This is a genomic window from Streptomyces sp. CA-181903, assembly GCF_050937075.1.
GTDB lineage: Bacteria > Actinomycetota > Actinomycetes > Streptomycetales > Streptomycetaceae > Streptomyces.
The window spans coordinates 4,004,561-4,118,393 of record NZ_JBNJLY010000001.1; the positions used below are offsets into that span (position 1 = coordinate 4,004,561).

The following is a 113,833-nucleotide window of genomic DNA, read 5'->3' on the forward strand; positions in this document are numbered from 1 at the left end:
GGGCCTCCCGAGGGGCCTCTCGCGGGATCTCCCTCCGGGGTTCCCGCGGTGGCGGGGGGTTCTCTTCTGACGCCGAGGTCTCCTCTGACGCTGTACGGGCCGGCACGGTCACACCACCCCTTCGCGGTCAGCTCCAGGTCAACTCATCCGTCAAAAGCGGTCATAGCATCACAAGACATGTCCACTGTGTGCAAGCACCGCATAACGCCGTGTTGACCGCGCGAAAAAGGCCCCTCGCCGTGGTGGCGAGGGGCCCGCGCCGGGGCTCCGGCGGAGAACGGGGCTCAGAACGGATAGTCGGCGATCACCCACGTGGCGAACTCCCGCCACAGCCCGACCCCCGCCTGGTGGGCCGGGTGGTCGAGGTAGCGCTGGAGGGCGTCGGCGTCCTCGACGGCGGAGTTGATCGCGTAGTCGTACGCGATCGGGCGCTCGGAGACGTTCCAGCCGCACTCCCAGAAGCGGAGCTCGGGGATCTCCCCGCCCAGCTTCTCGAACGCCTGGACGCCGGCGCGGACGCGGGGGTCGTCGCGCTCGACGCCCTCGTTGAGCTTGAACAGGACGAGGTGACGGATCATCGGACGGCCGCCTTCCGGACGACGGGGGGTGCGAAGGGGGGTACGAAGGGGGATGCGGGACCTGCGGTGCCGGGGTCTGTGACGACAGAGCTTGTGACGGCAGGGTCTGTGACGTCACGGCTTGTGACGCCAAGGCTTGTGGCGTCACGGCTTGTGACGCCAAGGCCTGTGGCGTCAGGGCCCGTGGCGTCCGGGGGCTCCGGCCGACGGGGGCTCACTTGATCAGCTCGGTCATGAACTCGCCGATGCTCTTGGCGGCGTCCGAGATCCCCTCGAAGCCTATCTGGACGAGCTCCGCCGCCCTGGCCGGGGAATGGATGATCGTGTAGCCGATGAAAACGGCGAGCACCCAGAACGTGATCTTCTTGGCCTGCGCCATGCCGTGCGCCTCCCCGTCCGCTTTCTTTCGTTCCTTCTCGTCGAAGTCCCCGTAGCGCTTGCGAGAGTCTATCCGCACAGATGAACGAAGCCGGAGGAGCCGGTCCGGTGCGGATCGCCGGGGATTTCGCCGGGCGGCCGTCCCCTGACGGCGACCGTTCACGCCACCTTTAAGGACTTAAGCCCCGGCGAAGGGGGTCCTTCGCCCACCCGTCCGCCGTTTTCCGGAGCGGAGGATGGGGGAGCGCCCGCCGGATCTGGCAGGAATCCGACGGGCCTGGGACATGGAACCCCTCTGCGGGGTCCGGGCCGCGAGCTTCCCCCTGACTGCGGCCCGTACTCGGGGTCCGTGTCCTCATGGGGGGAAGCGGCTTGTCCCCCCGATGCCGCTTCCCCCGCCTTCCCCCTCCTCCCCGCGTTCGGGCCCCTCCGCCGTCTCTTCGTCCCACTCCGGCCATGCCCGCGCAATTCCGGCGATACCGCCGCCCGAATCCGTACAACCCTCCCGGTGATACCGCGGGAATTTCCAACACGGATGAACTCTGGGTCAGTTGAGGTGAGAAGAGCCCGGTGCCGGGGCACCAGAAAGGCACACGGCCCGAGGCGCTCACCGGCTCGCCGGAGCGGCCGTCCCGGTGCTGTCGCGTGGGAACGGGATCCGGTGTGCTGCGGTACCGAGTGAGGGAGAACGGTGAGGTTCGCATGGGCGGGTACGAGCTCGCCTTCACCATGCGGGAGCGTGTGGCGGGGGGAGCGGTCACCATTGAACTGTCCGGAGAGATCGACATCCTGGCCGAGCAGGAGCTCGGCCCCCGGCTGGAGGCACTGGCCGGACGCCGCCGCGCCGACCTCGTCATCGACCTGCGCGGTGTGACCTTCCTGGACGCGAGCGGCCTCCGCCTGCTGCTCCGCGCCCGCAACAGGGTGGCCCGCGGCGGCGGCCGGCTGCGGGTGGTGCGGGGCGGCCCCCGGGTGTCCAAGGTGATCCGCATCGTGCGACTGGAGCCGGCCTTCCACTGGCTCGACGCGCCGCCGGGCCAGTCTGCCGGTCCCGACGCGGCACCGGGCTTGCCGGCCGGTCCCGACGCGCCATCGGGCCTGCCGGGCGGTCTCGGAGCGCCGGTCGCGACCGGCGCCGGAGCGCCGGAAGCCCCCGGCGGTCCAAGCGCTTCAAACGCTTCAAACGCTCCGGGCGCTCCGGGCGCTTCAAGCGCTCCGGGCGCGCCCGCGGCGCCGTGTTCGGCGGCCGGAGCCCCCGCCGTCCCCGACGAGAACGAGGTGGCGTGCGGGCCGCGGGACGGAAGCGTCCCGGCGTAGCGGTTTCCGGGCCGGGCGGAGGGTGGCGCGGCGGCGGCCGGAGAGGCGCCTCCGCCCACCCGCGCGGCATGTCACGAGCCTCCGCGATAGCGCGAGTGATGCCAACTCCCTTGCGGTGGCGCCATTCTGGCGCCATAGTGACGCCATGGACCTCACTCCCTACGTCGACACCCTCCGCCGGGAGCTCGCGGTCGCCGCGAGCGCGGGCGGGGACGACGCGCGCGCCCTGGCGGAACGGCTGTCCGCGCCACTGGAGTCGGCCGCCCGGCTCACCTTGCTGAACGCGCTCTCCACCGCCATGGAGGAGGTCACCCGCGACCTGGCGCCGGGCTCGGTCGACGTACGACTCCGCGGCCTGGACCCGGAGTTCGTGGTCTCGCCGCCACCGGCCCAGGGCCCCTACGCGGAGGCCGCGGTGCCCGCCACCGCCCTGCCGGCGGCCCCCGCGCAGGGCGACGGCGACGAGGGCGGCACCGCCCGAGTCAACCTGCGGCTTCCCGCGCACCTCAAGGCGCGGGCCGAGGAGGCTGCCGCCCAGGAGGGGTTGTCGGTGAACGCCTGGCTGGTCCGGGCCGTCGCCGCCGCGCTGGAGACCGGCGAGCGCGCCGGCCGCCCGGCGGGCCCCACGCGGCACCGGGGCCAGAGCTTCACGGGCTGGGTCCGCTAGCCCGGCGCCGAGCCGCACGCGCCTGACATCAGCGTGGTGCCACCATGGCGCCACCGGCGTCCTTTCCTGTTTCGCCTCCCACCCAGTCATGAGGACGGCACAGCCATGCCCTTTTTCGAGACGCCCGAACCGGTCGGCGCCACCGTCGAGTTCGACATCGGACTGCTCCGTGTCGTCGCGGGCGACCGGAGGGACACCGTCGTCGAGGTCCTGCCGACCGACCCCGGCGAGGAGGTGGACGTCCGGGCGGCCGCGCAGACGCGTATCGCCTGCTCGGACGGCGCGCTGCTGGTCAAGGGGCCCCGGCAGCGGTCGCTGTTCGGCCCGACCGGCTCGGTCGAGGTACGGATCGAGCTGCCGGCCGGTTCCGACGTGCGGGCCACCGCGCTCATCGGCGACCTCCTCTGCGAGGGCCGCCTCGGCGACTGCCGGCTGAAGACCTCGACCGGGCACGTCCGTGCCGGCGAGACGGCGGCGGCGTGGCTGCGGACGAGCCACGGCGGCATCCGGCTCGACCGCGCGCGGGGCGACGCCGAACTCGTCGGCGCGGGCCCGATCGACGCCGGATCGATCGGCGGCGCCGCCACGGTCAAGAACCTCAACGGCGAGACGGTGCTCGGCGAGGTCGGCGGCGACCTCCGGATCAGTTCGTCGAACGGGCCCATCACCGTCGGCGCCGCCCGCGGGGACGTCGAAGCGCGGTCCGCCAACGGCGGCATCCGGCTGGACGAGGTGGTCCGCGGCCGGGTCACCCTCCAGTCCTCGGCCGGCGACCTGGAGGTCGGCATCGGCCCGGCCACGGCCGCCTGGCTCGACGTCGACACCCGCCTCGGCAGCGTCCGCAACCTGCTCAGCCCGTCGGACGGCCCCGGCGGGGCCGAGCACACCGTCGAGGTCCGCGCCCGCACCGGCATCGGCGACATCGAGATCCGCCGCCCCTGACCGTCCGCCCGCTCGTGACCTCTCACCCACAGAAGGGCAGAACGTCATGAACGCACCACCGACATCCCCCGTACCACCCGGCACGGCGGCAATCAGTGCCACCGGCCTCCGCAAGAGCTACGGCGGCCGGCCGGTGCTGGACGGCATCGACCTGCGCATCCCGGCGGGAACGGTCTTCGCGCTCCTCGGCCCGAACGGCGCCGGCAAGACCACCACCGTGCGCATCCTCTCCACGCTCATCGCCCCCGACGCCGGCGAGGCCCGGGTCGCGGGCCACGACCTGCTCCTCGAGCGCGACGCGGTCCGCACTCACATCGGCGTCACGGGCCAGTTCTCCGCCGTGGACAACCTGCTCACCGCCCGCGAAAACATGACGCTCATGGCGGACCTGCACCACCTCGGCCGCCGCGAGGGCCGCCTCCGCACCGAGGACCTCCTGGACCGCTTCGACCTGACCGACGCGGCCGACAGGACCGCCGCCACGTTCTCCGGCGGCATGCGGCGCAAACTCGACCTGGCCATGACGCTCGTCGGCGCGCCGCGCGTCGTCTTCCTCGACGAACCGACCACCGGCCTCGATCCGCGCAGCCGCCGCGTCATGTGGGAGATCATCCGGGAACTGGTCGACGACGACGGCGTCACGGTGTTCCTGACGACGCAGTACCTGGAAGAGGCCGACCGGCTCGCCGACCGCATGGCCGTCCTGGACGGCGGCCGCCTGGTCGCCGAGGGCACCGCCGGAGAACTGAAGCGCCGGGTGCCCGGCGCCCACATCAGCCTCCGGTTCGCCGACGCCGTCGGACTCGCGGCGGCCACCACGGCGTTCACCACCGGCACCGCCGACCACGAGAACCTCACCCTCCGCATCCCCGGCGACGACAGCGTCCCCACCCTCCGCGCCGTCCTCGACGTCCTGGACCACGCGGCGGTCCGCGCCGAGTCGCTGACCGTGCACACCCCCGACCTCGACGACGTCTTCCTCAGCCTCACCGGCCGCCCGAAGGAGCCCGTACGGTGACCGGCCCCACCCATACCCTCACCCACACCGTCGCCGACTCCCTGACGATGCTGCGCCGCAACCTCACCCACGCCCGGCGCTACCCGTCCCTGACCGCCTCCGTCGTGCTGACGCCGGTGCTGATGCTGCTCCTCTTCACCTACGTCTTCGGAGGCACCCTCGGCGCCGGCATCGACGGCCCGGCCTCCGGCGGCGAGTACGTCGACTACCTCGCGCCCGGCATCATCCTCATGGCCGCCACCTCCGGCGCCCTGGTGACCGCCGTCGGGGTCTGCGTCGACATGACCGAGGGGATCGTCAACCGCTTCCGGACGATGCCGATCTCGCGGTCCGCCTTCCTCACCGGCCATGTGGCCGGCAGCGCCCTCCAGACCATGCTGAGCATCGTCTGCGTCGTCGCCGTCGCCCTGCTCGTCGGCTTCCGGCCGCACGCGGGCCCGGTCGAGTGGCTCGCCGCCGCGGGCCTGCTGACCCTGCTCACCTTCGCCCTCACCTGGCTCGCGGCCGGCATCGGCCTGGTGGCCAGGAACCCGGAGTCGGCCAGCAACATCCCCATGCCCCTCCAGTTCCTCCCCTTCCTCGGCAGCGCCGTAGTCCCCCCGGACTCCATGCCCACGGGCCTCCGCTGGTTCGCCGAGTACCAGCCCTTCACTCCCGTCACGGAAACCCTGCGCGGCCTCCTGACGGGCACGGAAATCGGCACCAGCGGCATCACCGCGGTCGCCTGGTGCCTGGCCCTCACCCTGACCGGCTACCTCTGGGCCCGCACGGTCTTCCACCGCGGCACGGACACCACCACCCGGAAGGAATGACGCCACACAGAAAACGCCGAGGGCCCGACGCGATCACATGGATCACGTTGGGCCCTCGGGCTTGAAGCGGTAGCGGTGGGATTTGAACCCACGGAGGAGTTGCCCCCTCACACGCTTTCGAGGCGTGCTCCTTAGGCCGCTCGGACACGCTACCGAGAGAGAGCTTAGCGGACGAGTGGCCGTGGTCCGAAATCGGTTCTTCGGAGAGCGGGGTGGAGGGGGCTCAGCGGGTGCGGAAGAAGTCGGTGAGGAGGGTGGAGCACTCGGTGGCGAGGACGCCGGCGATGACCTCGGGGCGGTGGTTGAGGCGGCGGTCGCGGACCACGTCCCAGAGGGAGCCCGCCGCGCCCGCCTTCGGGTCGGCGGCGCCGTAGACGACGCGGTCGAGCCGGGAGAGGACGATGGCGCCGGCGCACATCGTGCACGGTTCGAGGGTGACGACCAGGGTGCAGCCCGACAGGCGCCACTCGCCGACCGCGCGGGCGGCCTCGCGGACGGCGAGCACCTCCGCGTGGCCGGTGGGGTCGCCGGTGGCCTCGCGTTCGTTCCGGCCGCGGCCGATGACCGTGCCGTCCGGGGCCAGGACGACGGCCCCGACCGGGACGTCACCCGTTCCGGGGGCGCGCGCGGCCTCCTCCAGGGCGGCCCGCATCGCGGGGAGCCAGGGATCGCGGACGGGGTCGGGACCGGGCGGGCGGCCGGGGGCGGCGTCGTTCATGGCACCAGTGTGGGCGAGCCCCGCCGGCCCGCGCCCCCGCGCCCGTCAGCGGACGGCCTCCAGGACGTCGGTGCAGCCGAGGGCGTCCGCGATCTCGCTGAGGGCGTCCCCGTTCAGGGCGAGGAGCTGCCGTTCGCCGATGCCGGCGTCCTCCAGCAGCCGGGGGTCGCCCAGCGGGCCGCTCGGCACCGCCGCCGCGGCGGCTTCCGCAGTGTCGGCCTCGTCCTCGACGGGCTCCGGCTCGCCGTCCTCGGTGCCGTCGAGGTCGAGGGTGTCGAGGTCGTCGGCGTCGCTGTCGTCGCGGCCGACGAGCTCGTCGACGAGCATGGAGCCGTAGGAACTCCGCTTGGCGAGCAGGCTGTCGGAGAGGAAGATCCGCGGGTCGTCCTCGCCGTCCACCCGGACGATGCCGAACCAGGCGTCCTCCTGCTCGATGAACACCAGGACGGTCTCGTCGTCGAGCGAGGCGTCACGGGCCAGGTCGACGAGGTCGGACAGGGTTTCCACGTTGTCGAGGTCTGTGTCGCTCGCTTCCCACCCGTCGTCGGAGCGCGCGAGCAATGCGGCGAAGTACACCGTGACTCTCCCACTGGTCATAGGCGGTGCCGGGCCGGACGGGGACAGCACCCCGCCCACTCGGAATCGTGGCAGAAACCCGGCCGTTGCGAGAGGTCTTCCGCGCTGCGTCGTGCAGTAGTCCGAGAGATTCCCGGGACTTCTCCGGGGACGTTCCGGGGGCGCCGTCCCGTGGGGGCGCTCCCGGGCGGCCATCCGGGGTGTGTTCGAAGCCGTCCCGGAGCGCCTTCCGGGAAACGGCGGCGGCGTGCCGCGGGGAACGGCGGCGACGTGACGGCCGTCACCGGGGCGGCGGTCGCCGCCGCCCGCTCAGCTCACCATCTGAACGTCCGCATGCGCATCTGCTGGCGCATTCGCGCCGCCCGCGCGCGGCGCGGCTGCACCCGGTCGCGGAGCTCCCGGGCCTCGTTCAGCTCACGGAGGAACTGGGCGCGCCGGCGCCTCCGCTCCGCGTCGTCGTCCAGCGGGGTGTCCGGGTCCTGCGGGCGTTCCCGGGAGCGCTCCCGGGGACGCTCCCTGGGTCGTTTTCCCGAAACGGCCGGTTCCGCCGGGCTTTGGGGCCCTTTACGGGCTCCTGGTCCGCGTTCGTCACGCTCGGCCATGTGCAGCACCACCTCGTGCCGAGGGTCTCGCCCGGCGGAGCAGGCCGGGCGTACGTGCCCACTTTCCCCCTCAGCGGTGGTGTGATGCCACCGAGGGGCCGGGAGCCGGTGTCCGAAAGCTCGGATAATGTCGATGTCATGCGGATCCACGTCGTCGACCACCCGCTGGTGGCGCACAAACTCACCACGCTGCGCGACAAGCGCACCGACTCCCCCACGTTCCGGCGGCTCGCCGACGAGCTGGTCACCCTGCTCGCCTACGAGGCCACGCGGGACGTGCGGACCGAACAGGTCGACATCGAGTCGCCGGTCACCGCGACCACGGGCGTCAAGCTGTCCCACCCCCGCCCGCTGGTGGTGCCGATCCTCCGGGCCGGCCTGGGCATGCTCGACGGCATGGTCCGGCTGCTGCCCACGGCCGAGGTCGGCTTCCTGGGCATGATCCGCAACGAGGAGACCCTCAAGGCGGAGACGTACGCGACGCGGATGCCGGACGACCTCTCGGGCCGCCAGGTGTACGTGCTCGACCCGATGCTGGCCACCGGCGGCACGCTGGTCGCGGCCATCCGCGAGCTGATCGGGCGCGGCGCCGACGACGTCACCGCCATCTGCCTGCTGGCCGCCCCCGAGGGCGTCGAGGTCATGGAGCGCGAGCTCGCCGGCACGCCGGTGACCGTCGTCACCGCCTCCGTGGACGAGCGTCTCAACGAGGACGGCTACATCGTGCCGGGCCTCGGCGACGCGGGCGACCGGATGTACGGGACGGCCGGCTGACCGGCTGAGCGGTTCACCAGCCGGTCAGCCGGTCAGCCGAGCGGCCGAGCGGCTGAGTGGCTGACCAGCGGAGCGGCCGAGTGGTTCACCGGCCGGCCGGCTGGGCACTCGGCCGGTTCACCGGCGTACCGGCCGCGCGGGCCGGGGTCTCGGATGCCGACGTGGTCTCGGATGCCGGCGTCCCAGCCGGCGCCCGGCGCTTCGTCAGCCCGCGGTCAGCACTTCGCCGCGCTCTTCGAGGGCGCCGGGGACGACGGGTCCGGCCTGGGCGCGGCCGGTGCCCGGCTCGCGTCCGGCGCGGGCCTGAGCTCCTTGAAGCCGGTGCCGATGATCAGATCGATGTCCGTGCCCTTGCGGACGTCGCTCTTCACCGCCGCCTCGCCGACCTGCTCCTCCAGGACGCGCATCGCCCCCTCGGCGGCGTCGGGCGAGCCCAGCAGCAGCGCCGTGCCCTCGACGTTCTTGTCGTAGGGCGCGGGGGCGTTGCCGACCTTGCCGATGCGGAAGCCGCGCGCCTTCAGCTCGTCCGCCGTCGTCTTGGCCAGGCCGCTGCGCGGGGTGGCGTTGTAGACGTTGACGGTGATGTCGCCGGGCCGGGGCAGTTCGCGGGGGACCGGCCGGCCGGCGGCCCTGGCGTCCGTCTTGTCGCCGTGCCCGTCCCGGACGCAGTCGGCGTTCTTCCGGGCCGCCTGCGGGGAGCCGCCGCTCCCGCCCGAGAAGACGTCGACGAGCTGGACCGTCCCCCAGCCGCCCAGCCCCAGGACGGCCACCGCGGCGACCGCGGCGAGCACGACCCTCCGCGGGTTCCTCGGCCGGCGCATATGCGGGAACCGACGGCCCGTGATGCGGTACTTGCCGCCCATGCCAGGAGGGGTGAGCATGCTCATGGGCGCAGCGTAGTGCGGGCGGGGGCCGGTGCCTACTAAATGATCAACGGTTGCGCCGACCCCAACCCAAAAGGGCCAATAACGGCCGGAAGTGGCCGTGAACGAAGGGGTGGGAAGGGGGACGGCCCTTCCGGAGCGATGGCCGCGGCAATGACCGCAGGAATGACCGCGGCGGCGACCGCGGCGACGGCCTCGGCGTGACCGGAACGACGGCCCGGAGCGGTGACCGGGTGCGGTGACCGGACCGGCACGCGGCCGGCACGCGGCCGGTTCCCGGGGCGTCAGCCCAGTTCGAGCACGCGCGCGTGCAGCACCTGGCGCTGCTGGAGCGCGGCGCGCACGGCGCGGTGCAGCCCGTCCTCCAGGTAGAGGTCGCCCTGCCACTTCACGACGTGGGCGAAGAGGTCGCCGTAGAAGGTCGAGTCCTCCGCGAGCAGCGTTTCCAGGTCGAGCTGCTGCTTGGTGGTCACCAGCTGGTCAAGGCGTACCGGGCGCGGTGCGACGTCCGCCCACTGGCGGGTGCTTTCCCGGCCGTGGTCGGGGTACGGCCGACCGTTTCCGATGCGCTTGAAGATCACACGGAAAGCCTACCGGGCCGGTGGTGCCGAGCGCAGCCATGGCGCGGGAGTCGGAAGGCGACAATCGGCCGCATACCGGGAGCGGCGGCCCGTTCAGCGCTTCGGCGCCGCCGCCTTTCCCCGTTCCCTCTCCTGTTTCGCCTTCTGCTTGGCCGCCTGCTTGAACGCGCGGACCTCGTGCAGGGAGTCCGGGCCGGTGATGTCCGCCACCGAACGGTGGCTTCCCTCCTCGCCGTACGGGCCCGCGGCCTCCCGCCAGCCCTCGGGGCGCACCCCGAGCCGTTTGCCCAGCAGGGCGAGGAAGATCTGCGCCTTCTGCCGGCCGAAACCCGGCAGGTCGTTGAGGCGGCGCAGCAGTTCCGGGCCGGTGGCGACGTCCTGCCAGACGGCGGACGCGTCGCCGTCGTACCGCTCGGCGAGATGGCGGCAGAGCCGCTGGATCCGCTCGGCCATGGCGGCCGGGTAGCGGTGGACGGCCGGTTTGGCGGCGCAGAGCTCCGCGAACGCCTCCGGGTCGTACGCGGCGATCTCGTGCGCGTCGAGGTCGTCGCGGCCGAGCCGTCGGGCGAGGGTGTACGGGCCGGTGAAGGCCCATTCCATCGGGATCTGCTGGTCGAGCAGCATCCCGATCAGGGCGGCGAGCGGGCTTCGGGAGAGCAGCGCGTCGGCGTCCTCCTGCTGGGCGAGCCGGAGGGTGTGCTCCATGGGACCGATGGTCTCTCGGGGGCGTGTGCGCCGCATGCGGGGGCGGGGAGGGGTGGGAGCCGTGCTTGTTCATGGCTCGTTCCATGCTCACTCCCTGGAGAGGAGCAGCCGCTCCACGCCCTTGGGGTCGGTCCGGAGGAGGTCCTGGACCTGCCGGGCGAACGGGTCGGGGAAGATCTCCTCGTCGCCGGCCTCGATGCCGTCGGCGATGGCCCGGGCCGCGTCGGCGGCCGACGCGGCGGGGATGTCGCCGAGGCTGCGCAGACCGCCGGCGGCGTAGCGCAGCATGTCCGTCTCGACGGGGCCGGGGAAGACGGCGTGCACGGCGATCCCGCGCGGCGCGAGGTCCACCCGGACGGCCTGGGTGAGCAGGGCGAGCGCGGCCTTGGACGCGGGGTAGGCGCCCATCGCGGGGGTGGCGGCGAAGGCGCCGACGCTGATGACGTTGGCGACGGCGCCACCGCCGTTGCGCTCCACGACGGGCGCGAAGGCGCGCAGGACGTGGAGGGTGCCCAGCCAGTTCGTCCGCATGACCGCCTCGACGTCGGCGAGGTCCATGTCGAGCAGGTGGCCCATGCCGTGCCGGCCGGCGTTGTTGACCAGGAGCGTCACGTCGGGCGCGGCCTCGGCGGCGGCCGTGACGGCGGCCGGGTCGGTGATGTCCAGGGTGAGGGGGACGATCCGGTCCGGGGCCTCGGCGACCAGCGGTTCCAGCGTCCGGGGGTCGCGCGCGGCGGCGTGTACGCGGGTGGCGCCGCGGGACAGGAACTCGGCGACCAGGGCCCGCCCGATACCGCGGTTGGCGCCCGTCACCAGAACGACGGCCTCGTTGATCCGCACGGTGCCTCCTTCGCGTCGGCTGACGCCCCACTCGCTACCCATGCGGGGGCGGGACCCACACCTGGGGGCGCGTGGGTGACGAGAAGTGGTTAGAGCGATCGTTCCAGTGGTGTTACTGTGACTCGCGTCTGGATAGAACGTTCATTACAGGCGGGCGTTCTCCACCGATCTCTGTGGGGGGAAGTACGTGGAAACCAAGCGCGTGGAGACCAAGCGCATCACCGTGAACGGCGTCGAACTCGCCTACCTGGAGCAGGGCGAGGGCCCGCTCGCCCTGCTCCTGCACGGTTTCCCGGAGACGCCCGGGATGTTCCGGCACCTGATGCCGGTGCTCGCGGCGGCCGGTTACCGGGCCGTCGCGCCGTACATGCGGGGCTTCGCGCCCAGCCGGGTGCCGGCGGACGGCAGCATGCTGATGAAGGACCTGATCGAGGACGCCAACGCGCTGCACGAGGCGCTCGGCGGCGACGGCGACGCGGTGATCATCGGGCACGACTGGGGCGGCTTCACCACCTGGGGCGCCGCCGCGCACACTCCCGAGCGCTGGTCGCGGGTGGTCGTGGCGGACGTGCCGCCGGTGCGGTTCTACGAGCGCCGGGCCGCCGTACCCGAACAGATCCACAAGAACAGCCACTTCTACTTCTTCCAGATGGGCGTGGCCGACCAGCTCGTCCCCGCGAACGACTTCGCCTACCTCGACTGGCTGTGGCAGCACTGGAGCGGTGACGTCCCGGGCTTCGACTCCACCGAGGACCGGCTAGCGGGCAAGGACGCGCTGCGCGACCCCGCCAACCTCCGGATGGGGCTGGGGCTTTACCGGCAGAACTTCCCGTCGGACGCCTTCGGCACGGAGGACTGGGAGATGGGCCGGCTGCTCGCGGAGCTGCCGTCACAGCCGACCCTCTACCTGCACGGCAGCGAGGACCCGGTCGTGGACGAGGAGATTCTTGCGGACATCGTCGCCGCCCTCCCCGAGGGATCGGACGGCGTCCTGCTTCAGGGGGTCGGCCACTTCCCGATGGTGGAGGCGCCGGAGGAGGTCAACGAGCGGATTATGGCGTTCCTTTCGGGGGCCCGCTCTGCCGGGAAGTGATGGTCGGGTGGCCGCCGCGTCGTGGCTGCCGCGGAAGCGGCGGGCCGCCCTCTTGGAGGGGGAGGACGGACCGCCGCTCCGGGGCGACGGAGGCAATAGGGGTGATGGGGGCGGTGGTTGTGACGGGCGTGATGGGTATTGGGGGCGCTCAGGGGCGTGCCCGGTGGGGGCGGGCGCCCCTGTCAGGGTCCTGTGAGGGGCGCCAGTCCGGTCGGGAGCGCCCCTGAGTCCGAGTACACGACCCCGAGCCGCTGGGTGGCCCGTGTCAGGGCCACGTACAGGTCGCTGGTCCCCAGCCCGTCCGGCTCCGCGAGGATCACGGTGTCGAACTCCAGGCCCTTGGCCTGCCGGGGGTCGAGCAGCACCACCGGCCGGGTCAGATCGGGGGCGGCCCCGGCGGAGGCGTCCGGAAGGGCGGCGAGCAGCGCGGGATGCAGGGCGCGCGGCGCGATGACGGCGGTCCGGCCGTCCTCCTGCGCGGCGACGGCCTCGGCCACGGCCTCGGCGACCGCGCCCGGCACGTCGTCCGCCCGCCGCGCCCAGGGCCGGACGCCCGTGGAGCGGACCGAACGCGGCGGCCGGAACCCCGGATCGCCCGACGCCCGGACCACGTCCGCCGCCACCTCCATGATCTCGGCGGGCGTACGGTAGTTGACGCCCAGCCGGACGTGCTCCCAGCGGTCGCCGACGTACGGCGCGAGGGCCGCCTCCCACGATCCGCAGCCGCCCGGCTCGGCGGTCTGGGCCGGGTCGCCGACCAGTGTCATGGAGCGCGTCGGGCAGCGGCGCATCAGCAGCCGCCAGGCCATCGGGGACAGCTCCTGCGCCTCGTCCACGATGATGTGTCCGAACGCCCAGGTGCGGTCGGCCGCGGCGCGTTCGGCGGCGCTGCGGTGGTCGGCCTCCTCCTGGCGCTCCGCGAGCCGCTCCGCGTCCACGATGTCGTGGGCGGCCAGCACCTCGGAGTCGTCGTCCTCCAGGTCCTCGAACTCCTGGGTGCGGGAGCCGTACGACATGTCGAGCACGCCCTGCGCATAGGCGATTCGTTCCTGCCGGGCGGCCTCGGCAGCGGCGCGGGCGGCCGAGTCGTCCTCGCCGAGCAACTCGGCGGCCTCGTCCAGCAGCGGTACGTCGGCCGGCGTCCACGGCCCGGCGTCCCTCCGGATGGCGTCGGCGTCCGCCGGAGGCAGCCGGCGGGGTCGGCGAGGAAGTCCGTCACCAGCCGGTGCGGGGTGAGCGCCGGCCACAACGTGTCGATGGCGGCGTGCACGTCGCGGGAGGCCGCGACGGCCTTGCCGAGCTGGGCGGCGTCGTCCGGGCCGAGGAGGTTCGGGCCCCCGTAGGGGTCGGCCCCGATGCGGTCGACGAGTTGGGCGGTCAGGGCGTCGATCACGGCGAACGCGAAGGTGGGGCGCGCGAGGTTGTGCGGCAGCTTCGTGGCGCGCGCCCGGTCGCGGGCCGCCCGCGCGATGTCCTCGTCCAGTACCAGGTCGCCGTCGTCGTGCGGGATCACGATCTCCGGGTCGGGCAGCGTCTGCCGGTCCCGGACGTACGCGGCCAGCGCGTCCGCCATCGCCGCGGCGCCCTTGACCGCGGCCGCCCGCGGGGTGTCGGCGCCGGTGGCCGTGATGCCGGGGAAGAGCTCGGCGGGCGTGGCGAGCAGCACCCCCGTCTCGCCGAGGGAGGGCAGCACCTCGCCGATGTAGCCGAGGAACGCCGGGTTGGGGCCGACGATCAGCACGGCGCGGCGGGCCAGTTGCTCGCGGTGGGCGTAGAGCAGGTACGCGGCGCGGTGCAGCGCGACGACCGTCTTCCCGGTGCCGGGGCCGCCCTCCACCACCATGACGCCGTGGTGTGGGGCGCGGATGATGCGGTCCTGCTCCGCCTGGATGGTCTGCACGATGTCGTGCATCCGCCCGGTGCGGGCGGCGTCCAGCGCGGCGAGGAGGACGGCGTCGGCGTCGCTGCCCTCCAGGCCGGTGCGCTCGGGATCGGTGAGGTCCAGGATCTCGTCGTGGAGGGCCGTGACGCGGCGACCCTCGGTGCTGATGTGACGCCTGCGGCGCAGGCCCATGGGGGTGTGGCCCGTCGCCAGGTAGAACGGCCGGGCGACGTCGGCCCGCCAGTCGACGACGAGGGGCGTCCGGTCGGCGTCGTCCCGGCGGATGCCGATCCGGCCGATGTGGTGGTCGCGGCCGTCGCGGAACGCCAGCCGGCCGAAGCAGAGTCCGTTCTCCCCGGCGTTGAACGCGGCCAGCAGCCCGGACCGCTCGGCCACCAGCACATCGCGCTCCAGCCGGGCCTGGAAGGTGCCGCCGCCCGGCGCGGCGAGGGCGGCGTTCATCCCGGCTTCGGCCTCGTCGCGGAGTTCCGCGAGGCGTGTGTGGAGGTTGTCGATGAATTCCTGTTCGTCGCGCAATTCCTGGGCCGACGCGTTTGACACTGTGACTCCCGCCCCGATATCATGGCCTTACAAAGCTTCCCTATGCCTTGTTTTCTGTGCGGCATAGAAACAATCAATATACGCGAGGAAATGCCCCGGCTGTCAATATGCCGGGGCATTTGTTGTTTTGGCGCCGCCCTTTTGATCTTTCTTGGGCGGCGCCTTTTGTTGTCCGGAGCGTGGGGTGGGGGCGTGGCGTGGAGCGTGGGTCGTAGGACGGTAGCGGGGGTGGGGCGGGACCGGGGGCGGTGTCGAGTGGGCGCCCGGTGGATCAGCGGTTGCGGCGGCTGCCGGAGCGGGGCCGCAGCAGGGCGGCGGTCAGCACGGCGGGCGTGGTGAGCAACAGGGTGAGCGTGACCACCGAGGTGTGCGGTACGAGCGGGTTACCGCTCGACGCCACTGTCTTCCGGTAGATGTGATGCGGCGGGACGGGGACGTGGACCGGCGGGATCGGTGCCGGAATGTGGCTCTCCGCCGGGGGCGGGATGGCGGGCGATGGCGGCGTGGCCGGAGAGGGCGGCGTGGCCGGTGCGGGTGCCGCGGCGGCGGGGGCCGAAGCGGCGGAACGGGCGGGCGGGTTCGCGGTGACCGGGGTCGCCGGGCGGGCCGGCGGCGCGGGCGCGGGTGCCGCGGGCGCGGGGGCTGCCGGAGCGGGGGCTGCCGGAGCGGCTGGAGCCGCGGCGGCCGGAGGTGCGGCCGGTGCTGCCGGAGCCGCTGGGGCCGGTGCGGCGGGAGCCGCCGGCGCGGCCGGGGCGGGTGCTGCCGGTGCCGGGGCCGCTGGAGCGGGGGCTGCCGGGGCGGGTGCTGCGGGGGCGGGAGCGGCCGGAGCGGCGGCGGCCGGAGGGGCGGCGGCCGGAGGGGCGGCCGGGGCCGCGGCCGGTGGGGCTGCTGGTGCCGCCGGTGCCGGCGCGGCCGCAGGGGGAGCTGCCGGTGCGGCGGCGGCCGGAGGAGCCGCCGGCGCGGCGGGAGCCGGTGCCGCGGGCGCTGCGGGGGCGGGCGCCGCGGGGGCGGGCGCCGCCGGGGAGGCTGGGCCTGGCAGCCCAGCCGCACATGGGCGGTCACCCGGAGCACCCCCGCCCCGACGGCCAGGCAGCGCACCCCGTCGTCGTCCACGTTCGCGCGCACCGCGCCGCCCAGCGCGCGAACGCGCACATGCGACGGCGGATGCGGCGGCAGCAGCCTCGGCACGTGGTGGACGACCGCGTGCAGCGAACTGTTGCCGGCCGTCGCGTCCGCCTCCAGGTCGTCGGCGGCGGCCTCGCCCGCCAGCCCGAAGACCGCGAACGCCGCCAGCGCCGTCAGCCGTCCCGCTCTCAGCCATCCCCGCACCCGTACAGCGTGACCAAGGACGCGGCTCTATGGGGAAGTTCGGGCTCACATTCCACCGATGGGATGGAAAAACCCCGGGATTCGCGCGGCGACGTTTGGCACGCCGGGGCCGGCAAACCCGAGGCTCCCGACGTGCTCTCCGGTATTCCCCGGAAGGGACGGCCTCCCCGGCTCACGCCTCGGCTCACACCCCGGCTCAGGCGCCGGCGGCCGGCCCGTCCGTGATGCGCGTCGCCAGGCCGTCGAGGATGCACCGGAGCCCGTAGGTGAACGTCCCGTCCCGTGCGGGTCGCGGACGCGCAACGAGGCGTACTGGGCCCGCAATTGCGGATGCCCACCGGCCGCCTCCTCGGCCGCGGGCCGCAGTTCCCGGGCCACAGCCCCCCGGACTCACCCGCGTCCGGTCCGGCCGCTCCGGGCCACCGTCGTCGGCCACGCCGCCTCGCTGATGCTGATGCTGATGCCGATGACGCAGACGCGGAGCGTGGACACGGCGAGGTCCGCTTCGTCCGCCGGGAGGCCCGCCGCCTCGAACAGGGCCAGGAGTCCCGCGGAGAGCCGCATGGCGTCGGGGCCGAGCCGGGTGAGTCCGAGTCCGCCCGGCGCGGGGGCCGGCCAGGGGTGGCGGAGGATCGTCGTCCGCAGGTCGTGCGCGCAGTGGCCGGCGGCCTCGCGCCGGCCGGCCGGGTCGTCCGCGGCGGCCACCCCGATCCCGCCGTACACCTCGTCCACGACCGGCTCGATCAGCTCGTCCTTGGTGGAGACGTGCGTGTACGTCGAGGTGGCCCGGCGTTCAGCCGGGCGCCGGGCTTCCGCGTGCTCAGGGCTTCGAGGCCGTCCGCGTCCGGCAGGCCGCTCCGAAGGCCGCGCGGGGTACGGCTGCGGGGCCTCTCCGAGGGAGGGCCGGGGCGAGACCACCGGGGTGGGGGCTGGGGAGCGGTCGGTGTGGGCACGCGGGAGCATGAGGGAAGAGGGAAGGCGGCGCGGGCGACGGGGGCGGAAGTGGCGGGTCACGGGGAGTGGACCATCCAGCAGGTGGCGCGCCGTGCCGGCATCACCAGCCGCACGCTGCGCCACTACGACGACATCGGCCTCCTCCCGCCGTCCCGCGTCGGAGCCAACGGCTACCGCTACTACGACGTCGACGCCGTGGCCAGGCTGCAGCGCATCCTGCTCCTGCGGGACCTCGGGCTGAGCCTGCCGGTCATCGCGGAGGTGCTGGACCGGGACGCCGACGAGGAGACGGCGCTGCGGGAGCAGATCCGGTTGCTGGAGGCCGAACGCGAGCGCCTCGACCGGCGGATCAGGGCCGTCCGGCGCACCCTCGACGCCCGCCGCTCGGGGCAGGACCCGACGATGGACATGATGCTGGAGGGGTTCAACGACAGCTACGAGGACGAGGTGACCGCCCGCTGGGGCGAGCGCGCCTTCCGGCTCAGCAACGACTGGTGGCACAAGAAGACCATGCGGCAGCAGCTCGACTGGAAGCGGGACACCGACGAGCTCGTCGACGCCTGGGCCGCGGCCTGGCGGGAGGGCGCGTCCCCGCTCTCGGAGCGGGCGCAGGCGCTCGCCGCCCGGCACGTCGCCTGGCTCGGCGCGGTCCCCGGCACGCCGTTGGCCGACGGGGACCGCGAACGGTCCGCCGCGATGGTGCGCTGCCTCGGGGACATGTACGTCACGGACCCCGACTTCACCGCCACGTACGGGTCCGTGGAGGGCGCCGCTTTCGTCCGGGACGCGCTGCACGAGTACGTGCGGGTCTCCATGGCCTCGTCGTAGCGGACTTCTCGTAGCGGCGTCCTCGTATCGGGCCCCTCGTAACCGACCCCCCTCGTAACCGACCCCTCGTAGGGACCTCCTCTTAGGGACCATGCCGCGGTCCGCCCCACCTCCACCAGCTGCCGGTGGGTACTTCCGGGGCGGCGGCCCGGGTCCCGGCGGCAGGGCGATCGGGGCCCGAGCCGCTGCCCGGCCGCGCGGCGGTCGGGGGCCGCGTCACTCTGGCGCCACAGCTCCCTCCCCCTTACCTTGGCCCCGGTGGGCACCCCCATCGAACAGCTTGCCGCGTCTCCGGCGGTCAACTCCTGACGTCAGGGGACGACTTCAGACGAGAGGTGAGTCTTGTTCCTCCACCGTCACAGACGTTCACCGGGCTTACCGCCCCGCCGGGCCGGACGCGCCGGTCGCGGACGAATACGGTACGGCCGCGTCCGCGTCGTCGCCGCGCTCCTCGGGCTGACGGCCGGCGCCGTCGCCGCGGGACCCGCGCTGGCGACGCCCGACGCGGGGCCGCGGGGACGGCAGTCCCTGGTCCGCCCGATCGATCCGCAGAACTGGCGCAACCCCGACGACATGACCTGGGCGGAGTACCGCTCGGTCCCCGGGACCCGCTGGGCCGACCCCGCCCTCCAGCCCACGCAGCGCAAGTTCAAGGGCGCGCTGGTGCTCCTGGACTACCCGGACGAGGAGTTCTCGGTCAGCAGGCCGGCCGGCGCCGGCCGGTTCGGCAACCCGCAGGCGCCCGCCTCCGGCATCCCCCGCGACCGGGTGCCCGCCTTCTACCGCGACTTCCTCAACAAACCGGGCACCCTCAACCACGGGCACACGATCAACGAGTACTGGATGGAGGACTCCGGGGGCCGCTTCGGGGTCGACCTGACGGCGTTCGGGGCGTACCGGCTGCCGTGGAAGTCGTACCAGTACGGGATCGAGCCGGAGATGAACCCCGGGGCCTGTCCCCGCGGCGACACCTGTGGGAAGGACATCAGGGCCGACGGGAAGCGGGCCTGGGTCGCCGACGTGGGTGCCGACCAGGTGAAGAAGTTCGACTTCGTCTTCTACCTGACGGCGGGCGTGGACGAGTCGTCCGCCTGGCAGGAGTTCGGGCAGATGAAGTTCCGGTCGGCGGCCGACGTGCCGGCCGCCTGGGGACCGCCGTCCCCGTTGGCGTCCGGCGGCAACGCGGCGAAGACCCGCTACGTGCCCTGGACGTCCTGGCAGGCCGCCGCGCGGATCTGGCCGAACGCGGCGGACGGCTCGTCCACCCAGGCCGAGAGCTCCGGCATGGCGACGTTCGCCCATGAGCTCAGCCACATCCTGGGCATCGGGGACAACTACAACAACCCCTACGGGACGCCCCTGAGCCGCAGTTACACCGGGATCTGGGGGATGCTCTCGCGCGGATCGTTCAACGGACCCGGCGGCCCGCACACGCGGTGGCGGATCCCCGCGACCGCCGGCGGCTCCATGGGCGCCCAGCACGTCCTGCGGGACAAGATGAAGCTCGGCATCGTGGACGACAAGAACGTCCTCCGCCTCGACCGCGACGACCTCAAGAACCAGGGGCTCATCGTCGCCCGTGTCACCGCCCGCTCCGCACCACCCGGTGACAAGGGCCTCTCCGGCATCAACGTCAGCATGAGCCGCGACCTCTCTCCGGCCTGCGACCGCGCCAAGAACCCGCTCTGCGACGGCGGCGGCTACGACAACTACACCGTCGAGGTCGTCGACCGCATGGGCATGGACTCCTTCACCCCCGACCACGGCGTGCTGATCAGCAAGACCAAGAACGCCGACCGCGCCCCCTTCGCCTGGGTGATCGACGCCCATCCCGAGGACATCGGCATGGTCGACTTCAAGCGCCCCGACGGCACCGTCCAGAAGATCACCATGGGCGACTACCGGCAGCTCAGCGACGCCCTCTTCCACGCGGGCGCCGACTCCGGCAGCTCCTACGAGTACGTGGACCAGGCCAACCGCCTGCACTTCTACGTCCTCGACATCCGGCGTGACGCCTCCGGCGTCCTCTCCTACAGCGTCGGTGTGAAGTCCCTCGACGGGACCGGCCCGCAGGCGCGCGGCGCCGCCCTGGGCCGTGGCACGGCGAAGGGCCGGCCGGTCGACGGGCGCGCCCGGTGCACCTTCGACCTCGCCAACACGGGCCGCCCCGCGGAGGGCGACGACGGCTACCGCTCGGCCGACGTCTACCGGCTCTCGGCCACCGCCTCCGGCCGCGGCTGGTCCGCCTGGCTCCCCAACCGCCTCGCCACGGCCGAGGCCGGCAAGTCCGTCCCGGTCGACGTGTCCGTCGCGGCCACGACGGGCGCCGACCGCAATGGGAAGATCACCCTCACGGCCCGCTCGGAGAGCGACCCCGGCAGGACGGCGACGGCCACGTGCTCGCTCCGCAAGTCGGGTCGGTGACGCGCGCGTTGGAGTAGGGGGGTGGGAGTGGCCGGTCTCCGCCGCTCCCACCCCTCGATGCGGTGCAACGGATGCGCTGGTCGGTGCACGTCGTGGTGACGGGAGGGGCCGGACGGCTCTCGTGGTGCTCTGGTTGCGTTCAACCTGTCCGCAGAGCAGGGGGTTTGGGCGTTTATCGGGGATGCGATCAAGTCAAGATTCACCTCACCCTTGTCCGGACGGTTGCCCGGATCCGGTGCATGATTTTGAATCGCAGACGACACGCGGTAATGACCGTCACACGGATGAAGAGCATTCCGCTTGATGCCGGTGGTGACCCTCCCGGACGCGGACCGGGAAGGCGGGGTGACCCCCGGCGGGCAAGGCCGGCCGAGCAGGTCGGAACGTTGCGTGGTCAGTGTCCGGAAAGCGACGGCGGAGACGGCCCTCGCCTCCACGACGGAACTTCGTGGGGCGGGCGGCCGGCCGTGGTCCTCGACGGACTTGGCCGGGTGCGAACGAGCGCCCGGTAACGGGGAGAAGAGGCGCACAGATGCGGGACAGTCAGCAGCGAAACGATGCCGACCTGCGAAAACACCGCGAGGAACTGGTCCTCAGACACACCGCGGCGGTGATGTCGAACGCCGGGCTGGGGCCCGGCGGCGTCTGCCGCGTCGTGCCGTTCGACGAGCGGCCGTTGGTCGGCGACGACGCGGTCCGACGGCACTTCGAGGGCATGCTGGCGGCCTTCCCGGACCTCGAACACGAGGTACTGGCCATCCACCACACGGCCGACGTCGTCATCCTGGAGAGCCGGATCAACGGCACCCAGGCGGCCGACTGGCAGGACATCCCCAACCGCGGCAAGCGGATGGAGCTGCCCGTGGCCGTACTCTCCCAGTTCGACGGGGAGTTCCTCGTCGACGGGACGCTGTACTACGACCGCGTGGTGGCCGCGCGGCAGCTGGTCTGAAGCGTGGGACGGGGGGTGCCCGCGTGATGACGCCGTACCTGACACCGGCGGCGGGCGAGCGGCCGGCGGCGGGGCTGGACCTGTTCTGCCTGCCGTGCGCCGGCGGCGGCGCCTCGGCCTACGAACGGTGGCAGGAGCACCTGGACGCCCACGGCGCCGGGGTGCGCGTGCTGCCCGTCCGGCTGCCCGGGCGCGAGGACCGGGCACACGAGCCGCGGTTCACCCGGCTCGACGACCTCGTCGCCGAGCTGGACGAACAGCTCGACGAGGCGCTGTCCCGGCCGCACGTCCTGTACGGGCACAGCATGGGCGCGTTCGTCGCTCACGCCCTGACGCTGGCCCGGCAGCGGCGCGGTGCCGCGCCGCCGCGCGCCCTGGTGCTCAGTTCGCACCGCGCGCCGCACGTACGGCCGACCCGGATCCTCGACCCGGACGCCGACGACGAGACGCTCGCCGGAGTCCTGGCCGAACTCGGCGGCATTCCCTGGGAGCTGGCACGGAGGCCGCGGTTCCGCGCAGCGTACATGCCGCTCGTCCGGGACGACCTGCGGCTCTGCACGGGCTGGACGGAGCCGGCCGACGTCGAGCCGCTGGCCGTCCCGCTGCACCTGTTCGCCGGGGCGGACGACCGTCTGGTGCCCGTACCGGCGATGGCCGCGTGGCGGGACCACGCGGGCCGGGGCAGCGAGCTGCGGGTCCTGCCGGGCGGGCACTTCTTCGTCCGCACGCACGAGGAACGGCTGCTGCGCGAACTGGTGGCCGTGGTCGCGCGGTACGCCCCGCCGGTGCCGGCGGCCTGAAGCGGGACTCGACAGGGGGAACGGCGAGGTGAGGAGCAAGGAGGCTGCTCGCATGCTGGTCACGGAAGGTTCGGGGGAAGCCGGCGGGGTGGGAAGTGGCCGGGGAGGGGAAGAGGGCGGGGCCGTGAGGGGTGCCCGTCGGGGCAGGGTTCGCGGGGGGACGATTCTCAGGGGTGCTCCGGCGAGGGGGCGGCTTCCTTGGAGCGCATGCCTCCAGGGCCTGTGCCGTCGGTACCTCGCACGCCGTCGGTCCCGTCGGACCCGTCTGTCTCGTCGGTTTCGTCCGCGCCGTCGGCCCCGTCCGCGCCGTCCACGCCGTCCGTGCCGTCCGTCCCGCAAGGGCTCGCTCCTTACGGCCCCGGCGATCTCGGCTTCGGTGAGCTGTTCGGGCGGGAGAGCGAACTGCGGCGCGTACGAACCTGGTTGGCGCGCCCGGCGCAGGCGCGGCTGCTCACCTTGACCGGTCCCGCCGGAGTCGGCAAAAGCCACCTCGCGCACGCCGCCGTGACGACCGGGAGCGAGGGCGGCGCCGGGCACGACCACCGGCCCCTGGACGTCGGAGCCCCCGGGAGCCACGCGCTGCCGCTGCGGCTGCCGTTTCCTCTGGGGATGTCACCGCCGCCCCCGTCCCCGCTCCCGCCATCCGTCTGGGTCGACCTCGCCGACGCGCCGGACGCCACCGCCCTCTGGACTCGCCTGGGCGCCCGCGACGCCCGCGAGGCGGCGGCCCGGATCGCGGACGCCGGTCTGCTGCTCGTCCTGGACAACGCCGACCGCCTGGTGGCCGACATCGCCCTCGACGTGGCCGCCCTGTTGCGCTCCTGCCCGGGCCTGCGCATCCTCATCACCAGCCGGGTCCCGCTCGACATCCGCGCGGAGCGGATCCTTCCCGTCGGCCCGCTGCCCACCGGCCCCGGCTCGCCCGCCGAGGCCCTGTTCGCGGAGCGGGTGAGTCCGTACCACCGGCCCGGCGTCGACAGCGGGCCGGGGCGGCTCGCCGTGTGGGAGATCTGCCGGCTGCTGGACGGGATCCCGCTGGCCGTCGAAATGGCCGCGGAGGCGGTCGGTACGGAGGGGCCGCGCGCCCTCCTCGAACGCCTGGAACGCGGCGACTGCGACCCCGGATGCCACCGGGCGCGCGACACCCCCGAGCGGCACCGCAGCGTCGCCGCCGCCCTGACCTGGCCCGCCGGGACGCTCGCGGAAGGGGATCCGGCGCTGCTGCGGGCCCTGTCGGTGTTCGACACCTACGTCGACCCGGCCGCCGTGCGGCGCGTCACCGGGCTCGGCCACGCCGCCGCCGTCGCAGGAATCGACGGGCTGCTGCACAAGAGCCTGCTGCTGAGCACCCCCGGGCCGGACGGCGAGCCGGAACTCCGGCTTACCTACATGGCCCGCAGCCACCACCGCGCCCGGCTGGCCGCGGACCCCCGGGAGCTGCGCCGGGTCCTCGACGGGCACGCCGCCCACTGGTCCGCGTACGCCGAGGCCACGGCGGAGGCCCTGCGCGCGGGCCGGCACCTGGACCAGGTGCTGCACGCGGTCGCCGCCCGCCTTCCCGACATCCTCAAAGCGGCCCGCCACCTCGCCTCCACCGGCGACCACCTCGCCGCGCTGCGCCTGCTGACGGCCCTGGAGGTGCCGCTGCTGCGGCACCGCCTGGCCCCGGAGGCGGCGGACGCCGCAGAGGCGGCCGCGGCCGCGTGGACGGCGACAACGGCCGGCCGGCCCGCCGCCCGGGCCACGGGTGGCGAGGTCGTGGCCGGGGCGCTCGTCGCGGTTGGGCGGTGGGCCGTCGAGCGCGGTGAGTACGCCCGCGCCGCGCGGGTGCTGGAACGGGCCGACACCGCCGCCGCGGGACTCCCCGGGGCCCGGGCCCGCGTCGCGGCGGCCACGGGCGAACTTCTGCGCCGGCGCGGCGAATCCGCGCTCGCCGCCGGCGTTCTGGACTCGGCCGTGCGCCGGCTCGACGCCCACGGCGACCGCCGCACCGCCGCGCTGGCCCGGCGCGGCCAGGCCCTGCTGCGGGCCGCGCACGCCGACCCGGACGCCGAACATCTGCTGTTGCGCGCCCTGGACGACGTACCGGACGACGCGTCGCTCCGGGCGTCGCTGCTCACCGCCCTCGCCCGGGTCCGCCGGGCGCTCGGGCGCGACGGGGAGGCGCACGAGACCGCCCGCGAGGCGGCGCGGCTGCTGATGGGCACCGGCGATCCGGCGCAGGTGGCCGAGGCGCTGGAGACCGTGGCCGTCACCTCCTGCGGCACTCGCGGCGACGAGGAACGGCGGCACGCCGTCGCCCGGGTGCTGGCGCACGCGGAGGCCGTCCGGCGGCGGTACGGCGTCGTCCCCGACGACGATGACGCGGTCGGCGAGCTCGCCCGGAGCCTCGCCGGGGGCTCGACCGCGCGCCCGCTTCGGGACCTGCGCCGCGACGCGGAAGGGGTGTCCCTGCACGACGCCCTCGTCGCCGCCCTGTTCGCTCCGCCGCCCGCTCCCGAACCCGCCCGGCCGGCCCGCCGGGGGCCGCGCCGCACGGCCTCACCCCACGGCAGCACCAGATCGCGCTTCTGGTCGCGGAGGGCCTCACCAACCGGCAGATCGCGCGGCGGCTGGGGATCTCCGAGTGGACGGTTACCAATCACCTGCGCGTGGTGATGCAGAAGTTGGGGTGTGCGTCACGGGTGCATGTGGTGCGGGCTGTGCAGGGTGGTACGGCGTAGGGGCGCTGTCGCAGGAGACGTCGACGTAAGGGGCGCCGCCGTAAGGGGCACTGCGCGAGGCGGCGATCGGCGTAAGGGGCAACCAAGTTGGGGTCACCTGGGCCTCTCCGCCGCCCATATGCCGGAGGGGCGCCCCCGAGGCGGAATCCGCCCAGAGAGCGCCCCCGAAGGAACCTCGCGGATCACCCGATCCGCGGGACCGGGCCCGATATCCGTCACACCGCGCCCGATATCCGTCACGCCGGACCCGATATCCGTCGCGCCGGACCCGATATCCGTCACGCCGGACCCCTGCGTCCGTCACGCCGAACCCGGCATCCGTCGCGCCGAACCCATGCGCGTCACACCGGTCCCGGGCGCGTCGCGCCGAACCCGCGTCACACCCGGCTCAGAAGACGAGCGGACCCGGGGTCTGCAGGGACACGGCGGTGCAGGTGTTGGCCGTGCCGAGGACGTTCAGGCTGAGCGACGAGTCGCCCGAGCCCGCGGCGGGGATGTAGGAGTCGAGGCGGTCGCCCGCCGCCACCGGCCCGGTGAGCGGGCCGACGACGACCGGCTGCCCGGCCGGGGTCGCCGCGTTGGCGGTGCCGCTGAAGGAGGCGATGCCGCCGTCGGCCTTCCGCAGCCGCAGCGTGGCGCTGACCGAGTCGGCGGGGATGTCCGCCGGGGCCAGGCCGCCGCTGGTGGAGAAGCGGATGGAGCCGACGCCATGGTCGGCCGAGCCCTCGATCGTCAGGTCGGTGACGCCGAACCGGCCGCAGTCGTACCGGGCGGTGACCGTCTGGACGCCGGTGGAGGAATCGGCGGCGGCAGCGGCCGGCCCGGCGGTGGCGAGGCCGCCCAGGAGCAGGGCCGCGGCGGCGACGGAGGCGGCGGTGAGCTTCTTTCTCATGATCGGTTGCCTTTCCACTGAACGGATGGTGTGTGGAAGCGTCCGGGCGGCGGATCCACCGCCCGTCGATCACCCGGTGACGTGGATGACACGCCACCGGGGGCTTGGGGGACGGCCGGCGGACACGGGTCGGCCATGCCGTCGCGGTGACTGCGTCCGGGGCACCGGCCGACTACGTCCGGGCGCCCCCGACGGCCCCGGCTCCGGTCTCGGTTGCGGCTCCGGTCCCGGCCTCGGCTGTGGTCATGGTCCTGGCCTCGGTCTCGGCTGCGCCCCCGCCCCGGCCCCCGTCCCGCCCCCGCCACCGGACCGCCGCCGCCCCCGCGAAGTCCCCCGCGTGGGCGAAGCCGGCGAGCATCAGCAGGCTGCCGTCGGGGACGCGGCCCTCGCGGAGGCCGTGGTCCAGGGTGATGGGCACGGCGGCGCCGAAGAGGTTGCCGAACCGGTCGAAGGTGTCCAGGTGCCGGGCGGGGTCGAGGGAAAGCCGGCTGCGCCACTGTTCCAGGAACATCCGGTTCGGCTGGTTGGTGATCAGCACGTCCAGGTCGCCGATCCCCAGCCCCAGTTCCTCGCACAGGCCCGAGACCACGTCGGGCACCAGCCGGTTGCCGCGCTCGACGATGTCCTTGACCCGGCCGGGAGTGAAGCCGACGTGCATCTGGCTGGTCCCCGGCTCCCAGTACTTGCGCCCGTCGGACAGGGTCAGGCCGCAGTCCCGGGTGTACTCGCCGTGGTTGGCGACCCGGATGCCGAGCACCGGCGATTCCGACGACGCGGCCACGAGGGCCGCCCCGCAGCCGTCCCCCGGAATGACCGCTTCCGGGAGCTTGCGGACCTCGGACTGGGTCATCACCGGTCCCGCGCAGTTCTGCACGTTGATCAGCAGCGCGGACCGCGCCTGCCCGGTGCCGACGAGGACCCGGGCCAGCCGCAGCAGGTGGACGAAGGAGGCGCAGCCGCCGTTGTGGGCGTCGATCACCCAGTCGGCCCGGATGCCGAGCCGGTGCGCCACCTCGGCGCCCGGGCCGGTGAACGGCACCTCCGGCAGCAGCGTGTTGGTGAGCACCACGTCGACGCCGCGCACGGCGTCCCGCCCGACGCGTTCGGCCAGGGTGGTCGCGGCCCTCTCCATCATGTCGGCGGGGGTCTCGTCGCGGGCCGCCTGGTGGCGGAAGCGCGGTGCCTTGAACATGGTCTCGGCCCCGAACCCGCCGTCCTCACCGCCCTCTTCGCGGTGTGCGAGGAAGTACTCGGTGCCGACCGGCTCCCCGGGCAGGTAGGAGGCGACTTCGAGCAGGCTGACGTCCCTCATGCCGCGCCGCCGCCCCCGAACCGGTGCTCCAGGATCTTCTTCAGGTTGTCGATCTCCACCTGGTGGCCCGCGTAGAAGAGCGGCCACATGTCGCCGACCCACGGCCGGTCCGGGGAGGACGCCAGCTCGGGGTAGGGGTTCTTGTCGTAGTAGGGGTGGCGGCAGTTGGTCCAGATGACGACCGAGCCGGGCCTGTTCAGGACGGTCTCCGCCGGGACGATCCGGTGGAGGTAGTTCATCCACAGCTCCCGGCCCTGGTCCCAGGCGCACCGCATGTCGACGGTGAGCGCGTCCGGGTCGGCGTCGATCCGCATGAAGATCTTGGTCGTGTCGTCGAGCAGGACATCCCGGCCCTGGTGGACGCCGGGGACGTCGGTCGGTGCGAAGTCCCGGGTGCTGTACGTGTCTTCGTTGAGGTGACGGATGTCCGTGAGGTAGTCGTACACGGCCCGCGGGGGCGCGTCGATGTACTGGTGGACGGTGACGAACCGCCCGTACACCTCGTCGTAGGTGAAGCTCTCCTTGGTCAGCTCCGCGGCGATGGCCATGGCCTCCTCCCGCGGGGTCGTCTCCCAGCGCAGCAGCCCGGGGACGTCCTTGATGCCGTCCGGGACCGGGGCGGGGGCGACGTAACCGGGGACGGGGGTGGGCTGACCGCTGGGCCGGTCGACGGAGGTGGTCATCCTGGCACTGCTCCTTCACGGGCGGGCCGTCCGGGGCCGGCGGGAACCGGCTGCTGCCGGAAGGGCCGGAACGGTGGCATCTCGGTGGGGTCGACGTCCACGCAGATCAGCGCGGGCGTGGTGGTGGCATGGGCGCGGCCCAGGGCCGCGGTCAGTTCGCCGGCCGTACGGACGGTCACGGCGGGCAGGCCGGGGAACAGGGCGGCGGCGCCGTCACCGATCCGGGCCGGGCGGAAGAGGTTGTAGGAGTAGTCGCCGGAGAAGAACAGCCGCTCGCGGGTGGCGCACATGCCGTGCGCGTTGTTGTTGAACACCACGAACGTGACGGGCAGCCGGTGTTCGACGGCGGTGTGCACCTCCATGCCGTGCATGAAGAACGCGCCGTCGCCGGCGACGACGCAGGTGCGGCGGCCGGTGGCGAACGCGGCGCCGATCCCGGCGCCGAAGCTGTGGCCCATGCCGCCCATGCCGAGGGCGGCGACGAACCGGCCGCCCGGGGGCACGTCGATGTGGTGGGTGGCGACGGCGCCGGCGTTCCCGGCGTCGGCCACCACGGTCGACCCCTCGGGGAGGACGGCCGAGACGAGCAGGGCGGCCGTCCGCATGTCGAGGGGAGTGTCCGGTGGGAGCGGCGGGAGCGGTGGGGTGAGACGGGTGACCGGCCGCGCGGCACCGACGGCGGCCGGCGGGCCTGCGGTCACAGCCCTTGTCAGCAGGTCGAGTTCGGCGCCGAGGGGGCCGGTGAGGCGGACGAGTTCCCCATGCGCGTCCGCGTCGAGGAAGGGGACGCGCGGGTCGACGCAGACCACCGGTACGGCCTTGAGGCGGTCGCGCAGCCCGGCGCCGGCCATCTGCGGCAGCCGGGTGCCGACGAGCAGGACGGCGGCCGCCCGTTCCAGCGCCCACTGCGTCGCGTCCGTGCCGATGGCGCCGGCGATGCCCAGATAGCGCGGGTCGCGGGGGTCGAAGACGTCCTTGGCGTCCGGCACCACGGCGACGCGGGCCGGCAAGGCGGCGGCGAGGCGCGCGAGTCCGGGGCGGGCGTCGGCGCGTGCCACCGCCTCGCCGGCGATCACCGCGACGCCGCCGGGGTGCCGGACCGCCTCCCGCAGCAGCTCGGCGGCCCGGGTGCGTTCGGCCGCCGCCGACAGGGCGGGCACGGCCGGGGTCACCGGCCGGGGCGGCGCCCAGGCGGGGAGCACGGCCTGCTGGACGTCCTTGGGGAGCAGCAGCACCGCCGGTCCGGGCGCGGCCGGGTCCGTCGCCGCCGCGAAGGCCCGCGGCAGGACGTCGGTGATCGCCTCCGGCTCGTCCACGCGGACGCAGTGCACGCCGAGTTCGCCGAACAGCCGCACGGCGTCGATCGAACCGGCCAGGCCGCTGGTCTCCTGGAAGGAACCGTGGCCGTCCAGGGCCGCCGGCGGCTGGCCGACGAGCGCGACGGCCGGCACGCAGGACGCCCTGAGCTCGGCGATGCCGGGCACCAGGTTCATCGCGCCGGCGCCCGAGGTGGACGCGATCACCGGGACGCGCCGCGACGTGCGGTGGTAGCCGTCGGCCATGGCGGCGGCGGAGAACTCGTGCTTGGCCACCACGCCCAGCGGACCGTCCTGCGCCTGGTGCAGCGCGTCGTACAGGTCCTCGATGTTGGCGCCGCCGACTCCGAACACATGGCGGACGCCCTGCCGGCGCAGGAAGTCCACGACGAAATCGACCACGCGGGGTGAACTGCTCATGCGGCCGGCCCCCTCCGACGGTGGTGCCGCCCATTACAGGCAGCGCCGTCCGGGGCGGACAATGACCCGGTCGTGCCGGTGGACAGGGTGGGTACCGGCAGGGTTCTGCCGGTGTGGGACGCCGGACGCATGGCAGGGGAAACGTCGGTCGTATGGCAGGGATCTGCCATGTCTCCCTGTCACGTGCGGGGCGGGCGGGGCGCCGTAGGTTGCCGCAACCGGAAGCGGAGCGCACAGGAGGACGCATGGGCAGGGTTACGGCCGCGACCGCCGCACCGGCGGCGACCGGAACGGCGGGCCGGGCGGCGGGACTGGTGCTCGCCGTGACCTGCGGAGCACAGTTCATGGTCATCATCGACGACACCGTCGTCGCGATGGCGCTCCCCACCATCCGCACGTCGCTCGACTTCCGACAGGCGTCGCTGGCCTGGGTCGTGGACGCCTACATGCTGCTCTTCGGCGGCTTCCTGGTACTCGGCGGCCGCTGCGCGGACCTCTTCGGCCGGCGCCCGGTCTTCCTCACCGGCCTCGGCGTCTTCACCGCGTCGTCGCTCGCCTGCGGCCTGGCCCAGAACCCCGGGACGCTGATCGTCGCGCGCGGCGCCCAGGGCTTCGGGGCGGCCCTGCTCAGTCCGGCGGCCCTGTCCATCCTGATCACCGCGTTCTCCGAGGCGAAGGAGCGGCGCAAGGCGCTCGGCGTCTGGGGCGGCCTCACCGGCGTCTCCGGCGTCTCCGGTGTGCTGCTCGGCGGGGTCGTCACCGACACCATCGACTGGCGGTGGGTGTTCTTCATCAACATCCCCGTCGGCGTCCTTCTGCTCGCGCTCACCCTGCGCCCCGCCCTCGCCGACCGCGAGCCCCCGGCCAAGAGCACCTCGACCGACACCACGGGCGCCCTGCTCATCACGTCCGGGCTGCTGCTGCTCGTCTACACCGTGATCAGCACCAGCCACCGCCCGTGGGGATCCGCCGCGACCGTCCTCGGTCTCGTCGGCGCCGGCGTGCTGCTGGCGGGGTTCGTGGTGCGGGAGTCGCGTGCGGCACAGCCGTTGATCCGGCTGGGCATCTTCGCCCGCCGGCAGATCGCGGTGGCGAACCTGATGATGCTGCTCGCCGCCTCCGGCCTGTACGGCATCTTCTTCTTCCTCACCCAGTACATGCAGATCCTGCAGCACTGGTCGCCGCTGCGGGCCGGGCTGTCCTGGGCGCCGTTCGGCGTGACCATGGCGGCCTTCTCCGGCCTGGCCATTCAGCTGCTGCCGAAGCTCGGCAGCCGGGTGCTGTGCCTGGTCGGGCTGGGCGCGGCCACCGGCGGGCTCGCGCTGCTGCCCGGCTCGCCCGCCGAGGCGTCGTACGCGTCGGACATCCTGCCCACCCTGCTGCTGTGCGCCGCCGGCTACGGACTGGCCATGGTGCCGATGGTCGTGGCCGCCGTGAGCGGCGTGGCGAAGGCGGACTCCGGCGCCGCCTCCGGCGTCCTCAACACCGGCCAGCAGATCGGCGGCGCCACCGGCCTGGCGGTGCTGGCCGCACTCGCGAGCGGCAGGCTGGACGACGGACTGGCCGACGGCGAGGCGCTGCCCGACGCGCTGCTGAGCAGCTTCCACACGGCATTCCTCGTCGGCACGGTGCTCAGCGCGTGCGCGGCGCTGCTGGCGCCGGCCCTGCCCGCGCTGCGGACGGAGTTCGATCCGGAGACGACGTCGGGGGTGTGAGGCGGCGGGCGGGCTGTTTCGGGCTCGTGGGGCTGTTTCGAGCTCGCCGAGGTGCTTCCGGCGCGGTCCGACGGGCGGCGTGCGGCCCGTCGGGCGGCTTCCGCCTCGTACGCCGCCCCGGGCTTCCGCCTGGTTCGGCACCGGGGTCCCACCTCGTACGGCGCCGCGCTTCCGCTTCGTACGGCACCGGGGCCCCACCCGCCGCCCCACACCTCATCCACATCTCCCGCGGAAAGGTTCCACCATGTTCCAGGGCCAGGCCCTCCCACCGGGCTTCTTCGCCGACACCGGGATCCCGGACGGCGGGGACCACCTCCGCCTGCACCTCAACGAGAACCCGTACGGCCCGCCGCCCGGCACCGTCGAGGCGGTCCGGGACGAGGCCGACCGCCACCTCAACCGCTATCCGGACGCCGACTGCCGCCTGCTGCGGGAGGCGCTGGCCGCGCACTTCGGGGTGCCCGCCGACATGGTCGCCGTCGGGAACGGCACGGACGAGCTGGTGCTCGTCGCCTCGCTGACGTTCCTCCGCGAGCCGGGCACCGCGGTCCTGACCACGGCCACCACCTTCCCCGGGTACGCGATGTCCGCCGCCGCCGTGGGGCGTGTCCCGGTCACCGTGCCGCTGGACGGCGCCGACCTCCCCGTCGATGCCCTGGCCGAGCGGATCGCCGCCGGCGCCGACCTCGCGTTCGTCTGCAACCCGCTCAACCCGACCGGCGCGCTCCTCGGCCGCGCCTCCGTCGACCGGCTGCTGGACGCCGCCGAACAGGGCGGAGGCGTCGTCGTCTTCGACGAGGCGTACATCGACTTCGCGGGCCCGGAACACGAGTTCGCGCTCGAAGCGGTCCGGGCGGGCCGCCGCGCCCTGGTGACCAGGACGTTCTCCAAGGCGTGGGGCCTGGCCTCGGTACGGATGGGGGTGGCCCTCGGCCCCGCCGACCTGATCGCCCGGCTGTCCGCCACCGCGGGCGCCCTGCCGTTCAACGTCAACCGGCAGGCCCAGCGCGCCGTCCTCCGCGCCCTCGAACGCCCCGACCACCTCGACCGCGTACGGGCCGCCAACGCCCGGGCCAGGGAACTCCTCCACAAGTCCCTGGACGCCCTGGGCCTCGTCCACGCGCCGTCCGCGAGCAACTTCGTGATGGTGGACGTGCCGCAGCCGGGGGACAGCGCCCGATTCGCGGCCCGGCTGGCCGGCGAGCACCGGATCCTCGTCCGGGCGCTCGACGCCCTCGGCATGCCGGGCCGGCTGCGGATCTCGGTGGGCACGGAGGCGGAGGTGGAACGTCTGGCGGGCGCGCTGGCGGCGGTGCTGGAGGGCGACGGGTGGGCGGCCGCCGAAACCCTGTAGGGCGCGCCGAGTTGGTGCGGAGCGATCCGCCGGCGGCAGTGCCATCATCCGGGCCCGCCGGACGTCGCGCACGGGCAAGATGGCCATGGCGCCCGGCTCTTCGCCCTCTTCGCTCTCTTCGCCCTCTTCGCCCAGGAAGTGCTCGCTTCCGCCGCCGACCGCCCGCCGCGCCGTGGGAGGACCGGGCGGGCACCGCTCCGGAGCCGCGGCACCACCCTCGTGCCGTGGCCCGAGGACACCCGGTGAGACGCGCCGGCCCCCTGTCGACCCCCGAGGAGTACCGATGACCACCCAGCCCTCCTTCGCATCCCTCGCCTCCGGCCACCGGACGATGCTGCTGGCCCACCGCGCCATGGTGCGCGACCTGGACCGCGTCGCCCGCACCGCCGAGGGGCTCACCGCGACCCCGGACGCCGAACGGGCCGGGGCCCTGCGCGCGTACATAGAGAAGCTGTCCCAGATCATCGAGCACCACCACGAGGGGGAGGACGAGTTCCTCTGGCCGGCCCTCCGCCGGCTCGGGGCCGACGAGGCGGCCCTCACCCTGATGACCACCGAACACGACGAACTGGCCAAGAACCTGCACCGCTGGCAGGAGACCGCTCGGGGGCTGGGTGCCGGCGCGTCGGCCGCGGCCGAGCTGGCCCAGCTGACCCGCGGGCTCCGCGACGAACTCGCCCGGCACGCGGCGGACGAAGAACGCGAACTCTCCGGCCGCCTCGCCCCCGCGCTGAACGAGAAGGTGTGGAAGGGGTTCGCGGCGCACATGCGCAAGACGGCGCCTTCGTGGACGCTGAAGTTCATGCCGGCCTGGCTGTCGTCGGTGGCGGGCCCGGACGAGCGCTCGGGGGTGCCGGCGCCGCCGGCGGCGGCCCTGTTCAAGGGCTGGCTGGAGAAGCGCCAGCGGGCGGCGTTCGGCGAGCATTACTGACGTCACTCACATCACTGACGTCACTGATCGGACGGGTGGCGCCGGCTGACTGGACCGGTACTGCTTGCTCTCCGACCGGACCGATGCCGCTCACTGACCGAGCCGGACCGCGAGCGCGGCGATGTCGTCGTCGAGCCCGCCCCGGCTGTACCGGAGCAGATCACGATGGAGGGCGTCGAGCAGCGCCCGGGGATGCGTGGGCGTCTGCCGCCGCATCCAGTCCTGGAGCGGGAAGAACGCCCCGCCGTGCCCACGGGCCTCGGTGACCCCGTCCGTGTAGAGCAGCAGGATGTCGCCGGGGGAGACGTCGAAGACGTCGACGCTGTACGTGTCCCCGATCAGCTCTGCCAGGTTGAGCAGCGGCGAGGGGGCGCTGGACTCCAGCACCCGGAGCCCCCCGCCGCCGAGCAGCATCGGCGGGGGGTGCCCGCAGTTGAGGATGCCGATCCGGCCGCCGCCGGGCGGGATCTCGACGAGCAGGGCGGTGGTGAAGCGTTCCATGAGGTCGTCGGGGGGAAACGCGGCGCTGTACCGGGTGCTGCTGGCCTCCAGCCGGCGCGCGAGGTCCCCGAGGCCGGGGACGTCGTACGCGGCCTCGCGGAACGAGTTCACCATCGCCGCGGCCGACCCCACCGCGGGCAGGCCCTTGCCCCGTACGTCCCCGATGAGCAGCCGCACGCCGAACCGGGTGTCCGCCACCTCGTAGAAGTCGCCCCCGATCCGCGCCTCGGCCGCCGCCGCGAGGTACAGCGACTCGATCTCCAGGCTCCCGCACCGCCGCGGCATCGGACTCAGCACCACCTGCTGCGCCGCGTCCGCCACCAGCCTGACCTGGAACAACGTCCGCTCCCGCTGCAACCGCGCATGACTCCCGTACGCCGCCGCCACGGTCACCGCCACGATCCCGGCCGAGGTGTACCCCGTCCCCAGATCCGGGAACACGACCCCCAGCCCGATCATCAACAGCAGACAGATCGTCCCCAGCAGTACCGTCGGCAGCACCGGCCACATCGCCGCCGCCAGCGCGGGCGCCGCGGGCAGGAGGCGGCTGAACGCCATGCTCCGCGGCGTGTTGTACGCCAGGCTCGCGATCACGACGGTCAGGAGCACCGGCGACAGCAGGGTAAACAGCTCCCGCCCGGGCCGACGCCGGAACCACAGCCGTCCAGGCTTGATCACATTCCACAGCATAGCCAGGCAAGCCGGACATGGCTTTCCGGGCTTTCCGGCATTGCGCTGGAAGCGTCAGCGACTCGGCCCGCCGTTGGCTGCCTGGTCGCCGGGAAACGGGAAAGGGGAGTCGCCGGCGCCGGGGCGCGGCTGTACGGGGGAGACAGTGCCGGTGCCGGCTGCCAGAGCCACAAACGCGGCGCCCACGGCGAACGACGCGCACGGGACGGCGGCGGCCACGAAACATCGTCCGGTACGGCTGAGGGCCCAGAAGCGGCTGAGGGTTCAGAAGCGAGGGCCGCCGACGGAGCGAGGGCCGCCGCCTGGACCGCCCCGCCCCCTGGCCGTCGCCCCGACGACTTCCGGAACCTCAGCCGGCCCGTAGGGCCGAACTGGCCGAATAGCAGGCGTCCAGCCACCGCGCTTCGTCCCGGTTGAGAACCGTGCTGCCGCACATGGGCACATTCAACAACCCGGTGTCGACGTTCACACCCTTCAGCATCTGCCGCATTTCCTCGGGAGCGGCTTCGGCCATCGTCGTCGTGGGCCCGTTCACCGGCCTGGGCTCCCAGCCCAGATCCGAGTGCAGCAAGACGGCGGATTCCTCCCCTCGTCGCTGGAGGAAGACCAAATGCTCTCCACAGTCATTGGCGAAGTAGGAGACATAGTCCGCGGCGTCGATAGGAAAGCCGCTCAACTCCGTGAGAACCCGCCTGAGTTCGTTCCCTGCGCTGAAGGTCATGCGCGGAACGCTACCGACGTTTCCTTCGCTGATCGACAGAATCAAGCGAACCGGGCGCTCCTGAACGGCCCCGGAAGGTCCCGGAAGCAACTGGAGTGGGCGCGTCGAACCCGTAGCCGGAACCGGTGGCACGTCCCTGAACCGGGTGTTGCCATTGCGTCTGCCGGTTGTCGGCGGCTTCCGCTGTGGAGGAAGGCTGTGAGGCGGCCCCCGTCACCCCTGGGCGCGGGCCTCCCGCCATCGCGTGGCGGTGACCTCGTTGGTGGTGTAGAAGAACTCGGACTTGAGATCGGCTTCGCCGCTGGGGGCCTCCACCCAACTCATCGGCCAGTTCCGCCGACCGTAGTGCTTGTGCACGACGCGGGTGAAGGCGGACAGGACGCCTCTCAAACGCTTTCGGTCCATGTCGAGTTGTTCGACCAGCGAGGTGTAGCTGAACCGATCACCGGGTCGCTCCGCCAGGATGTCCAGCACACGGGTGACCACTTGGACCGAGTAAAGCTGATCGGCTGCCAGCGTTCGCAGATCCTGCACGCTCCACTCCACGAAGGGCCATTCGCCGTCTTCCTGTGGGCCGGCTCCGCCATCTGCCGACGGCGCCGTAGCGGTGCCCGCGAGGTCCGCGAGGAACGCGTAAACCTGTGTGACGAACTGACTCGGCACCGGCACCGAGACGAACTGCTGGTCTTCCTGTGACATCTTTCCCTCCCTATGCCCCGCCTGCCTGGCGGTACGACTGATACTTGCAGGACTCACTGCCAGATGTCCAGCCGCTAACCAGCACTAAGGCGGACTATTAATCCAGGCTACTGCCATTCGCTGTGTGTCGGACAGGCGCCGGAGCGCATGGAGCATCCTCCGGACGGCGCTCGTCATGGGCCGAAGCGCCGTCGTCTGTGTGCTCGGACATCTCCCCAACGCACCGCCGAGGCTGCTGCGACCCCACCGGGGGCTTATGAGCACGGTCGCTGTCGAAGGACACCGGGTTCGTGGTCCCACCCGATGAAACGAGGCGAATACGAAGCCTGCCGCGAGCCGACACTCAGCCGAGCGCGAAGCCGGCGCTCATCACGCCGTGGATGCGGGAGAGCGTGAAAACGCGCTCGGCGTCCCGAAGGTGGCACCAGGCTTCGAGGAAGGGCGGGTCGAGCGTGAGGCGGCTGAGGGTGCGCACGCTCCGGTTCCCCGACACGGTGACGTACTCGACGGTGATGGCCTGACCGGCATCGATGGCATGGGCGAGCAGGCGGACGTCGCTGTAAGGCAAGCGCTTCGCCCACCCCGCGACGATCTCCTCGGTGTCCGTGGCGAAGGGCGCTCCTCCGTCGAAGGGCGCCGGTTTCGGTGTCGTGGCCGGGGCGTTCAGCACCGGGTCGCCAAGGTGGTCAAGTCGACGGTCGGGAATTCCTGCGACGCGAGGCCGGCGGCGGTCCGGCCGTTGTCCGCCGCACCGGAGCCGCGCTGAGCCGGAACGGGTGCGGTGGACCGCCGCGGTCGGGCCCTTTCGATGCGGACCGTGCCGTCGGCCGCCTCCTCGACAGGGGCGTATCCCTCGGCCCGGAGCGCGGCGAGAGTCGTGTCGGGAGGGCTGCCGCTGATCAGCACCGTGGGTGCCAACTGCCGTAATCCGAGCCCCGCGAGCCCGCGGTGGGCGGCGAGTTCGGCCAGGAGGACGGGGTCGTCGCCGTGGAGGACGCAGGCCGTGGGGGCCACGCGTACGCGCCCGTGGCCGCGCGCGGTGTCGGCGATCAGGTACGACAGCGGCTGTGGCAGTGGCTCGGTGGCGACAGCGGCGAGGTCGGCCATGATGTCCTCGGGAGTGCGGCCGGTGCCCAGGGCCCGGCGGATGCTGCGGGCGCTGAACCGCCACACCGATGCCGTGCCGCTGGTCTCCCGGTCGGCGACGGAGTGCATGAGGCGGGCCAGCCGGGCGGACGGTGTGCCGGTGACGACGGCGGTGAGGTCGGCACTGATCCGGGCCGTCGCGGTGGCCCGGGGCAGCAGCCGCCGGCACTCGATGCCCAGCCCCTCAGTGTCGCCGGTCCGCAGGTGGATGCCGAGGGCGGACAGGGCACCGCGCGCGAGCACGCCGAGGAGCCCGGCTTCACGGATCACGGCGGCGAAGGGCGTCGCGTCCTGCGGCGAGGAGTCGGCGAACGGGCGGTGCCAGGCGATCAGGGGACCCAGATCCGACGTGACCCGCGCACCGCTCCCCGCCGGGAGCCGCGCGGCCGCGTCCGACAATCCCTGGCGGGCCTGCACACAACCGCCGCAGAGCGGTCGGCCGGCGAGGGCGGGGAGCGCCTTGTTGTCCCCGTCGCGGGTACGGGTGGGGGTGAGCGGCAGATTCCACCAGGTCTGCAGCAGTACGGCGAACTGCCCCGCGGGTTCCTGCTCGGCCCAGGCGTCGTACGCCCGGGTGGGCGCCATGTGATCGCCGTTCCGGCCCAGCAGACCGGCGGCGTACGCGGTCTCCAGGGTGAGGCGTACGACGGCGTCGTCGGCATGTGCGTCCTTGCCGATCCGGGCCAGTTCCCGCGCTCCGACCCCGCCGGACTTCAGGCGGGCCGGAGCAGCCGTCGAGCAGGCCGACAGGATCGACGCGGCATGGGCGGCGAACGCCGTGGCCGCGGCCGACGTCTCACGGTCCACTTCCACCGGGGTGACAGGTGTGAGCCGCGGGAAAGGCGGTGCGGGCTCGAAGGGGGCGTACCGGCCGGGCCCGCGGAGGGCGAGCGCCACCTCGGCGGGCATGCGGGCCGGACCACAGCGGTGACGGTCGTGGATCAGGAGTCCCCGTTCCAGTGCCCATCGCTCGCCCGGTTCGAGTCCCGGACCGGAAGCGCTGCCGGAAACGCTGCGGGGAGCGCTGCCGGGAGTGCCGAACGCAAGGGGCTGCGGCAGCCCCGGCACCCCCTCCGCTCGGCGTTCGAGCAGCTTGCGGGCGTCCGCAGGGGCCTTCGCGGCCAACGAGACGACCTGTTCCGGGTCGCTGTGGTGCGCCACCAGCGCGGCCAGCCGCTGCGGCTTGGTGCCCGGCGGTCTGACGTCCAGGGCCACCAGTACGCCGCGCAACTCGTCGGAGGTCATGCCCGTCAGCAGCACCTCGAGTGGAGCGTCCAGCCCCAGGGGCGTGTCCCATGCCTGTTTCAGCGGTCCGGCCAGGTGCAGCTTGCCCGCGCCGTCCGGCCAGACCAGAGCGTGATCGGCCAACACCTCCAGCGCGGCGTCCAGCGCGCGCGCCGTTTCGCCGTCCGTCGCCCCCAGCAGCCTCGCCAGTTCGTCGTGCGAAGCGGGCGCCCCCCAGTGCCGCCAGCGCCTCGGCCACTTGCAACTGCGGCAACGCGAGCCGTCGCACGGCTGCCGCCACCGACCCCGGGCGCTGAAGGCGGTCCGCCAGTTCCCCCACCGAGCGCGGCTCCGGAGAGGACACGGCGTCCACCCGCGCCTCCAGCACGCGCACCAGGTGAGCACCGTCAAGGCCGGCCAGCCATGCCACCAGCGTCGATCGGGACCTCATGCGCGGTTGCACCTCGTCGGACCATGGACCTCGTCGAACCGTGCACCTCGTTGAACCGTGCACCTCGTCGGACCAAAAGCGTCACAGCCGGCGCCGGAACCCGGCCGGCCGGGCCTCAAGGGTGGCGCATCCCCGTGATCCGCGGGTGCTGTATGCGGAGAGTTCCCCCGTAGTACGAGCCGATGGCCCGCGCGACGGCTCGCGGGCCGTCTTGCGGCGGGAAAGCCGACGGCTCGTGGGCCGCCTCCCGGCGGAAAGCCGGAGTAGTGCCTTCTCGACGAGACCGGTAAACGCCGAGGGGCCGAACCGCGATCAGCGGTCCGGCCCCTCGGTCTGCCCGTTCGGGCAACTGCGGAGGCTCCCGGGTCACTGGCCGTGATGCTCCGCTCCCATAGGAAGCGCGGTTCCGGGAGCGCGCGGCGGCTGGAAACCCATGGGCCGAGTCTGAGTACGTGTTTACCGAGCCGTTGGGCGGGCCGTTCCCGAACATGGACTATCACGACTGGAAGCGGCTGCTGGAAGATGCCGGCGTCCGGGACGGGCGTCTGCACGACGCACGGCACACCGCGGGGACCGTGCTGATGCTGCTTGGGGTCCCGGACCGGGCCATCGACCAGATCGTGGGTTGGGAGCCGGGCGGCGCCGCCCGGATGCGGGGCGCGGTACCTGCGCGTGACCGATCCCATGCTCAACGAGGCGGCCTGGAAGATCGAGCGCGCCATCTGGTGAGCCCCGGAAAACCTTGCTGTGGACAAAGACACAGGACAACGAACCGTAGGGACAACGTCGAAGGGCCCCCTGTTTCCAGGGGGCCCTTCGACATCGTGCCCGGTGAGGCACTGGCGGAGGATACGAGATTCGAACTCGTGAGGGGTTGCCCCCAACACGCTTTCCAAGCGTGCGCCCTAGGCCTCTAGGCGAATCCTCCGCCGCAAACAATACAAGACGTGGAGCAGTGCTCGCGAACCCGATCGGCGACAAGATCGTCGGGAGGGGGTGGGGTCGGGGGAGAGGACCGGGGTGGGGGTGGAGTGCGCTAGGGTGGGGGGCAAGCCCCTCACGTGGCGCTATCTCACCCAACTCCCCCAGGGCCGGAAGGCAGCAAGGGTAAGTGGGCTCTGGCGGGTGCGTGGGGGGCCCTTGTGTTTCCCGGGGTTTGCCTGGGTTTGTGGGGGCGGCGCCGGGTTGGGGCCGGGGTGCTTCCGGAGGCGCGGGGAGGGGGGTTCCGCGCGGGCCGGAGTCGAGTCGCCGCAGGCGGGGGCCGGGGTGGCACCGGCTGGAAACTGTGAGCGAGGCCACTTGTCAGTGGGGCCCGATATCGTCGTAGGTGTGTCGTCCCTCGCGCTCTACCGCCGCTACCGCCCCGAGTCCTTCGCCGAGGTCATCGGGCAAGAGCATGTCACCGCCCCGTTGCAGCAGGCGCTGCGGAACAACCGGGTCAATCACGCGTACCTGTTCAGCGGGCCGCGCGGCTGTGGCAAGACGACGAGCGCGCGCATCCTCGCGCGCTGTCTGAACTGCGAGGAGGGGCCGACGCCCACCCCTTGCGGGCAGTGCCAGTCCTGCCGGGACCTCGCGCGGAACGGGCGCGGCTCGATCGACGTGATCGAGATCGACGCCGCGTCCCACGGTGGTGTGGACGACGCCCGTGAGCTGCGGGAGAAGGCGTTCTTCGGGCCGGCCTCCAGCCGCTACAAGATCTACATCATCGACGAGGCCCACATGGTCACCTCGGCGGGCTTCAACGCCCTGCTGAAGGTGGTCGAGGAGCCGCCGGAGCACCTCAAGTTCATCTTCGCGACCACCGAGCCCGAGAAGGTCATCGGGACGATCCGGTCGCGTACGCACCATTACCCGTTCCGCCTGGTCCCGCCCGGCACGCTCCGCGAGTACCTGGGGCAGGTCTGCGAGCAGGAGAAGATCCCGGTCGAGGACGGGGTGCTGCCGCTCGTCGTCCGGGCCGGCGCGGGTTCCGTGCGTGACTCGATGTCCGTGATGGACCAGTTGCTCGCCGGTGCCGCCGAGGACGGTGTGACATACGCCATGGCGACGTCCCTCCTCGGCTACACGGACGGGTCGCTGCTCGACGCCGTCGTCGACGCGTTCGCGGCCGGTGACGGCGGCGCCGCGTTCGAGGTCGTGGACCGGGTCATCGAGGGCGGCAACGACCCCCGCCGTTTCGTGGCCGACCTCCTGGAGCGGCTGCGCGACCTCGTCATCCTCGCCGCCGTCCCGGACGCCGCCGAGAAGGGGCTCATCGACGCCCCCGTCGACGTCGTCGAACGCATGCAGGCGCAGGCGTCCGTCTTCGGCGCCGGAGAGCTCAGCCGCGCCGCCGATCTCGTCAACCAGGGGCTGACGGAGATGCGCGGCGCGACGTCCCCCGGCTCCAGTTGGAGCTGATCTGCGCGCGGGTGCTGCTCCCCGGCGCGTACGACGACGAGCGCTCCGTCCGCGCCCGGCTGGACAAGCTGGAGCGGATGGGGCTGAGCGCCGGTCCGGCCGCCGGCGGGTTCATGGGGGCGCCGCAGGGCGGCCTTTCCGCCGGGTACGAGCCGGGGGCGCAGGCGCACGCTCCTGCCGGGGTCCCCGGCGTCGCCGGTCTTTCCGGGCCTGCCGCCGCCCGCGCGGCCGTTTCGGGTGCCATTCCCGGGGGCGCGCAGCAGCCTCCGGCCCCCGCGTCCGCGGCTCCGGTGGCCGCTCCGGCCCCGGCTCCCGCTGCGCCGGCGCCCACCGCGCCCGCGCCCGTGCCTGGGCAACCGGATGCCGTCGTTCCCCAGCCTGATGCCGCCGCTCCCCGGCCGGGCGCGTGGCCCACGGCCACGGCGCCGGGGCAGGGGCCGGGACAGGGCGCTGGTCCCGCGGCTGCCGCTGCTCCCGCAGGTGGCGCGCCTGCCGCCCAGCCCGGTGCGTGGCCGTCCGCCGCCTCCCCGCAGCAGGGGGGCGCCCAGTCGGGTACGCGGCCCGGTGGCTGGCCGACCGCGACCACGCCGGCCGTGCAGGCGCCTCAGCAGTCTCAGCAACCCCAGCAGGCCCAGGCCCAGGCCCAGGCCCAGGCCCAGGCGCCGCAGCCGCAGCAGCCCCAGGCCCATGGCGGCAGCGTGGACCAAGCGCGCCAGATGTGGCCGCAGATCCTCGACGCGGTCAAGAACCGCAGACGTTTCACGTGGATCCTGCTCAGCCAGAACGCCCATGTCAGCGGCTTCGACGGCACCACGCTCCAGGTGGGCTTCTCCAACGTCGGGGCACGTGACAGCTTCGCCAACAGCGGCAGCGAGGACGTCCTCCGGCAGGCGCTCGGCGACGCCTTCGGCGTGCAGTGGAAGATCGAGCTCGTCGTGGACGTGACCGGTGCCGGTGCCGGTGGGGCCGCTGGGGCCGGTGGAGGCCCGGCCGCCGGTCCCGGCGGTGGCTTCGGCGGCGGCGGTGGTGGCGCGTACGCGGGCGGTGGCGGCTACGGCGGCGGTGGCAGCGGGTTCGGCGGTGGCGGAGGCGGCGGCTTCGCGCAGGGTGCCGCGGCGCCGGCCGCCCCCCGCCCGCAGGCCGCCGCCCCGGCTCCCACGCCTGCCCCGCAGCCCCCGCAGGCCTCTTCCGGCCCGGCGGCACCGCAGCAGGCCGCCCCGGTGGCCCCGGCGCAGCCCTACCGCGAGCCCGAGCCCCCGTCGGTCTCCATCGAGGACGACATGCCCGCCGAGGACGACCCCGACCTCGACGACACCGCCCTCACCGGCCACGACCTCATCATTCGCGAACTCGGCGCGACCGTGATCGAGGAAATCGCCAATGAGGGGTGAACAGCCGACGAGGGCCGACGAGGGCCGATGAGGGGTGAAAAGCCAATAGGGCCAACGCGGGGCGAACAGCGGGAGAAGAGCGGCAGGGGGAGCGGCGGGGAGAGTGGCGAGTACCCGATGGCAGCCGGTCCGCGCCCCCGCCCGCCCGTGAGCCGTCCGCCCTCCGGACTTCTTCCCCTCGCATGGCGCGCCGCGCCCGGCGAGCACGTAGGCTCGGGCTACCGACCCCGCGTCGGGCCGGCGCGGCGCTCAACCGCGCCGCACGGCGCGCCGTCGTACCCGTAGTCGCGAGAGCACAGGAGCGAAGCCGTGATCCCCGGTGGTGGCCAGCCCAACATGCAGCAGCTGCTTCAGCAGGCTCAGAAGATGCAGCAGGACCTTGCCGCAGCTCAGCAGGAGCTGGCGGAGACCCCGGTCGAGGGTTCGGCCGGCGGCGGCCTCGTGAAGGTCACCGTCAGCGGTGCCGGGGAGCTCCAGGGCCTGGTCATCGACCCGAAGGCCGTCGACCCCGAGGACACCGAGACCCTCGCCGACCTGATCCTCGCCGCCGTCCGCGACGCCAACAACGCCGCTCAGCAGCTTCAGCAGCAGAAGCTCGGCCCGCTCGCCCAGGGCCTCGGCGGCGGCATCCCCGGACTGCCGTTCTGACCCACTGACCGCTTGGTCGTCAGGCCGTCCGGTCGTCCGGCCGCAGGTCGTCTGACCGCCCGGTCACCCGGGCCCCCGGCCGCCAGGCCGCCCGAACCCCAGAAGGAGAACTCGATCCGTGTACGAAGGCGTGGTCCAGGACCTCATCGACGAGCTGGGCAGGCTGCCCGGCATCGGTCCGAAGAGCGCGCAGCGGATCGCCTTCCACATCCTCCAGGCCGAGCCGACCGACGTCCGTCGGCTCGCCCAGGCCCTGACCGAGGTCAAGGCCAAGGTCCGGTTCTGTGCCGTCTGCGGCAACGTCGCGCAGGAGGAGCGGTGCCGGGTCTGCCAGGACCCGCGCCGCGACCCGGCCGTCATCTGCGTCGTGGAGGAGTCCAAGGACGTCGTCGCCATCGAGCGGACGCGTGAGTTCCGCGGCCGCTACCACGTCCTCGGCGGGGCCATCAGCCCCATCGAGGGCGTCGGCCCCGACGATCTGCGCATCCGTGAGCTGCTGGCCCGGCTCGCGGACGGTGCCGTCACCGAGCTGATTCTCGCCACCGACCCCAACCTCGAGGGCGAGGCCACGGCCACGTACCTGGCGCGCATGGTGAAGCCGATGGGACTCAAAGTCACCCGGCTGGCCAGCGGGCTGCCTGTGGGCGGAGACTTGGAATATGCCGACGAGGTCACGCTCGGGCGTGCCTTCGAAGGGAGACGACTTCTCGATGTCTGACGCAACGCTCCACGACGCCAAGCGCGAACCGGACGACTTCGTCGTCTCCGTCGCCGACTCGATCGAAAGCTTCATCGTCGCCGTCACCGAGGTGTCGCGCGGCGATGAACCGGACAGCGCCGTTCCGTTCCTGCTGCTGGAGATCTCCCAGCTCATCCTCACCGGCGGCCGGCTCGGCGCGCACGAGGACTTCCTGCCCGACGAGCGCTACGAGCCCGACGTGGGCCCCGAGCCCGACGTCGACGAGCTCCGCGAACGGTTCGCCACGCTCCTCGACCCGGTCGACGTCTACTCCGAGGTCTTCGACCCGTACGTCCCGCGCAGCGCCCCCGTCGCCTGCCGGATCTCCGACGACCTCGCCGACATCATCACCGACCTGCGGCACGGCATGGCCCACTACCGGAACGGCCGCGTCAGCGAGGCGCTGTGGTGGTGGCAGTTCTCGTACCTCTCCAACTGGGGCCCCACCGCCTCCGCCTGCCTCCGCGCCCTCCAGTCCCTCGTCGCCCACGTCCGTCTCGACCAGCCCCTCGACGAACTCGACGGGCTCGACACGGACACCGTCGGCACGGAGGAGCAGTTGGAGGAGGAGGCTGGACGCGTCATGGCCGCGGAGATCGGCGGAACGGCGCGGCTGCGCTCGCTCTGACGGACGCTTGCCGAGGGGTGTCCGCCTGCTTGGCGGCGGCGCAGGCATACGGAACGGATATTCCGTGGCTGCGCGCCGCCCCAGGCGGAATGATCCTCCTCCATGGACCGGACCATCGATCTCGACCAGGCGGCCGCCGCGATCACGGAACGTTTCCCCTACTGGGAAACCATGGGCCTCAAGGCGCGGCCCCTGACGTGGCGTGACGAGACGGCTCGCTGGCCGCGGCCTCTTCTCACCGAACGGGCGGCGGTCCACGATCCCGACTCCGTCGGCCTCGTCCTCACGGGCCCGAACGAAACCGAACTCCACGTCGTCCTGTTCCGCGGTGGCTGGGCCGATATCGACTATTGCGCGGATTTCGACGGGGGCGACTTCGGATCGCTCCCCACCCCGCACTTCACTTCGGTCGCGGACTTCCCGGGCCACCTCGACCGATGCGTGCGCCGCGTATGGCCGTCGGCGGTGTAAGCAGCACGGGCAGTACAGAGCAGCCCCGAAGCTCGGAACTCGAAGCGTACGCGTCGGCGAACGCGGAATTTCCCAACTCCTGCCCTGGGGCTCAAGCTTCGGAGTCCCGAGCTCCGAGGCCCCGAGCGCTCTTTGTGCGGAATGGGTGGTGGGTTGATTTCTTCCCGCCCACCCACCCCCCGCGCGGCAACGCGCGTATACCACAGGGGAGATGACTTTCGGTGATCGGGTTGCGACGTTCGGTGGGGAACCTCTAGCGTTCGCGACAAGAAACGACCCCGGTCGGTGCGCCAACACCGGATCCGGGGTCTGACCTACGAGATCGGGACCTCGATCTGTGGCTGCCGCCCATGCTAGTGCTGACATGCCCACCCCCGCATACCCCATGGCGAAGCCGGGGTTCGGCAAACGCGAGGCTCCGGACCAACGTCCGCGCACGCGTGCCGACTTCGCGCACCTGCCCGCCCGCGAGGCGTCGATCGCGGCGTTCGTCGACCGCCTCCCCGAGGGCGCGGCGATGGACGCGAAGACCCTGGCCAAACTGCTGCCGAACTACGGCCAGGCCGCGTGCCGCACCGCGCTCAGAAACCTCGTCGCGGCCGGACACTTGATCAGCAAGCGCATGCAGGTGATCGGGGAACACGGTTCGCGCTGGGTCACCTGCACCTTCTTCTCCCGGACGCCGCGCCCGCGGGAGTGGTGGGAGAGCGTGGCGGAGGGCATGTTGCCCGCCGGGGGCGCGCGGGAGGTTGCGCACCACCTGGACGTGCTCCGGGAGCCTGTACGAGGTGGGGGAGCCGTGGAGGGCGCGCGAACCGTGGAGGGCGAACCCGGTCTCGGACGGGGTGAGCTCGACTGCGTACGGGGTGAGCCTGGCCTCGTACGGGACGAGCCCGGTCTCGTGCGGGGCGAGCCTGGTCTCGTGCGGGGCGAGCCCGACCCCGTATGGGTTGGGCCTGACCCCGTACAGAACCCCCGCCCCCCGTCCCAGGCGTCCTACCCTTCCCGCTCTTCCCGTCCTTCCCCCGCGTACCGTGCACTCGCCCTGCTCGGGACCCGGGACCCCCGCCTGACCCTGTCCGCCGCCGACTGCTCCGCCCTCGAACCGCTCGCCGCCGAGTGGCTGGCGCGGCAGGTGAGCAGGGAGCAACTGTTGGCGGCCCTGTCGAACGGGTTGCCGCCGCAGGTCCACAACCCGGCCGCCTTCGTGCGGAAGCGGCTGGAGAGCAAGATGCCGCCCATCCCGTTCCGGCCGTCCCTGCCTCCACTCCCGTCCCCACAGCCCGCACGCACGGACGAAATCATCGTCCGAAGTCATGTCGCCTGTGCCGACTGCCACGGAAGTGACGAGGCCACCCGTAAGGGTGCGGGCCTCTGTGCGACCTGCGACGCCCCGGAGGAACCCGAGTCCTCGCGGGAACCTGAGACCACGCAGGAACTTGAGCCCTCGCGGGAACCCGAGCCGCTGCCCGGCGACTTCGACGATTTGATGGCTCACGTACGCCGTGGCGTGGCACACGCACGGGCCGAGTTCCGCTCCAGGTGGGAGTACAAGCCGCGCACCGCCCGCGCCGCCGACCGCCGACGGCCCGGACGCCGCCCGGTCGAAACGGAGGAGGTCGCAACCGAGTGACTGTCACACAGGACGCTCCCGTAGGGGCACCATGGGGGCGAGGAGGCGACACCATGACACGCAGCGCCGCCGGCCGGCCCCAGATGAGCGTCGAGGACTTCGAAGAGCTCGCGCACGCGGCACCAGAGACCGTGCGCCTGGAATTCGTCAACGGAAAGCTAGAGGTCAAGCCGGTGCCGGACGGGGATCACGGAGCGATCATCATGTGGCTCCTCAAGCAGTGCATGCAGCAGCGGCCGGAGCTCGCGCTCTACCCCGAGCAGGGGCTGAAGGTCGAGGAATACCGCACCGGCCGGGCCCGGCCGGACGGCGTGCTCGTACCGGAGGACCATTTCGTCGGCCAGGGGGAGTGGGCGGATCCGGACGGCGTGCTGATGACGGTCGAGGTGACCTCGTACGACGGCGACACCGACCGGCGGGACCGCAGGGAGAAGCGTGACGGGTACGCCGCCGCGGGCATCCCCGTCTATCTGCTCATCGATCGTGACGCGTGCGAGGTGACCGTCTACAGCGAGCCGGGGAAGGGGAAGTACCGGGCCCGGAATTCGTACCCGTACGGGACGGTCGTGGAGATTCCCGGCCCGGTCGGCATCACCCTGGAGACGGACCAGTTGAAAAAGTACGTCCACTAGGGGACCCCGACCGCAAGAACTCCCGCTTCTCCCGCGGGGAGCGCCCCGGAGTTCCCGTAAGAGGCTCGCCGGATGCTTTTCGGCGTCCCTTACGGGCGCACTCGGAAGCCCATGGAGAACCTGTGGAGAAACGGGCTGCGACGTCTCAGCATGCGGCGCCCCGAGGGCGCGTTCCCGCCGCTCGTTAGACTGAGCCGACCGCATTACACAGAGCTGCGAGGAGCGCACGTGGGCCTTGTCGTGCAGAAGTACGGAGGCTCCTCCGTTGCGGATGCCGAAGGCATCAAGCGGGTTGCCAAGCGAATCGTGGAAGCCAAGAAGAACGGCCACCAGGTCGTCGTCGTGGTTTCCGCGATGGGTGACACGACGGATGAGCTGATCGACCTCGCCGAGCAGGTATCGCCGATCCCTGCCGGGCGAGAGTTCGACATGCTGCTGACCGCCGGAGAGCGTATCTCCATGGCACTGCTGGCCATGGCGATCAAAACGCTCGGCCACGAAGCGCAGTCGTTCACGGGCAGTCAGGCCGGCGTCATCACGGACTCGGTCCACAACAAGGCGCGCATCATCGATGTCACGCCCGGGCGCATCCAGCAGTCGGTCGACGCGGGCAACATCGCGATCGTGGCCGGCTTCCAGGGCGTGTCCCAGGACAAGAAGGACATCACGACGCTGGGCCGGGGCGGGTCGGACACCACCGCCGTCGCCCTCGCCGCCGCGCTGGACGCCGAGGTCTGCGAGATCTACACGGACGTCGACGGCGTGTTCACCGCCGACCCGCGCGTGGTGAAGAAGGCGCGGAAGATCGAGTGGATCTCGTTCGAGGACATGCTGGAGCTGGCGAGCTCCGGTTCCAAGGTGCTGCTGCACCGCTGCGTCGAATACGCGCGCCGTTACAACATCCCGATCCATGTGCGGTCGTCCTTCTCGGGGCTCAAGGGCACATGGGTGAGCAACGAGCCTCCAGGAGGTCAGCCGGTGGAGCAGGCGATCATCTCGGGTGTCGCGCACGACACGTCCGAGGCGAAGGTCACGGTCGTCGGGGTGCCCGACAAGCCGGGCGAGGCCGCGACGATCTTCCGCGCCATCGCGGACGCCGAGATCAACATCGACATGGTGGTGCAGAACGTCTCGGCGGCGGCCACCGGCCTGACGGACATCTCCTTCACCCTGCCGAAGGCCGAGGGCCGCAAGGCGATCGAGGCGCTGGAGAAGACCAAGGGCCGCGTCGGTTTCGAGCACCTGCGTTACGACGACCAGATCGCCAAGATCTCCCTGGTCGGCGCGGGTATGAAGACCAACCCGGGCGTCACGGCGGCCTTCTTCGAGGCGCTGTCCAACGCGGGCGTGAACATCGAGCTCATCTCGACCTCCGAGATCCGCATCTCGGTCGTGACGCGCGCCGACGACGTGAACGAGGCCGTCCGCGCCGTCCACACCGCGTTCGGCCTGGACAGCGACACGGACGAGGCAGTCGTGTACGGGGGCACCGGGCGCTGACGTGCCTGCGGCCTGTTCGCGGGCGTAGGGGACGGGCGGTGCCGTTGTCGTCGCGACACTCGACGGCATCGGCGCCGCCCGTCGCCAAGCGGCCCTTGCCGCAGGCCGGTTGACTCCTCTGGCGCGGGCCGGTTGACTCCTCGCCTGTGCCGCGCCCGCCGTCGGTGAGCGTGTGACCGGTGGCTCCGGGTCCGTATCCCGCCGCCTCCGGATCGCCGAACTCGTGGCGGCGGGTGCGGGTGCTCCGCAATACTGGGGAACGTGTGAAGGTTCTGTGATCAAGCCATTGGTCCGGGCCCCTTGAACTGCGCGGACGCTCCGTCCGAGTAGACGCTTCCCGTTTCGCGCGCTTCCCGCCGCCCCTGACCGGCTGCGGTGCGGGCGCGGCAGGACCGCGGTGCCCTACCGGCGCCAGGACCGGCGGCCCGGCGGGGGCCTGCTCGCCGCCTTCGCTCAAGGCGGCCGGGGATCAGGGCGATTCGCGGCATGAGGAGGGCTGGTACGCATGGCGGCACACGGCGCGGCGGTCCGTGGCACGTCGGCGGCCGGGGCGCCGAGTGCGTACAACCCTGTCGGGGGGAAGCGTGTCCAACAGGCGTGGCAGAGGTCATCAGCATCGCAACGGTCCCGAGGCGCGGAAGCGTCGCCGCGCGCTCGCGTACACGGGCTGTGGGCGGTATGCCGGTGATCGCCCCTTGGCCTCCGCCCTCCGCTCCGGGCTCTGAATCCGGTACGACGTCTGCCTCCGCCTCGCCCGCTTCGTCTGCCTCGCCCGCTTCGTCTGCCTCGCCCGCCACGCCTGCCGCATCCGCTAGATCCACTACGTCCACTACATCCACTACATCCACTACGTCTGCTACATCCGCTATGCCTGCCGCGCAGGAGCGGACGACGGCTCGCATTCCGACCCAGCCCACCCGGGGCCGGGCCGCCGACGCGCAGACCGGCGAGGCTCAGAGCGTCGTGACCCATGCCTCGGTGACCGCGCTGCCGGGGGCCGGGGCGCGTCAGGACGCCGGGATCCGGCCAGGGACCGCTGACGCGGAAATGCGGTCAGGGGCCGCTGAGGCGGAGGTGCGCCCAGGCACCGCTGACGCGGAGGTGCGGCCAGGGACCGCCGACGCGGCGATGGCCGTCGGTACCACGGTCGACCACCTCACCGAGACCTACCGGGCGCACTACCGGTCGCTGCTCGGCCTGGCCGCGCTGCTCCTGGACGACACCGCGTCGTGCGAAGACGTCGTGCAGGAAGCTTTCATCCGGGTGCATTCCGCCCGCAACCGGGTCCGCGACCCGGAAAAGACCCTGGCCTACCTGCGGCAGACTGTCGTCAACCTGTCCCGCTCCGCGCTGCGCCGCCGCATCCTGGGCCTCAAGCTGCTCTCCAAGCCGATGCCCGACATGGCGAGCGCCGAAGAGGGGGCGTACGAACAGCTGGAGCGAGACCAATTGATCAAGGCGATGCGCGGCCTGCAGCGCCGGCAGCGTGAGGTGCTCGTCCTGCGGTACTTCGCCGACATGACCGAGGCCCAAGTGGCCGAGGTGCTGGGCCTCTCGCTCGGCTCGGTCAAGGCGTACGGCTCACGGGGCATCGCCGCGCTCCGTGTCGCCATGGAGGCTCCGGCATGAACCACCGCAATCCGGGCGACGGCCGCTTCCGCGGCCGCCACGGCGGCCGATGGACGTCCTCCCCGAACGATCCGACGCCCGCCCACCCCGGACCGCCGCCCGCCGCACCGCCGCGCCCGGACGAACAGCACCCGAACGAGCAGCACGTGAACGACCAGTTTCCCAACCGACGCCCGTACGGAAGCCCCCGAGCGATCAGTCCCTCGACGAACAGGCGCTGCGCCGGATGCTGCGGGGCGCCGTCGAGAACCTGGAGCCCTCCGACGACGCGCTGGAACACCTGCGCCGCGCCGTGCCCGCCCGGCGCACCCGCCGACGTCAGGCGCTGGGCGGCGTGGTGGCGGCCGTGGTGCTGGTGGGGGCGGCGGTGCCCGCCCTGATGCACGTCGCCGACACCGTCGGAGTGCTCGGCTCCGACGACCGACCCGCCAACGCCGCGAGCAGCCACCGGCACGCCGAGGAGACGGTCGGAGGAGGAGAACGCGACGGCGGCCCCGCCGACACCTCACGGCCCGGCGGCGGCACGGCGGCTCGTGGCGAGCACCGCGTCGAGCAGCCGGGCGGTGAAACCGGCACCTCGGAAGCGAGCCGGGAACCGAACCGCCCCCGCGACACCACCGACGGCACCTCCCCGACCCCCGGCGTCACCTTCAGCGCCGCCGCCCCGACCTGCGACCGCGCCCAGCTGGGCAAGGGCTCGGGAACGGTCGGAGCCGCCGACGCCACGGGCCGCGTCTACGGCGCCTTCCGCATCGTCAACGTCTCGCACGCCCTCTGTGCCGTGACCGGCCCCGGAGAGCTCGTCGCCCAGACCGCGGGCGGCGCGCAGAAAGCGCGCGTCTCCGTCGTGGACCACACCGTCGGCGACCCGGCGGCCGGCCTCCCCGACCCGGAGCGGGCACCCCGCACGGTGGTCCTCCGACCGGGGCAGGCGTACGAGGTGAAGTTCGCCTGGGTCCCGGCGGCGGACGGCGGAGCGACGGCCTGTACCAAGGCCGGCGGCACCGCCACCCCGCCCCCGCCGCCGGTGCCCCCACCAAAACGGTCGGCCGGGACGCCGAAGCCCCCGCCACCTCGCCTGCGACCTCCCCTCCCGCCGTCGTCCCGCCCGAGACGCCCGCCCCGCCGGCGCCGACGGGCAGCGTCACTCTCACCAACACGCCGGTGTCCGGTGAACCGGCCGCGGCGGAGGCCCGTATCCCCGACGCGTGCGCCGGGACCGTCTACCACACGGGTGCCCTCCCGGACGCCGCCCCGCCCACCTAGGCGGTGAACCGGCCTTCGCGAGGCGGCCCAACCCGAGGGCCGCCTGCCGTCACGCTCCGCGTTCCCCGTACCGTGGGGGTGTGTACCGGTTCCTGCTGACTCCTCGCTGGTGGGGGATCAACGTCTTCGCCGTGCTCGCCATCCCCTTCTGCCTCTTCATGGGCAGCTGGCAGCTCGGCCGCTTCGAGACCCGCGTCGACTCGCACCACGAACAGCAGACCCAGGCCGACGAGGCGCGCCGCGCCGCCGCCACGCCGCTGCGCGAACTGCTGCCGGTGACGACGGAGACGTCGGGCCGCAAGGCCAGCGCCACCGGTCGCTATGACACCGAGCACCAGCTGCTCGTGCCCGACCGGGACCTCGACGACCGCAAGGGCTTCTACGTCCTGACGCCGCTGCGCACCGACGACGGCAAGGCGCTGCCCGTGGTCCGGGGCTGGGTGCCCGGCGACGCCGACTCCAAGGCGGACACGGCCAAGGTGCCGACCCCGCCGCCCGGCCGGGTCACCGTCGCGGGCGCCCTCCAGTCGTCGGAAAGCGCGACGTCGAAGGGCGTGCACACCGGCGGCCTGCCCACCGGCCAACTGGGTGTCATCAGTGCCGCTTCACTGGTCAACCTCCTTCCCTACCCGGTGTACGACGCCTGGATCACGGCGACGGACGCGCCCGCCCCTCTGACCCCGGTGCCGCCGGCCGCTCCGCCCAACACCGGCCTGGACCTCAAGGCGTTCCAGAACCTCGGTTACACGGGTGAGTGGTTCGTCTTCGTCGGCTTCGTGCTCTTCATGTGGTTCCGGCTGTTCCGGCGCGAGGTCGAGGCCGCGCGGGACGCGGCCCTGGGCCTCGCCCCGGACCCGGGCCCGGTCGCCGCATCCGCCACACCCGCCGCATCCACTGCGGCGGGCAAGGCCCCGGCGACCGGTCAAGCCTCCGCGAACGACCAAACCCCCGTGGCCTGACGGAATCCAGTTCCCGGCCGGACCCCGCTCGCCACGGACGCAGAGCCCTGTTTCGGGCAGAGCCCTGTTTCGGGCAGAGTCCCGCTTCGGGCAGAGCCCCGCTTCGGCCGGGGCCCTGCACCTACATCTCCATCCATCCGCGGCTGCGCCGGGCGCCCGGACACCTGGGTGTCCGGCCGTCACGCCGGAGCGGCGCTCCGCTGCTCCGGACGGTCGTCCCGGAGGCCAAGGTGGCGCTCCGCGAAAGCGATCTCCAGCCGGAGCTGCTTGATCCGCTCCTCCACGACCAGCGAGCCGTGGCCGGCGTCGTACCGGTACACCTCGTGCGGGTGACCGCGCTCCTCCAGCCGCCGCACGTAGTTCTCCACCTGGCGTATGGGGCAGCGGGGGTCGTTCACACCGGCCGAGATGTAGACCGGCGCCCGGACCTCGTCCACGTAAGTGATCGGTGACGAGGCGGCGAAGCGCTCCGGTACCTCCTCGGGAGTACCGCCGAGGAGGGTGCGGTCGAGGGCCTTCAGCGCCTCCATCTCGTCGTGGTAGGCCGTGACGTAGTCGGCGACGGGCACGGCGGCCAGGCCCACCGTCCAGGCGTCGGGCTGCGTGCCCACTCCCAGCAGCGTCAGGTACCCGCCCCACGAGCCGCCCGCCAGTACCAGCTTCCCGGGGTCGGCGAGCCCGGAGGTGACGACGTGCTCGCGGACGGCCGCGATGTCCTCCAACTCGATCAGTCCGACCCGGTGCTTGAGCGCGTCCGTCCACGCCCGGCCGTAGCCGGTGGAGCCTCGGTAGTTCACCCGGACGACCGCGAAACCGTGGTCCACCCAGGCCGCCGGGCCGGCGGCGAAGGCGTCGCTGTCGTGCCAGGTCGGACCTCCGTGGATCTCGAAGACCGTCGGGAAGGGGCCCTCGCCCGCCGGCTTCTGCAGCAGGGCGTGGACCATGCCGCCGGGCCCCTCCACCCATATGTCCTCCACCGGGACCGACTCGGGCGCCCGGATCACACCGTCCGCACCAGCCGGTGCCTCCAGCACCACGTGCCCTGCCGTGGAGCGGACCACGGGCGGCTTCTCCGCCGAGGACCAGAGGAACTCCACCGACCCGTCGGGGCGCGCCAGGGCGCCGGACACCGTGCCCGAAGGGGTGTCCAGACGGCTCAGGGAACCGTCCGCCAGGTCATAGCGCCACAGCTCGGTGCGGGCGTGGTGGCTGTGCTCGACGAGCAGCGCCGAACCGTCCGGGTACCAGTCGGCTTCCAGGTCGCCGGGGAGGTCGAGGGATATCACGGTCTCCTCACCGGTGACCGCGTCCCACAGCAGGGGCTCCCACCGGCCACGCCGCTGGTGCCCGAGGAGCAGCCGGGAGTCGCCGGGGACGGGGGAGAAGGCCGTCACCGACAGCCCGAGCTCCTGGGTGCCGCCCTGGGTGTCGTCCAGCTCGGCCACGGTCGTGCCGTCCAGCCGGAGGATCCGCACGGCCGAGTGCATGGCGTCGCCGTGCTCGGTGTGCTCTATCGCGATCAGGGTGCTGTCGTGCGAGAGCCCGGCGACCACGGCCGACTCGTCGTGCCGGTAGATCTCCATCGGCTCCGCGCCCGGGCGGGCCACGTGCACCGATGAGCCGGACTTGTCGGTGGACCGGCCGATGACCGCGGTGCCGTCCCGGCCCAGGGCCAGCCCGCTCGGGTAGGAGGGCTCCAGCCCGGGCACCGCCGGCTCGTCCGCCCCGCCGTGGAAGGGCTGCCGCATCCAGACGCCGAACTCGTCGCCGTCCGTGTCCGAGAACCACCAGATCCACTCGCCGTCCGGCGTCAGCACCCCGCCCGTGGTGCCGTTGGGGCGGTCCGTCACCTGCCGCCGCTCACCGCTCGCCCGGTCCCACGCGTACACCTCGTAGGTGCCCGTCGCGTTGGAGGTGAACAGCGAGCGGTCCGGCGCCTCTTCCGCCCATCCGGGCAGCCCCGTGCGGGGCGCCCGGAAGCGCTTTTCCCAATCGGGCATGGACTCGTCGCCCCGCAGGGCCCCGTTGCTCTCAGTCATGACCCCATTCTGCGCCGAACCACCGACATCCGGTCCGGACGGCACCGAGTCTGTGGACAACCACTCGCTTGTGGATAACTCCGTGACCCTCAAGGGTGGTTGCGGACCCGAATCGGCCGAACGTCGAACATGTCACCGTCCGCTGTCAGTGGCGCGGCTCATAGTGGGGACATGTACGAGACGCCGAAGGACTCGAAGTCCACGCAGCCACTCAGCCGACGCGCTCGGCCCAGCCTTCCGGAAGATCTCCGGGAGCGACGGAGACGACCGAGTCGTCGTCCACGCCGACGTACTCATCGAGCGTGATGCGGGCGAACTCCGGGACGACGTAGATGGGATAGGTCGGGCCGGCGTCGCGGTAGTCACGCATCTCGTCCAGGTGATCGTTCTGGAAGCAGACGGTCCGCTCGCCGTGCTGCCGGATCCAGTCCGGGAAGAAGATCACGCCGTGCAGGCGCCGCTTGCCCGGCATGATGTTGACGGCGACCGAGGTGCCGGTGGGCTCGGTCCAGGACACCTTGAAGCTGTCCTCGTCGAGCTGGACCAGATCGACCTCCTGGCCCTTGACCCAGCGACCGCCGACGTGACCGCTGTGGATGCGGTAGTCGATGGTGCGGTCGTTCTTCACGTACATCTCGTACTGCCAGCCGTTGGCGTACGTGTAGATGAACCGGTGGCCGACGATGCCGGAGAGGTCCTGCGCCGGGACGAGCTCGCCGAGCACGCTCATGATCTACCTCCAAGAGGACTGTTGAAGTGCGGACGACTTCATTTTGCAACAAAATAAGTTTGATGCAAAATAACCACACCGGCACAATGGGGCCATGGACACCGCGACAGAGCTCGGACGGTTGCTCGGCCCCCTCCGCCGCGCCGTGCTGCGCACCCGCCGCTCGGAAGGGCTCCCCGACCTCCCGGAAGCGCAGATCGAGCTGCTGCGCGTACTCGCCGAAACCGGGAACATCACCCCCCGCGAGGCGTCGGTACGCCTCCGCGCCGCCCCCTCCACGATCAGCAACCTCGTCCGCGCCATGGCCGCCGCGGACCTGATCGAGCGCACTCCCTCGGCCACCGACCTGCGCACGGTGCACCTGTCCGCCACCCCGCGCGCCCTCGACATGCTGGACCGCTACGACCGCACCAGCACCGCCGCCCTCCGCCAAGCCCTCGACGCCCTGCCCCCACCGCCCGCCTGGCCATCGACGAGGCCCTGCCCGCCCTGGCCGACCTGCTGGTCGCCCTGGAGCGACAGGACGCGACAGGCCGCCGCCGCGCCTGACGACCGGGTGAGAGGCGCCAGGAAGGACCACCCTGATCAGTTCACCGCCGCGGACGACCGGTTGGCGCAAGGCCGGGCCGCCTCCGCCCTGCCGGCGAGCTTGGGGCTTCTTCACAACTGCACGGCGAGCGCGGACAGGGCGCCGCGCGCAGCAGGGCGGCCGCCACCCAGGGCTGCTTGCGGCGGGTCGGCGCCGCAGAGTCCGGGCGCGGCACACATGCCGCCAACGCCAGTCTGGCGACGAGGAATTCACCGGTTCCCCACAGATCGACTGTCGGGCGGCGCCGGACTTATGTCGGGCAAAAAGACACGGCTGGCCGCTGAGGCCGAACATCAGGTGATCCGCATCACAACCACCTCGCCGCGACCCGGAGGCCGTCCGGTCGACCACCCGAAAAAGCCGGAGCCCCGATCCACTCTGTGGATCGGGGCTCCGGCCTGTGCAACCAAGTCGGGGTGGCGGGATTTGAACCCACGACCTCTTCGTCCCGAACGAAGCGCGCTGCCAAGCTGCGCTACACCCCGCTGCAACGAGCTCTACTTTAGCGGACTGGAGCCGGGAGGCGAAATCCGGTTCTCGGGGAGGTGCAGGTAGGGGGGATGAGCGGGGAAGCGGCAGGGGCCGCCCTCAGTGCTGGGGGCGGCCCCGGTGGAGCTTCGGCGGACGGAGTGCGGAGGTGTGGGTCAGGCGTCGCGGGGGGTGAGGGTGAGGAGGGTGGCCTCGGGGGGCAGGCGAAGCGGACGGGGGTGTAGCGGTTGGTGCCGCAGCCGGCCGAGACGTGGAGGTACGAGCGGTGGCCGCCGGCGCGGTGGGTGGAGAGGCCCTTGACCCGGTCGGTGTCGATGTCGCAGTTGGTGACCAGTGCCCCGTAGAAGGGGATGCAGAGCTGGCCTCCGTGGGTGTGGCCGGCGAGGATCAAGGGGTAGCCGTCGGCCGTGAAGGCGTCGAGGACCCGCAGGTAGGGGGCGTGAACGACGGCGAGGGAGAAGTCGGCGTCCTGGGCCGGGCCGCCTTGGACGGCGTCGTACCGGTCCCGCTTGATGTGCGGGTCGTCGAGCCCGGTGAGCGCGATCTCGTTGCCGCCGATCTTCAGGTGGCCCCGGGTGTTGGTGAGGTTGACCCAGCCTGCCTTGTCGAAGGCGTCCCGCAGCCCCTCCCAGGGGTTGTGGATCACGCCGACGGCCGGTGCGTTGCCGTTGAGGCCGTGCCGTCCGCTGGCCTTCTCGAAGAGGTAGCGGGCCGGGTTCCGCAGCTTGGGCCCGTAGTAGTCGTTCGAGCCGAAGACGTAGGCGCCGGGGAACTGCATCAGCGGGCCCAGCGCGTCCAGGGTCTCGGGGACGCCCTCCGGGTCGGAGAGGTTGTCGCCGGTGTTGATCACGAAGTCGGGGCGCAGGCCGGCGAGGGACTGCAGCCAGCGCTGCTTCTTGCGCTGCCCGCTGACCATGTGGATGTCCGAGACCTGCAGCACCCGCAGTGGACGCATCCCGGGCGGCAGGACGGGCACGGTCACCCGCCGGAGCCGGAAGGAGCGGACTTCGAAGCCGGCGGCGTAGGCGATGCCCGCCGCGCCGACTGCTGTGATTCCCAGGGGTACTGCGTATCGCGCGCGCATACGGCCATGGTCGCAGACGGCGGGGGACGGTCGTGCCATGGGCCGGGTGGCCAAGGGGAGTTGTGGGCCGCGAGCGCCCGCAGAGGCGGGTGCCGTCGTTAATGCGGGGCACGGGCGGGGGCGGGATGCGAAGATTGCGGCATGACCACGCTCAAGGCAAAGCTCCAGGAAGACCTCACGGCCGCCATCAAGGCGCGCGACGAGCTGCGCTCCGCCACTCTCCGTCTCACCCTCTCCGCGATCGGTTACGAGGAGACCGCGGGCAAGCAGGCCCGTGAGCTCTCCGACGACGAGGTCCTGAAGGTGATCACGCGCGAGGCGAAGAAGCGCCGCGAGGCCGCGGACGCGTTCGCGAAGGGCGGCCGGGCCGACTCCGCCGAGCGGGAGCGGGCGGAGGGCGAGGTGCTCGCCTCGTACCTGCCGCAGCAGCTGTCGGACGAGGAGCTCACCGCGCTCGTCGCCGAGGCCGTGGCGGAGGCGAAGAGCGGTGGGGCCGAGGGGCCGAAGGCCATGGGCGCCGTGATGAAGATCGTCAAGCCCAAGGTCGGCAACCGCGCCGAGGGCGGCCGGGTCTCCGCCGAGGTCAAGCGCCAGCTTTCGTAAGAGCGGAACAAGAGCGCAAACAAGAGCGGAGATAAAAGGGAGGGGCCTCCCCCGGACCATGAACGGTCCGGGGGAGGCCCCTCCCTTTTGCTCCTCTTACTCCTCTTGTCCCTCTTCGCCCTCGTGCCTCAGTGCCCTCGGCCCGGCTTGTCGTTCCCGCCGTTCTTCCCGTTCTTCCCGTTCGCCCCGGGCTTGTTGCCCTGCCGGCCCGAGCCGCCGCCCTTCTTGCCCTTCCCCTGCTTGTCCCCCTTGTCGGAGTCCCCGGTGTCGATGCCGGGCACCATGTCGAAGGTGGGGGCGGACTTGTTCTCCAGGGCGCCGCTCATGGCGTCGCGCCAGATCGGGCCGGGGGTGTCACCGCCGTAGACCTGGGCGTGGTAGACGCCACCGATGGTGATGTCCTCCATCTGCACCTCGTCGCCCGCGCCGCCGACCCAGACGGCACCGGCCATGTTCGGGGTGTAGCCGACGAACCAGGCCGCCTTCCGGCCGTCCGTCGTACCCGTCTTGCCCGCGCTGTCACGGCCGCTGAGGCCCGCCTCCTTGCCCGTGCCGTCCTCGACGACGCCCTTGAGCAGGGTGCTGATCGTCTCGGCCGTCTGCTCGGACATCGCGCGCGAACACTGCGACTTGGGGATGTTCAGCGGCTTGCCGTTCGGGCCCAGCGCGGAGGTGATGACGACGGGGGTGCAGTACGTGCCCCGGTTGGCGAAGGCCGCGTAGGCGGCGGCCATGTTCAGCGGGGCCATGCCCTGCGAACCGCCGATGGCCATCGCGGGGACCTGGTTCTTCGGGGTGAGCGTGAGCCCCAGCTTGTCCGCCATCTTCACGGCGGGGCAGAGGCCGACGTCCTCCAGCAGCTGGATGAAGTAGGTGTTGACGGACTTGGCGGTCGCCTCCGCCATCCCGTACGGGCCGACCTCGCTCCGGTTCTCGTTGCTGACCGTGTCCCCGCCGTTCTTCCAGGTGCTCTTGCAGCCCTCGATCTCGGACGGGTAGGACATGCTGTACGGCGAGGGGTACACCTGGTTCGCCGACTTGCCCTCCTCCAGCGCCGCCGCCGCGATGATCGGCTTGAAGGTGGAGCCGGGCTGGAAGCCGTAGGTCGAGCCGCCCATGTCGTGGTTGGCCGACAGGTTGATCTGGGTCTGGTTCTTGCCGAAGCCGTACGGCTTGGACTGGCCCATGCCCAGCACCTTGCCCGTCCCCGGCTCCACGATGGAGATCGCGGTGGCCACCCGGTCGCCCTGGTAGACGTGGTCGGTGATCGACTTCTGCACCGACTTCTGCGTCTGCGGGTCGAGGGTGGTGCGGATCGTCATCCCGCCCTCGTTCCACCGCTTGGCGCGGGCTTCCTTCGTCTTGCCGAAGGCGGGGTCCTGGAGGAAGGTCTGCCGGACGTAGTCGCAGAAGAAACCGGAGCCGTTGACGGCGGTGATGCAACCGCTCTTGGGGCGGCTGACGTTGAGCTTGATCGGCTTCGCCTTCTCGGCGGCCAGCTGCGCGGGCGTGATGTTCTTCAGGTCCGCCATCCGCTGGAGGACCAGATTCCGCCGCTTGGCGGCCTCCTTGGGCGCGTTGACCGGGTCGAAGCGGCTGGGCGACTGGACGATGCCGGCGAGCAGCGCGGACTCCCCGAGGGTGAGGTCCTTGGCGTGCTTGCTGAAGTAGCGCTGCGAGGCGGCCTCGACGCCGTACGCCTGCTGCCCGAAGAAGGTGATGTTCAGGTAGTTGGCGAGGATGCGCTGCTTGCCCAGCTCCTTCTCCACCTGGATGGCGTACTTCAGCTCCTTGACCTTGCGGCCGATGGTCTGCTGCGTGGCGACGGCGACCTTCTCCGGATCGTCGCCGGCCTCCTCGATGAAGACGTTCTTGACGTACTGCTGGGTGAGCGTGGACGCGCCCTCGGAGACGCCGCCGCTCTGGGCGTTGCGGTTGACGGCGCGCAGCACGCCCTTGAGGTCGACCGCGCCGTGCTCGTAGAAGCGCGCGTCCTCGATGGCGACGATCGCCTTCTGCATGTACGGGGAGATCCGGCTCAGCGGGACGACCGTGCGGTCGCGGGAGTAGACCTTGGCTATCTCCCCGCCTTCTGAGTCGAGGATGATCGTGCGCTGGCTGAGCGGGGGCGTCTTGAGGTTGGCGGGGAGTTCGTCGAACCCCTCCACCGTCCCCTTGGCCGCCAGGCCGAACGCGCCGACGGCCGGCAGGGCCAGACCGGCCAGCAGAACTCCGGAGAGGACGCTGACGCCGAGGAACTTGGCGGCTTGCTGGGCCCCTGAAGAGGCCCCCCGCCCGAGCGCTTCATAGCCATGAAGGAAAGCCTACGTTCTCATTCGGCGGACAGACGCCCGTGTGTTCGCCTACGCTGTTTTACGCCAGCCACTGCGGCTTCTTCAGCATCACCCGTGCCTTCACTCCTGTAGGTGATGAGGTGTGTCCGTATTGCCGCATGTGTCACTGGGTGTCCAGTGCGAGAAGGGTGAAGTGTCCCTGTCTGCACAGGAAAGTCTCTGATGTCGTCAGGTCACTCCGTTGGGTGATCTGCCGCGTACGCATAGTCCGTTCGGGCCATTCAAGATTGGGCCCGAAGGGGTGTTGCCCCCTGCCCTGCTTCCGTAACGTCCTCAACTGGCAACGGTGAATATGCCGCTGCCGCCGTGGGGGAGCCTCAATTCGGGAGAGGACGGCGCCAGCATGGGCTGGGTAACCGACTGGAGTGCGCAGGCCGCCTGCCGCACTACCGATCCGGATGAACTGTTCGTTCAGGGCGCAGCGCAGAACAGGGCCAAGGCGGTCTGCACCGGGTGTCCGGTCCGCACCGAGTGCCTGGCCGACGCGCTCGACAATCGCGTCGAGTTCGGCGTTTGGGGCGGGATGACCGAGCGCGAGCGGCGGGCGCTGCTACGCCGCCGGCCGACGGTCACGTCCTGGCGCAGGCTGCTGGAGACCGCCCGTACCGAGTACGAGCGCGGCGCCGGCCTCCTGCCGCTGGGCGAGGAGGAGTACGACGCGTACGCGGCGGCCGGGTAGACCGCCGGGCCTACGCGGGCTGATGCCAGGGCCACCCGCTTCCTCCGGCCGCTCCGTTCCACCACGCCGCCCGGCCCGGACCCCGTCGGACCGGACCAGGCCCTTCCACTGTTACGCGCGCTATGAACCACGGCGGCTATGGGCCACGGCGCTATGAAGCGCAGCGCTACGGATCACGGCGAACGGGTCGCAGCGCCACGGGACGCCCCCGCGGCCGCGGTCACTCCACCCGGCCCGCCCCTTGCCGGGACGGCACCGCACCCTCGGCCGCACCGCCCGGCCCGTCGGCCGCGACCGGCTGCCCGGCCAGCCGGTCGCCGATGGCCCGCAGCCCGGACAGGTCGTGCACGTCGCCGGGGAGCGCCGGCACCTCGGCCACCGGAACGTCCGGGTGCAGCGCGGTGAAACGGTCCCGGGTGCGCCGCTCGCGCGTGAGCACCCGCATGCGCTCCGCGTGCAGGCGCAGCAGCCCGGCGGCGAGTTCCTCGGCGGAGAGCGGGGTGCCCCCTCCTGTGGAACCCGGGGTTCCCGCGACGACGGCCTGCTTGGTTCCGACGACGGCCTCCGTGGTTTCCGTTACGACGGACTCCGCGCCGGAACCCGCTCGCACGGCTCCGACGGAATCCGCCTCCGCGCTCGGTGACGTCGACGACGCGGACGACACCGGTGACGAAGACGACGGCGCGGATGCGGATCCCGATGGTGCCGGCGCTGCCGGAGCTGCTGTTCCTGACGGTGCCGCGGAGTCTGCCGACACCGTGGGCACTCCGGGGGACACGGGCTGGGGGAAGCCGCTCTCGGGAGAGGATGTGTCGAGGGGAGTGACGGTGCCAGGGTCGTCAGCGGTACGTGTCCCAGCTTGCCCGCTGCCACGATCCACAATGCCGGAACCGGCAAGATTTTCTGTGTAATCCGCCGTCGCGGTGCCACCCGCGTGCGCCGGGGACCGCACGGGCTCGTCCGGCCCGCCGGTCTCGTCGGACAACGCCTCGGCCGCCGCGAGCGCCCGCTCGGCGGAGAGCCGCGCGGCACCGCTGCCGTGCACCCGGTTCAGCACCAGTCCTGCCAGCGGCATTCGCTCCGCGGCCAGCCGCTGGACGAAGTAGGCGGCCTCCCGCAACGCGTCCCGCTCGGGGGCGGCGACGACGAGGAACGCCGTCCCCGGGGCCTGGAGCAGGCGGTACGTGGCATCGGCACGGGTACGGAAACCGCCGAACATGGTGTCCATCGCCGCCACGAAGGTCTGTACGTCACGCAGCAGTTGGGCGCCCATCAGTTTGTTCAGGGGCCCGCTCATCACGGACATCCCGACGCCCAGGAACTTCATGCCGGCCCGACCGCCGATCTTCGCCGGGGCCATCAGCAGCTTGATGAGCTTGCCGTCCAGGAACGACCCCAGCCGGCTCGGCGCGTCAAGGAAGTCCAGCGCCGAACGGCTCGGTGGGGTGTCGACGACGATCAGGTCCCATTCGTCGCGGGAGCGGAGCTGGCCCAGCTTCTCCATGGCCATGTACTCCTGCGTCCCGGCGAAGCCGGCCGACAGCGACTGGTAGAAGGGATTCTCCAGGATCGCCCGGGCGCGCTCCTTGTCGGCGTGCGCCTCGACGATCTCGTCGAAGGTCCCCTTCATGTCGAGCATCATGGCGTGCAGTTCACCGCCGGCGGCCGCGTCGACGCCGGGGACCCGGCGCGGCACGTTGTCCAGCTCCTCGATCCCCATCGACTGCGCGAGCCGGCGCGCCGGGTCGATGGTGAGCACGACCACCCGCCGGCCGCGCTCCGCCGCCCGCAGGCCCAGCGCGGCGGCGGTCGTCGTCTTGCCGACCCCGCCGGAGCCGCAGCAGACCACGATTCGGGTGCGGCGGTCGTCCAGGATGGGGTCGATGTCGAGCGCGGTCGTCCTGTCCAGGCTCACTGGGCCCCCTCGGTCGTTCGGCTCGTGGCGCCTTGCGAAGTGGCGGCGTGCGAAGTGGCGCTGTGCGCGGTGACGCCGTGCGACGCGGTGGCCGGCCGCGTCGCGCCTTCCCGCTCGCCGGTGTCCCGCCGGACGATGTCCTGTTCCCGCAGCGCACGCGCCATGCGGTACAGGCCGGCCAGGTCCACGCCGTCGCCCAGCAGCCGCAATTCACTGGTGGGAAGGGACAGTTCAGCGAGCCGGGAGCGGCCGAGGCGTTCGAGCGCCAGCCGTCCGGTGTGCTCGCGAGCCTCGTCGAGCAGCGGCCCGACCAGGGCGCCCGCCGAACCCGCCCGGCTCCCGCCGCCGGACGACGTCCGGGCCAGGGCCTCGGCGAGAGCGCCGGCGACGGCGTCGCGCCGGCCGTTCGCGGCCTCCTCCACGGCCGCCTCGTCGAGGACCTCCGGGCGCACCATGTTGATGACCACGCCCCCGACCGGCAGCCCCGCGGCACGCAGCTCCGCCACGCCGTCCACCGTCTCCTGGACCGGCATCTCCTCCAGCAGCGTCACCAGGTGCACCGCCGTCTGCGGCGACTTGAGGACGCGCATCACGGCCTGCGCCTGGTTGTGGATCGGGCCGATCCGGGCCAGGCCCGCCACCTCGTCGTTGACGTTGAGGAAGCGGGTGATGCGGCCGGTCGGCGGGGCGTCCATCACGACGTGGTCGTAGACGAAGCGGCCCGCGCGGTCCTTGCGGCGCACGGCCTCACACGCCTTGCCGGTCAGCAGGACGTCCCGCAGCCCCGGGGCGATGGTCGTCGCGAAGTCGATCGCGCCGAGCTTCTTCAGGGCCCGCCCGGCGCTGCCGAGCTTGTAGAACATGTGGAGGTAGTCGAGGAGGGCGCGCTCGGCGTCGATGGCCAGCGCGTACACCTCGCCGCCTCCGGGAGCTACCGCGATCTTGCGTTCCTCATAGGGAAGCGCCTCCGTCTCGAAGAGCTGGGCGATGCCCTGCCGGCCCTCGACCTCGACCAGCAGTGCGCGTTTTCCCTCGGCCGCGAGGGCGAGGGCGAGAGCGGCGGCGACGGTGGTCTTGCCGGTACCGCCCTTGCCACTGACGACATGGAGCCTGCTCATGGTCCGGAGCCTAACCAGTCGCCCCGCGGGCTACGCACGAGGCTGTCAGTGTGAGGCATTACAGTCGGTCCATGACCAAGTGGGAATACGCGACGGTGCCGCTTCTGGTGCACGCGACCAAGCAGATTCTGGACACCTGGGGCGAGGACGGCTGGGAGCTCGTCCAGGTCGTTCCCGGGCCGAACAACCCCGAGCAGCTCGTGGCCTACCTGAAGCGGGAAAAGGCGTGAGTGCCGTCGAGGACAGGCTCGCGGAGCTCGGGCTGACCCTGCCGGACGTCGTCCCTCCGCTGGCCGCCTACCAGCCGGCCGTGCGCAGTGGCGCGTACGTCTTCACCGCGGGCCAACTGCCCATGGTCAAGGGGGCCATTCCCGTCACGGGCAAGGTCGGCGCCGAGGTCAGCCCCGAGCAGGCCAAGGAACTGGCGGGCGTCTGCGCGCTGAACGCCCTGGCCGCCGTGAAGTCGGTCGTCGGCGATCTGGACCGGATCGTCCGGGTGGTGAAGGTGGTGGGCTTCGTCGCCTCCGCGCCCGACTTCACCGGCCAGCCCGGCGTGCTGAACGGTGCCAGCGAGCTGCTGGGCGAAGTCCTCGGCGAAAAGGGCGTGCACGCGCGCTCTGCGGTGGGCGTCGCGGTGCTGCCGCTGGACGCGCCGGTCGAGGTCGAGCTCCAGGTGGAGGTCGCGGACTGACGTCCGGTTCGCTTCCGGGCGGCGGGGCCTTACCGCTTCCGGGCTGGGACGGTGTACGTCTTCCGGGCCGCTATCGGTGTACGTCCGCGGCGCGGACCGTACGAGTCCCGCAGCGCCGGGACGAGTTACGGGCGCGGAGGTCCGTGACGCCGAGCGTCCCGGGCCTCCCGCGCCCCCTCGAACATCCGCGCACCAGCGCATAGCATCCGGCCATGGTGACGACGAACGGCCGGACGGGCGGCGGCGGAGCGGACGACCCCGAGAGCGGTCGTGAGAACGGTCGCGGGAACGGGCAGTGGTATCCGCCCGAGTGGCCCGACCGGATCCGGCGGCTCGCGCACGGCGAGCTCGAGCCCGTACCGCCCCGGCGCGCCTCCACCGTCCTGCTCCTGCGGACGGACACCGACGGCGCCCTGGCCGTGCACCTGCTGCGCAGACGCGCCTCCATGGCCTTCGCCGGCGGCGCGTACGCGTACCCGGGCGGCGCCGTCGATCCCCGCGACGAACGCGACGTGCCCTGGTCAGGACCCTCGCCGCGGGAGTGGGCCGCTCGGCTCGGAGTCGAGCCGGAGGTGGCGCAGGCCGTCGTCTGCGCGGCCGTCCGCGAGACCTTCGAAGAGGCCGGCGTGCTGCTCGCCGGCCCGGACCCGGCCACGGTCGTCGCGGACACCACCGGCGAGGAATGGGAGGCCGACCGGGCCGCGCTCGCCGGTCACGAGCTCTCGTTCGGCGACTTCCTGGAACGCCGCGGACTGCTGCTCCGCAGCGATCTGCTGGGCGGCTGGGCACGCTGGATCACCCCGGAGTTCGAACCCCGGCGGTACGACACCTGGTTCTTCGTGGCGGCCCTGCCCGACGGCCAGCGCACCGCCGGTGTCTCCACCGAAGCCGACCGGGCCGTCTGGATCCGCCCCGCCGAGGCCGTCACCGGCTACGACCGCGGCGAACTGCTGATGATGCCGCCCACCGTCTCCACGCTCCGCGCGTTGCTGCCGTACGGGGACGTGCCCGCGGTGCTGACGGCGGCCGGTGAGCGGGATCTCACCCCGGTGCTCGCGCGGGCCCGGCTCGTCGGGGAAGAGATCGTGCTGAGCTGGCCCGGGCACGAGGAGTTCACCAAGCACCTCTTGTCCCGCCCTCCGGGCCCTCCGCACACTCCAGCGACCGCGACTCCGGGAGCCGACGCATGACGTACGCAGCCGTACCCGCCGAACCGCCGGGACGCCCCGGGCGGGCAGCCCGGCCGGTCCCGCCACCCCGCGCGCGGCCTGCGTCCTCGCGCCCAACCCGTCCGCGATGACACTCGACGGCACCAACACCTGGCTGCTGGCCGAGCCCGGGTCCGACGAGGCGGTGGTCGTCGACCCCGGTCCGCTCGACGAGTCCCACCTGCGGGCCGTCATCGCCGCGGCCGAGGAGTCGGGCCGACGGATCGTCCTGGCCCTGCTCACCCACGGGCACCTCGACCACTCCGGCGGTGCCGAGCGCTTCGCCGAGCTGACGGGCGCGCCCGTGCGCGCGGTGGACCCGGCCCTGCGCGTGGGCGGCGAGGGGCTCGCGGCGGGCGATGTGATCACCGTCGGCGGACTGGAACTGCGGGTGGTCCCCGCGGCCGGGCACACGGCGGACTCCGTCTGCCTCCACCTGCCCGCGGACCGGGCCCTGATCACCGGGGACACCGTCCTCGGCCGGGGCACCACCGTCGTCGCCCACCCCGACGGGCGGCTCGGCGACTACCTCGACTCACTGCGCCGGCTGCGGACGCTCGTCGTCGAGGAGGACGTACGGACGGTCCTGCCCGCCCACGGTCCGGTACTGGACGACGCGCGGGGCGCCCTGGAGTACTACCTGGCCCACCGGGCAAAGCGCCTCGCCCAGGTGGAGACCGCCGTCGAGGCGGGGCACCGCACTCCGGCCGAGGTGGTGGCGCACGTGTACGCGGACGTGGACCGCGCGGTGTGGCCGGCGGCGGAGCTGTCGGTCAGGGCGCAGCTGGACTACCTGAGCGAGCACGGGCTGATCTAGCCGGTCTTGAGCGGGTGCGGGCCGGTCTGGCGCCGGTCGCGAACGGGTGCGGGCCGGACTGACGGGGCGTGAGCGAGCAGGGGCCGATCCGGCCGGTTTCGAGCGAGCACGAGCTGACCCGGCCGGTCCGGCGGGCGCAGCGCATCCCGCCTGGCCGATGGGCGCGGAGGCCCTTCCGCCGGCCGTAGGCCGGAGTACGCCGTAGGAGGGCCCCGTCGGAACGGGACCCTCCTACGGGCGGGCGCGGCTCGGCGCCCGCGAGGTCAGCGCGAGCGCTTGGCCAGCCGCTCGACGTCCAGCAGGATCACGGCGCGGGCCTCCAGGCGCAGCCAGCCGCGGCCGGCGAAGTCGGCGAGGGCCTTGTTGACCGTCTCCCGGGAGGCGCCCACGAGCTGGGCCAGTTCTTCCTGGGTGAGGTCGTGCACCACGTGGATGCCCTCCTCGGACTGCACGCCGAACCGGCGCGACAGGTCCAGCAGCGCCTTGGCGACGCGGCCGGGGACGTCCGAGAAGACGAGGTCCGACATGGAGTCGTTGGTGCGGCGCAGCCGGCGCGCGACGGCGCGCAGCAGGGCGGTGGCCACCTCCGGGCGGGCGTTCAGCCACGGCTGGAGGTCGCCGTGGCCCAGGCCGAGGAGCTTGACCTCGGTGAGGGCGGTCGCGGTGGCGGTGCGCGGCCCGGGGTCGAAGAGGGACAGTTCGCCGATCAGCTCGCCGGGTCCCAGGACGGCGAGCATGTTCTCGCGGCCGTCGGGGGAGGTGCGGTGAAGCTTCACCTTGCCCTCGGTCACCACGTAGAGGCGGTCGCCCGGGTCGCCTTCGTGGAACAGGGCGTCGCCCCTCGCGAGGGTGACCTCGCCCATGGAGGCGCGCAGCTCAGCGGCCTGCTCGTCATCGAGCGCCGCGAAGAGCGGGGCGCGCCGCAGAACGTCGTCCACGAGTTCTCTCCTTGTCGACATGCACAGAGGACCGTGGTCCCCATGATGCCCGTCGGTAAAACTGTGTGATCAAACACAAGTGTGGCGCATCGTCGCCCGGAGCCCTACGGCAGGGGTCCGATTGGGCTGTGCTTTTCCCGCGCTCGGGGCGGATGTCAGTGCCGGGCTTTAGTCTGGCCGGGTGTCCAATACGCCGGTGAGAGCACAGGGTAAGGGGGCCGGGAGGGTGACCTCGACCCGCGATTCCGCTGTGGGCGAACAGCCCGCGGTGAAAACCGCAAAAGACGCAGACAGCACCAAATCGCAGGCCCGTGCGGAGGGCGGCCGGAGGCCGAGCGGGAAGGCGAAGGCGGCGCCGTCGGCCGAACGGGGGGTGCGGTCGGCCGACGGTGACGGCTCGGCCGCGGAGGCCGCCCCGACGACGGGCGCCGCCGGCCGGAGCGCCGCCGCCGGGAGAACGGCGGCGAAACAGGCCGCGGTGAAGCAGGCCGCGGGGAAGAAGACGGCTGCCGGCAAGAAGACCCCGGCGAGGAAGACGGCTGCTCCCAAGAAGGTCGCTGCCAAGAAGACCGCCGGTGCCAAGAAAACCGCGGTCGACAAGAAGGCCGCGGACACCAAGAAGACCGCGGCGCCGGCCACGAGCGGCAGCGGCGCCCCCGCGGAGTCGCGGACCGCGCTCGTCCGCCGCGCCCGGCGGATCAACCGCGAGCTCGCCGAGGTCTACCCGTACGCCCACCCCGAGCTGGACTTCGAGAACCCCTTCCAGCTCCTCGTGGCCACGGTCCTCTCCGCTCAGACCACCGACCTGCGCGTCAACCAGACCACCCCCGCCCTCTTCGAGGCGTACCCCACGCCCGAGGACATGGCGGCGGCCGACCCGGAGCGGCTGGAGCAGCTGATCCGCCCGACGGGGTTCTTCCGCGCGAAGGCCCGGTCCCTGCTCGGGCTTTCGGCCGCCCTGCGGGACGACTTCGGCGGCGAGGTACCCGGCCGCCTCCAGGACCTCGTCACGCTCCCGGGCGTCGGGCGCAAGACGGCCAACGTCGTTTTGGGCAACGCGTTCGGCGTCCCCGGCATAACGGTCGACACGCACTTCCAGCGGCTCGTCCGGCGCTGGAGGTGGACGGCGGAGACCGACCCGGAGAAGATCGAGGCCGAGGTCTGCGCGCTCTTCCCCAAGGGCGACTGGACGATGCTCTCGCACCGAGTGATCTTCCACGGCCGCCGCATCTGTCACTCCCGCAAGCCTGCCTGCGGCGCCTGCCCGATCGCCCCGCTCTGCCCCGCCTACGGCGAGGGCGAGACCGACCCGGAGAAGGCGCGGAAGCTGCTCAAGTACGAGAAGGGCGGCCTGCCGGGCCAGCGCCTGAAGCCCCCGCCGGACTTCCCGGGCCCGCCCGCGCCCCCGCTGGGAGCCGAGTGAGGGAGCCGCCGCGCGGAGGCACGGCGCGGATTCCGCCAGAAGACCAGGGAACGCCCGGCAGCCGCCGGGGGAGAACGTCGGGAACATTGGGGAAGCGCATGAGGAGCACGTACGGCCGCGACAGCCGTGAGATCACCGTGACCGCCGAGGGGCTGCCCGAGTGGCTGGAACCGGTGGCGCGCTTCCTGACGACCGTCGAGCCGCACCAGCTCAGCCGCTTCCTGCCGCCGGAGACCGGAGGGCGCCTCTCCGCGGTGCTGGTCCTCTTCGGCGAGGGGCAGGACGGTCCCGAGCTGCTGCTCCTCGAACGGTCCGGCACCCTGCGCTCACACGCCGGCCAGGCGTCGTTCCCCGGTGGCGCCCTCGACCCGGAGGACGGCGAGCCGGCCGACGGCGGCCTGATCCGCGCGGCGCTGCGCGAGGCCGAGGAGGAGACCGGCCTTGACCCGTCGGGCGTCCAGGTCTTCGGTGTGCTGCCGGACCTCTACATTCCGGTGAGCGGCTTCGTCGTGACCCCGGTCCTCGGCTGGTGGCGCGAGCCCAGCCCGGTCGGGCCGGTCGACCCTGCGGAGACGGCCCGCGTCTTCACCGTCCCCGTCGCCGAGCTCACCGACCCGGCGAACCGGGCGACCGCCGTCCACCCCAGCGGGCACCGCGGCCCGGTCTTCCACGTGGGCTCGGCGACGGTCTGGGGCTTCACCGCCGGGGTGATCGACCGCATCCTGCACTACGCGGGCTGGGAGCGGCCCTGGGACGCCGGCCGGGAGGTGCTGCTCGACCGGACCGCCTGACCTGCCCGCGGCACAGCCCGCGACGTCGAAACGTCATCCGCGCCGTAAAACGTCATCGGCACCGTCATCTCCGCGCTGCCACACCCCGCCGCGTCACCACCGTCGACAACCGCAATGCGAGGCACCCTTCGGTGAACGTTCTGGACATCGTGCTGTTGCTGGTCGCCGCCTGGTTCGCGGTCATCGGCTACCGCCAGGGGTTCGTGGTCGGCGTGCTCTCGGTGATCGGTTTTCTCGGCGGCGGGCTGGCCGCCCTCTACGCGCTGCCCGTGATCTGGGACAACGCCACCGGGGACCGCACCCCGGGCACCCCGGCGGCCGTCGCGGCGGTCGTCATCGTGATCGTCTGCGCCTCGGTGGGCCAGGCCGCCACCACCCACCTGGGGAACCGGCTGCGCCGCCACATCACCTGGTCCCCGGCCCGCGCCCTGGACGCGACGGGCGGCGCCCTGGTCAACGTGGTGGCCATGCTGCTGGTCGCCTGGGTGATCGGCTCCGCCCTCGCGGGCACGTCGCTGCCGACGCTCGGCAAGCAGGTCCGCACCTCGAAGGTGCTGCTCGGCGTGGCCCGGGTGGTGCCGACGGAGGCCAACACCTGGTTCGCGGACTTCAGCACGGCCCTCGCCCAGAACGGCTTCCCGCAGGTCTTCGCCCCCTTCTCGACCGAGCCGATCACCTCCGTCCCGGCCCCCGACCCCGCGCTCTCGGGCAGCACTGTCGCCGCCGAGGCGCAACGGAGCATCGTGAAGGTGGTCGGCAACGCCCCGGGCTGCGGGAAGGTGCTGGAGGGCAGTGGCTTCGTCTTCGCCCCACAGCGGGTGATGACCAACGCCCACGTGGTGGGCGGGGTGACGGACCCGACCGTGCAGGTCGGCGGGCGCGGCCGGCTCCTCGACGCCAAGGTGGTGCTCTACGACTGGAAGCGCGACATCGCCGTCCTCCAGGTCCCCGACCTGCGCGCCCCCGAGCTGCGCTTCGCCCGCGCGGAGGCCGAGAGCGGGATGAGCGCCATCGTCGCGGGCTTCCCGGAGAACGGCGCCTACGACGTCCGGTCCGCCCGCATCCGCAGCCGGGTGGACGCCAACGGCCCCGACATCTACCACCGCGGCTATGTCCGGCGTGACGTCTATTCGCTCTACGCGACCGTGCGGCAGGGCAATTCCGGCGGCCCGCTCCTCACGCCGGACGGGCGGGTGTACGGCGTGGTCTTCGCCAAGTCGCTCGACGACGCGGACACGGGGTACGCGCTGACGGCGGACGAGGTGCAGGAGGACGTCACGGAGGGGCGTACGGCCGTGGAACGGGCCGACACCCAGGGGTGCGCCCTCTGAGCGCGCCCCGCACGCCCCCGGCTCAGGGCGCGCAAGGCGCACTCCGGGGGCGTGAAGAGGGGCGTGAATGGAGCTGAGCCGCGGGCGCGAGCCCCGCGCTGCGGGCGCGCCGCGCGACGGCCCGGCGCTCAGCGCCCGCGGGGATGGCGAAGCCGTGCCGACACCCAGCGCGCGCGGCGCCGGATGATGCGCGGGATGCCGAGCTGGGGGTCCGTACCGTCCCCCGGCGGGAGGAAGCCGCCGTGCGGTCCCTCCGCCCTCTCGGATACTTCGGTCACCACAGTCACCGCGGCATCGTCATCGGCGCCGCGCTGCTGAGTCAGGTCGCGATGGTCGTGCGTCCAGCCCATACCGGGTCCTGTGCCCGGGGTGGAAGGTCGGTAATCGCCGTCGAGGCGGGCAATTGGCCTATGCACGAGGCAATGACCGATCGTCGGCCAATTGTTCGGCCGGATGTTCCGGCAGCCCTTGGGCCGGCCCCTACCGGTCCGGTTCCGGGTCCTTCAGCCAGCCGATCAGCTCCGCCGAGAACGCGTCCGGGTCCTCCTCGTGCGGGAAGTGCCCCAGGCCGTCGAAGAGGCGCCAGCGGTAGGGAGCCTCCACGTACTCGCCCGAACCCGCCGCGCTCCGGGTCCGCATCACCGGATCGAGCGACCCGTGGACGTGCAGCGTCGGGACGCGCACCGGCCGCTTCATCCGCCGGTTGAACTGGATGCCGTCCGGCCGCGCCATCGACCGCACCATCCACCGGTACGGCTCGACCGAACAGTGCGCCGTCGACGGGATCGTCATCGCCCGCCGGTACACGTCGACCGTCGCGTCATCCGGCTGCCGCGGCCCGGACCAGTCCCGGATCAGCCGGCCGACCAGCGTCGCGTCGTCCGCGACCAGCCGGCGCTCCGGGATCCACGGCCGCTGGAAGCCCCAGACGTACGACCCGGCGGCGGTCTGCTGCGGGTCGGTGAGCATCGCCGAGCGCCACCGCCTGGGATGCGGCATCGACGACACCACCAGCCGCCGCACCAACTGCGGCCGCATCACGGCCGCCGTCCACGCCAGATAGCCGCCGAGGTCGTGGCCGACCAGGGCCGCGTCCGGCTCGCCGAGCGAGCGAATCACCCCGGTGATGTCCAGGGCGAGGTTGGCCGGATCGTAGCCCCGCGGCGTGCGGTCGCTGCCGCCCACGCCGCGCAGGTCCATCGCGACCGCCCGGAACCCGGCCTCCGCCAGCGCGGGCAGCTGATTCCGCCACGTCCACCAGAACTGCGGGAAACCGTGCAGCAGCAGCACCAGCGGCCCCTCGCCCATCTCGGCGATGTGGAACCGCGCCCCGTTCGCCGCGACGTCCCGGTGCGTCCACGGTCCGTCCGGGCGCACCACCGCCGTCGGCGACGCGGCGGAGACCGCCAGCGCGGACGGATCCGGGGCCTTGGCGGGTTCGGGAGACGCGGGCGCTGCGGAGGTATCGGGCACCGTCATACGGACGAGCGTGTCACAGATGCGTCCGCAGGGCGCGTGTCCGTCAAAGGACGGGGGTGCGGCTTGACCGTGCTCAGGACGGCGGCCGTCTCCTTGGCCGATGCCATGGTCCGCTCCGGCTTGCTGATCTTCTTCAGCTTGGTGACGGCCAGCAGCCCCAGCAGACCCGCCAGCACCAGGAACGCACCGCCTGTGATCAGGAACGACCAGGCGAGGCCGAGGCCCAGGTTGTGGATGCCGTACGCCGCCGCGAAGCTCAGCACCGGCAGCGAGAAGAGCGCCAGGGTCCCCGCGGCGGCGATCGCGCCGCCGCCCACGCCGACCCGCTTGGCGTCCTCCCGCAGTTCGGCCTTGGCCAGCGCGATCTCGTCGTGCACCAGCGCGGACAGCTCCGCGGTGGCCGTCGCCACCAGCTGGCCGAGGCTGCGTTCGGCACCGTCGTCGGCTGCGCTCATCGCTGCTCCCTCATCGTCGTCGCTCCCTCGTCTGCGCGTCCTCGGCGGCCCGGACCGGGTCCGCCCTGGGTGTTCCGCCCGTCTTCGGCGGTGGTGAGGACACTCAGATCATGCCGGACCATCGTCGCCGGTGGTGCGCCCGGAGGCGACTTCCGCCCGGCGGCGGTGTTCCGCGGCCTTCGCCTCGAGGATCGCCGCCATGCGCAGGTGGTACGCCGGGTCGTCCTGTTCGTAGATGTCCGGGATGCCGTCCTGGTCCTCGTCGCGGTCCTCCTCGGCGCAGAGCTTCTTGTATTTGTTGTCGCGGAGCTTCAGCAGGATGCTCGCGAGGACCGCGGCGATCAGCGAGCCCACCAGGACCGCCGCCTTGATCTCGCCGCCCAGGACCGGATCGCCGCCGAAGGCCAGCTCACCGATGAGCAGGGAGACGGTGAAGCCGATGCCGGCCAGCGAGGCGACCGCGAGGACGTCGGGCCACTTCAGGTCCGGGTTCAGCTCGGCCCGGGTGAACCGGGCCGCCAGCCAGGTGCCGCCGAAGACCCCGATCGCCTTGCCGAGCACGAGACCGAGTACGACACCCAGCGTCTCGGGCCTGCGGAAGATGTCGGAGAGCGCGCCGCCGGAGAGCGAGACGCCCGCGGAGAACAGGGCGAAGAGGGGTACGGCGAGTCCGGCCGACAACGGGCGTACGAGGTGCTCGATGTGCTCCCCCGGGGAGACCCGCTCGTCGTCGTGCCGGTGGCAGCGGAGCATCAGCCCCATGGCGACGCCGGCGATCGTCGCGTGGACCCCGCTGTTGTACATCAGCGCCCAGTTGACGACGGCCAATGGGACGTAGACGTACCAGCCCCGGACGCCCTTCCACAGCAGCAGCCGGAAGACCGCGAGGCCGAGCACCGCGAAGCCGAGGGCGACGAAGTTCAGCTGCGAGGTGAAGAAGACGGCGATGATCAGGATCGCGAAGAGGTCGTCGACGACCGCGAGGGTGAGCAGGAAGGCGCGCAGCGCGGACGGCAGGGCCGTGCCGATGACGGCGAGGACGGCGAGGGCGAAGGCGATGTCCGTGGCGGTGGGGACGGCCCAGCCCTGGAGGGAGCCGCCGCCGCTGCTCGCGACCGCGGTGTAGACGACGGCGGGGATCGCCATGCCGCAGAGGGCGGCGACCACCGGGAGGATGGCCGCCTTGGGATCGCGGAGCTCCCCGGCGACGAGTTCGCGTTTGAGCTCGATGCCGGCGACGAAGAAGAAGACGGCCAGCAGCCCGTCGGCGGCCCAGTGCTGGACGGAGAGGTTCAGCCCGAGCGCGCCGGGTCCCAGGTGGAAGGCGCTTATGGACTCGTAGCCGTCCTTGAGCGGGGTGTTCGCCCAGATCAGGGCGGCGACAGCGGCGGCGAGCAGCAGGACGCCGCCGACGGTCTCGGTGCGCAGCGCGTCCGCGAGGTGGTTCCGCTCGGGCAGCGGCAGTCGGCCGAGGAGGACGGAACGGTTCTTCTGGGGCGCGGCCACGGTGGAGACCTCCTGGGGTCGATCGACGGACACACGTGGGGCCACGTGTGCCGAGTGCCGACCAGACTTCCCGGCGCGCCTGTGATTCTTGTCGAGATTTCTACGCGATGCGTCTTTACTTTAGCCCGAACAGGTGAAGGGCGCCCGGTGTGCACCGAGCGCCCTTCGGTAATGGAGTCTCAGGCGGGTCAGTCCTCGCTGGGCGCCGCCGGGAGCTTGGCCTGGATGAGCTCCATGACCGAGGAGTCGGTCAGCGTGGTGACGTCACCGAGGGTGCGGTTCTCGGCGACGTCGCGGAGCAGCCGGCGCATGATCTTCCCGGAGCGGGTCTTGGGGAGCTCGGCCACCGGCAGGATCCGCTTGGGCTTGGCGATCGGGCCCAGCTGCTTGCCCACGTGCGCCCGCAGCTCCTCGACCAGCGCGGCGCTCTCCTCCTCGCCGAGGTCGGCCTCGCCGCGCAGGATCACGAAGGCGCAGATCGCCTGGGTGGTCTGCGGGTCGGTCGCCCCTACGACCGCCGCCTCGGCGACCTTGGGGTGCGAGACGAGCGCCGACTCCACTTCGGTGGTGGAGATGTTGTGCCCGGACACCAGCATCACGTCGTCCACCCGGCCGAGCAGCCAGATGTCACCGTCCTCGTCCTTCTTGGCGCCGTCGCCGGCGAAGTAGCGGCCCTCGAAGCGGGACCAGTAGGTGTCGAGGTAGCGCTGGTCGTCGCCCCAGATCGTGCGGAGCATCGCCGGCCACGGCTCGGTGAGGACGAGGTAGCCGCCGGAGCCGTTCGGCACCTCGTTGGCGTCGTCGTCCACCACGGTCGCGGCGATGCCGGGCAGGGGCACCTGGGCCGAGCCGGGCTTGGTCTCGGTGACGCCGGGCAGCGGGCTGATCATGATGCCGCCGGTCTCGGTCTGCCACCAGGTGTCGACGACGGGCGTGGTGCCGGCGCCGATGTGCTCGCGGTACCAGACCCATGCCTCGGGGTTGATGGGCTCGCCCACCGAGCCGAGGACGCGCAGGCTGCCGAGGTCGAACTTGGCCGGGATGTCGTCGCCCCACTTCATGGCGGCGCGGATCGCGGTCGGCGCGGTGTAGAGGATGGTGACGCCGTACTTCTGGACGATCTCCCACCAGCGGCCCCGGTGCGGGGTGTCGGGCGTGCCCTCGTACAGCACCTCCGTGGCGCCGTTGCTGAGCGGGCCGTAGACGATGTACGAGTGGCCGGTCACCCAGCCGACGTCCGCGGTGCACCAGAAGACGTCCGACTCGGGCTTGAGGTCGAAGACCGCGTGGTGGGTGTACGAGATCTGGGTGAGGTAGCCACCGGTGGTGTGGAGGATGCCCTTCGGCTTACCGGTGGTGCCGGAGGTGTAGAGGATGAACAGCGGGTGCTCGGCGTCGAACGCCTCGGGCGTGTGCCGGTCGGACTGCCGCTCGACCAGGTCGTGCCACCAGACGTCGCGGCCCTCGGTCCAGGCGACGTCCTCCTGGCCGGTGCGGCGGACGACGAGGACGCTGCGGACGTTCTCCGTGCCCGGGCGGGTGAGGGCCTCGTCGACGGCCGGCTTGAGCGCCGAAGGCTTGCCGCGGCGGTAGCCGCCGTCGGCGGTGATGACGACGCGGGCGTCGGCGTCCTCGATGCGGGTGGCGAGGGCGTCGGCGGAGAAACCGCCGAAGACGAGCGAGTGCGGGGCACCGATGCGGGCGCAGGCGAGCATCGAGACGACCGCTTCGGGGATCATCGGCAGGTAGATGGCGACCCGGTCACCGGCCTGGACGCCCAGTTCGGTCAGGGCGTTGGCGGCCTTCGAGACCTCGCGCTGCAGCTCGGCGTAGGTGATCGAGCGGGTGTCGCCCGGCTCGCCCTCGAAGTGCAGGGCCACCCGGTCGCCGAGGCCGTTCTCGACGTGGCGGTCCACGCAGTTGTACGCCACGTTGAGCTTGCCGTCGGCGAACCACTTGGCGAACGGCGGGTTCGACCAGTCGAGGGTCTGGGTCGGCTCGGTGTGCCAGCTCAGGCGGCGTGCCTGCGCGGCCCAGAAGCCCAGCCGGTCGGCCCGCGCCTGCTCGTAGGCCTCCGCGGTGACGTTGGCCTGTGCGGCCAAGGCGGCAGGCGGTGCGAAGCGGCGCTCCTCCTTCAGAAGGTTGGCCAGGCTTTCGTTGCTCACGACATCTCCCTTTCCCAGGGGCCTCGTTGCGTCCCGGGCATAGCTCACCAGCCCGGGGCACACCCTGACAAGGGGTGTTGGCGATTGATTGGTGTAGACCTGTATGCGTCCGGGTGATAGGAGGTCGTCCGAGGTCAGACGGCATCGAGCACCTCCGGCCGGACGGCGGCGAACGTGCGGGACCGCTGGTCCAGGACGTACGCCTGGGCCTCGCCCACATGGAAGTACATGCCCTGGAGGTGGAGTGTGCCCTCCGCCACCCGCCGGGCGACACAGGAATGCGCCCGCAGGTGGTCGAGCTGCTGCATCACGTTGACGAGGGCCAGTCGCTCGGCGTCGTCCGCGACGGGCCGGTCGGCGAGCGCCACCTCACCGCGCCCGAGCCGCCCGATCCGCTGCATCCGGGCCAGACTCGGCCGACCGTGCCGCAGCCAGCGGGCGAGCGGGGTCTCCGGACCCGCGGCCGCCCCGGAACCACCGGCCGGTGCCGGGAGGGCCGCCGACGGACCCGGCACAGAATCCAGCAGCGCCTGCATCGCTCCGCAACCGGAGTGCCCGCAGACGGTGATGCTCCCGACCTTCAGCACCTCGACGGCGTACTCCACGGCGGCGGCCACCGAGTCGCAGGACGTGTCGGCGCCCGGCGGGGCATGAGGTTGCCGACGTTCCGCACGGTGAAGAGGTCGCCGGGCCCGCTCGACGTGATCATGCTGGTCACCAGGCGGGAGTCGGCGCAGGTCAGGAAGAGCTGGCTGGGGCTCTGCCCCTCCCGGGCGAGCCGTGCCAGCTCGTCGCGGACCAACGGCGCGGTGTCCCGCTGGAACGCGCTCACCCCGCCGATCAGCTGCCGCCCGCCCGCGCCCCCGCCGGATCCCCCGCCAGGCCCGGGGGCCGGCCGGGTGGAGTGGTGGTGGCGCCAGGACGTCCACGGCCGGAAGACGGGGGACGCGGCGCCGGGCGCGGAAGCGGGGGCGGGCCGTCGGCCGGCCCGTTCGGAGGAGCCCAACGGGTCCCGATGCTCCGTCACGTTCGGCTGAGCGGAAAGGCCGTGGCGCTCGGGGCGGTCCGGGTGTCCGGACCCTTCGGTGCGGTCGCACCGTTCTCCCGCCGCCGTGCTCCTCGCGTGAGCGGACTTCCGCACCGCCATCACGGCGGGCACCACGGCCGCGGCCGCCAGCCCCGGCACCACACCGAACAGCGCGACGGCCGCGAAAGCGACCACGTAGCCGGCCCGGGCCGCGCGGTCACGAGGCCGATGGGCGTGCGCGTGGTGGACCAGCCGCACACCGGCCGCCATGATCAACGCCGAGAGCGCGACCAAGGGAATGTGCTCCAGAGCGCTCGCGAAGAGCACCGCCCCCAGCGGCACACAAAGCCCGTACAGCACCAACGAGGTCCGGGACACGGTCGGACGGTCCCCGCTCGCCGGGCCGCCGGGCCGGAGCACGCCGCCTGCGACCGGCAGACCTCCCAGCAGTCCGGAGACGGCGGTGGCCGCTCCCTGGCAGATCAGCTCCCGGTCCGGCTGCTCCGGTGGCCGGCCGCCGTCGTCCGGAGCCAGCGTCGCCATGCCGGCCACGAGCGCCACGCCCAACACGGCAGAGCTGAGCGCGAGAAACGAACCGGACGGCAGGCCGGGGAGGGGGTGTGTCTCCCACCCGGTCAATTGCACCCGTGGCAGCGGCAGCCCCGCGCTCGCGGCGGTGACGACGGCCACCGCGGCGAGCGGCGCCGGTACGACCCCCGCCCAGCGGCCGGCCCGGCTCGGCAGCCTCCGCCAGACGAGGAGGACGGCGACCGTGGCCGTCCCCACCAGCACGCCCCTGAGCCATGGGTGCGTCACATCCCCGGCCAGCGCCACCAGATTCCGCAGCGTGGACGCTTCGGTGCCCTCCGCGCCGAAGACGCACCGCAGTTGCCCCAGCGCGACCGCCAGCCCGAGGCCGGCCAGTGCCCCGTGGACGAGCCCGGGTGCGACGAGGGGCACGGCCCGCGCCACCCGCAGGGCGCCCAGGGCGACTTGCACCAGACCGGCCAGCACGGTGACCGCGCAGGTCGCCCGCCAGCCGTACCGCTGGGTCAGCTCCGCCGTGACCGCCACCAGCGCGACGGCCGGTCCGCCGGCCCGGAAGGGCGCCCGGCCCAGACCGCCCACCACGAGACCGGCGGCGGCCGCCGCGATCAGCCCTGCCCGCAGTGGCGCGCCCGCCGCCAGGGCGATCCCCAGGCAGAACGGCGCGGCGGCCAGCGCCAAGGCGACGGAACGGACCAGGTCTCGCTGCCACGCGGCGCGGCGTGGTCGGTCCTGGACATCGTCGGCGGGCCCTTGGGCGGCCCGGGTCGGAGGGCTTGGCTGAACGTGCATGTCGGTCCCGTCTTCATCGTCGGCGGCCGGCGGGAGCGCTCGGGTGAGAGGAGCGCAATGGCAACTCTCGGTAAATGAATCGTAATGCTGAGTAAAGGTCGAGGGAAGGGGCAGACAGGGGTCAAGGAGGAGCTTCCTCCCATCAGGTGAATATGCACTCTTATCGGCTTGTCATACTTTTCTATGTCCTTCGTCCATGCGAGGTTGACGGCGGCTCAGGGCGTCCGTACGCCCACCGAGGGACCGGCCGAGCGGGCCGAAAGGTGAGGTGCCTGATGGCGGCTGCATGGAGATACACACTGGGCGCGCTCGCCGCGCTGTCGCTGGCGACCGGAACCGCGGCCTGCTCCGGCACCGGCCCTCCGGAGCCGAGCGGCCCCCAGGCCGCCCCCGGGCCCAACACGGTCGAGCGGCCGGTCCGCCTCCTCGGCGACGGCTCCACCGCCGACACCGGCCCGCAGCCTCGGCAGCCGAAGCCCCGGCGGATGACGTCCGGTGAGAAGCCACCGCAGTTCGTCGTCTTCTCCTGGGACGGCGCGGGGGAGGACAGCCAGCGGCTGTTCTCCCACTTCCGCAAGGTCGGCAAGAAGTACCACGCGACGATGACGTACTTCCTCAGCGGCGTCTACATGCTCCCCGAGGACAAACGCACCCTCTATGAGCCGCCCCAACACGCCGCCGGCGCCTCGGACATCGGGTTCAACGACGTCCGGGGCGTCCGCGACACCGTGGAGCAACTCCGGGGGGCCTGGCTGGACGGCAGCGAGATCGGCACCCACTTCAACGGCCACTTCTGCGGCCGGGACAGGGGCGTGGGCACCTGGTCACCGGCGGAGTGGAAGAGTGAGATCCGGCAGGCCCTGTCGTTCGTCCGCAACTGGAAGACCAACGCCGGACTGAAGAACGAGCCCCCGCTGCCCTTCGACTACGCCAAGGAGCTGGTCGGCGGGCGTGCCCCCTGCCTGGAGGGGCAGCACAACCTCGTCACCGCCGCACGGTCGCTGGGCTTCCGCTACGACGCCAGCTCGGCCGGCGGCCGGCAGGTCTGGCCGTCGAAGATCGGCGGCCTGTGGGACTTCCCGCTGCAGGACGTCCCCGTCCCCGGGCGTGGTTTCGAAACCCTGTCGATGGACTACAACTTCCTGGCGAACCAGTCGGGGACCACCAAGGGCGACCCCTCACGGCGGGAAGCCTGGGGACGGCAGATGCGCGACGGGCTGATGGCCGGCTTCGAGCGGGCGTACCACGGCAATCGCGCCCCCCTGTTCATCGGCGACCACTTCGAGTCCTGGAACGGCGGCATCTATATGAAGGCCGTCGAGAGCGTCATGGCCCGGATCTGCACCAAGGAGGGCGTGCGCTGCGTGTCCTTCAAGCAGCTCGCCGACTGGCTGGACGCCCAGGACCCCGAAGTGCTGGCCAAGCTGCGCCGGTTGGAGGTCGGCGAGGCGCCGAGGGGCGGCTGGGCTCACCTCGGTGACGCCCGGTCGTCCGCGCCCCACCAGCCCACCCCGCACCTGCCCTCGTGGCACGCGCCGTCCTCGCAGGAGCCCTCGACGCACGAGCCGTACGAGAACTCCCAGGGCGACGACGAAGAGGACGACGACAAGCCGACGCGGATCAGGCCGGTTCTGGTCAGGCCGGCTGCGGAGTAGTCGACATCCGCTCACCGAGCACGAAGGCGGGGTCGACCTGGGCGGCCAGGTCGGCGCCCGTCTTCGCGTTGCCCCAGCTCTCGGCGTTCTTGAGGTGGAAGTGCACCATCTGGCGGGTGTACCGGTGCCAGTCCCGCCGCTCGTAGGCCGCGTCCGCCGCCTCGTGAAGGGCGCCCAGCGCCTGGTGGTTGGCACCCTCGAGCAGTTCGAAGAGGGGCGGCCGGCCCTTTTCCATGGCCCGGACCCAGTCCGAGTGGCCGAAGGTGGTCAGCAGGTCGTCCCCGACCTCGTCCCGGAGGAAGTCCAGGTCGTCCTGCCCCTGCACCTTGTTCCCCACCACCCTCAGACGGACCCCGAAGTCCCGCGCGTACTCCTTGTACTGGCGGTAGACCGACACTCCCTTGCGGGTGGGCTCCGCCACCAGGAACGTCATGTCGAAGCGGGTGAACATCCCGGAGGCGAACGAGTCGCTGCCCGCCGTCATGTCGACCACGACGTACTCGCCCGGCCCGTCGACCAGGTGGTTGAGGCAGAGCTCCACGGCGCCCACCTTGGAGTGGTAGCAGGCGACGCCGAGGTCCGACTCGGTGAACGGGCCGGTGGCCATGAGGCGTACGGACGCCCCGTCGTCGAGGGTCACCGTCCGCGCGCAGGCCGCGTAGACCGGGTTGTCCTCGTCGACCCGGAGCAGCCGGGAACCCTCTCCGGGCGGCGTGGTCTTGATCATCGTGTCGGCGGAGGCGATCCGCGGGTTGGTACCGCGGAGGTAGTCCTTGATCAGCGGCAGGTGCGCGCCCATCGCGGGCAGGGCGGCGGCCTCCGTCTCGTCCAGCCCGAGCGCCGCCCCCAGGTGCTGGTTGATGTCGGCGTCCACGGCGATGACCGGGACCCGGTGGGCTGCGAGCCGGCGGATGAACAACGAGGACAGCGTAGTCTTTCCGCTGCCGCCCTTGCCTACGAAAGCGATCTTCATGTTCACCAAGAGTAGGTGCGGAGGTGCGTGGAGTGAGAGCGGTGAGTGAAGAAGACCACTCCTTCGGGGGGTGTAAGGCCGAAGTGCGTAGTGTCGTACCCATGAGTACGACTGCCGATCCCCTGGCCGCTCTGGGTTCCCTGCCGGGCGTCGCCGCATCCGTGGAGTCCGTGCGCAAGGCGGTGGACCGTGTGTACGGCCATCGGGTGATGCGCCGGCGCAGCAACGAGGTGACGTCCGAGGCGGCTCTTCGCGGCGCTCGTGGGTCGGCCGCGCTCTCTGGCGCCGACTGGGCGCTGGAAGAGGTGCGCCGCCGCACCGACTTCGGTGGCGAAGGTGAGCCGCGCACGGTCGGGGCGGCCCTGCGCCTGACCGCCGAGTCGGGGCAACTGCTGAGCGTGTGGCGGCAGTCGCCGCTGCGCGTGCTGGCCCGGCTGCATCTGGTGGCCGCGGGCGGTGCGCAGCCTGACGACGCGGTGGGCCGGCCGCGGCTGCGGGGCGAGTCCGTCGACGAGCCGCTCATCGACCTGCCGCTGCCCGACGCGGACGAGGTGTCGGGCCGCCTGGAGGGCCTGGCAGCCCTGCTGATCGCGGGAACCGAGGCGCCCGCCCTGGTGACGGCGGCCGTGGTGCACGGCGAACTCCTGGCCCTGCGCCCGTTCGGCTCGTACAACGGCTTGGTGGCGCGGGCGGCCGAACGCATCGTGCTGGTCGGCAGCGGCCTCGACCCGAAGTCGATCTGCCCGGCCGAGGTGGGCCACGCGGAACCGGGGCGGGACGCCTACGCGGCCGCCCTCGCGGGCTATGCCTCCGGTATGCCGGACGGAGTGGCGGCCTGGATCGCCCACTGCGGCCGGGCGGCGGAGCTCGGGGTGCGGGAGTCGACGGCCGTGTGCGAGGCCCTGCAGCGCGGCGCGGCCTGAGCTTTTAGGGCCGGACCGTCGGCGGGCGACGTACGTCCGGGCGCGAACAGGTCTGCGGCGGTACCGGTTTTCCCTTGGTACCGCCGCTGGCACGTCCGCCGGGTTACCAGTGCGTGCACGAGATGCGTCGATCAGGCGGGGGTACTTTGCTCCGCCTGGTGCGACAGGCCCGTAATCGACGGGTCGGCGTCGCGTGGGTGCCCGGCGTTCATGCGATCGGTCCGTGGGGCCGTGGTGCGTGAAGGGCGTCCTCTCGGATGTCCCTGGTCTCGCGGGCCGTTGACTCCTTTTTACTCCGCTCGCCGCTCAAGCGGAAGGCGAAGACGCACTTCTTTACTTTTAGCTTCAAAGACGGGTATTCCGGACGCCCGTGCCGGGAGTGCGGCGGCGGCTCGCCAGCCAGAACAGGCCCGCGGCCGTCAGCGCGGCGCCGGCCGTCGCCGCCGCCAGCAGGGTGGGGCGGGACGGCATGCGCAGCGCGGCGACGCGCTGCTTGAGCCGGACCGGACGGTCGAAGGTGAGCACCGGCCACTCCCGCGCCGTGGCCTCGCGGCGCAGGGCCCGGTCCGGATTGACGGCGTGCGGATGGCCGACGGCCTCCAGCATGGGCAGGTCGGTCGCCGAATCGCTGTACGCGTAGCAGCCCGCGAGGTCGTATCCCTCCGACGCGGCGAGCTCCCGGACGGCTTCGGCCTTGGTCGGGCCGTACGCGTAGTACTCCACCTCGCCGGTGAAGACGCCGTCCTCGACGACCATCCGGGTGGCGACGACGCGGTCCGCGCCGAGCATCCGGCCGATGGGCTCGACGACCTCGGCTCCCGAAGTGCTCACGATCACCACGTCCCGGCCGGCGGCATGGTGCTCCTCGATGAGCGAGGCGGCTTCGTCGTAAATGATCGGGTCGATGAGTTGGTGGAGGGTCTCTGCGACGATCTCGCGGACCTGGTGGACATTCCAGCCGCGGCAGAGCTCGGAGAGGTACTTCCTCATCCGCTCCATCTGCTCGTGGTCGGCCCCGCCCAGGAGGAAGACGAACTGGATGTATGCCGTACGCAGTGCGGCGCGCCGGTTGATCAAACCGCCTTGGTAGAAGGACTTGCCGAAGGTGAGCGTGCTCGACTTGGCAATGACCGTCTTGTCCAGATCAAAGAAGGCGGCCGTTCGGCGAGAGGAGTGGTTTTCCACGTCGCCGAGCATAGGGGCCCACCATTCGGCGTAAGCTGAGGCGTGTGGGTTTGCCTGAGAAGCCTCTCGGGTACACCATGGAAGTCACGGATCGTTCGCGACCGTGTCTAACCCGGTCCGACTCCTCCCCCCCGAGTCGGCCGTGGGGACGACCCCCGCTCTCCCCCCGGCGGGGGTCGTCGCATGTCCGGACGCGTTTCGCGTGTCACCCCGGGCCTCCTTCGCCCTCCGCGGGCCCCGCTCGGCGCCCTTCCTCTCCCCTTCATACGCGTGACTGTGCGTAATCGCCATGCTGCGCTGGGGAAGTCACCGGTATAGGTGAGCGGGATATCCACAACCGGTGAGTTGTCCACAGTTTTTCACCAAGATCCACACGATTTACCGCGCCCGCCGCACGGTGATTCCCCACGAGTTCCGCGATGACCGCGGATGCGAGAGCGCGCCATGGGGCGCGCCGGAGAAGCACCGGAGAAGGGGGAGGGGCCGTGAACGGACCCGAGACATCCGCTGGGGCGCGGACCGCCACGACACGCGGCGGGCCTTTGATCGCCACACAGGACGAGGACCTGCTCGACGATCTGCTGCGACTGTGCGCGGCGGCGGGGGCGCTACCGGAGGTCTGCCACGGCGCGCCCGCCCACCGCGGCACGTGGGACAGGGCCTCCCTGGTCCTGGTCGGCGGCGACTGCGCGGGCCGGCTGGCCGGCCTGCCGCACCGCGAGAACGTGGTGCTCGTCGGCCGCGAGCCCGCCGATCCGGACCTCTGGCGACGGGCCGTCCTCGTCGGCGCCCGGAACGTCGCGCTGCTGCCCGACGAGGAGGGCTGGCTCGTCGACCGGATCGCCGACACGGGCGAGGACGTGGACGGGCCGGCGCTCACCGTCGGCGTGATCGGCGGTCGTGGCGGCGCCGGAGCGAGCACCCTCGCGTGCGCCCTGGCGATCGGGGCGGCCCGGACCGGCCGGCGGACGATGCTGGTCGACGCCGACCCGCTGGGCGGCGGCCTCGACGTCCTGTTGGGGCCGAGCGGATCGACGGGCTGAGATGGCCAGCGTTCGCCGGCTCCCGGGGTCGGATGGCGGGCCGGGCTCTGGAGGAGGTGCTGCCCGAGCCGCACGGACTGCGCTTGCTGAGCTGGGACCGCAGCGACTCGGAAGTGCCGCCGGAGGCCGTACGCGCCGTCCTCGCGGCCGCTCGCAGGCGTGGTGGCGTGGTGGTCGTGGACCTCCCGCGCGGCACCGACGGCTCCGCGGTCGAGGTCCTCAGACAACTGGACCTGGGGCTGCTGGTGGTCCCTTCCGAACTGCGTGCCGTGGCCGCCGCCCATCGCGTCGCGTCGGCGATCGGCCTGATGATGGGCGACCTCCGGCTGGTCGTCCGGGGCCCGTGCGGGCCAGGGCTCGACGGCGAGGAGATCGCACGGCTCCTGGACATCCCGCTCGCGGGCGAGGTCCCGCAGGAGCCCGGCCTGGCCCAGGCGCTGATCAACGGCCGCCCGCCCGGCGGAGCCGAACGAGGCCCGCTGGCCGCATTCTGCGCGGAGTTCTGGGCCCGCGCCCTGCCCGAGGGGCCGGAGGTGCCGGCATGAACACCGCGCTGCTGGACGCCGTACGGCTACGACTGGCCGGCACGGGGACCGAGCCCACGCCCGCACGGGTCGCCGAGGCCCTGCGCCAGGAGGGCCGGCTTCTCGGCGACACGGAAGTGCTGGGCATCGCCACCCGGCTGCGCTCCGAACTCGTCGGCACCGGACCACTGGAGCCGCTCCTCGCCGAACCGGACGTCACCGACGTCCTCGTCACCGCCCCCGACCGGGTCTGGGTGGACCGCGGCTCCGGGCTGCGCCGGGTCGACGTCTCCTTCCCCGACGCCGCCGCCGTCCGACGGCTCGCGCAGCGCCTCGCCGCCGTCGCGGGCCGGCGGCTGGACGACGCCCGCCCATGGGTGGACGCGCGGCTGCCCGACGGCACCCGGCTGCACGCGGTCCTTCCCCCGGTGGCCGTCGGCTCGACCTGCCTCTCCCTGCGCGTCGTGCGCCCCCGGGCCTTCACCCTGGACGAACTGGCCGCGGCCGGCACGCTGCCGCCCAGTGGCCAGTGGCTCCTCCGCGCCGTGCTGGACGCCCGCCTCTCCTTCGTGATCAGCGGCGGCACGGGTTCGGGAAAGACCACCTTGCTGTCCAGCCTGCTGGGCCTGGTCGCCCCGGACGAACGGATCGTCCTCGCGGAGGACTCGGCCGAACTCCGGCCCGACCACCCGCACGTGGTGCGGCTGGAGAGCCGGCCCGCCAACCAGGAAGGCACCGGGCGGGTGACCTTGCGGGATCTCGTCCGGCAGGCACTGCGCATGCGACCGGACCGGCTCGTCGTCGGCGAGGTGCGCGGCCCGGAGGTCACCGACCTGCTGGCGGCGCTCAACACGGGTCACGAAGGCGGATGCGGCACCGTGCACGCCAACGCGGCCGCGGACGTTCCCGCCCGCCTGGAGGCCCTCGGGTCCACGGCGGGACTCGACCGGGCGGCGCTGCACAGCCAGTTGGCGGCCGCGTTGTCGGTGGTGATCCATCTGGTGCGGGGCCGTGACGGCCGCCGCAGGGTCGCCGAGGTCCATGTCCTGGACCGGGACCGGGCCGGTTTCGTGACGACCGTGCCGGCCGCGTTGTGGGGGCCCGGCGGATTCCGGCGCGCACCGGGCTGGGACCGGTTGATGGTCCTGTGCGGGCGCGGCGGGTACGCGGCGGACCATCCCGGCGCCCGGCCGGAAGCGGACGGGGGGCTGTCATGACGGCGCCGGTCGCGGTCGCCCTGCTCCTCTGTGCCGCCCTGATGGCATGGCAACTGGCGGGACGCGGCCGGGAAGTCCGGCGCGCGAGGATCGTCCTCGCCGGAAGCGGTCCCTTGGTGCCCTGGACCCCCACCCAGCCGACACGGATCCGCGCGGCCATCACCCGCTTGACGGAAGCGGCGTGTCAGCGGCGGGAGTTGCTGTGCCTGCCGGTGGGATGCCTGATCGGGTTGTGGGGTGATTCGCTTCTTCCGCCGCTCGTCGCGGTGGTCGCCGTGCCGCTGGTGAGGCGCCGACTGGACGCCCGGACGCGTCGGCGCGTCCGCGAGCGGCGTGCCGAGGCGGTGATCGAGCTGTGCGGGGCCGTCGCGGGCGATCTGCGGGCGGGGCGCCAGCCCGGTGAGGCGGTGCGGGCCTTCGACGGCGAAGCCCTGGGCCCGGCCTGGGCCGCGGTGCCGGCCGCCGCGCGCTTCGGCGGTGACGTCCCCGCCGCGCTGCGGGAGGCGGGGCGGCAGGAGGGGGCTGGAGGGCTGGCCGGGGTGGCCGCCTGCTGGCAGGTCGCGGTCGACGGCGGCGCGGGGCTCGCGGTCGGCCTCGAACGGGTCGGGCACGCCCTTTCCGTCGAGCGCGACCAGCGGGAGGAACTCGCGGCGCAGTTGGCGGGCACCAGATCCACCGCCGTGATGCTCGCCCTGCTGCCCGCCGTCGCCCTGGCCATGGGAACGGCCCTCGGTGCCGAGCCCCTGCGGGTTCTGCTGCACACACCGGCCGGTCTCGGCTGTCTCGCCCTCGGCGGGCTTCTGGAAGGCGCGGGCCTGGTCTGGACGCGGCGCATCGTGCGTGCCGCGGCCGGGGGAGGGGAGGGCACATGACCGGGGCGGGAGGAGAGGGCGCCGCGGCGCTCGGGCAGGCGATCGTGCCGGCCACCGTTCTGGTGGTCGTCGCGGCCGGCGCGGTGGCGGCACTGCGCACGGCCCACCGGCGGAATGCCGTCCGACGGCGCCCGGCACGGCTCTTCACGGCCGGTGCCCCGGACGGTGGTCCTCGCGAGGCCGCCCGGTTCCGGGCGTGGGTGGTGGGGCCGGTCGTCACCCGACGGGTGCTGCCCGCGATAGCGGCGGGTGGCTCGGTACTCGTCCTGGTGGACGGCGCCGGGGGTTGGGCCCTCGGCGCGGTCGCCGCCGGTGCGGCCTGGTGGTGGCGGGGGAGGGCGGCACGGGCCGCCGCGGCGCGCACGGACCTTCCGACGGACGACGTGTTACGCCACCTGCCCCTCGCGGCGGAGCTGCTGGCGGCGTGCCTCGCCGCGGGTGCCGGGCCGGGGGAGGCGGCCGAAGCGGTCGGGAGCTCGCTCGGCGGCCCGGTCGGTGAACGGCTGGCCCGGTCCGCCGCGGAGGTCCGCCTCGGTGGGGATCCGGCGGTCGCCTGGGGGCGGCTCGGCGAACTGCCGGGCGCCCGGGGGCTGGCCCTGAGCCTGGAACGGGCGCAGGCGACGGGAGTTCCGGCGGTGGACACGATGGCGCGGCTGGCCGGCCGTCTGCGCGCCGCGCGAGGCCGTACGGCGGCGGCCGGGGCGAGACGCGCCGGCGTCCTGGCCACGGCTCCCCTGGGGCTGTGCTTCCTGCCGGCCTTCCTGGCGGTCGGAGTCGTGCCCATGGTGATCGGCCTGGCGAGCGGGCTGCTGACCGGTGGATGAGCGAGCACGCGGGGGGCCCGGGATCAGCGCCGACGGGCCGGTGAGGGAACGGAACGCGAAGACGTCCGGGCGATGGGTCCGGAGAGGAAAAACGGCGAACGAAGGGGTGGAGATGGACATGCGGTGGTGGACGAGGGTCCGGTGCCGGGCCGCTGCGGCGGGGGAGGCCGGCATGACGACGGCCGAGTACGCGGTGGGCACGCTCGCGGCCTGCGCGCTGGCGGCGGTGCTCTACAAGGTGGTCACCAGCGGCGCCGTGAGCGCGGCGCTGCAGGCCCTGATCGAGAAGGGGCTCCATGCGGCGTTCTGACGGGGGTCAGGTCACCGCGGAGGCCGCGTTGGTGCTGCCGGCGCTGGTGCTGGTCGGCACGGCCCTCATGTGGGGGCTGGTGGCCGCCTCGGCGCAGCTCCAGTGTGTGGACGCCGCGCGGGCCGGGGCCCGCGCGGCGGCCCGGTCCGAATCCGGCCCCGCGGTGGTCGCCGCCGCGCGGTCGGCGGCGCCCGCCGGTGCCCGGGTGGCGCTGACGAGGGAGGGAGACCTGGTGAGAGTGCGGGTGGAGGCCCGGGCGGCGGGTCCGGGACCGCTCGCCGTCCGGCTCGACGGAGAGGCGGTGGCTCTTGCGGAGGAGACGGTGCGCTGACCGAGGGGCAGGTCGGGACCGGGGATCCGCCTCGGTCTGGACGGCGGTCGCCGTCACGGCGCTCTGCGCGGTGTTCCTGGCCCTGCTGGCCATGAGCCAGGCGGTGCTGGCCCGGCATCGCGCCGGCGGAGCCGCCGATCTGGCGGCCCTGGCCGCCGCCGATCACGCCCTGCTGGGGCAGGAGGCGGCCTGCGGCTTCGCCCGCCGGGTCGCCGACGCCCAGCGGGCGGCCGTGGTCGGGTGCGTCGTGACGGGTGAGACGGCCGAGGTGGCGGCCGAGGCGGGAGCGGGCCCTTATACGGTCCGGGTCCGCTCCCGGGCGGGTCCCGCCTCGGAGGTCGGAGCCCCAGCGGAAGCGAAGGCCGGGTCGCTGGGGAGAGGGCCTTGAGGGCGGGGCCGGGCTACCGGTTGGCGTCCGCCGTCGGGTCGTCCACCGGTTTCGGGGCGTCGGCCAGGAGGCGGGTGAGGAGGCGGATCGCGGCCCGTTTGTCGAGGGGGTCGTTGCCGTTGCCGCACTTGGGCGACTGGATGCAGGACGGGCAGCCCGCGTCGCACTCGCAGGACGCGATGGCCTCGCGGGTGGCCGCCAGCCAGCGGGCGGCCGTGTGGAAGGCGCGCTCGGCGAAGCCGGCGCCTCCCGGGTGGCCGTCGTAGACGAAGACGGTGGGCAGGAGCGTGTCGGGGTGGAGGGGCACGGAGACGCCCCCGATGTCCCAGCGGTCGCAGGTGGCGAAGAGCGGCAGCATGCCGATGGAGGCGTGCTCCGCGGCGTGCAGGGCCCCGCCGAGGGCCTCCTGCGGGATGCGGGCGTCGTCGAGCTGGTCCTCGGTGACCGTCCACCACACGGCCCGGGTGCGCAGGGTGCGCGGCGGCAGGTCCAGCTTGGACTCGCCGAGGATCTCGCCGGTGATGAGCCGGCGCCGGAGGAAGGAGACGACCTGGTTGGTGACCTCGACCGAGCCGAAGCAGAGCCGTGCGTCCCCCCAGGGGATCTCCCTGCCGGTCTCCAGGATGGAGATGGTGGTGGTGTCGCGGGCGGTCGTCGAGTAGGGCGGGTCGGCCTCCTCGACCAGGGCGACGGAGTCGTCGAGGTCGAGCCGCCGGACGAGATAGCTACGGCCCTGGTGGAGGTGGACCGCGCCCTCGTGGACGGTGGTGTGCGCGGCGGAGGCGTCCACGGTGCCCAGCAGCCGTCCGGTGCCCTCCTCGACGACCTGGACGGGCCGCCCGTCCTCGCCGCGGATGCCGGTGAGGTCGGCGGCGCGTTCCCGGCGGGTCCAGTGCCAGGCGGAGCCGCGGCGGCGGAGCAGCTTGCGGAGTTCCAGCCGGGCGAGCAGGCTCCGCGTCTCCGGGCCGAAGAGTGACAGGTCGGCTTCGGTGAGCGGCAGTTCCTCGGCCGCCGCGCACAGGTGCGGCGTCAGGACGTAGGGGTTGTCCGGGTCGAGGACGGTGGCCTCCACGGGCTGCCGGAACAGGGCGTCCGGGTGGTGCACGAGGTAGGTGTCCAGCGGGTCGTCGCGGGCGACGAGCACGGCGAGGGCGCCCTGGCCCCGGCGGCCCGCGCGGCCCGCCTGCTGCCACACCGAGGCGCGGGTGCCGGGGTAGCCGGAGAGGACGACGGCGTCGAGACCGGCCACGTCCACGCCGAGCTCCAGGGCGGTGGTGGCGGACAGGCCGAGCAGTTCGCCGGTGTGGAGGGCGCGCTCGATGGCGCGGCGTTCCTCGGGGAGGTAGCCGCCGCGGTAGGCGGCGACACGGGAGGGGAGGGAGCGGTCGACGGCCGCCAGGCGTTCCTGGGCTATGAGGGCGATCAGCTCGGCGCCGCGCCGGGAGCGGACGAAGGCGACGGTGCGGACGCCCTGCACGGCGAGGTCGGTCAGCAGGTCGGCGGTCTCGGCGGTGGCGGTGCGGCGGACGGGCGCGCCCCGTTCGCCGTGGAGTTCGGTGAGCGGCGGCTCCCAGAGGGCGAAGACGAGTTCGCCGCGCGGGGAGGCGTCATCGGTGATCTCCACCACTGGCACCCCGGTGAGGCGGGTCGCCGCGGCGGCCGGTTCCGAGGCGGTCGCGGAGGCGAGCAGGAAGACGGGTTCGGAGCCGTAGCGGGCGCAGAGCCGGCGCAGTCGGCGCAGCACCTGGGCGACGTGGGAGCCGAAGACGCCGCGGTAGGTGTGGCACTCGTCGACGACGACATAGCGCAGGGCGCGCAGGAAGGAGGCCCATCGGGGGTGGGCGGGCAGGATCGAGCGGTGGAGCATGTCGGGATTGGTGAGCGCGTAGTTGGCGTACTGCCGCACCCACTCCCGTTCCTCGAACGGGGTGTCCCCGTCGTAGACGGCGGGCCGGATGGCCTTGCCGAGCGGCGCGGCGAGTTCCCGGACGGCCCGCCGCTGGTCGGCGGCGAGCGCCTTGGTGGGCGCCAGGTAGAGGGCGGTGGCACCGCGGCCGTTGGGGGCCTCGGAGCCGTCCAGCAGGGTGCTCAGGACGGGCGCCAGGTACGCGAGGGATTTTCCGGAGGCGGTGCCGGTGGCGACCACGGCCGATTCGCCGCGCAGCGCGTGCTCGGCCATGAGCGCCTGGTGCGCCCACGGCCGGGCGATGCCGGCGGCCCGGATGGCGTCGGTCACTTCCGGCCGGATCTTCTCGGGCCAGGGGGCATGACGTCCGGGACGAGGGGGCAAGTGCTCCGTATGAGTGATGCGTGCAGCCCGGCCTGCCCCGGCGGCGAGTCGGTCGAGGACCGCCCGGGGAGCGGGATGTACGCCCGCCTCCGGCGGGAGTTGATCGTGGGCCATCGACATCGAGTGTGTCACTGGCGTGACGGACAATGGCGTCAAGGCGTCGTGCGCGCCTGCCGGTAAGTGATTGAATGCCATCGCGGCTGCCGATCCATGGGGGGCGACCGCTCGATGCAAGGTGCTGGAGGATCCGTGGACCTGTCCCTGTCGACCCGGACCGTTGGCGACCGTACGGTTGTCGAGGTGGGTGGCGAGATTGATGTGTACACCGCGCCCAAGCTGCGGGAGCAGCTGGTCGAGCTTGTCAACGACGGCAGCTACCACCTCGTCGTGGACATGGAGCGGGTCGACTTCCTCGACTCGACCGGTCTCGGCGTGCTGGTCGGCGGCCTGAAGCGGGTGCGGGCGCACGAGGGCTCGCTGCGCCTGGTCTGCAACCAGGAGCGCATTCTCAAGATTTTCCGAATCACCGGTCTGACCAAGGTGTTCCCGATCCACACCTCGGTCGACGACGCGGTGTCGGCGACCGACTGACGGTCGCCGCAGGACTGGTACGCGGGGGCGCCGGGCAGGCCGCTCGGTTCCTCCGTGATGTCGCCCTGCCCCGGAGGCGAGGGGGAGGGCACGTACGACTGAGGGGGATGGGATGGCCACCGTCGAACTGCTCTTCAGTGCCCTTCCCGAGCACGTCCGCACCGCCCGCCTGGTGGCGGCGGCGGTGGCGCGTCGGGCGGGCGTCGACGAGGCCGTGCTGGACGAGGTGCGGCTGGCCGTGGGCGAAGCGTGCTCGCGCGCCGTCGGCCTGCACCGGAACGGCGGCATCTCCTCCCCGGTCCGGGTCCGGCTCACCGAGGACGAGAAGAAGTTCTCCATCGAGGTGGGCGACGACGCGCCGCACCCGGTCGTCACCGAGGTCGTGGTGGGCGGCACCACGGTGACGACGACCGCCGAGCACGACGACGCGGGCTCCGACGGCGAGGACGACATGGGCCTCGCCGTCATCAGCGGCCTGGTCGACGACGTCGAGGTGTCCGCCGACGAGAACGGCGGCGTCATCCGGATGAGCTGGCCGACGACCGCGGCGGCCGTCCTGCCGTAGCCCCGCGTCCGCCGTTCGGGCCAGTGGCGGCTGCCGGATCCGCCGTAGCCGTGGGCCATGGCGGAATTCGCTTGTCTAGCCGTGATTTCCTGTCGGGTTTTCCCGGCCGGGCGGACCCCGTTCCGCCGGTCCCGTCGGCAAAGGGGCGCCGGGCCGGAAATGGGCGTGACGCATTTCCCGATCTTCACGGGCGGCCCGTCGAGTGTACGGATCTTCCACGGATTCTCCACCGGAGAAGACTCATTCCGTTTGTGGCGCCCTGTTGGGACCTCGTCATGCTCCCTACAATCCGTCCATCTTGAGCTCAGGACGCCTGAGCGTGGTGGCCGTCCCGTGTGAACGGTCCGGCCGCGCGCCCATGTGCCAAACGTCAAGGAGGACGAATGGCGGGGCCCTTCACCCCTGAACAGGTGGTCTTCACTCAGAATCTCGCGGTTGAGCTCACCGGTGGCAACCGCGTTCTCGTGATCGTCATCGCGGCCGTGGCCCTCGCGGCCCTCGTGGTGGCCGTGGTGCTGGTGCGGCAGGTGCTGGCGGCCGGAGAAGGCACCGAGAACATGAAGAGAATCGCCGCGGCTGTACAGGAAGGCGCGAATGCCTATCTGGCGCGGCAGTTGCGAACGCTCGGCGCGTTCGCCGTGGTCGTGTTCTTCCTTCTCATGCTTCTTCCGGCGGACAACTGGTCGCAGCGTCTGGGGCGTTCCGCGTTCTTTCTGGTCGGTGCGCTCTTTTCCGCGGCCACCGGCTATATCGGTATGTGGCTCGCGGTGCGCAGTAATGTGCGCGTGGCCGCCGCGGCGCGGGAGGCGGCGCTTTCCGTGGCCGGAACGGCAGCAGATTCCGCGGCCGGTTCCTCCATCGGCTCCCCTGCCGCCACGAGTCCGGAGAACGCCCCGGCCGCCGGGGCGGTGGATGCCACGACCGCGTCCCACCGCGCCATGAAGATCGCCTTCCGTACGGGCGGTGTCGTCGGCATGTTCACCGTCGGCCTCGGTCTGCTCGGCGCCTCCTGCGTGGTGCTGGTCTACGCGGCCGACGCGCCCAAGGTGCTGGAGGGCTTCGGTTTCGGGGCGGCGCTGCTGGCCATGTTCATGCGGGTCGGCGGCGGAATCTTCACCAAGGCGGCCGACGTGGGCGCCGACCTGGTGGGCAAGGTGGAGAAGGGGATCCCCGAGGACGATCCGCGCAACGCGGCCACCATCGCCGACAACGTGGGCGACAACGTCGGCGACTGCGCCGGCATGGCGGCCGACCTCTTCGAGTCGTACGCCGTGACCCTGGTCGCCGCGCTGATCCTCGGCAAGGCGGCCTTCGGCGACTCCGGGCTCGCGTTCCCCCTGCTCGTGCCCGCGATCGGCGTGGTCACAGCCATGATCGGCATCTTCGCGGTGGCGCCGCGCCGGGCCGACCGGAGCGGGATGACGGCCATCAACCGGGGCTTCTTCGTCTCGGCCGTCATCTCCCTCGCGCTCGTCGCGCTGGCCGTCTACACCTATCTGCCGTCCACTTATGCGGATCTGGACGGTCTCGGCGACCCGTCCATCAGTGGCCACGACGGTGACCCGCGGGTGCTGGCGCTGGTCGCCGTCGCCATCGGCATCGTCCTGGCGGCGCTCATCCAACAGCTCACGGGCTACTTCACGGAGACCGGCCGGCGGCCCGTGCGCGACATCGGCAAGACCTCGCTCACCGGCCCGGCGACCGTCGTCCTCGCGGGGATCTCGGTGGGGCTGGAGTCGGCCGTCTACTCCGCCGTGCTGATCGCCCTCGGCGTCTACGGGGCGTTCCTGCTGGGCGGTACGTCCATCATGCTCGCGCTGTTCGCGGTGGCCCTGGCCGGCACGGGCCTGCTGACCACGGTGGGCGTCATCGTCGCGATGGACACCTTCGGTCCGGTCTCCGACAACGCCCAGGGCATCGCCGAGATGTCCGGGGACGTCGAGGGCGCCGGGGCGCAGGTGCTGACCGAGCTCGACGCGGTGGGCAACACCACCAAGGCCATCACCAAGGGCATCGCCATCGCCACGGCCGTCCTGGCCGCGTCCGCGCTCTTCGGCTCGTACCGGGACGCGATCGGGACGGCGGTCGAGGACGTGGGCGCGAAGTCGACCGAGATGAACCTGAGCCTGGACATCTCACAGCCGAACAACCTCGTGGGCCTGATCCTCGGGGCGGCCGTCGTCTTCCTCTTCTCCGGACTGGCCATCAGCGCGGTGTCGCGGTCGGCGGGTTCGGTGGTGTACGAGGTGCGGCGGCAGTTCCGTGAGCACCCCGGGATCATGGATTACACCGAGAAGCCGGAGTACGGCCGCGTCGTCGACATCTGCACCAAGGACGCGCTGCGGGAACTCGCCACTCCGGGGCTGCTCGCGGTCATGGCGCCCATCGCGGTCGGCTTCGCCCTGGGCGTCGGCGCGCTCGGCTCGTACCTGGCGGGGGCGATCGGCGCCGGCACGCTGATGGCCGTGTTCCTGGCCAACTCCGGTGGCGCCTGGGACAACGCCAAGAAGCTGGTGGAGGACGGCCATCACGGCGGCAAGGGCGGTGAGGCGCACGCCGCGACGGTCATCGGCGACACGGTCGGCGATCCGTTCAAGGACACCGCGGGGCCGGCCATCAACCCGCTGCTCAAGGTGATGAACCTGGTGGCGCTGCTCATCGCGCCGGCGGTGGTGAAGTTCTCCTACGGCGCCGACGCGAGCAGGCCGTTGCGGATCGGCGTGGCGGTGCTGGCCACGCTGGTGATCGTGGCGGCCGTGTACGTGTCCAAGCGACGCAGCGTCACGGTCGACGGCGGCGCCGACCGGTCGGCCAAGTCGACCGATCCGGCGGTGGTGTCCTGACGCCGGACGGCGGCGGAAGCGCGGGCGGGACGGCGTGGGAACCGTACACCGGACGGTGTGTCATCAGCCGTCCGGCCGGGTGCCGTCCCGCTCGCGCGTGTCCGTACTCCTGAGCCTCCGGGCGGGCGTGTCCGGCGCGGCGAACGCCACATCGAGATTGCCGTAAATGGCGAGGTAGGAGGTCATATGGGATGCTCGGCTCGCGGGCCGTGCCGGTGGGACGTGTAAGTTCCGGGGCCGAGAGCCATTGAAGGGACCGATCCGGTGAACAAGAAGCTTTTGGCCGCACTGTCCGGCGGTGCGGCGCTCGTCCTGGCGCTGACGGGATGCGGTGGCGGCGGCGAGGACAAGGGCAAGAAGCTCGACGACTGGGCCAAGAAGGTCTGCGACACGATGCAGCCCCAGGTCAAGAAGATCCAGCAGGCCAACGCCTCGATCACCTCCGTGCGTACGGAGGAGGACTCGAAGAAGGTCCAGCGGACGGACTCGGCCGCCTTCCAGGCCAACGTCGACGCGTACAACGCCCTCGCCCAGTCCGTGCAGAACGCGGGCGCGCCGCCCGTCGACAGCGGCAAGGCCAACCAGGAGGACGCCGTCAAGGCGCTCAAGGACCTCGCCGCGTCGTACAAGACCCTGAAGACGAAGGTCGACGCGCTCGACACGTCCGACCGGGCCAAGTTCTCCGAGGGCCTCAAGAACATGGCCGCGGATCTCGGGAAGCTGAGCGGCAAGAGCGGCGACGCGCTCAAGAAGTTCCAGTCGGGCGACGCCGGCCAGGCGATGGCCAAGCAGGAGTCCTGCAAGATCCCGGCGTCCATGCCGCCCGCGCAGGTCTGACCTTCCCGGGGGCGCCGGCGAGGGAGGCGGCGGCGGGCTGTCACGGATTGTCAGTGGTGCCCCCGACAATGGTTCCGTGAGTACGCTGCCTTCCGCCGACGCACCCCTTGAGTCCGCGCGCACCGCCCGGTTGCGCGACGCCCTGCTCGCCGCCGCCTTCACGGCCGACGGTCTGCTCGAACTGCTCGGTGCCCCCGCCTACGCCGCGCTCGCGCGCAGCGAGACCGTCCCCGCCCTGCGCGCCACCCGGGGGGACGGTCCGCTGGAGACCCTGGTCCGGCTCTTCCTGCTGCAGCGGTCCGTCCCCGCCGCGCGGGCCGCCGCCGCGCTCCCCCTGGAGGACTGCCTCGCCGACGGCTGGCTGGTCCGCGACGGCGACACCGTCCGCGCGAGCGTGGACGTGCGCCCCTATGGCGGTCCGGAGGGGCAGGACTGGTGGATCGTCTCCGACCTCGGCTGCGCGGTCGGCGGCGCGGGCGGCATCGCCGGGGCGGAGCCGGTCCGTCCGGCATCGACCGCTCGGAGCTCGTCCTCGGCGTGGGCGGCGCCTCCACCACGCTCGCCGGCATCACCGTCCGCACGCCGGTCGGGAGCGCCCTCGACCTCGGCACGGGCTCCGGCATCCAGGCGCTGCACGCGGCCCAGCACGCCGGCCGCGTCACCGCGACCGATCTGAACCCGCGCGCCCTGCGCTTCACCCGGCTCACGCTCGCGCTCTCCGGCGCGCCCGAGGCGGACCTGCGCCAGGGCTCGCTGTTCGAGCCGGTGGCCGACGAGACGTACGACCTGATCGTCTCGAACCCGCCGTTCGTCATCTCCCCGGGGGCCCGGCTCACCTACCGGGACGGCGGCATGGGCGGGGACGACCTCTGCCGCACGCTGGTGTCCCAGGCGGCGGACCGGCTCAACGACGGCGGCTACTGCCAGCTGCTCGCCAACTGGCAGCACGTGGAGGGGGAGGACTGGCGGGAGCGGCTGTCGTCCTGGGTCCCGGCCGGCTGCGACGCCTGGATCGTCCAGCGGGAGGTCCAGGACGCGGCCCAGTACGCCGAGCTGTGGCTGCGGGACGCGGGGGACCACCGCACCTCCCCCGAGGAGTACGCGGCGCGGTACGACGCGTGGCTCGCGGAGTTCGAGGAGCGGCGGACGAAGGGGATTGGTTTCGGCTGGATCACGCTGCGCAAGTCCGGGGCCGAGCGGCCTTCGGTGATCGCCGAGGAGTGGCCGCACCCGGTGGAGCAGCCGCTGGGCGCGAGCATCCGGGACCACTTCGAACGGCAGGAGTTCCTGCGCACGCACGACGACGCCGCGCTGCTGGCAGCCCGCTTCCGGCTGGCTCCCGAGGTCGTCCAGGAGCAGGTCGGGCTGCCGGGTGCGGAGGACCCGGAGCACGTGGTGCTGCGGCAGAACCGGGGCATGCGCCGCGCCACCAAGGTCGACACGGTGGGGGCGGGGTTCGCCGGGGTCTGTGACGGGACTCTCGGCGCGGGCCGCATCCTCGACGCCATCGCCCAGCTCGTCGGCGAGGATCCGGTCCTGCTGCGCGACCGGACGCCCGAGGCGATCAGGCTGCTGGTGGAGCAGGGGTTCCTGATTCCGGAGGAGGAGGGGTGAGGGGCTCCGCCGGGTGAGGAACTCCGTCTGGTGCGGCGCCGTGTTCGGGCGGTGCCGTGTTCGGGTGGCGCCGCGTCCCTGAAGCGCCGCCTCTGTGAAGCGCCGCGTCCGTGCGGCGCCCGGAGCGGCCCCGGGGGCGGGGCCGCCTCCGGGGGCGGCGGCGCTCGCGAGGCGTCAGCCGCGGAGCACGTGGCCGTTCTTGTCGGTGCGGGTGTCGCTGACGAAGAACATGATGGCGTCTATCAGCGCCCAGAAGCCCAGGCCACCGCAGGTGAGGAGCTGGGCGACGCCCATGCCCACGTGCCCGGTGTAGAAGCGGCCGACGCCGAGGCCGCCCAGGAAGATCTGCAGGACGCCTGCCACGATCTTGGACTTCTCGGAGTACGGCTGCCCGTTGGGCGCGTAGCCGAAGGGCGCCGGCGGGCCCTGGTAGGGCGGCGGGGCGGGGTAGGACATGAGCGGACTCCCAAGTGGTCGGAGGATGCCGTCGGCCCGTCGATGGGGGAAGGGCCGGCACTGCGGCGATCAAGCAGACCGGAGGGGTGCGCGGAAAGTTGTGCCGGTTCCGTAATCGTGATCATTCGGTGACAGAGCGCAGACCGGGCCTGGCCGGGCGGATGTGACGACTTGTGAGGTGATTCGGCATCTGTCCGGTTGGCCGAAACCGGTCGGTCGGCGAGCCCGGCCCGCCGACGGCGTCGTCCGGTCAGGTCAGATTGCGTACCAGCGCCCAGACCACGGCGGTCCCCAGGACCGCGGCCGTCCCGCTTCGGCCGAGCCGCGGCCGGTAACGGCGGCCCTTCAGGCCCTCGACGAGCCAGCGGCCGCACAGGTACACGGCCGCGGGAAGCCCGAGGAGCAGGAGCAGCGCGTTGTCGTGGAACGCGCCGCCGAGGTCCCCGTGCATCAGGTCGTACGCCATGCGCGTGCCGCCGCAGGCCGGGCAGAGCAGGCCCGTCGCCCAGTGGAACGGGCAGCGGGGAAGCCACTGCCCGGGGCGGTGCGGGTCGGTGCCCCACAGGTAGGCGGCCCCGGCCGCCCCGGCCGCGAGGGCCCCGAGCGGTGCCGCGGCCGGGTGGCGGACGGCGCGCGCGACCTGGGCCCGCGCCCCTCGGCGGGGCTTCTCAGCCACGGAGCGGGCGGCCCGCCGAGTCGGTGTGGTTTCCGACCAGCAGCATGATTCCGTCGATCAGGGACCAGATGCCCAGGCCGCCGCAGGTGAAGAGCTGGCCGAGGGCGATGCCCACGTGCCCGGTGTAGAAGCGGCCGACGCCGAAGGTGCCCAGGAAGAGCTGGAGGACGCCCGCCACGATCTTGGACTTCTCGGAGTAGGGCCGGCCGTAGGGGTCGTAGCCGTAGGGGGCGTTCGGGTCTCCCATGTACATCCCGGGCGCGCCCGGCGCCATCGGCGGCGGGTAGGCGTAGCCGGGCTGCTGAGCGTAAGGGGACGACGCCTGCGGGTAGCCTGGCTGCTGCCCCTGCGGGGACTGGCCGTACGGGTCCTGCGGGTACCCGTACGGGGTCTGGTCGGACATGGGTGGAAAGCTCCTGCCGTGTGAGGTCTGGCGGAAATCAGTCGCACGATCGGATGGCATGACGTGCGGTGGTCATCCTGCCAGCAGGGTCCGACACGGCGCTCCGGGCTTTCGCCGCGGCTTCTCCGCGACGCGTTCCCGGCTTCTCCGCCGGCCCGTACGGTGCGGGGGCGGGGTACGGCGGATGTGGCGTCCGACGCTCCGGGCGGCAGACAGGACGCTTGTCGGGTTACCGTTCGAGTGGCGTTGCGGGCTTTCTCCGTTTGACACGGGGGCGGGATGTACCGTCACACTCCGCAGCGTCACCGCAACTCCCATGCCGATTGCGACCGGAAGAAGAGCGAAGTTGTCCCCGACCAGCGAGACCGCACAGGGCGGCCGCCGACTCGTCATCGTCGAGTCGCCTGCCAAGGCGAAGACGATCAAGGGCTACCTCGGCCCCGGATACGTCGTCGAGGCGAGCGTCGGGCACATCCGTGACCTGCCGAACGGGGCCGCCGAGGTCCCGGCGAAGTACAAGGGCGAGCCGTGGGCCCGCCTGGGCGTGAACGTGGACGCGGACTTCCAGCCCGTCTACGTCGTCAACGCCGACAAGAAGGACCAGGTCAAGAAGCTCAAGGAGCTGCTGGCCGAGTCGGACGAGCTCTTCCTGGCCACCGATGAGGACCGCGAGGGCGAGGCCATCGCCTGGCACCTGCAGGAGGTCCTCAAGCCCAAGGTGCCGGTCCGCCGGATGGTCTTCCACGAGATCACCAAGGACGCGATCCGGGCCGCCGTCGCCAACCCGCGCGAGCTGAACAAGAAGCTCGTCGACGCCCAGGAGACCCGGCGCATCCTCGACCGTCTCTACGGCTACGAGGTCTCGCCCGTCCTGTGGAAGAAGGTCATGCCCCGGCTGTCCGCCGGACGGGTGCAGTCCGTGGCCACCCGGCTCGTCGTGGAGCGGGAGCGCGAGCGGATCGCGTTCCGTTCCGCCGAGTACTGGGACCTCACCGGCACCTTTTCCACTGGTCGCGGCGGTGACGCCGCCGAGCCCGGCACCTTCGCCGCGCGGCTGTCCTCCGTGGACGGCCGGCGGGTCGCCCAGGGCCGTGACTTCGGTGCGAACGGGCGGCTCAAGGACGCCGCCCAGGTGCTGCACCTGGACGAGGCGAACGCCCGCGCGCTGGCCGCCGCCCTCGCCGACACCTCGTTCGCGGTGCGCTCGGTCGAGTCCAAGCCGTACCGCCGCTCCCCGTACGCCCCCTTCCGCACCACGACCCTCCAGCAGGAGGCGTCGCGCAAGCTGGGCTTCGGTGCGAAGGCGACCATGCAGGTGGCCCAGAAGCTGTACGAGAACGGCTTCATCACCTATATGCGTACGGACTCCACGACGCTGTCCGACACCGCCGTCGCGGCCGCCCGGGCGCAGGTCACCCAGCTCTACGGGGCCGACTACCTGCCGGAGAAGCCGCGTACCTACGCGGGGAAGGTCAAGAACGCGCAGGAGGCGCACGAGGCCATCCGTCCTTCGGGTGATCGTTTCCGCACTCCCGCGGAGACCGGCCTGACGGGCGACCAGTTCCGGCTGTACGAGCTCATCTGGAAGCGGACCGTCGCCTCCCAGATGAAGGACGCGGTGGGCGACTCGGTCACCGTGAAGATCGCGGGACGCGCCTCCGACGGCCGGGACGCCGAGTTCAGCGCCTCCGGCAAGACGATCACCTTCCACGGCTTCATGAAGGCGTACGTCGAGGGCGCCGACGACCCGAACGCCGAGCTGGACGACCGCGAGCGCCGGCTGCCGCAGGTCACCGAGGGCGACGCGCTGACCGCCGAGGAGATCACCGCCGACGGCCACGCCACCAAGCCCCCGGCCCGCTACACCGAGGCGTCGCTGGTCAAGGAGCTGGAAGAGCGCGAGATCGGCCGCCCGTCGACCTACGCGTCCATCCTCGGCACCATCCTCGACCGCGGCTACGTCTTCAAGAAGGGCACCGCGCTCGTCCCGTCCTTCCTCAGCTTCGCCGTCGTCAACCTGCTGGAGAAGCACTTCGGTCGGCTCGTCGACTACGACTTCACCGCCGCCATGGAGGAGGACCTCGACCGCATCGCCCGCGGCGAGGCCCAGGCCGTGCCGTGGCTGCGCCGCTTCTACTTCGGCGAGGGCTCGGCGGAGACCACCGGCCGTGCCGCGGAGGCGGGCAACGGCGACGGCGACCACCTCGGCGGTCTCAAGGAGCTGGTGACCGACCTGGGCGCGATCGACGCCCGGGAGATCTCCTCGTTCCCCGTCGGCGACGGCATCGTGCTGCGCGTCGGCCGCTACGGCCCGTATGTCGAGCGCGGCGAGAAGGACACCGAGGGCCACCAGCGCGCGGACGTCCCCGAGGACCTGGCGCCGGACGAGCTCACCGTCGAGTACGCGGAGGAGCTGTTCGCCCGGCCCAGCGGCGAGTACGAGCTGGGCACGGACCCGGAGTCGGGCCACCCGATCGTCGCCAAGGACGGCCGTTACGGCCCGTACGTCACCGAGGTGCTGCCCGAGGGCACGCCGAAGACCGGCAAGAACGCGGTCAAGCCGCGGACGGCGTCGCTCTTCAAGTCGATGTCCCTCGACACGGTCACCCTCGACGACGCGCTGAAGCTGATGTCGCTGCCGCGCGTGGTCGGCACCGACGCCGAGGGCGTGGAGATCACCGCGCAGAACGGCCGCTACGGCCCGTACCTGAAGAAGGGCACGGACTCGCGCTCCCTGAAGACCGAGGACCAGCTCTTCGACATCACGCTGGAGCAGGCCCTCGCCATCTACGCGCAGCCCAAGCAGCGCGGGCGGGCCGCGGCCAAGCCGCCGCTGAAGGAGCTGGGCACCGACCCGGTCAGCGAGCGTCCGGTGGTCGTCAAGGACGGCCGCTTCGGCCCGTACGTCACGGACGGCGAGACCAACGCCACGCTGCGCCGCGACGACGACGTGGAGACGATCACGCCGGAGCGCGGGTACGAGCTGCTCGCGGAGAAGCGGGCCAAGGGGCCGGCCAAGAAGACCGCGAAGAAGGCGGCGAAGAAGGCCCCGGCCAAGAAGACCGCCGCGAAGAAGACGACGACCGCCAAGAAGACGGCGGCGAAGAAGACGACGACGGCCAAGGCGGCCACCGCGAAGAAGACCGCGGCCAAGAAGACGGCGGCCAAGACGGCCGCCGCGGCCAAGGCCGAATAGGCGGTTCACGGCAGAGGGTGCGGAGGACGCGCAGTGGGCGGCGGGCCGGATTCCGGTTCCGCCGCCCGGCCGTTTTCCAGGGGCCGGGCGTGCCCGTCCGGCCTCACCCTTCGATCAGGTGTTCGCTCGTGCGGTTCGAATTCAGACGCTCCGGATAGGCTGGCAGGATGACGCGAGCCGAGCAGCCAACAGTGGTGACCTCTCCCTCAGGGGCACTGGCCGCGGACTCCCGCGAGCGTGCCGTCCGCGCCCTGCTGCGCATCCCCTCGTTGCGGCGGCTGTGGAGCGCCCAGGCCGCGGGGGGCGTCGGCGACGCCCTCGGCCTGCTGGTCCTCCTGCTGCTGGCGCTCCAGGCGGCCGTCACCGCCGGATCGTTCGGCGGCGGGTACCGGGGCGCCGCCTTCGCCGTGGCCGCGGTCCTCGGCGCGCGGCTGCTCGCGACTCTGCTCCTGGGTACGGTCCTGCTGGGCCCCTTCAACTCACTGCTGGCGCCGTCCGGCCCGCTCGACCGGCGCTGGACGATGATCGGCGCCGACGCCGTCCGGGCGCTGCTGCTGGCCGTCGCCCCGGTGTGGATCGACTTCACCGAGAGCAAGGCACTGCCATCCCTGCTGGTCACGGCGTTCCTCCTGGGCGTCGCCGAGCGGGTGTGGACCGTTGCCAAGGACGGCGTGGCGCCCACCCTGCTGCCGCGGCCGCCCCTTGAGGGCGCGGCCGTCCGGCCCGTCCCCGACCACGGCGACGCGCTGCGGCGGCTGACGCTGCGCACGTCGTTCGTCGCCCTGCCGGCCGCCGCGGCGGCCCTCGTCGCCATCACGCTCGTCAGCAATCTGCTGGGGTCCGGCATCGACTGGTTCCACCAGCACCAGCCGGCGCTCGGCTCGTACCTCGCGGCGGCCCTGTTCAACGCCTCCGGCGTGATCGTCTACTTCCTGGCCCTCCCCGGCGCGCGCGAGGTGACCCCGCGCTCCCCGCTGGAGGGCCAGCGCCGGCCGAAGCGCGACCAGGCCCCCGACAAGGGCCGGACGGGTGGCATCCCCGTCTTCGTGCTGTCCTGCGCGGCCGTCGCCGGGGCGGTGGCCGCCGCGTTCGGCGTCGCCGTCCTCCAGGCGTACGACCTGGGTGGCGGCCCGGTGGCCTTCGGGCTGCTGGCCCTGGCCCTCACCGGCGGACCCGTCCTCGGCATCCGGAGCGCGGGCCGTGTGCTGCCCGGGTTCTCCCGCCGCAGGCTGCTGGCCCTCTCGCTCGCCGTCACGGGCGTCGCGCTGCTGGCCGCCGGGCTGGTGCCCGACGCCACGACCGTGCTGCTGCTGATCCTGCTCGCGGGCGTATCCGCCGGCGTCGTCGCGAACACCGGGCACGCCCTTCTCGACCAGGAGGCGGAGGAGGAGCGCCGCCCGCGCGTCACGGAGCACCTGCACGCGGTCGTCCGCGTCACCGTGGCGCTGTCCGCGGTCGTCGCGCCCGTCCTCGCCGCGCTCATCGGCCCGCACCGGGCCGAGGACGGCAACTTCGTCTTCGACCACGGCGGCGCGGCCTTCACGCTGATGCTGATCGGCGCGCTGCTGCTGCCGGTGGGCGCGCTCGTCCTGGGCAAGACCGACGACCGGCACGGGGTGCCGTTCCACCGCGACCTGCTGGACGCCGTCCGCGACGGCGACCCGGCCGAGGCGACCGCCGCCAACGGCTTCTTCCTGGTGTTCGACGGCGGCGACGGCGCCGGCAAGTCCACCCAGGTGCAGGCCATCGCCGAGTGGATCCGCTCCAAGGGCCACGAGGTCGTCGTCACCCGCGAACCCGGCGCCACGGCCATCGGCAAGCGGCTGCGCGCCATCCTGCTGGACGTCGCGTCGGCCGGGCTGTCGGACCGCGCGGAGGCGCTGCTGTACGCCGCCGACCGCGCGGAGCACATCAACGCCGTCGTGCGGCCCGCGCTGGAGCGCGGCGCGGTCGTCATCTCCGACCGCTACATCGACTCGTCCGTCGCCTACCAGGGCGCCGGCCGCGACCTGTCCCCGACCGAGATCGCCCGGATCAACCGCTGGGCGACGGAGGGGCTCGTCCCGCACCTGACGGTGCTGCTGGACGTCTCGCCGGAGACCGCGCGGGAACGCTTCACCGAGGCGCCCGACCGGCTGGAGTCCGAGCCCGCCGAGTTCCACGAGCGGGTGCGGAAGGGCTTCCTCGCCCTGGCCGCCGCCGACCCGGCGCGCTACCTCGTCGTCGACGCCGGGCAGGAGCCCGAGGCCGTCACCACCGTCGTGCGCCACCGCCTCGACGAGGCCCTGCCGCTGTCCGCCCAGGAGATCGAGGCCCGCGAGGAGGCCCGCCGGGCCGCCGAGGCCGAGGCCCGCCGGAAGGCGGAGGAGGAGGCGGCGCGCAAGGCCGAGGAGGAGCGGCTGGAGCGCGAGCGCCAGGAGCAGCTGGCCAAGCTGCGCGCGGAGGAAGAGGAGCGCAAGCGCCGGGAGGCCGAGGAGGCCCGGCGCCTGGAGGCCGAACGGCAGGCGGAGGAGGCGCGGCAGCGCGCCGAGGAGGCGCGCCGGCGCGCGGACGAGGAGCGCAGGCGCCGTGAGGCGGAGGAGCGCGCCCGGGCCGCCGAGCAGGAGCGGCTGCGCAAGCAGGCCGAGGAGGAGGCGCGGCTGCGCGCCGAGGCCGAGGAGCGGCGGCGCGAGAAGCAGCGCAAGGCCGAGGAGGCGCTGCTGCGCGCGGAGGCGGCGCGGACGGCCGCGGACGGTGCGGCGGTCACGGCCGCGGACGGCGCGGCGGGGTCCGGTGCCGGGGCGCGGGCCGGTGCCGCCGGGGCGGACGAGGTGCCCACGGTCGAGCAGTCGGCGCTGCGCGAGAGCGGTGCCGAGGGCGCGGCCGGTGCCGGCGCGGCGGGGAAGGCCGCCGACCTCACGAAGCGGGAGAAGGCGTCCGACACCGGATCGGCCGCTCTCCGGGCGGGGGCGCGGGCTGCCGACGCCGAGCGGACCGAACAGCTCCGGGTCCCGCCCGTGCACCGCCCGGACCCGCGCGAGACGCTGCTCATGCGGGACACCGACGAGACGGTGACCGTCCAGTCGCCGCTGGTGCACCGCAAGGATCCGCACGAGGCCGATACGACGGCGGACAGGGCGGAAGCCGATTCCGGTGGGGCCGGTGCGGCGGACGAGACGGCCGTGCTGCCGACCACCGGCCCGGCCCGCGCCGGGAAGGCGCCCGTAGGCGCGGAGGACGAGACCGCTTACCTGCGGCCGGTGCGCTCGGAGGAGCCGGCCGGGAAGGCCGGTGCGTCCGGAGCGGCCGAGGGGCGTGGTGCCGAGGACGAGACGACGGTGCTGCCGCCGGTGCGTTCGGACGGGCCCGCGCCGGCCGGGAAACCGGCCGGGAAGGCCGGTGCGCCGGAAGCGGTCGAGCGGCGTGGCGCGGAGGACGAGACGACGGTGCTGCCCCCGGTGCCGACGCTTCCGCCGCCGGTGCAGCGGGTCACCTGGGGCGTGCGCTCCGGGAAGGACGACGCGGACGGTGCCGGCGGGACCAAGGCCGCGGGCCCGGCGGACGCCGGGCGGGCCGAGGACCCGGTGGAGCGGGTTCCGGACTGGCTGTTCCGCCCCGAGGAGGCCGCCGGTGCCGACCGGCCGGGCGGCACGGAGGGGGAGCGCGCTCCGGCAGACGACGCGGACGGCATGCGCACGCGCGAGATGCCGCGCCCCGGCACCGAAGCGGAGACGGCGGACGCGGCGGACGCCGCGGACCGGGCGCGCAAGGCCCGGCGGCGCCCGGAGTGGGCCGAGGGCGGCCGGCAGGGCGACGATGCCGAGGCGCCGACGCTCGCCGACGACCTCCTCGGCCGGCGGAACGGCCGCACCGGTGACGGCCCGGACGGCGGCGCTTCCGGCGCCCCCGGCCGGCGCGGAGGCCGCTGAGCGGCCGAGGGCGCCCGGAGCGGGCGCCCTCACTGCGGCGGGGCCCTCGCCCGGGCCCCGTTGTCAGTGGTCTGCCCCACAATGGGTGACCGGGGAGACCGCAGGACCAACGGGCGCGGAGGACAGTCATGGCGGTATGGGACGACCTGGTCGGGCAGGACCGGGTCACGGAGCAGCTCTCCGCTGCCGCCCGTGACGCGGACGCGCTGGTCACGGCCGTGGAGGCGGACCGCGCGGCGGGGCAGGGCGCGGCGTCCGCCGACGCGTCCGGCTCCCGGATGACGCACGCGTGGCTGTTCACCGGCCCCCCCGGCTCCGGCCGGGCCACCGCGGCCCGCGCCTTCGCGGCGGCCCTGCAGTGCGTGAGCCCGGACCGGGCGCTCCCCGGCGGGGCCCCCGGCTGCGGCTTCTGCGACGGCTGCCACACGACGCTCGTGGGCACGCACGCCGACGTCGAGATCGTCCGTACGGACCTGCTGTCGATCGGCGTCAAGGAGACCCGCGAGCTCGTCCGGCGCGCTCAGCTCTCACCGGCAGGCGGCCGGTGGCAGGTGATCGTGCTGGAGGACGCCGACCGCCTCACCGAGGGCGCCGGGAACGTGCTGCTCAAGGCCGTGGAGGAGCCCGCTCCGCGGACCGTGTGGCTGCTGTGCGCCCCCTCGCTGGAGGACGTCCTCCCGACGATCCGCTCCCGCTGCCGGTCCCTGACGCTGAGCACGCCGTCGACCGCCGCCGTCGCGGACGTCCTCGTCCGCCGGGACGGCATCGAGCCGGAGCTCGCCGCCCGGGTCGCCCGCGCCACCCAGGGCCACATCGGCCGCGCCCGCCGCCTGGCCACGGACGAGCGCGCCCGGACGCGGCGCGCCGCCGTGCTCAAGCTGCCGCTCCGGGTCGACGACGTGGGCGGCTGCCTGAAGGCGGCCCAGGAGCTGATCGACGCGGCGGCCGAGGACGCCAAGCAGGTCGCCGAGGAGGTCGACACCAAGGAGACCGAGGAGATGCGGGCCGCGCTCGGCGCCGCGGCCGGCACCGGCGGCCGGCTCCCGCGCGGCACGGCCGGCGCGATGAAGGAGCTCCAGGACCGGCAGAAGCGCCGGTCCACCCGCACCCAGCGCGACAGCCTGGACCTGGCCCTGACCGAGCTCACCGGCTTCTACCGCGACGTCCTCGCCCTCCAGCTCGGCTCCCGGGTCGAACTCGCCAACGCCGACGACCGCGACACCCTCCAGCGGATCGCGTCCGCCTCGCGCCCCGAGCACACCCTGCGCCGCATAGAAGCCATCGGCGCCTGCCGTCAGGCCCTCGACCGCAATGTGGCGCCCCTGCTCGCCGTCGAGGCCATGACGATGGCCCTGCGGGCGGGCTGAGGGGGCGGTTCGAGGAGGCAGGGGGCCCGCCGCGCTTCACCGGCCGGCTGAGGTGCACCGGCCGGCTGCGGTGCACCGGCCGGCTGCGGTGCACCGACCGGCCGCGGTCCACCGACCGGCCGCGGTGCACCGGCCCGTCGCGTGCACCGCTCCTCCCCGCGTTCACCAGCCCGGCGGGAGGTACCCGGTCTGCAGGCCGACCGAGACGACGCAGTCGCCGAAGCGGCGGATCAGTTCGGCGTCCGCCTCCCCCTCCCGGTCCGCCTCCCCCTCCCGGTCCGCCGTGCCGCCCCCGGCTCCGCCCGGAGCCCGGCCGGCGTCCGCGCCGTCCGCCCGGCCCGCTCGCCCTCCGTCGGGGTGCGTGCGGCGAAGTCACCGATCAGCCGGGCGATCGTGGTCCCCTTCTCCGCCGCCAGGATCGCCAGACGGTCCCGGACCGCTTCCTCTACTTCGATCGACACGTATGCCATGTCCCGGTAGCCGCTCCTTCCGGTTCAAGGGCGCGAGGTGACGGCTCCCGTCACCGACGCATGCCCGCGGGGTCGTGGATTCCATGGGCGCGCAGCGTCTCGTCCCACAGGCCGCTCACCGACTCGCGCAGCGAGCGGACGGCGGTCCAGCCGAGGAGCCGGCGGGCGGGCTCGGGGTCGACCTGGACCCAGTCGTCGCCGGCGGTGCCCGTGGTGGCGGCGGGGAGTTCCCGGACCTCGGCGGGCACGCCGCTGACCTCCACGAGGAGGTCGACCAGCCACCGCACTGCCACGGCCTCGCCGCGTCCGATCGGGACGACCAGCCCCGGAAGGCGGGCGCGGGTGGCGGCCAGCACCGCTTCGGACACGTCGCGCACGTCGACGTAGTCCCGGTGGGCGCGCAGCTGGGACAGCTCCACGACCGCCGGGAGCGTGTCCCGGGCGACGGCCTCGGCCAGCCGTCCGGCCACCCGGCCCAGCAGGCTGACCGCCGGGGTGCCCGGCCCCGCGACATTGCCGATCCGCAGCACGCCCGCCTCGACGACGCCCTCCGCCGCGGCCTCCAGCACGGCGCGGCTCGCCGCGAGCTTGGCCTTGCCGTAGGTGGTCGTCGGCCGGGCCGGCGTCGCGGTCCTGGTGGTCTCGCCGGGCGGCGTCGGGCCGTACTCCAGCACCGAGCCGAGGTGGACGACGTAGGGGCGGCACGCGGTCCGCCGCAGCGCGTCCATCAGGCGTCTGGCCGGCACCGCGCAGTTGGCCTCCAGGTCCCGTTCGGCGATCCCCCAGTTGCTGCCGATGGCGTTGACCAGCGTGTGCGGGCGGAACGAGTCGATCAGGGCGGCCAGTTCGCCGGGCGGGGCCGTGGTGACGTCCAGGGTGAGGACCCGGCAGGGCAGCGGGGAGGCCGGTGCCCGCCGGGCGACCGCGGCCACGTCGGCGCCGGAGGCGACGAGGTCCGCGCAGAGCCGGCGGCCCACGAACCCCGTTCCCCCGGCCACGAGAACACGCTCGCGCTCATCGGCCATCTGCTCCTCCTGACCAGCCGTTGCCGAGCAGCCGTGCCCGGTCCTGCACCTGACGTACCAATCGGGCCCGTGCGACGACTTCGGCGCCGTGCGCCGCCGCCCCGCCGCCGGCGATGGCCCGGACGAAGCGGGCCAGGGTGCCGGCGAACTGGTCGTCGGCCGGCAGGACGCGCTCCCGCACCTCGTCGGCGCGTTCCAGCCGGACCCTGGGGCGGAAGTCGGGCGGCGGGGTGAAGGCGCGGTCGACGACGATCCGGCCCTCGCTGCCCCACAGCGTGTACGCGCAGCGGTAGGCGTGCTCGAAGCCGAAGGACACGTGGGCCGTGCGGCCGTCCGGCGCGCTCAGCAGCGCGTCGCCGGCCACGTCCACGTCCGCCCCGGCCCCCTTCCGCAACGTCGCCCCGACCACGTCGAGTTCGGGACCGAGGAACATGGCCGCCGCCGCGAGCGGATACACGCCGGCGTCCAGCAGGCTGCCGCCGGCCAGGTCCGCCCGGTACCGGACGTTGCCGGGCGGCAGCGGCGGGAAGCCGAACTCACCGGTGAGGGACCGCAGTTCTCCGATGTCACCCTTCTCCAGCATCCCGCGCACGGCTTCGTGCATCGAGTGCTGGGGGAAGGTCATGTTCTCCATCAGCGTCAGGCCGAGGGAGTGCGCGAGGCCGACCGCCGCCACGGTGTCCGGGTAGCGGGCGGTGAGCGGCTTCTCCGCGAGCACGTGCTTCCCCGCCCGCAGCGCCCGCTCGGTCCAGTGGTGGTGCAGTCCGGTGGGCAGCGAGATGTAGACCGCTTCGACGTCCGGGCGCTCCAGCAACGCCTCGTAGCCGGCGACGGCCTCGCCGCCGAACCGTGCCGCGACCGCGCGGGCGTTGTCCTCGCTCCGGGAGGCGACGGCGGCCACCGTCACCTCAGGCACCTTCCGTACGGCCGGAAGGGTGCGGCGCCGGGCGATGTCGGAGCAGCCGAGAATGCCCAGCCGCACGGGACGCTCGTTCTTCATGGGTTCACCAACTCTGCAGGCAGGCCAGCAGGCTGCGCGCCTCGACGTTGACGTAGTAGCCGTGCCGGAGGAGCAGGGTGAGCTGGTGGGCGGTCATCCAGCAGTAGTCCTCGGGGACGGCCGTGGGGAAGTCGTCGCCGGCTTCGACCAGGAGGTAGTTGTTCTGCGAGTGGTAGAAGCGGCCGCCCTCCTCGGCCAGCACGGCGCTGTAGAGGACGCGCTCCCGGGGCGCGTTGAGGACGTAGTCGAGGAACCTCGGTGGCCCGCCCGGGTAGTTCTCCGGGACGCACTGCACCGTCGGTCCCATCTCCATGCCGTCCAGCAGGCCGGGCTGGAACCGGGCGTGGACGAGCAGGTGCGCGACCCCTTCGATCACCTTGATGACGAACGCGACGACGCCGCGCCCTTCCGGGTGGAGCAGGGGCTGGTCCCATTCGGCCACCTCACGGTTGCCGACCTGGGCGGTCACCCCGATGATGCTGAAGTGCCGCCCGTCCTCGTGGGTGATCCGCTCCGGGGTGCTGCGCCACCCGGGCAGGGCGCGCAGGGGGATCCGGTGCGCCGACAGTTCGTGCCGGCTCTTCGCGCCGGTGAACCAGCGAAGCACGGTCGCGGTGTCGTTCAGGGCGGGGCCCCGGCCCGTCGTCGAGAGGACGAGTGCCGACGCGGCGTCCCCGGACGGTATCGGCTGGGACGCGGGGAACGTGTCCGCCGGGAGGCAGGCCAGCACGGTCCGGGTGTCCATGTTGACGAGGCCGTCGATCCGCAGCAGCCGCCGCAGTTCGGGCAGCGGCAGCCAGTGGTGGTCCTCGCCGGCGGGGACGTCCTCGGTGACCTGGACGACCATGTTGCGGTTGCGTTTGCGCAGGAACCACGAGCCCTGCTCGGACTGCAGGACGTCCACCAGGGTGCGGCCCGCGCCGGGGTCCGTGAAGTACTCCAGGTAGCGGGTGCTCCGGCCCTGGTGGATCCGCGTGTAGTTGCTGCGCGTGGCCTGGACGGTCGGCGACACCTGGATGCCGTTGTGGTTGCCCGGCTCGATCTTGGCCTGCACGAGGCAGTACGGGACGCCGTCGACCTCCTTGACCAGCATGCCGAGGATGCCGATCTCGGGCTGGTTGATGATGGGCTGGCTCCACTCGCGGACCGGTCCGTAACCGGTCCGCACCTCCAGGCCCTCGACGACGAAGAAGGCCCCGGAGTCGTGCCCGAGGTTTCCCGTGTCGGCGTCGAACCGCCAGCGCCGCAGTCCGGTCAGCGGCGTGCGGGTCACCCGGCACCGCGCGGCGGCGGAGCACCGGGCGAACCAGTCGATGAAGTCCGCGCCGGCGAAGTCCGCGAGATACGCCTCCGGCGGGAGGGAGCGTACGAGCCCGCCGGCCGGTACCGCCGGGGGCTTACCACAGACCGGCCTGTTCGAGGACGGCTTCACCGGCGGCGTTCTCGCTGTCGGTGAGCAGGCGCAGGTCGTTGTCGACCATCATGGCGATGAGTTCCTCGAACGAGACCTCGGGCTTCCAGCCGAGCTTCTGCCGGGCGCGGCCGAGGTCGGCGCAGAGCAGTTCCACCTCCGCCGGGCGGAGGAGCCGGGGGTCGACCTCCACGTGGTCGCGCCAGTCCAGGCCGGCGTGCGCGAAGGCGAACTCCACCAGATCGCGGACGCGGTGGGTGACGCCGGTGCCGAGGACGATGTCCTCCGGCTCGTCCTGGGCGAGCATCATCGTCATGCCGCGGACGTAGTCCCCGGCGAAGCCCCAGTCGCGCTCCGCGTCGAGGTTGCCCAGCCGGAGCTTGTCCACCAGGCCGAGCTTCACGGCGGCCACGCCGAGCGAGACCTTCCGGGTGACGAACTCGGGGCCGCGGATCGGGGACTCGTGGTTGAACAGAATGCCGCTGACCGCGAACATGCCGTACGACTCACGGTAGTTCTGCACCATGTAGTGCCCGAACGCCTTGGCCACCCCGTAGGGGCTGCGGGGGTGGAAGGGCGTGGTCTCGCTCTGCGGGGTCTCCCGCACCTTCCCGAACATCTCGGAGGTGGACGCCTGGTAGAAGCGCGGGACGCCGGTGCCGGTGGTCCGGGAGGCGCTGAGCCCCGCCACGGTGCGGATGGCCTCCAGCATCCGCAGCACGCCCTTGCCGGTCACCTCCGCGGCGACGGCTGGCTGCTTCCAGGAGACCGGGACGTACGACAGGGCGCCGAGGTTGTAGACCTCGGTGGGGTCGGACTGCTCGACAGCGGCTATCAGGCTCGTCTGGTCCAGCAGGTCGCCGCTCACCACCCGGATGTCCGGGTGCAGGGGACTCCCGTCGCGTGCGTACGGCCGCCCCTGCCCACGCACCATTCCGAACACCTCGTATCCGGATTCGATGAGCTGACGCGCGAGATAAGTGCCATCCTGGCCTGTGATTCCCGTAATGAGCGCTCGCCTAGACAGAATCATCTCCCAGCCGTGAGGAACCCACAGAACGGAATTCGCATGGTTTTGTATTCCATGCGCCGCGGGGCAATGCGTATCACCGGTCACCGGAAACGGTACGGGAAAAGCGCAGGCAATTCACTGTCCGAACGGGCAGTGTAGTGAATTCACTAGCGTCTTCGCGTGGACGGTCCCGCATTCCGCGCGGCCCCGCGACGATCCGCCGGGCGCGGTGGAATTCCCGGTCAGCCGGCCGGGTCCGCGGG

94 protein-coding genes, 3 tRNA genes, 1 other RNA gene and 9 pseudogenes (2 of these 107 cut by a window edge) are annotated in these 113,833 nt (G+C 72.7%); 55 read left to right on the top strand and 52 right to left on the bottom strand.

The annotated features are described in order from the left end of the window. From ACQEVS_RS17905 to ACQEVS_RS17915, 3 genes are all read right to left on the bottom strand, one after another. A protein-coding gene (locus ACQEVS_RS17905) for an RNA polymerase sigma factor SigF (RefSeq protein ID WP_433027656.1) crosses the window boundary here: on the bottom strand, positions 1-28 show its 5' portion. It extends 800 nt beyond the left edge of the window; the window shows 28 of its 828 coding nt (coding positions 1-28); the start codon lies at positions 26-28; the stop codon falls past the left edge of the window. Positions 29-284: 256 nt separating this feature from the next. Next, positions 285-578: a Dabb family protein gene (locus ACQEVS_RS17910; RefSeq protein ID WP_433021578.1), complete on the bottom strand. Its 294-nt coding sequence runs from the start codon at positions 576-578 to the stop codon at positions 285-287. Between the two features lie 214 nt (positions 579-792). Beyond that, complete coding sequence (locus tag ACQEVS_RS17915; RefSeq protein ID WP_433028178.1) at positions 793-1,035, bottom strand: hypothetical protein; 243 nt, start codon at positions 1,033-1,035, stop codon at positions 793-795. 623 nt (positions 1,036-1,658) lie between these two features. On the opposite strand from ACQEVS_RS17915, the gene ACQEVS_RS17920 reads away from it, so the two are divergent. The 5 genes from ACQEVS_RS17920 (at position 1,659) to ACQEVS_RS17940 (ending at position 5,712) form a co-directional block, all read left to right on the top strand. Continuing rightward, complete coding sequence (locus ACQEVS_RS17920; RefSeq protein WP_433021580.1) at positions 1,659-2,273, top strand: STAS domain-containing protein; 615 nt, start codon at positions 1,659-1,661, stop codon at positions 2,271-2,273. Between the two features lie 145 nt (positions 2,274-2,418). Continuing rightward, entirely contained in the window at positions 2,419-2,940 is a 522-nt protein-coding gene (locus tag ACQEVS_RS17925; protein WP_433021582.1) for a YlcI/YnfO family protein, read from the top strand. A 105-nt stretch (positions 2,941-3,045) separates the two neighbouring features. Then, entirely contained in the window at positions 3,046-3,882 is an 837-nt protein-coding gene (locus tag ACQEVS_RS17930; RefSeq protein WP_433021584.1) for a DUF4097 family beta strand repeat-containing protein, read from the top strand. Between the two features lie 46 nt (positions 3,883-3,928). Continuing rightward, complete coding sequence (locus ACQEVS_RS17935) at positions 3,929-4,900, top strand: ATP-binding cassette domain-containing protein (RefSeq protein ID WP_433021586.1); 972 nt, start codon at positions 3,929-3,931, stop codon at positions 4,898-4,900. 47 nt (positions 4,901-4,947) lie between these two features. Continuing rightward, on the top strand, positions 4,948-5,712 hold the full coding sequence (locus tag ACQEVS_RS17940) for an ABC transporter permease (protein WP_433027659.1): 765 nt from the start codon (positions 4,948-4,950) through the stop codon (positions 5,710-5,712). Positions 5,713-5,779: 67 nt separating this feature from the next. Here ACQEVS_RS17940 and ACQEVS_RS17945 read toward each other — a convergent pair. The 4 genes from ACQEVS_RS17945 to ACQEVS_RS17960 all read right to left on the bottom strand — a co-directional run bounded on the left by ACQEVS_RS17945 (position 5,780) and on the right by ACQEVS_RS17960 (position 7,608). After that, positions 5,780-5,866: transfer RNA gene (locus tag ACQEVS_RS17945), tRNA-Ser, on the bottom strand. A 69-nt stretch (positions 5,867-5,935) separates the two neighbouring features. Then, positions 5,936-6,430, bottom strand: a complete 495-nt coding sequence (gene tadA / locus ACQEVS_RS17950; RefSeq protein WP_433021588.1) for a tRNA adenosine(34) deaminase TadA — start codon at positions 6,428-6,430, stop codon at positions 5,936-5,938. Positions 6,431-6,475: 45 nt separating this feature from the next. Beyond that, the gene (locus ACQEVS_RS17955) at positions 6,476-7,006 is read right to left on the bottom strand and encodes a hypothetical protein (protein WP_433021590.1); all 531 of its coding nucleotides are present in this window, start codon (positions 7,004-7,006) and stop codon (positions 6,476-6,478) included. Positions 7,007-7,320: 314 nt separating this feature from the next. After that, a complete protein-coding gene (locus tag ACQEVS_RS17960; protein ID WP_433021592.1) occupies positions 7,321-7,608 on the bottom strand; it encodes a hypothetical protein in 288 nt (95 codons plus the stop codon). Between the two features lie 138 nt (positions 7,609-7,746). Here ACQEVS_RS17960 and upp point away from each other — a divergent pair, with 138 nt between their 5' ends. Beyond that, entirely contained in the window at positions 7,747-8,382 is a 636-nt protein-coding gene (gene upp / locus ACQEVS_RS17965) for a uracil phosphoribosyltransferase (RefSeq protein ID WP_185942432.1), read from the top strand. Positions 8,383-8,597: 215 nt separating this feature from the next. On the opposite strand, the gene ACQEVS_RS17970 is transcribed toward upp, so the two are convergent. The 4 genes from ACQEVS_RS17970 to ACQEVS_RS17985 all read right to left on the bottom strand — a co-directional run bounded on the left by ACQEVS_RS17970 (position 8,598) and on the right by ACQEVS_RS17985 (position 11,392). Next, the gene (locus ACQEVS_RS17970) at positions 8,598-9,269 is read right to left on the bottom strand and encodes a LytR C-terminal domain-containing protein (RefSeq protein ID WP_433021594.1); all 672 of its coding nucleotides are present in this window, start codon (positions 9,267-9,269) and stop codon (positions 8,598-8,600) included. Between the two features lie 281 nt (positions 9,270-9,550). Continuing rightward, positions 9,551-9,847, bottom strand: coding sequence for a type II toxin-antitoxin system VapB family antitoxin (locus ACQEVS_RS17975; RefSeq protein WP_003986294.1), 297 nt, complete (start codon positions 9,845-9,847; stop codon positions 9,551-9,553). A 93-nt stretch (positions 9,848-9,940) separates the two neighbouring features. After that, positions 9,941-10,552 carry an HhH-GPD-type base excision DNA repair protein gene (locus tag ACQEVS_RS17980; RefSeq protein WP_433021596.1) on the bottom strand — a complete coding sequence of 204 codons (612 nt, stop codon included), beginning with the start codon at positions 10,550-10,552 and terminating at the stop codon, positions 9,941-9,943. An 87-nt stretch (positions 10,553-10,639) separates the two neighbouring features. After that, complete coding sequence (locus tag ACQEVS_RS17985) at positions 10,640-11,392, bottom strand: SDR family NAD(P)-dependent oxidoreductase (RefSeq protein ID WP_433021598.1); 753 nt, start codon at positions 11,390-11,392, stop codon at positions 10,640-10,642. Between the two features lie 187 nt (positions 11,393-11,579). On the opposite strand from ACQEVS_RS17985, the gene ACQEVS_RS17990 reads away from it, so the two are divergent. Then, positions 11,580-12,485 carry an alpha/beta fold hydrolase gene (locus ACQEVS_RS17990; protein WP_433021600.1) on the top strand — a complete coding sequence of 302 codons (906 nt, stop codon included), beginning with the start codon at positions 11,580-11,582 and terminating at the stop codon, positions 12,483-12,485. A 182-nt stretch (positions 12,486-12,667) separates the two neighbouring features. On the opposite strand, the pseudogene ACQEVS_RS17995 reads toward ACQEVS_RS17990, so the two are convergent. The 4 genes and pseudogenes from ACQEVS_RS17995 to ACQEVS_RS18010 form a co-directional block, all read right to left on the bottom strand. Next, a pseudogene (locus ACQEVS_RS17995) lies at positions 12,668-14,904 on the bottom strand (HelD family protein). 295 nt (positions 14,905-15,199) lie between these two features. Next, positions 15,200-15,328 carry a hypothetical protein gene (locus ACQEVS_RS18000; RefSeq protein WP_433021602.1) on the bottom strand — a complete coding sequence of 43 codons (129 nt, stop codon included), beginning with the start codon at positions 15,326-15,328 and terminating at the stop codon, positions 15,200-15,202. Beyond that, entirely contained in the window at positions 15,312-15,980 is a 669-nt protein-coding gene (locus ACQEVS_RS18005) for a hypothetical protein (protein WP_433021604.1), read from the bottom strand. Before ACQEVS_RS18005 ends, ACQEVS_RS18000 begins: the two co-directional genes overlap by 17 nt. A gap of 667 nt (positions 15,981-16,647) precedes the next feature. After that, entirely contained in the window at positions 16,648-17,220 is a 573-nt protein-coding gene (locus ACQEVS_RS18010; RefSeq protein WP_433021606.1) for a TetR/AcrR family transcriptional regulator C-terminal domain-containing protein, read from the bottom strand. Between the two features lie 72 nt (positions 17,221-17,292). Between ACQEVS_RS18010 and ACQEVS_RS18015 the strand changes: the two genes are divergently transcribed. The 5 genes from ACQEVS_RS18015 to ACQEVS_RS18035 all read left to right on the top strand — a co-directional run bounded on the left by ACQEVS_RS18015 (position 17,293) and on the right by ACQEVS_RS18035 (position 24,938). After that, a complete protein-coding gene (locus tag ACQEVS_RS18015) occupies positions 17,293-18,039 on the top strand; it encodes a MerR family transcriptional regulator (protein WP_433021608.1) in 747 nt (248 codons plus the stop codon). A gap of 342 nt (positions 18,040-18,381) precedes the next feature. Next, positions 18,382-20,463 (top strand): M6 family metalloprotease domain-containing protein, encoded by a 2,082-nt coding sequence (locus ACQEVS_RS18020; protein ID WP_433021610.1) that lies wholly within the window; start codon positions 18,382-18,384, stop codon positions 20,461-20,463. A gap of 532 nt (positions 20,464-20,995) precedes the next feature. After that, complete coding sequence (locus ACQEVS_RS18025; protein ID WP_433021612.1) at positions 20,996-21,415, top strand: ester cyclase; 420 nt, start codon at positions 20,996-20,998, stop codon at positions 21,413-21,415. A 26-nt stretch (positions 21,416-21,441) separates the two neighbouring features. Further along, positions 21,442-22,215: a thioesterase II family protein gene (locus tag ACQEVS_RS18030; protein WP_433021614.1), complete on the top strand. Its 774-nt coding sequence runs from the start codon at positions 21,442-21,444 to the stop codon at positions 22,213-22,215. Between the two features lie 2,570 nt (positions 22,216-24,785). After that, positions 24,786-24,938 carry a helix-turn-helix domain-containing protein gene (locus ACQEVS_RS18035; RefSeq protein ID WP_433027662.1) on the top strand — a complete coding sequence of 51 codons (153 nt, stop codon included), beginning with the start codon at positions 24,786-24,788 and terminating at the stop codon, positions 24,936-24,938. A gap of 388 nt (positions 24,939-25,326) precedes the next feature. Here the strand turns inward: ACQEVS_RS18035 and ACQEVS_RS18040 are convergent, their stop codons facing one another. The 4 genes from ACQEVS_RS18040 to ACQEVS_RS18055 all read right to left on the bottom strand — a co-directional run bounded on the left by ACQEVS_RS18040 (position 25,327) and on the right by ACQEVS_RS18055 (position 29,561). Beyond that, positions 25,327-25,830 (bottom strand): hypothetical protein, encoded by a 504-nt coding sequence (locus ACQEVS_RS18040; RefSeq protein WP_433021616.1) that lies wholly within the window; start codon positions 25,828-25,830, stop codon positions 25,327-25,329. Positions 25,831-26,002: 172 nt separating this feature from the next. Continuing rightward, entirely contained in the window at positions 26,003-27,142 is a 1,140-nt protein-coding gene (locus ACQEVS_RS18045) for a 3-oxoacyl-ACP synthase III family protein (RefSeq protein ID WP_433021618.1), read from the bottom strand. Further along, a complete protein-coding gene (locus ACQEVS_RS18050) occupies positions 27,139-27,825 on the bottom strand; it encodes an SRPBCC family protein (protein WP_433021620.1) in 687 nt (228 codons plus the stop codon). The genes ACQEVS_RS18045 and ACQEVS_RS18050 overlap by 4 nt, the downstream gene beginning before the upstream one ends. After that, positions 27,822-29,561 (bottom strand): thiamine pyrophosphate-binding protein, encoded by a 1,740-nt coding sequence (locus tag ACQEVS_RS18055; protein ID WP_433021622.1) that lies wholly within the window; start codon positions 29,559-29,561, stop codon positions 27,822-27,824. Before ACQEVS_RS18055 ends, ACQEVS_RS18050 begins: the two co-directional genes overlap by 4 nt. 245 nt (positions 29,562-29,806) lie before the next feature. Here ACQEVS_RS18055 and ACQEVS_RS18060 point away from each other — a divergent pair, with 245 nt between their 5' ends. The 3 genes from ACQEVS_RS18060 (at position 29,807) to ACQEVS_RS18070 (ending at position 33,561) form a co-directional block, all read left to right on the top strand. Further along, positions 29,807-31,276, top strand: a complete 1,470-nt coding sequence (locus ACQEVS_RS18060; protein ID WP_433021624.1) for an MFS transporter — start codon at positions 29,807-29,809, stop codon at positions 31,274-31,276. A 244-nt stretch (positions 31,277-31,520) separates the two neighbouring features. Next, positions 31,521-32,630: a pyridoxal phosphate-dependent aminotransferase gene (locus tag ACQEVS_RS18065; protein WP_433021626.1), complete on the top strand. Its 1,110-nt coding sequence runs from the start codon at positions 31,521-31,523 to the stop codon at positions 32,628-32,630. A gap of 283 nt (positions 32,631-32,913) precedes the next feature. Continuing rightward, positions 32,914-33,561, top strand: coding sequence for a hemerythrin domain-containing protein (locus tag ACQEVS_RS18070; protein ID WP_433021628.1), 648 nt, complete (start codon positions 32,914-32,916; stop codon positions 33,559-33,561). Between the two features lie 90 nt (positions 33,562-33,651). Here ACQEVS_RS18070 and ACQEVS_RS18075 read toward each other — a convergent pair whose 3' ends face one another. From ACQEVS_RS18075 to ACQEVS_RS18095, 5 genes are all read right to left on the bottom strand, one after another. Continuing rightward, positions 33,652-34,620, bottom strand: a complete 969-nt coding sequence (locus ACQEVS_RS18075; RefSeq protein WP_433027665.1) for a PP2C family protein-serine/threonine phosphatase — start codon at positions 34,618-34,620, stop codon at positions 33,652-33,654. Between the two features lie 481 nt (positions 34,621-35,101). After that, complete coding sequence (locus tag ACQEVS_RS18080) at positions 35,102-35,473, bottom strand: hypothetical protein (protein WP_433021630.1); 372 nt, start codon at positions 35,471-35,473, stop codon at positions 35,102-35,104. Between the two features lie 213 nt (positions 35,474-35,686). Next, complete coding sequence (locus tag ACQEVS_RS18085) at positions 35,687-36,172, bottom strand: hypothetical protein (protein WP_433021632.1); 486 nt, start codon at positions 36,170-36,172, stop codon at positions 35,687-35,689. A gap of 343 nt (positions 36,173-36,515) precedes the next feature. After that, on the bottom strand, positions 36,516-36,842 hold the full coding sequence (locus tag ACQEVS_RS18090; protein WP_433021634.1) for a WYL domain-containing protein: 327 nt from the start codon (positions 36,840-36,842) through the stop codon (positions 36,516-36,518). After that, complete coding sequence (locus tag ACQEVS_RS18095; protein ID WP_433021636.1) at positions 36,836-38,686, bottom strand: helicase-associated domain-containing protein; 1,851 nt, start codon at positions 38,684-38,686, stop codon at positions 36,836-36,838. The genes ACQEVS_RS18090 and ACQEVS_RS18095 overlap by 7 nt, the downstream gene beginning before the upstream one ends. Positions 38,687-39,353: 667 nt before the next feature. Here ACQEVS_RS18095 and ACQEVS_RS18100 point away from each other — a divergent pair. Further along, positions 39,354-39,722: pseudogene (locus tag ACQEVS_RS18100) on the top strand (tyrosine-type recombinase/integrase); the annotation flags it as partial. Positions 39,723-39,833: 111 nt separating this feature from the next. On the opposite strand, the gene ACQEVS_RS18105 reads toward ACQEVS_RS18100, so the two are convergent. Further along, positions 39,834-39,921: transfer RNA gene (locus tag ACQEVS_RS18105), tRNA-Ser, on the bottom strand. Between the two features lie 121 nt (positions 39,922-40,042). Here ACQEVS_RS18105 and ffs point away from each other — a divergent pair. The 12 genes and pseudogenes from ffs (at position 40,043) to ACQEVS_RS18165 (ending at position 52,892) form a co-directional block, all read left to right on the top strand. Beyond that, an RNA gene (gene ffs / locus ACQEVS_RS18110) (signal recognition particle sRNA small type) lies at positions 40,043-40,137 on the top strand. A gap of 185 nt (positions 40,138-40,322) precedes the next feature. Next, positions 40,323-42,787: pseudogene (locus ACQEVS_RS18115) on the top strand (DNA polymerase III subunit gamma and tau). A gap of 309 nt (positions 42,788-43,096) precedes the next feature. Further along, positions 43,097-43,435, top strand: coding sequence for a YbaB/EbfC family nucleoid-associated protein (locus ACQEVS_RS18120; RefSeq protein WP_004939552.1), 339 nt, complete (start codon positions 43,097-43,099; stop codon positions 43,433-43,435). Positions 43,436-43,553: 118 nt separating this feature from the next. Further along, the gene (gene recR / locus ACQEVS_RS18125; protein WP_433021639.1) at positions 43,554-44,153 is read left to right on the top strand and encodes a recombination mediator RecR; all 600 of its coding nucleotides are present in this window, start codon (positions 43,554-43,556) and stop codon (positions 44,151-44,153) included. After that, the gene (locus tag ACQEVS_RS18130; protein WP_351503583.1) at positions 44,146-44,802 is read left to right on the top strand and encodes a DUF5063 domain-containing protein; all 657 of its coding nucleotides are present in this window, start codon (positions 44,146-44,148) and stop codon (positions 44,800-44,802) included. The genes recR and ACQEVS_RS18130 overlap by 8 nt, the downstream gene beginning before the upstream one ends. Before the next feature lie 102 nt (positions 44,803-44,904). Continuing rightward, the gene (locus ACQEVS_RS18135; RefSeq protein WP_433021641.1) at positions 44,905-45,273 is read left to right on the top strand and encodes a hypothetical protein; all 369 of its coding nucleotides are present in this window, start codon (positions 44,905-44,907) and stop codon (positions 45,271-45,273) included. Between the two features lie 364 nt (positions 45,274-45,637). After that, the gene (locus tag ACQEVS_RS18140) at positions 45,638-46,906 is read left to right on the top strand and encodes a MarR family transcriptional regulator (protein WP_433021643.1); all 1,269 of its coding nucleotides are present in this window, start codon (positions 45,638-45,640) and stop codon (positions 46,904-46,906) included. 53 nt (positions 46,907-46,959) lie between these two features. Then, positions 46,960-47,538: a Uma2 family endonuclease gene (locus ACQEVS_RS18145; protein WP_433021645.1), complete on the top strand. Its 579-nt coding sequence runs from the start codon at positions 46,960-46,962 to the stop codon at positions 47,536-47,538. Positions 47,539-47,766: 228 nt separating this feature from the next. Beyond that, complete coding sequence (locus tag ACQEVS_RS18150; protein WP_152263168.1) at positions 47,767-49,038, top strand: aspartate kinase; 1,272 nt, start codon at positions 47,767-47,769, stop codon at positions 49,036-49,038. A 1,047-nt stretch (positions 49,039-50,085) separates the two neighbouring features. After that, positions 50,086-50,667: a SigE family RNA polymerase sigma factor gene (locus tag ACQEVS_RS18155; RefSeq protein ID WP_433027669.1), complete on the top strand. Its 582-nt coding sequence runs from the start codon at positions 50,086-50,088 to the stop codon at positions 50,665-50,667. 49 nt (positions 50,668-50,716) lie between these two features. Beyond that, positions 50,717-51,940: a hypothetical protein gene (locus tag ACQEVS_RS18160; RefSeq protein ID WP_433021647.1), complete on the top strand. Its 1,224-nt coding sequence runs from the start codon at positions 50,717-50,719 to the stop codon at positions 51,938-51,940. A 73-nt stretch (positions 51,941-52,013) separates the two neighbouring features. Further along, positions 52,014-52,892 (top strand): SURF1 family protein, encoded by an 879-nt coding sequence (locus ACQEVS_RS18165; protein WP_433021649.1) that lies wholly within the window; start codon positions 52,014-52,016, stop codon positions 52,890-52,892. A 179-nt stretch (positions 52,893-53,071) separates the two neighbouring features. Here the strand turns inward: ACQEVS_RS18165 and ACQEVS_RS18170 are convergent, their stop codons facing one another. Beyond that, positions 53,072-54,892 (bottom strand): prolyl oligopeptidase family serine peptidase, encoded by a 1,821-nt coding sequence (locus tag ACQEVS_RS18170; protein WP_433027672.1) that lies wholly within the window; start codon positions 54,890-54,892, stop codon positions 53,072-53,074. Between the two features lie 250 nt (positions 54,893-55,142). Next, entirely contained in the window at positions 55,143-55,661 is a 519-nt protein-coding gene (locus tag ACQEVS_RS18175; RefSeq protein ID WP_433021651.1) for a phenolic acid decarboxylase, read from the bottom strand. A gap of 94 nt (positions 55,662-55,755) precedes the next feature. On the opposite strand from ACQEVS_RS18175, the pseudogene ACQEVS_RS18180 reads away from it, so the two are divergent. Then, positions 55,756-55,959 (top strand): annotated as a pseudogene (locus tag ACQEVS_RS18180) (MarR family transcriptional regulator); the annotation flags it as partial. A gap of 702 nt (positions 55,960-56,661) precedes the next feature. Here the strand turns inward: ACQEVS_RS18180 and ACQEVS_RS18185 are convergent. Together ACQEVS_RS18185 and ACQEVS_RS18190 are read right to left on the bottom strand one after the other, a co-directional pair. Then, positions 56,662-56,735: transfer RNA gene (locus ACQEVS_RS18185), tRNA-Pro, on the bottom strand. A 159-nt stretch (positions 56,736-56,894) separates the two neighbouring features. Further along, a pseudogene (locus tag ACQEVS_RS18190) lies at positions 56,895-57,823 on the bottom strand (metallophosphoesterase). Between the two features lie 141 nt (positions 57,824-57,964). Between ACQEVS_RS18190 and ACQEVS_RS18195 the strand changes: the two are divergent. Beyond that, on the top strand, positions 57,965-58,426 hold the full coding sequence (locus ACQEVS_RS18195) for a GatB/YqeY domain-containing protein (protein WP_433021653.1): 462 nt from the start codon (positions 57,965-57,967) through the stop codon (positions 58,424-58,426). A 128-nt stretch (positions 58,427-58,554) separates the two neighbouring features. Here ACQEVS_RS18195 and ACQEVS_RS18200 read toward each other — a convergent pair whose 3' ends face one another. After that, the gene (locus ACQEVS_RS18200; RefSeq protein WP_433021655.1) at positions 58,555-60,594 is read right to left on the bottom strand and encodes a transglycosylase domain-containing protein; all 2,040 of its coding nucleotides are present in this window, start codon (positions 60,592-60,594) and stop codon (positions 58,555-58,557) included. 529 nt (positions 60,595-61,123) lie between these two features. Here ACQEVS_RS18200 and ACQEVS_RS18205 point away from each other — a divergent pair. Next, positions 61,124-61,459, top strand: a complete 336-nt coding sequence (locus ACQEVS_RS18205) for a WhiB family transcriptional regulator (RefSeq protein WP_004939680.1) — start codon at positions 61,124-61,126, stop codon at positions 61,457-61,459. Positions 61,460-61,679: 220 nt separating this feature from the next. On the opposite strand, the gene ACQEVS_RS18210 is transcribed toward ACQEVS_RS18205, so the two are convergent. Beyond that, entirely contained in the window at positions 61,680-63,374 is a 1,695-nt protein-coding gene (locus tag ACQEVS_RS18210; protein ID WP_433021657.1) for an ArsA family ATPase, read from the bottom strand. Further along, positions 63,371-64,492: an ArsA family ATPase gene (locus ACQEVS_RS18215; protein WP_433021659.1), complete on the bottom strand. Its 1,122-nt coding sequence runs from the start codon at positions 64,490-64,492 to the stop codon at positions 63,371-63,373. Before ACQEVS_RS18215 ends, ACQEVS_RS18210 begins: the two co-directional genes overlap by 4 nt. Positions 64,493-64,563: 71 nt before the next feature. Here ACQEVS_RS18215 and ACQEVS_RS18220 point away from each other — a divergent pair, with 71 nt between their 5' ends. The 4 genes and pseudogenes from ACQEVS_RS18220 to ACQEVS_RS18235 all read left to right on the top strand — a co-directional run. Continuing rightward, positions 64,564-64,722 carry a DUF4177 domain-containing protein gene (locus ACQEVS_RS18220; RefSeq protein WP_003967454.1) on the top strand — a complete coding sequence of 53 codons (159 nt, stop codon included), beginning with the start codon at positions 64,564-64,566 and terminating at the stop codon, positions 64,720-64,722. Further along, positions 64,719-65,183 carry a RidA family protein gene (locus tag ACQEVS_RS18225; RefSeq protein ID WP_433021661.1) on the top strand — a complete coding sequence of 155 codons (465 nt, stop codon included), beginning with the start codon at positions 64,719-64,721 and terminating at the stop codon, positions 65,181-65,183. Before ACQEVS_RS18220 ends, ACQEVS_RS18225 begins: the two co-directional genes overlap by 4 nt. A 212-nt stretch (positions 65,184-65,395) precedes the next feature. Beyond that, positions 65,396-66,373, top strand: a complete 978-nt coding sequence (locus tag ACQEVS_RS18230; protein ID WP_433021663.1) for an NUDIX hydrolase — start codon at positions 65,396-65,398, stop codon at positions 66,371-66,373. 28 nt (positions 66,374-66,401) lie between these two features. Then, a pseudogene (locus ACQEVS_RS18235) lies at positions 66,402-67,208 on the top strand (MBL fold metallo-hydrolase); the annotation flags it as partial. A gap of 263 nt (positions 67,209-67,471) precedes the next feature. Here the strand turns inward: ACQEVS_RS18235 and ACQEVS_RS18240 are convergent. Continuing rightward, complete coding sequence (locus ACQEVS_RS18240) at positions 67,472-68,146, bottom strand: Crp/Fnr family transcriptional regulator (RefSeq protein WP_004939715.1); 675 nt, start codon at positions 68,144-68,146, stop codon at positions 67,472-67,474. 268 nt (positions 68,147-68,414) lie between these two features. Here ACQEVS_RS18240 and nth point away from each other — a divergent pair, with 268 nt between their 5' ends. The 3 genes from nth (at position 68,415) to ACQEVS_RS18255 (ending at position 71,691) form a co-directional block, all read left to right on the top strand. Beyond that, positions 68,415-69,569 (top strand): endonuclease III, encoded by a 1,155-nt coding sequence (nth, locus tag ACQEVS_RS18245; protein WP_433021665.1) that lies wholly within the window; start codon positions 68,415-68,417, stop codon positions 69,567-69,569. 98 nt (positions 69,570-69,667) lie between these two features. Further along, on the top strand, positions 69,668-70,360 hold the full coding sequence (locus ACQEVS_RS18250) for an NUDIX hydrolase (RefSeq protein WP_433021667.1): 693 nt from the start codon (positions 69,668-69,670) through the stop codon (positions 70,358-70,360). 131 nt (positions 70,361-70,491) lie between these two features. Then, positions 70,492-71,691 carry a MarP family serine protease gene (locus ACQEVS_RS18255; RefSeq protein ID WP_433021669.1) on the top strand — a complete coding sequence of 400 codons (1,200 nt, stop codon included), beginning with the start codon at positions 70,492-70,494 and terminating at the stop codon, positions 71,689-71,691. A 128-nt stretch (positions 71,692-71,819) separates the two neighbouring features. Here the strand turns inward: ACQEVS_RS18255 and ACQEVS_RS18260 are convergent, their stop codons facing one another. From ACQEVS_RS18260 to ACQEVS_RS18285, 6 genes and pseudogenes are all read right to left on the bottom strand, one after another. Further along, positions 71,820-72,041, bottom strand: a complete 222-nt coding sequence (locus ACQEVS_RS18260) for a hypothetical protein (RefSeq protein ID WP_433021671.1) — start codon at positions 72,039-72,041, stop codon at positions 71,820-71,822. 130 nt (positions 72,042-72,171) lie between these two features. Next, positions 72,172-73,170 (bottom strand): alpha/beta fold hydrolase, encoded by a 999-nt coding sequence (locus ACQEVS_RS18265; protein ID WP_433021673.1) that lies wholly within the window; start codon positions 73,168-73,170, stop codon positions 72,172-72,174. Beyond that, a complete protein-coding gene (locus tag ACQEVS_RS18270; protein ID WP_433021675.1) occupies positions 73,167-73,625 on the bottom strand; it encodes a phage holin family protein in 459 nt (152 codons plus the stop codon). Before ACQEVS_RS18270 ends, ACQEVS_RS18265 begins: the two co-directional genes overlap by 4 nt. A 108-nt stretch (positions 73,626-73,733) precedes the next feature. Beyond that, positions 73,734-75,131 carry a Na+/H+ antiporter NhaA gene (nhaA, locus tag ACQEVS_RS18275; RefSeq protein WP_433021677.1) on the bottom strand — a complete coding sequence of 466 codons (1,398 nt, stop codon included), beginning with the start codon at positions 75,129-75,131 and terminating at the stop codon, positions 73,734-73,736. Between the two features lie 188 nt (positions 75,132-75,319). Continuing rightward, a complete protein-coding gene (acs, locus tag ACQEVS_RS18280; protein ID WP_433021679.1) occupies positions 75,320-77,296 on the bottom strand; it encodes an acetate--CoA ligase in 1,977 nt (658 codons plus the stop codon). Positions 77,297-77,430: 134 nt separating this feature from the next. Then, positions 77,431-79,661: pseudogene (locus tag ACQEVS_RS18285) on the bottom strand (SulP family inorganic anion transporter). Positions 79,662-79,936: 275 nt separating this feature from the next. Here ACQEVS_RS18285 and ACQEVS_RS18290 point away from each other — a divergent pair. Further along, a complete protein-coding gene (locus ACQEVS_RS18290; protein ID WP_433021681.1) occupies positions 79,937-81,316 on the top strand; it encodes a hypothetical protein in 1,380 nt (459 codons plus the stop codon). Here ACQEVS_RS18290 and ACQEVS_RS18295 read toward each other — a convergent pair. After that, positions 81,297-82,289, bottom strand: coding sequence for an ATP-binding protein (locus tag ACQEVS_RS18295; RefSeq protein ID WP_433021683.1), 993 nt, complete (start codon positions 82,287-82,289; stop codon positions 81,297-81,299). The two genes, ACQEVS_RS18290 and ACQEVS_RS18295, sit on opposite strands and share 20 nt — an antisense overlap. Before the next feature lie 101 nt (positions 82,290-82,390). Between ACQEVS_RS18295 and ACQEVS_RS18300 the strand changes: the two genes are divergently transcribed. Next, positions 82,391-83,212 (top strand): oxidoreductase, encoded by an 822-nt coding sequence (locus tag ACQEVS_RS18300; RefSeq protein ID WP_433021685.1) that lies wholly within the window; start codon positions 82,391-82,393, stop codon positions 83,210-83,212. Positions 83,213-83,557: 345 nt separating this feature from the next. On the opposite strand, the gene ACQEVS_RS18305 is transcribed toward ACQEVS_RS18300, so the two are convergent. Further along, entirely contained in the window at positions 83,558-84,409 is an 852-nt protein-coding gene (locus ACQEVS_RS18305) for an HAD family hydrolase (protein ID WP_433021687.1), read from the bottom strand. 407 nt (positions 84,410-84,816) lie between these two features. Here ACQEVS_RS18305 and ssd point away from each other — a divergent pair. The 7 genes and pseudogenes from ssd to ACQEVS_RS18340 all read left to right on the top strand — a co-directional run bounded on the left by ssd (position 84,817) and on the right by ACQEVS_RS18340 (position 89,906). Continuing rightward, a pseudogene (gene ssd, locus ACQEVS_RS18310) lies at positions 84,817-85,985 on the top strand (septum site-determining protein Ssd). Further along, positions 85,982-87,181 (top strand): TadA family conjugal transfer-associated ATPase, encoded by a 1,200-nt coding sequence (locus tag ACQEVS_RS18315; protein WP_433021689.1) that lies wholly within the window; start codon positions 85,982-85,984, stop codon positions 87,179-87,181. Before ssd ends, ACQEVS_RS18315 begins: the two are co-directional and overlap by 4 nt. Continuing rightward, positions 87,178-88,053: a type II secretion system F family protein gene (locus tag ACQEVS_RS18320; protein WP_433021691.1), complete on the top strand. Its 876-nt coding sequence runs from the start codon at positions 87,178-87,180 to the stop codon at positions 88,051-88,053. The genes ACQEVS_RS18315 and ACQEVS_RS18320 overlap by 4 nt, the downstream gene beginning before the upstream one ends. After that, on the top strand, positions 88,050-88,877 hold the full coding sequence (locus tag ACQEVS_RS18325) for a type II secretion system F family protein (protein WP_433021693.1): 828 nt from the start codon (positions 88,050-88,052) through the stop codon (positions 88,875-88,877). Before ACQEVS_RS18320 ends, ACQEVS_RS18325 begins: the two co-directional genes overlap by 4 nt. Positions 88,878-88,989: 112 nt before the next feature. Then, a complete protein-coding gene (locus ACQEVS_RS18330) occupies positions 88,990-89,187 on the top strand; it encodes a DUF4244 domain-containing protein (protein ID WP_433021695.1) in 198 nt (65 codons plus the stop codon). After that, complete coding sequence (locus ACQEVS_RS18335; protein ID WP_433021697.1) at positions 89,174-89,518, top strand: TadE family type IV pilus minor pilin; 345 nt, start codon at positions 89,174-89,176, stop codon at positions 89,516-89,518. Before ACQEVS_RS18330 ends, ACQEVS_RS18335 begins: the two co-directional genes overlap by 14 nt. Next, positions 89,496-89,906 (top strand): Rv3654c family TadE-like protein, encoded by a 411-nt coding sequence (locus ACQEVS_RS18340; protein ID WP_433021699.1) that lies wholly within the window; start codon positions 89,496-89,498, stop codon positions 89,904-89,906. The genes ACQEVS_RS18335 and ACQEVS_RS18340 overlap by 23 nt, the downstream gene beginning before the upstream one ends. A gap of 13 nt (positions 89,907-89,919) precedes the next feature. On the opposite strand, the gene ACQEVS_RS18345 is transcribed toward ACQEVS_RS18340, so the two are convergent. Further along, entirely contained in the window at positions 89,920-92,391 is a 2,472-nt protein-coding gene (locus ACQEVS_RS18345) for a DEAD/DEAH box helicase (RefSeq protein WP_433021701.1), read from the bottom strand. Positions 92,392-92,445: 54 nt separating this feature from the next. Between ACQEVS_RS18345 and bldG the strand changes: the two genes are divergently transcribed. From bldG to ACQEVS_RS18360, 3 genes are all read left to right on the top strand, one after another. Beyond that, a complete protein-coding gene (gene bldG / locus ACQEVS_RS18350; protein ID WP_049716377.1) occupies positions 92,446-92,787 on the top strand; it encodes an anti-sigma factor antagonist BldG in 342 nt (113 codons plus the stop codon). Between the two features lie 112 nt (positions 92,788-92,899). Next, a complete protein-coding gene (locus ACQEVS_RS18355) occupies positions 92,900-93,352 on the top strand; it encodes an ATP-binding protein (protein ID WP_433021704.1) in 453 nt (150 codons plus the stop codon). A 383-nt stretch (positions 93,353-93,735) separates the two neighbouring features. After that, positions 93,736-96,195, top strand: coding sequence for a sodium-translocating pyrophosphatase (locus ACQEVS_RS18360; protein WP_433021706.1), 2,460 nt, complete (start codon positions 93,736-93,738; stop codon positions 96,193-96,195). Between the two features lie 63 nt (positions 96,196-96,258). On the opposite strand, the gene ACQEVS_RS18365 is transcribed toward ACQEVS_RS18360, so the two are convergent. Continuing rightward, positions 96,259-96,381: a hypothetical protein gene (locus ACQEVS_RS18365; RefSeq protein WP_433021708.1), complete on the bottom strand. Its 123-nt coding sequence runs from the start codon at positions 96,379-96,381 to the stop codon at positions 96,259-96,261. A 78-nt stretch (positions 96,382-96,459) separates the two neighbouring features. Between ACQEVS_RS18365 and ACQEVS_RS18370 the strand changes: the two genes are divergently transcribed. Beyond that, on the top strand, positions 96,460-97,032 hold the full coding sequence (locus ACQEVS_RS18370; RefSeq protein WP_433021710.1) for a small secreted protein: 573 nt from the start codon (positions 96,460-96,462) through the stop codon (positions 97,030-97,032). A 76-nt stretch (positions 97,033-97,108) separates the two neighbouring features. Beyond that, positions 97,109-98,646: pseudogene (locus ACQEVS_RS18375) on the top strand (DUF7059 domain-containing protein). Between the two features lie 174 nt (positions 98,647-98,820). On the opposite strand, the gene ACQEVS_RS18380 reads toward ACQEVS_RS18375, so the two are convergent. The 3 genes from ACQEVS_RS18380 to ACQEVS_RS18390 all read right to left on the bottom strand — a co-directional run bounded on the left by ACQEVS_RS18380 (position 98,821) and on the right by ACQEVS_RS18390 (position 100,181). Further along, positions 98,821-99,102, bottom strand: a complete 282-nt coding sequence (locus ACQEVS_RS18380; RefSeq protein ID WP_433021712.1) for a TM2 domain-containing protein — start codon at positions 99,100-99,102, stop codon at positions 98,821-98,823. A 250-nt stretch (positions 99,103-99,352) separates the two neighbouring features. Next, entirely contained in the window at positions 99,353-99,778 is a 426-nt protein-coding gene (locus ACQEVS_RS18385) for a DUF2752 domain-containing protein (protein ID WP_433021714.1), read from the bottom strand. After that, positions 99,771-100,181 (bottom strand): TM2 domain-containing protein, encoded by a 411-nt coding sequence (locus ACQEVS_RS18390; protein ID WP_433021716.1) that lies wholly within the window; start codon positions 100,179-100,181, stop codon positions 99,771-99,773. Before ACQEVS_RS18390 ends, ACQEVS_RS18385 begins: the two co-directional genes overlap by 8 nt. Positions 100,182-100,527: 346 nt before the next feature. On the opposite strand from ACQEVS_RS18390, the gene topA reads away from it, so the two are divergent. The 3 genes from topA (at position 100,528) to ACQEVS_RS18405 (ending at position 108,652) form a co-directional block, all read left to right on the top strand. Further along, positions 100,528-103,377: a type I DNA topoisomerase gene (gene topA, locus ACQEVS_RS18395; RefSeq protein WP_433021718.1), complete on the top strand. Its 2,850-nt coding sequence runs from the start codon at positions 100,528-100,530 to the stop codon at positions 103,375-103,377. 167 nt (positions 103,378-103,544) lie between these two features. Further along, the gene (tmk, locus tag ACQEVS_RS18400) at positions 103,545-107,285 is read left to right on the top strand and encodes a dTMP kinase (RefSeq protein ID WP_433021720.1); all 3,741 of its coding nucleotides are present in this window, start codon (positions 103,545-103,547) and stop codon (positions 107,283-107,285) included. Positions 107,286-107,413: 128 nt separating this feature from the next. Further along, complete coding sequence (locus tag ACQEVS_RS18405) at positions 107,414-108,652, top strand: DNA polymerase III subunit delta' (RefSeq protein ID WP_433021722.1); 1,239 nt, start codon at positions 107,414-107,416, stop codon at positions 108,650-108,652. Positions 108,653-108,882: 230 nt separating this feature from the next. On the opposite strand, the gene ACQEVS_RS18410 is transcribed toward ACQEVS_RS18405, so the two are convergent. From ACQEVS_RS18410 to ACQEVS_RS18435, 6 genes are all read right to left on the bottom strand, one after another. After that, positions 108,883-109,122 carry a hypothetical protein gene (locus tag ACQEVS_RS18410; RefSeq protein WP_433021724.1) on the bottom strand — a complete coding sequence of 80 codons (240 nt, stop codon included), beginning with the start codon at positions 109,120-109,122 and terminating at the stop codon, positions 108,883-108,885. Between the two features lie 50 nt (positions 109,123-109,172). Beyond that, entirely contained in the window at positions 109,173-110,147 is a 975-nt protein-coding gene (locus ACQEVS_RS18415; RefSeq protein WP_433021726.1) for an NAD-dependent epimerase/dehydratase family protein, read from the bottom strand. Next, entirely contained in the window at positions 110,137-111,147 is a 1,011-nt protein-coding gene (locus tag ACQEVS_RS18420; RefSeq protein WP_433021728.1) for a Gfo/Idh/MocA family protein, read from the bottom strand. Before ACQEVS_RS18420 ends, ACQEVS_RS18415 begins: the two co-directional genes overlap by 11 nt. Positions 111,148-111,151: 4 nt before the next feature. Further along, positions 111,152-112,579, bottom strand: a complete 1,428-nt coding sequence (locus tag ACQEVS_RS18425) for an NDP-hexose 2,3-dehydratase family protein (RefSeq protein ID WP_433021730.1) — start codon at positions 112,577-112,579, stop codon at positions 111,152-111,154. Beyond that, positions 112,545-113,585: a GDP-mannose 4,6-dehydratase gene (locus tag ACQEVS_RS18430; RefSeq protein ID WP_433027675.1), complete on the bottom strand. Its 1,041-nt coding sequence runs from the start codon at positions 113,583-113,585 to the stop codon at positions 112,545-112,547. The genes ACQEVS_RS18425 and ACQEVS_RS18430 overlap by 35 nt, the downstream gene beginning before the upstream one ends. A gap of 227 nt (positions 113,586-113,812) precedes the next feature. Beyond that, positions 113,813-113,833, bottom strand: partial view of a methyltransferase gene (locus ACQEVS_RS18435; protein ID WP_433021732.1) — the end only. It continues 1,026 nt past the right edge of the window; only the last 21 of its 1,047 coding nucleotides appear in the window; the start codon falls outside the window, past its right edge; it ends in the stop codon at positions 113,813-113,815.

Excerpts from the sequence above, each read along its gene's own strand:
- ACQEVS_RS17910 (WP_433021578.1), bottom strand. The coding sequence starts at position 578 with ATGATCCGTCACCTCGTCCTGTTCAAGCTCAACGAGGGCGTCGAGCGC.
- ACQEVS_RS17920 (WP_433021580.1), top strand. The coding sequence starts at position 1,659 with ATGGGCGGGTACGAGCTCGCCTTCACCATGCGGGAGCGTGTGGCGGGG.
- ACQEVS_RS17925 (WP_433021582.1), top strand. The coding sequence starts at position 2,419 with ATGGACCTCACTCCCTACGTCGACACCCTCCGCCGGGAGCTCGCGGTC.
- ACQEVS_RS17930 (WP_433021584.1), top strand. The coding sequence starts at position 3,046 with ATGCCCTTTTTCGAGACGCCCGAACCGGTCGGCGCCACCGTCGAGTTC.
- ACQEVS_RS17935 (WP_433021586.1), top strand. The coding sequence starts at position 3,929 with ATGAACGCACCACCGACATCCCCCGTACCACCCGGCACGGCGGCAATC.
- ACQEVS_RS17940 (WP_433027659.1), top strand. The coding sequence starts at position 4,948 with ATGCTGCGCCGCAACCTCACCCACGCCCGGCGCTACCCGTCCCTGACC.
- tadA (WP_433021588.1), bottom strand. The coding sequence starts at position 6,430 with ATGAACGACGCCGCCCCCGGCCGCCCGCCCGGTCCCGACCCCGTCCGC.
- ACQEVS_RS17960 (WP_433021592.1), bottom strand. The coding sequence starts at position 7,608 with ATGGCCGAGCGTGACGAACGCGGACCAGGAGCCCGTAAAGGGCCCCAA.
- upp (WP_185942432.1), top strand. The coding sequence starts at position 7,747 with ATGCGGATCCACGTCGTCGACCACCCGCTGGTGGCGCACAAACTCACC.
- ACQEVS_RS17970 (WP_433021594.1), bottom strand. The coding sequence starts at position 9,269 with ATGAGCATGCTCACCCCTCCTGGCATGGGCGGCAAGTACCGCATCACG.
- ACQEVS_RS17980 (WP_433021596.1), bottom strand. The coding sequence starts at position 10,552 with ATGGAGCACACCCTCCGGCTCGCCCAGCAGGAGGACGCCGACGCGCTG.
- ACQEVS_RS18005 (WP_433021604.1), bottom strand. The coding sequence starts at position 15,980 with ATGTGCGGCTGGGCTGCCAGGCCCAGCCTCCCCGGCGGCGCCCGCCCC.
- ACQEVS_RS18010 (WP_433021606.1), bottom strand. The coding sequence starts at position 17,220 with ATGCTCCCGCGTGCCCACACCGACCGCTCCCCAGCCCCCACCCCGGTG.
- ACQEVS_RS18025 (WP_433021612.1), top strand. The coding sequence starts at position 20,996 with ATGCGGGACAGTCAGCAGCGAAACGATGCCGACCTGCGAAAACACCGC.
- ACQEVS_RS18030 (WP_433021614.1), top strand. The coding sequence starts at position 21,442 with ATGACGCCGTACCTGACACCGGCGGCGGGCGAGCGGCCGGCGGCGGGG.
- ACQEVS_RS18040 (WP_433021616.1), bottom strand. The coding sequence starts at position 25,830 with ATGAGAAAGAAGCTCACCGCCGCCTCCGTCGCCGCCGCGGCCCTGCTC.
- ACQEVS_RS18045 (WP_433021618.1), bottom strand. The coding sequence starts at position 27,142 with ATGAGGGACGTCAGCCTGCTCGAAGTCGCCTCCTACCTGCCCGGGGAG.
- ACQEVS_RS18050 (WP_433021620.1), bottom strand. The coding sequence starts at position 27,825 with ATGACCACCTCCGTCGACCGGCCCAGCGGTCAGCCCACCCCCGTCCCC.
- ACQEVS_RS18055 (WP_433021622.1), bottom strand. The coding sequence starts at position 29,561 with ATGAGCAGTTCACCCCGCGTGGTCGATTTCGTCGTGGACTTCCTGCGC.
- ACQEVS_RS18060 (WP_433021624.1), top strand. The coding sequence starts at position 29,807 with ATGGGCAGGGTTACGGCCGCGACCGCCGCACCGGCGGCGACCGGAACG.
- ACQEVS_RS18065 (WP_433021626.1), top strand. The coding sequence starts at position 31,521 with ATGTTCCAGGGCCAGGCCCTCCCACCGGGCTTCTTCGCCGACACCGGG.
- ACQEVS_RS18070 (WP_433021628.1), top strand. The coding sequence starts at position 32,914 with ATGACCACCCAGCCCTCCTTCGCATCCCTCGCCTCCGGCCACCGGACG.
- ACQEVS_RS18075 (WP_433027665.1), bottom strand. The coding sequence starts at position 34,620 with ATGGCGTTCAGCCGCCTCCTGCCCGCGGCGCCCGCGCTGGCGGCGGCG.
- ACQEVS_RS18080 (WP_433021630.1), bottom strand. The coding sequence starts at position 35,473 with ATGACCTTCAGCGCAGGGAACGAACTCAGGCGGGTTCTCACGGAGTTG.
- ACQEVS_RS18085 (WP_433021632.1), bottom strand. The coding sequence starts at position 36,172 with ATGTCACAGGAAGACCAGCAGTTCGTCTCGGTGCCGGTGCCGAGTCAG.
- ACQEVS_RS18130 (WP_351503583.1), top strand. The coding sequence starts at position 44,146 with ATGTCTGACGCAACGCTCCACGACGCCAAGCGCGAACCGGACGACTTC.
- ACQEVS_RS18135 (WP_433021641.1), top strand. The coding sequence starts at position 44,905 with ATGGACCGGACCATCGATCTCGACCAGGCGGCCGCCGCGATCACGGAA.
- ACQEVS_RS18140 (WP_433021643.1), top strand. The coding sequence starts at position 45,638 with ATGCCCACCCCCGCATACCCCATGGCGAAGCCGGGGTTCGGCAAACGC.
- ACQEVS_RS18145 (WP_433021645.1), top strand. The coding sequence starts at position 46,960 with ATGACACGCAGCGCCGCCGGCCGGCCCCAGATGAGCGTCGAGGACTTC.
- ACQEVS_RS18155 (WP_433027669.1), top strand. The coding sequence starts at position 50,086 with ATGCGGTCAGGGGCCGCTGAGGCGGAGGTGCGCCCAGGCACCGCTGAC.
- ACQEVS_RS18160 (WP_433021647.1), top strand. The coding sequence starts at position 50,717 with ATGGACGTCCTCCCCGAACGATCCGACGCCCGCCCACCCCGGACCGCC.
- ACQEVS_RS18170 (WP_433027672.1), bottom strand. The coding sequence starts at position 54,892 with ATGCCCGATTGGGAAAAGCGCTTCCGGGCGCCCCGCACGGGGCTGCCC.
- ACQEVS_RS18175 (WP_433021651.1), bottom strand. The coding sequence starts at position 55,661 with ATGAGCGTGCTCGGCGAGCTCGTCCCGGCGCAGGACCTCTCCGGCATC.
- ACQEVS_RS18195 (WP_433021653.1), top strand. The coding sequence starts at position 57,965 with ATGACCACGCTCAAGGCAAAGCTCCAGGAAGACCTCACGGCCGCCATC.
- ACQEVS_RS18205 (WP_004939680.1), top strand. The coding sequence starts at position 61,124 with ATGGGCTGGGTAACCGACTGGAGTGCGCAGGCCGCCTGCCGCACTACC.
- ACQEVS_RS18215 (WP_433021659.1), bottom strand. The coding sequence starts at position 64,492 with ATGAGCAGGCTCCATGTCGTCAGTGGCAAGGGCGGTACCGGCAAGACC.
- ACQEVS_RS18220 (WP_003967454.1), top strand. The coding sequence starts at position 64,564 with ATGACCAAGTGGGAATACGCGACGGTGCCGCTTCTGGTGCACGCGACC.
- ACQEVS_RS18230 (WP_433021663.1), top strand. The coding sequence starts at position 65,396 with ATGGTGACGACGAACGGCCGGACGGGCGGCGGCGGAGCGGACGACCCC.
- ACQEVS_RS18250 (WP_433021667.1), top strand. The coding sequence starts at position 69,668 with ATGAGGAGCACGTACGGCCGCGACAGCCGTGAGATCACCGTGACCGCC.
- ACQEVS_RS18260 (WP_433021671.1), bottom strand. The coding sequence starts at position 72,041 with ATGGGCTGGACGCACGACCATCGCGACCTGACTCAGCAGCGCGGCGCC.
- ACQEVS_RS18265 (WP_433021673.1), bottom strand. The coding sequence starts at position 73,170 with ATGACGGTGCCCGATACCTCCGCAGCGCCCGCGTCTCCCGAACCCGCC.
- ACQEVS_RS18270 (WP_433021675.1), bottom strand. The coding sequence starts at position 73,625 with ATGAGCGCAGCCGACGACGGTGCCGAACGCAGCCTCGGCCAGCTGGTG.
- ACQEVS_RS18290 (WP_433021681.1), top strand. The coding sequence starts at position 79,937 with ATGGCGGCTGCATGGAGATACACACTGGGCGCGCTCGCCGCGCTGTCG.
- ACQEVS_RS18295 (WP_433021683.1), bottom strand. The coding sequence starts at position 82,289 with ATGAAGATCGCTTTCGTAGGCAAGGGCGGCAGCGGAAAGACTACGCTG.
- ACQEVS_RS18300 (WP_433021685.1), top strand. The coding sequence starts at position 82,391 with ATGAGTACGACTGCCGATCCCCTGGCCGCTCTGGGTTCCCTGCCGGGC.
- ACQEVS_RS18305 (WP_433021687.1), bottom strand. The coding sequence starts at position 84,409 with ATGCTCGGCGACGTGGAAAACCACTCCTCTCGCCGAACGGCCGCCTTC.
- ACQEVS_RS18315 (WP_433021689.1), top strand. The coding sequence starts at position 85,982 with ATGAACACCGCGCTGCTGGACGCCGTACGGCTACGACTGGCCGGCACG.
- ACQEVS_RS18320 (WP_433021691.1), top strand. The coding sequence starts at position 87,178 with ATGACGGCGCCGGTCGCGGTCGCCCTGCTCCTCTGTGCCGCCCTGATG.
- ACQEVS_RS18325 (WP_433021693.1), top strand. The coding sequence starts at position 88,050 with ATGACCGGGGCGGGAGGAGAGGGCGCCGCGGCGCTCGGGCAGGCGATC.
- ACQEVS_RS18330 (WP_433021695.1), top strand. The coding sequence starts at position 88,990 with ATGGACATGCGGTGGTGGACGAGGGTCCGGTGCCGGGCCGCTGCGGCG.
- ACQEVS_RS18335 (WP_433021697.1), top strand. The coding sequence starts at position 89,174 with ATGCGGCGTTCTGACGGGGGTCAGGTCACCGCGGAGGCCGCGTTGGTG.
- ACQEVS_RS18345 (WP_433021701.1), bottom strand. The coding sequence starts at position 92,391 with ATGGCATTCAATCACTTACCGGCAGGCGCGCACGACGCCTTGACGCCA.
- ACQEVS_RS18355 (WP_433021704.1), top strand. The coding sequence starts at position 92,900 with ATGGCCACCGTCGAACTGCTCTTCAGTGCCCTTCCCGAGCACGTCCGC.
- ACQEVS_RS18360 (WP_433021706.1), top strand. The coding sequence starts at position 93,736 with ATGGCGGGGCCCTTCACCCCTGAACAGGTGGTCTTCACTCAGAATCTC.
- ACQEVS_RS18365 (WP_433021708.1), bottom strand. The coding sequence starts at position 96,381 with ATGACCTCCTACCTCGCCATTTACGGCAATCTCGATGTGGCGTTCGCC.
- ACQEVS_RS18380 (WP_433021712.1), bottom strand. The coding sequence starts at position 99,102 with ATGTCCTACCCCGCCCCGCCGCCCTACCAGGGCCCGCCGGCGCCCTTC.
- ACQEVS_RS18390 (WP_433021716.1), bottom strand. The coding sequence starts at position 100,181 with ATGTCCGACCAGACCCCGTACGGGTACCCGCAGGACCCGTACGGCCAG.
- tmk (WP_433021720.1), top strand. The coding sequence starts at position 103,545 with ATGACGCGAGCCGAGCAGCCAACAGTGGTGACCTCTCCCTCAGGGGCA.
- ACQEVS_RS18405 (WP_433021722.1), top strand. The coding sequence starts at position 107,414 with ATGGCGGTATGGGACGACCTGGTCGGGCAGGACCGGGTCACGGAGCAG.
- ACQEVS_RS18410 (WP_433021724.1), bottom strand. The coding sequence starts at position 109,122 with ATGGCATACGTGTCGATCGAAGTAGAGGAAGCGGTCCGGGACCGTCTG.
- ACQEVS_RS18415 (WP_433021726.1), bottom strand. The coding sequence starts at position 110,147 with ATGGCCGATGAGCGCGAGCGTGTTCTCGTGGCCGGGGGAACGGGGTTC.
- ACQEVS_RS18420 (WP_433021728.1), bottom strand. The coding sequence starts at position 111,147 with ATGAAGAACGAGCGTCCCGTGCGGCTGGGCATTCTCGGCTGCTCCGAC.